The organism is Streptomyces sp. SPB162, assembly GCF_029504575.1.
In the GTDB taxonomy this organism is placed as follows: domain Bacteria; phylum Actinomycetota; class Actinomycetes; order Streptomycetales; family Streptomycetaceae; genus Actinacidiphila.
Genome location: NZ_JAQFII010000001.1, coordinates 4481215 through 4595902 on the forward strand (window position 1 = coordinate 4481215; position 114688 = coordinate 4595902).

At 71.2% G+C, this 114688-nt stretch carries 99 protein-coding genes and 10 pseudogenes (2 of these 109 running past the window's edge); 65 read left to right on the forward strand and 44 right to left on the reverse strand.

Annotated features, from left to right (window positions below):
• Nucleotides 1-470 carry the 5' end (the start) of an arginine--tRNA ligase gene (gene argS, locus M2266_RS20535; RefSeq protein ID WP_277439506.1) on the reverse strand. Its footprint begins 1291 nt before the window's first position, so the window shows 470 of its 1761 coding nt (coding positions 1-470); its start codon is at nt 468-470; its stop codon lies off the left edge, out of view.
• Nucleotides 471-563: 93 nt separating this feature from the next.
• On the opposite strand from argS, the gene lysS reads away from it, so the two are divergent.
• Entirely contained in the window at nt 564-2306 is a 1743-nt protein-coding gene (lysS, locus tag M2266_RS20540) for a lysine--tRNA ligase (protein WP_277439507.1), read from the forward strand.
• Between the two features lie 54 nt (nt 2307-2360).
• Here lysS and M2266_RS20545 read toward each other — a convergent pair whose 3' ends face one another.
• The 3 genes from M2266_RS20545 to M2266_RS20555 form a co-directional block, all read right to left on the reverse strand.
• Complete coding sequence (locus M2266_RS20545) at nt 2361-3617, reverse strand: DUF2637 domain-containing protein (protein ID WP_277439508.1); 1257 nt, start codon at nt 3615-3617, stop codon at nt 2361-2363.
• Nucleotides 3618-3738: 121 nt separating this feature from the next.
• Nucleotides 3739-4431 carry a DUF3558 family protein gene (locus tag M2266_RS20550; protein ID WP_277439509.1) on the reverse strand — a complete coding sequence of 231 codons (693 nt, stop codon included), beginning with the start codon at nt 4429-4431 and terminating at the stop codon, nt 3739-3741.
• Nucleotides 4432-4524: 93 nt separating this feature from the next.
• On the reverse strand, nt 4525-5301 hold the full coding sequence (locus tag M2266_RS20555; protein WP_277439510.1) for a hypothetical protein: 777 nt from the start codon (nt 5299-5301) through the stop codon (nt 4525-4527).
• Nucleotides 5302-5495: 194 nt separating this feature from the next.
• On the opposite strand from M2266_RS20555, the gene M2266_RS20560 reads away from it, so the two are divergent.
• Nucleotides 5496-6689 carry an RtcB family protein gene (locus M2266_RS20560; protein WP_277439511.1) on the forward strand — a complete coding sequence of 398 codons (1194 nt, stop codon included), beginning with the start codon at nt 5496-5498 and terminating at the stop codon, nt 6687-6689.
• Nucleotides 6690-6744: 55 nt separating this feature from the next.
• Here M2266_RS20560 and M2266_RS20565 read toward each other — a convergent pair whose 3' ends face one another.
• On the reverse strand, nt 6745-7500 hold the full coding sequence (locus M2266_RS20565) for an SDR family oxidoreductase (RefSeq protein WP_277439512.1): 756 nt from the start codon (nt 7498-7500) through the stop codon (nt 6745-6747).
• A 135-nt stretch (nt 7501-7635) separates the two neighbouring features.
• On the opposite strand from M2266_RS20565, the gene M2266_RS20570 reads away from it, so the two are divergent.
• The gene (locus tag M2266_RS20570) at nt 7636-8913 is read left to right on the forward strand and encodes a glycosyltransferase family 87 protein (protein ID WP_277439513.1); all 1278 of its coding nucleotides are present in this window, start codon (nt 7636-7638) and stop codon (nt 8911-8913) included.
• Here the strand turns inward: M2266_RS20570 and M2266_RS20575 are convergent.
• Complete coding sequence (locus M2266_RS20575) at nt 8900-10015, reverse strand: alpha/beta hydrolase-fold protein (RefSeq protein WP_277439514.1); 1116 nt, start codon at nt 10013-10015, stop codon at nt 8900-8902. The two genes, M2266_RS20570 and M2266_RS20575, sit on opposite strands and share 14 nt — an antisense overlap.
• Nucleotides 10016-10287: 272 nt before the next feature.
• On the opposite strand from M2266_RS20575, the gene M2266_RS20580 reads away from it, so the two are divergent.
• On the forward strand, nt 10288-11271 hold the full coding sequence (locus M2266_RS20580) for an alpha/beta hydrolase-fold protein (protein WP_277439515.1): 984 nt from the start codon (nt 10288-10290) through the stop codon (nt 11269-11271).
• Nucleotides 11272-11325: 54 nt separating this feature from the next.
• On the opposite strand, the gene M2266_RS20585 is transcribed toward M2266_RS20580, so the two are convergent.
• The 6 genes from M2266_RS20585 to M2266_RS20610 all read right to left on the reverse strand — a co-directional run bounded on the left by M2266_RS20585 (nt 11326) and on the right by M2266_RS20610 (nt 18791).
• Nucleotides 11326-11490: a hypothetical protein gene (locus tag M2266_RS20585; RefSeq protein WP_277439516.1), complete on the reverse strand. Its 165-nt coding sequence runs from the start codon at nt 11488-11490 to the stop codon at nt 11326-11328.
• Between the two features lie 77 nt (nt 11491-11567).
• Complete coding sequence (locus M2266_RS20590) at nt 11568-11975, reverse strand: Imm50 family immunity protein (RefSeq protein ID WP_277439517.1); 408 nt, start codon at nt 11973-11975, stop codon at nt 11568-11570.
• The gene (locus tag M2266_RS20595; RefSeq protein ID WP_277439518.1) at nt 11962-12438 is read right to left on the reverse strand and encodes an Imm50 family immunity protein; all 477 of its coding nucleotides are present in this window, start codon (nt 12436-12438) and stop codon (nt 11962-11964) included. The genes M2266_RS20590 and M2266_RS20595 overlap by 14 nt, the downstream gene beginning before the upstream one ends.
• Nucleotides 12431-17134 carry a DUF6531 domain-containing protein gene (locus tag M2266_RS20600; RefSeq protein WP_277439519.1) on the reverse strand — a complete coding sequence of 1568 codons (4704 nt, stop codon included), beginning with the start codon at nt 17132-17134 and terminating at the stop codon, nt 12431-12433. Before M2266_RS20600 ends, M2266_RS20595 begins: the two co-directional genes overlap by 8 nt.
• Before the next feature lie 121 nt (nt 17135-17255).
• Complete coding sequence (locus M2266_RS20605; RefSeq protein WP_277439520.1) at nt 17256-18050, reverse strand: polysaccharide deacetylase family protein; 795 nt, start codon at nt 18048-18050, stop codon at nt 17256-17258.
• A gap of 171 nt (nt 18051-18221) precedes the next feature.
• Nucleotides 18222-18791: a hypothetical protein gene (locus M2266_RS20610; protein ID WP_277439521.1), complete on the reverse strand. Its 570-nt coding sequence runs from the start codon at nt 18789-18791 to the stop codon at nt 18222-18224.
• Between the two features lie 106 nt (nt 18792-18897).
• On the opposite strand from M2266_RS20610, the gene hemL reads away from it, so the two are divergent.
• The 7 genes and pseudogenes from hemL (at nt 18898) to ccsB (ending at nt 26882) form a co-directional block, all read left to right on the forward strand.
• Nucleotides 18898-20205, forward strand: coding sequence for a glutamate-1-semialdehyde 2,1-aminomutase (gene hemL, locus M2266_RS20615; protein WP_277439522.1), 1308 nt, complete (start codon nt 18898-18900; stop codon nt 20203-20205).
• A 37-nt stretch (nt 20206-20242) separates the two neighbouring features.
• Entirely contained in the window at nt 20243-20926 is a 684-nt protein-coding gene (locus M2266_RS20620) for a histidine phosphatase family protein (protein ID WP_277439523.1), read from the forward strand.
• A gap of 264 nt (nt 20927-21190) precedes the next feature.
• Nucleotides 21191-22489, forward strand: coding sequence for a hypothetical protein (locus M2266_RS20625; protein ID WP_277439524.1), 1299 nt, complete (start codon nt 21191-21193; stop codon nt 22487-22489).
• A 108-nt stretch (nt 22490-22597) separates the two neighbouring features.
• Nucleotides 22598-23209: a TlpA disulfide reductase family protein gene (locus M2266_RS20630; protein ID WP_277439525.1), complete on the forward strand. Its 612-nt coding sequence runs from the start codon at nt 22598-22600 to the stop codon at nt 23207-23209.
• A gap of 52 nt (nt 23210-23261) precedes the next feature.
• Complete coding sequence (locus M2266_RS20635; protein WP_277441283.1) at nt 23262-23948, forward strand: cytochrome c biogenesis protein CcdA; 687 nt, start codon at nt 23262-23264, stop codon at nt 23946-23948.
• A 3-nt stretch (nt 23949-23951) separates the two neighbouring features.
• Nucleotides 23952-25811 carry a cytochrome c biogenesis protein ResB gene (locus M2266_RS20640; protein ID WP_277439526.1) on the forward strand — a complete coding sequence of 620 codons (1860 nt, stop codon included), beginning with the start codon at nt 23952-23954 and terminating at the stop codon, nt 25809-25811.
• Nucleotides 25808-26882: pseudogene (ccsB, locus tag M2266_RS20645) on the forward strand (c-type cytochrome biogenesis protein CcsB). The gene M2266_RS20640 and the pseudogene ccsB overlap by 4 nt, the downstream one beginning before the upstream one ends.
• A gap of 74 nt (nt 26883-26956) precedes the next feature.
• Here ccsB and M2266_RS20650 read toward each other — a convergent pair.
• Complete coding sequence (locus M2266_RS20650) at nt 26957-27235, reverse strand: PLD nuclease N-terminal domain-containing protein (RefSeq protein ID WP_277439527.1); 279 nt, start codon at nt 27233-27235, stop codon at nt 26957-26959.
• Nucleotides 27236-27322: 87 nt separating this feature from the next.
• Here M2266_RS20650 and M2266_RS20655 point away from each other — a divergent pair, with 87 nt between their 5' ends.
• Both M2266_RS20655 and mqnP read left to right on the forward strand, forming a co-directional pair.
• A complete protein-coding gene (locus tag M2266_RS20655; RefSeq protein WP_277439528.1) occupies nt 27323-28783 on the forward strand; it encodes a menaquinone biosynthesis decarboxylase in 1461 nt (486 codons plus the stop codon).
• Nucleotides 28780-29703 carry a menaquinone biosynthesis prenyltransferase MqnP gene (gene mqnP, locus M2266_RS20660; protein WP_277439529.1) on the forward strand — a complete coding sequence of 308 codons (924 nt, stop codon included), beginning with the start codon at nt 28780-28782 and terminating at the stop codon, nt 29701-29703. Before M2266_RS20655 ends, mqnP begins: the two co-directional genes overlap by 4 nt.
• A 28-nt stretch (nt 29704-29731) precedes the next feature.
• Here the strand turns inward: mqnP and M2266_RS20665 are convergent, their stop codons facing one another.
• Complete coding sequence (locus M2266_RS20665) at nt 29732-30853, reverse strand: hypothetical protein (protein ID WP_277439530.1); 1122 nt, start codon at nt 30851-30853, stop codon at nt 29732-29734.
• 104 nt (nt 30854-30957) lie between these two features.
• A complete protein-coding gene (locus tag M2266_RS20670; RefSeq protein ID WP_277441284.1) occupies nt 30958-31512 on the reverse strand; it encodes a rhomboid family intramembrane serine protease in 555 nt (184 codons plus the stop codon).
• 249 nt (nt 31513-31761) lie between these two features.
• Between M2266_RS20670 and M2266_RS20675 the strand changes: the two genes are divergently transcribed.
• The 6 genes and pseudogenes from M2266_RS20675 (at nt 31762) to M2266_RS20700 (ending at nt 36687) form a co-directional block, all read left to right on the forward strand.
• Nucleotides 31762-32436 (forward strand): UbiX family flavin prenyltransferase, encoded by a 675-nt coding sequence (locus tag M2266_RS20675; protein WP_277439531.1) that lies wholly within the window; start codon nt 31762-31764, stop codon nt 32434-32436.
• Between the two features lie 93 nt (nt 32437-32529).
• Nucleotides 32530-32986: pseudogene (locus M2266_RS20680) on the forward strand (Lrp/AsnC family transcriptional regulator).
• A 75-nt stretch (nt 32987-33061) separates the two neighbouring features.
• Entirely contained in the window at nt 33062-34225 is a 1164-nt protein-coding gene (mqnE, locus tag M2266_RS20685; protein WP_277439532.1) for an aminofutalosine synthase MqnE, read from the forward strand.
• Between the two features lie 117 nt (nt 34226-34342).
• Nucleotides 34343-34861: a GNAT family N-acetyltransferase gene (locus M2266_RS20690; protein WP_277439533.1), complete on the forward strand. Its 519-nt coding sequence runs from the start codon at nt 34343-34345 to the stop codon at nt 34859-34861.
• A 29-nt stretch (nt 34862-34890) separates the two neighbouring features.
• A pseudogene (locus M2266_RS20695) lies at nt 34891-35180 on the forward strand (DUF4229 domain-containing protein).
• 181 nt (nt 35181-35361) lie between these two features.
• Entirely contained in the window at nt 35362-36687 is a 1326-nt protein-coding gene (locus M2266_RS20700; RefSeq protein ID WP_277439534.1) for a dicarboxylate/amino acid:cation symporter, read from the forward strand.
• A 105-nt stretch (nt 36688-36792) separates the two neighbouring features.
• Here M2266_RS20700 and M2266_RS20705 read toward each other — a convergent pair whose 3' ends face one another.
• Nucleotides 36793-37341 (reverse strand): DUF1707 and FHA domain-containing protein, encoded by a 549-nt coding sequence (locus M2266_RS20705; protein ID WP_277439535.1) that lies wholly within the window; start codon nt 37339-37341, stop codon nt 36793-36795.
• Nucleotides 37342-37535: 194 nt separating this feature from the next.
• Between M2266_RS20705 and M2266_RS20710 the strand changes: the two are divergent.
• Nucleotides 37536-38130, forward strand: a pseudogene (locus M2266_RS20710) (TetR/AcrR family transcriptional regulator).
• On the opposite strand, the gene M2266_RS20715 reads toward M2266_RS20710, so the two are convergent.
• Nucleotides 38093-38995, reverse strand: a complete 903-nt coding sequence (locus tag M2266_RS20715) for a MaoC/PaaZ C-terminal domain-containing protein (RefSeq protein ID WP_277439536.1) — start codon at nt 38993-38995, stop codon at nt 38093-38095. The pseudogene M2266_RS20710 and the gene M2266_RS20715 sit on opposite strands and share 38 nt — an antisense overlap.
• A 67-nt stretch (nt 38996-39062) precedes the next feature.
• Complete coding sequence (locus M2266_RS20720; protein ID WP_277439537.1) at nt 39063-40313, reverse strand: 3-oxoacyl-ACP reductase; 1251 nt, start codon at nt 40311-40313, stop codon at nt 39063-39065.
• A gap of 82 nt (nt 40314-40395) precedes the next feature.
• Here M2266_RS20720 and M2266_RS20725 point away from each other — a divergent pair.
• Both M2266_RS20725 and M2266_RS20730 read left to right on the forward strand, forming a co-directional pair.
• A pseudogene (locus M2266_RS20725) lies at nt 40396-41705 on the forward strand (acetyl-CoA C-acetyltransferase).
• A gap of 147 nt (nt 41706-41852) precedes the next feature.
• A complete protein-coding gene (locus M2266_RS20730) occupies nt 41853-43754 on the forward strand; it encodes a long-chain fatty acid--CoA ligase (protein ID WP_277439538.1) in 1902 nt (633 codons plus the stop codon).
• A gap of 74 nt (nt 43755-43828) precedes the next feature.
• Here the strand turns inward: M2266_RS20730 and M2266_RS20735 are convergent, their stop codons facing one another.
• Together M2266_RS20735 and M2266_RS20740 are read right to left on the reverse strand one after the other, a co-directional pair.
• Complete coding sequence (locus M2266_RS20735) at nt 43829-45028, reverse strand: lipase family protein (protein WP_277439539.1); 1200 nt, start codon at nt 45026-45028, stop codon at nt 43829-43831.
• A gap of 110 nt (nt 45029-45138) precedes the next feature.
• Complete coding sequence (locus M2266_RS20740; RefSeq protein WP_277439540.1) at nt 45139-46257, reverse strand: AraC family transcriptional regulator; 1119 nt, start codon at nt 46255-46257, stop codon at nt 45139-45141.
• Between the two features lie 116 nt (nt 46258-46373).
• Between M2266_RS20740 and M2266_RS20745 the strand changes: the two genes are divergently transcribed.
• Nucleotides 46374-48197, forward strand: coding sequence for a long-chain fatty acid--CoA ligase (locus M2266_RS20745; RefSeq protein ID WP_277439541.1), 1824 nt, complete (start codon nt 46374-46376; stop codon nt 48195-48197).
• A gap of 76 nt (nt 48198-48273) precedes the next feature.
• On the opposite strand, the gene M2266_RS20750 is transcribed toward M2266_RS20745, so the two are convergent.
• A complete protein-coding gene (locus tag M2266_RS20750; RefSeq protein ID WP_014144190.1) occupies nt 48274-48477 on the reverse strand; it encodes a cold-shock protein in 204 nt (67 codons plus the stop codon).
• A gap of 268 nt (nt 48478-48745) precedes the next feature.
• Between M2266_RS20750 and M2266_RS20755 the strand changes: the two genes are divergently transcribed.
• The gene (locus M2266_RS20755) at nt 48746-49597 is read left to right on the forward strand and encodes a menaquinone biosynthesis protein (protein WP_277439542.1); all 852 of its coding nucleotides are present in this window, start codon (nt 48746-48748) and stop codon (nt 49595-49597) included.
• Nucleotides 49598-49632: 35 nt separating this feature from the next.
• Here M2266_RS20755 and M2266_RS20760 read toward each other — a convergent pair whose 3' ends face one another.
• The gene (locus M2266_RS20760; RefSeq protein WP_277439543.1) at nt 49633-54042 is read right to left on the reverse strand and encodes an FtsK/SpoIIIE domain-containing protein; all 4410 of its coding nucleotides are present in this window, start codon (nt 54040-54042) and stop codon (nt 49633-49635) included.
• Between the two features lie 231 nt (nt 54043-54273).
• Here M2266_RS20760 and M2266_RS20765 point away from each other — a divergent pair, with 231 nt between their 5' ends.
• From M2266_RS20765 to M2266_RS20780, 4 genes are all read left to right on the forward strand, one after another.
• Nucleotides 54274-54564, forward strand: a complete 291-nt coding sequence (locus M2266_RS20765) for a hypothetical protein (RefSeq protein ID WP_277439544.1) — start codon at nt 54274-54276, stop codon at nt 54562-54564.
• A gap of 20 nt (nt 54565-54584) precedes the next feature.
• Entirely contained in the window at nt 54585-55238 is a 654-nt protein-coding gene (locus tag M2266_RS20770; protein ID WP_277441285.1) for a hypothetical protein, read from the forward strand.
• A gap of 85 nt (nt 55239-55323) precedes the next feature.
• Entirely contained in the window at nt 55324-55620 is a 297-nt protein-coding gene (locus M2266_RS20775) for a WXG100 family type VII secretion target (RefSeq protein ID WP_277439545.1), read from the forward strand.
• A gap of 310 nt (nt 55621-55930) precedes the next feature.
• Entirely contained in the window at nt 55931-57556 is a 1626-nt protein-coding gene (locus M2266_RS20780; RefSeq protein WP_277439546.1) for a serine/threonine-protein kinase, read from the forward strand.
• Between the two features lie 21 nt (nt 57557-57577).
• On the opposite strand, the gene M2266_RS20785 is transcribed toward M2266_RS20780, so the two are convergent.
• From M2266_RS20785 to M2266_RS20795, 3 genes are all read right to left on the reverse strand, one after another.
• On the reverse strand, nt 57578-59104 hold the full coding sequence (locus M2266_RS20785; protein WP_277439547.1) for a serine/threonine-protein kinase: 1527 nt from the start codon (nt 59102-59104) through the stop codon (nt 57578-57580).
• 91 nt (nt 59105-59195) lie between these two features.
• Nucleotides 59196-61478, reverse strand: a complete 2283-nt coding sequence (locus M2266_RS20790; RefSeq protein WP_277439548.1) for a DUF3488 and transglutaminase-like domain-containing protein — start codon at nt 61476-61478, stop codon at nt 59196-59198.
• The gene (locus M2266_RS20795; RefSeq protein WP_277439549.1) at nt 61475-61615 is read right to left on the reverse strand and encodes a hypothetical protein; all 141 of its coding nucleotides are present in this window, start codon (nt 61613-61615) and stop codon (nt 61475-61477) included. The genes M2266_RS20790 and M2266_RS20795 overlap by 4 nt, the downstream gene beginning before the upstream one ends.
• 287 nt (nt 61616-61902) lie before the next feature.
• On the opposite strand from M2266_RS20795, the gene mqnC reads away from it, so the two are divergent.
• Both mqnC and M2266_RS20805 read left to right on the forward strand, forming a co-directional pair.
• Nucleotides 61903-63090, forward strand: coding sequence for a cyclic dehypoxanthinyl futalosine synthase (mqnC, locus tag M2266_RS20800; protein ID WP_277439550.1), 1188 nt, complete (start codon nt 61903-61905; stop codon nt 63088-63090).
• A 13-nt stretch (nt 63091-63103) separates the two neighbouring features.
• A complete protein-coding gene (locus M2266_RS20805; protein ID WP_277439551.1) occupies nt 63104-63526 on the forward strand; it encodes a hypothetical protein in 423 nt (140 codons plus the stop codon).
• Between the two features lie 348 nt (nt 63527-63874).
• Here M2266_RS20805 and M2266_RS20810 read toward each other — a convergent pair whose 3' ends face one another.
• Both M2266_RS20810 and M2266_RS20815 read right to left on the reverse strand, forming a co-directional pair.
• Nucleotides 63875-64855 (reverse strand): hypothetical protein, encoded by a 981-nt coding sequence (locus tag M2266_RS20810; RefSeq protein ID WP_277439552.1) that lies wholly within the window; start codon nt 64853-64855, stop codon nt 63875-63877.
• 168 nt (nt 64856-65023) lie between these two features.
• The gene (locus M2266_RS20815; protein ID WP_277439553.1) at nt 65024-65428 is read right to left on the reverse strand and encodes a hypothetical protein; all 405 of its coding nucleotides are present in this window, start codon (nt 65426-65428) and stop codon (nt 65024-65026) included.
• A gap of 154 nt (nt 65429-65582) precedes the next feature.
• Here M2266_RS20815 and M2266_RS20820 point away from each other — a divergent pair, with 154 nt between their 5' ends.
• From M2266_RS20820 to M2266_RS20860, 9 genes are all read left to right on the forward strand, one after another.
• Nucleotides 65583-65981 (forward strand): hypothetical protein, encoded by a 399-nt coding sequence (locus M2266_RS20820; RefSeq protein ID WP_277439554.1) that lies wholly within the window; start codon nt 65583-65585, stop codon nt 65979-65981.
• A complete protein-coding gene (locus M2266_RS20825) occupies nt 65974-67485 on the forward strand; it encodes a peptidoglycan-binding protein (RefSeq protein ID WP_277439555.1) in 1512 nt (503 codons plus the stop codon). Before M2266_RS20820 ends, M2266_RS20825 begins: the two co-directional genes overlap by 8 nt.
• Nucleotides 67475-68167 carry an ABC transporter ATP-binding protein gene (locus M2266_RS20830; RefSeq protein ID WP_277439556.1) on the forward strand — a complete coding sequence of 231 codons (693 nt, stop codon included), beginning with the start codon at nt 67475-67477 and terminating at the stop codon, nt 68165-68167. The genes M2266_RS20825 and M2266_RS20830 overlap by 11 nt, the downstream gene beginning before the upstream one ends.
• A gap of 101 nt (nt 68168-68268) precedes the next feature.
• Complete coding sequence (locus M2266_RS20835) at nt 68269-69465, forward strand: ABC transporter permease (protein ID WP_277441286.1); 1197 nt, start codon at nt 68269-68271, stop codon at nt 69463-69465.
• Between the two features lie 63 nt (nt 69466-69528).
• The gene (locus tag M2266_RS20840) at nt 69529-70227 is read left to right on the forward strand and encodes a demethylmenaquinone methyltransferase (RefSeq protein ID WP_277439557.1); all 699 of its coding nucleotides are present in this window, start codon (nt 69529-69531) and stop codon (nt 70225-70227) included.
• A gap of 337 nt (nt 70228-70564) precedes the next feature.
• Entirely contained in the window at nt 70565-72097 is a 1533-nt protein-coding gene (locus tag M2266_RS20845) for a hypothetical protein (RefSeq protein WP_277439558.1), read from the forward strand.
• Nucleotides 72098-72320: 223 nt separating this feature from the next.
• Nucleotides 72321-72677, forward strand: a complete 357-nt coding sequence (locus M2266_RS20850) for a hypothetical protein (RefSeq protein WP_277439559.1) — start codon at nt 72321-72323, stop codon at nt 72675-72677.
• Nucleotides 72678-72793: 116 nt separating this feature from the next.
• Complete coding sequence (locus M2266_RS20855) at nt 72794-74080, forward strand: geranylgeranyl reductase family protein (RefSeq protein ID WP_277439560.1); 1287 nt, start codon at nt 72794-72796, stop codon at nt 74078-74080.
• A gap of 365 nt (nt 74081-74445) precedes the next feature.
• On the forward strand, nt 74446-74883 hold the full coding sequence (locus M2266_RS20860; RefSeq protein WP_277439561.1) for a cytidine deaminase: 438 nt from the start codon (nt 74446-74448) through the stop codon (nt 74881-74883).
• 41 nt (nt 74884-74924) lie between these two features.
• Here M2266_RS20860 and M2266_RS20865 read toward each other — a convergent pair whose 3' ends face one another.
• On the reverse strand, nt 74925-75722 hold the full coding sequence (locus M2266_RS20865) for an AraC family transcriptional regulator (protein WP_277439562.1): 798 nt from the start codon (nt 75720-75722) through the stop codon (nt 74925-74927).
• 75 nt (nt 75723-75797) lie between these two features.
• On the opposite strand from M2266_RS20865, the gene M2266_RS20870 reads away from it, so the two are divergent.
• From M2266_RS20870 to M2266_RS20880, 3 genes are all read left to right on the forward strand, one after another.
• Complete coding sequence (locus tag M2266_RS20870; RefSeq protein WP_277439563.1) at nt 75798-76205, forward strand: cupin domain-containing protein; 408 nt, start codon at nt 75798-75800, stop codon at nt 76203-76205.
• 107 nt (nt 76206-76312) lie between these two features.
• Nucleotides 76313-77932 carry an MFS transporter gene (locus M2266_RS20875; protein WP_277439564.1) on the forward strand — a complete coding sequence of 540 codons (1620 nt, stop codon included), beginning with the start codon at nt 76313-76315 and terminating at the stop codon, nt 77930-77932.
• Complete coding sequence (locus tag M2266_RS20880; protein WP_277439565.1) at nt 77929-78549, forward strand: TetR family transcriptional regulator; 621 nt, start codon at nt 77929-77931, stop codon at nt 78547-78549. Before M2266_RS20875 ends, M2266_RS20880 begins: the two co-directional genes overlap by 4 nt.
• 66 nt (nt 78550-78615) lie before the next feature.
• Here the strand turns inward: M2266_RS20880 and M2266_RS20885 are convergent, their stop codons facing one another.
• Together M2266_RS20885 and M2266_RS20890 are read right to left on the reverse strand one after the other, a co-directional pair.
• Entirely contained in the window at nt 78616-79119 is a 504-nt protein-coding gene (locus M2266_RS20885) for a peptidylprolyl isomerase (RefSeq protein WP_277439566.1), read from the reverse strand.
• Nucleotides 79120-79201: 82 nt separating this feature from the next.
• Nucleotides 79202-79606, reverse strand: a complete 405-nt coding sequence (locus M2266_RS20890) for an ATP-binding protein (protein WP_277439567.1) — start codon at nt 79604-79606, stop codon at nt 79202-79204.
• 231 nt (nt 79607-79837) lie between these two features.
• Here M2266_RS20890 and M2266_RS20895 point away from each other — a divergent pair, with 231 nt between their 5' ends.
• From M2266_RS20895 to M2266_RS20905, 3 genes and pseudogenes are all read left to right on the forward strand, one after another.
• Nucleotides 79838-80725: a helix-turn-helix transcriptional regulator gene (locus M2266_RS20895; protein WP_277439568.1), complete on the forward strand. Its 888-nt coding sequence runs from the start codon at nt 79838-79840 to the stop codon at nt 80723-80725.
• A 10-nt stretch (nt 80726-80735) separates the two neighbouring features.
• Entirely contained in the window at nt 80736-80933 is a 198-nt protein-coding gene (locus tag M2266_RS20900) for a DUF397 domain-containing protein (RefSeq protein WP_277439569.1), read from the forward strand.
• A 664-nt stretch (nt 80934-81597) separates the two neighbouring features.
• A pseudogene (locus M2266_RS20905) lies at nt 81598-81792 on the forward strand (DUF397 domain-containing protein); the annotation flags it as partial.
• Here M2266_RS20905 and M2266_RS20910 read toward each other — a convergent pair.
• The 3 genes from M2266_RS20910 to M2266_RS20920 all read right to left on the reverse strand — a co-directional run bounded on the left by M2266_RS20910 (nt 81789) and on the right by M2266_RS20920 (nt 83509).
• Nucleotides 81789-82097, reverse strand: coding sequence for a helix-turn-helix domain-containing protein (locus tag M2266_RS20910; protein ID WP_277439570.1), 309 nt, complete (start codon nt 82095-82097; stop codon nt 81789-81791). The pseudogene M2266_RS20905 and the gene M2266_RS20910 overlap by 4 nt on opposite strands.
• Nucleotides 82097-82288 (reverse strand): DNA-binding protein, encoded by a 192-nt coding sequence (locus tag M2266_RS32390; RefSeq protein ID WP_346780915.1) that lies wholly within the window; start codon nt 82286-82288, stop codon nt 82097-82099. The genes M2266_RS20910 and M2266_RS32390 overlap by 1 nt, the downstream gene beginning before the upstream one ends.
• A 333-nt stretch (nt 82289-82621) precedes the next feature.
• On the reverse strand, nt 82622-83509 hold the full coding sequence (locus M2266_RS20920) for a C40 family peptidase (protein WP_277439571.1): 888 nt from the start codon (nt 83507-83509) through the stop codon (nt 82622-82624).
• A 616-nt stretch (nt 83510-84125) separates the two neighbouring features.
• Here M2266_RS20920 and M2266_RS20925 point away from each other — a divergent pair.
• The 15 genes and pseudogenes from M2266_RS20925 (at nt 84126) to M2266_RS20995 (ending at nt 101428) form a co-directional block, all read left to right on the forward strand.
• Nucleotides 84126-84485 (forward strand): NADH-quinone oxidoreductase subunit A, encoded by a 360-nt coding sequence (locus tag M2266_RS20925; RefSeq protein WP_269273369.1) that lies wholly within the window; start codon nt 84126-84128, stop codon nt 84483-84485.
• 18 nt (nt 84486-84503) lie between these two features.
• Nucleotides 84504-85058, forward strand: coding sequence for an NADH-quinone oxidoreductase subunit B (locus M2266_RS20930; RefSeq protein ID WP_138357562.1), 555 nt, complete (start codon nt 84504-84506; stop codon nt 85056-85058).
• Nucleotides 85055-85789, forward strand: a complete 735-nt coding sequence (locus tag M2266_RS20935; RefSeq protein ID WP_277439572.1) for an NADH-quinone oxidoreductase subunit C — start codon at nt 85055-85057, stop codon at nt 85787-85789. Before M2266_RS20930 ends, M2266_RS20935 begins: the two co-directional genes overlap by 4 nt.
• The gene (locus M2266_RS20940; protein ID WP_277439573.1) at nt 85789-87123 is read left to right on the forward strand and encodes an NADH-quinone oxidoreductase subunit D; all 1335 of its coding nucleotides are present in this window, start codon (nt 85789-85791) and stop codon (nt 87121-87123) included. The genes M2266_RS20935 and M2266_RS20940 overlap by 1 nt, the downstream gene beginning before the upstream one ends.
• On the forward strand, nt 87120-87995 hold the full coding sequence (gene nuoE, locus M2266_RS20945) for an NADH-quinone oxidoreductase subunit NuoE (RefSeq protein ID WP_277439574.1): 876 nt from the start codon (nt 87120-87122) through the stop codon (nt 87993-87995). Before M2266_RS20940 ends, nuoE begins: the two co-directional genes overlap by 4 nt.
• Complete coding sequence (gene nuoF / locus M2266_RS20950) at nt 87992-89332, forward strand: NADH-quinone oxidoreductase subunit NuoF (RefSeq protein ID WP_277439575.1); 1341 nt, start codon at nt 87992-87994, stop codon at nt 89330-89332. The genes nuoE and nuoF overlap by 4 nt, the downstream gene beginning before the upstream one ends.
• Nucleotides 89329-91818: an NADH-quinone oxidoreductase subunit G gene (locus M2266_RS20955; protein WP_277439576.1), complete on the forward strand. Its 2490-nt coding sequence runs from the start codon at nt 89329-89331 to the stop codon at nt 91816-91818. Before nuoF ends, M2266_RS20955 begins: the two co-directional genes overlap by 4 nt.
• A 26-nt stretch (nt 91819-91844) precedes the next feature.
• Nucleotides 91845-93174, forward strand: a pseudogene (gene nuoH, locus M2266_RS20960) (NADH-quinone oxidoreductase subunit NuoH).
• Nucleotides 93167-93796, forward strand: a complete 630-nt coding sequence (gene nuoI, locus M2266_RS20965; RefSeq protein ID WP_277439577.1) for an NADH-quinone oxidoreductase subunit NuoI — start codon at nt 93167-93169, stop codon at nt 93794-93796. The pseudogene nuoH and the gene nuoI overlap by 8 nt, the downstream one beginning before the upstream one ends.
• Nucleotides 93793-94627, forward strand: a pseudogene (locus M2266_RS20970) (NADH-quinone oxidoreductase subunit J). Before nuoI ends, M2266_RS20970 begins: the two are co-directional and overlap by 4 nt.
• Complete coding sequence (gene nuoK / locus M2266_RS20975) at nt 94624-94923, forward strand: NADH-quinone oxidoreductase subunit NuoK (protein ID WP_269273374.1); 300 nt, start codon at nt 94624-94626, stop codon at nt 94921-94923. Before M2266_RS20970 ends, nuoK begins: the two are co-directional and overlap by 4 nt.
• 12 nt (nt 94924-94935) lie before the next feature.
• On the forward strand, nt 94936-96876 hold the full coding sequence (gene nuoL, locus M2266_RS20980; protein WP_277439578.1) for an NADH-quinone oxidoreductase subunit L: 1941 nt from the start codon (nt 94936-94938) through the stop codon (nt 96874-96876).
• A 6-nt stretch (nt 96877-96882) separates the two neighbouring features.
• A pseudogene (locus tag M2266_RS20985) lies at nt 96883-98503 on the forward strand (NADH-quinone oxidoreductase subunit M).
• Nucleotides 98500-100146 carry an NADH-quinone oxidoreductase subunit NuoN gene (gene nuoN, locus M2266_RS20990; RefSeq protein ID WP_277439579.1) on the forward strand — a complete coding sequence of 549 codons (1647 nt, stop codon included), beginning with the start codon at nt 98500-98502 and terminating at the stop codon, nt 100144-100146. Before M2266_RS20985 ends, nuoN begins: the two are co-directional and overlap by 4 nt.
• Before the next feature lie 262 nt (nt 100147-100408).
• The gene (locus M2266_RS20995; protein ID WP_277439580.1) at nt 100409-101428 is read left to right on the forward strand and encodes a polyprenyl synthetase family protein; all 1020 of its coding nucleotides are present in this window, start codon (nt 100409-100411) and stop codon (nt 101426-101428) included.
• Between the two features lie 16 nt (nt 101429-101444).
• On the opposite strand, the gene M2266_RS32395 is transcribed toward M2266_RS20995, so the two are convergent.
• The 3 genes from M2266_RS32395 to M2266_RS21005 form a co-directional block, all read right to left on the reverse strand.
• Entirely contained in the window at nt 101445-101930 is a 486-nt protein-coding gene (locus M2266_RS32395) for a hypothetical protein (protein ID WP_346780916.1), read from the reverse strand.
• Between the two features lie 79 nt (nt 101931-102009).
• A complete protein-coding gene (locus M2266_RS32400) occupies nt 102010-102219 on the reverse strand; it encodes a zf-HC2 domain-containing protein (protein ID WP_346780917.1) in 210 nt (69 codons plus the stop codon).
• On the reverse strand, nt 102216-102734 hold the full coding sequence (locus M2266_RS21005; RefSeq protein ID WP_277439581.1) for a sigma-70 family RNA polymerase sigma factor: 519 nt from the start codon (nt 102732-102734) through the stop codon (nt 102216-102218). Before M2266_RS21005 ends, M2266_RS32400 begins: the two co-directional genes overlap by 4 nt.
• Nucleotides 102735-103058: 324 nt before the next feature.
• On the opposite strand from M2266_RS21005, the gene M2266_RS21010 reads away from it, so the two are divergent.
• The 4 genes from M2266_RS21010 to M2266_RS21025 all read left to right on the forward strand — a co-directional run bounded on the left by M2266_RS21010 (nt 103059) and on the right by M2266_RS21025 (nt 107679).
• A complete protein-coding gene (locus M2266_RS21010; protein WP_277439582.1) occupies nt 103059-104048 on the forward strand; it encodes a CHRD domain-containing protein in 990 nt (329 codons plus the stop codon).
• Nucleotides 104049-104474: 426 nt separating this feature from the next.
• On the forward strand, nt 104475-105683 hold the full coding sequence (locus M2266_RS21015; RefSeq protein ID WP_277441287.1) for a DUF2092 domain-containing protein: 1209 nt from the start codon (nt 104475-104477) through the stop codon (nt 105681-105683).
• A gap of 90 nt (nt 105684-105773) precedes the next feature.
• On the forward strand, nt 105774-106793 hold the full coding sequence (locus tag M2266_RS21020; protein WP_277439583.1) for an ABC transporter ATP-binding protein: 1020 nt from the start codon (nt 105774-105776) through the stop codon (nt 106791-106793).
• Nucleotides 106780-107679 (forward strand): ABC transporter permease, encoded by a 900-nt coding sequence (locus M2266_RS21025; protein ID WP_277439584.1) that lies wholly within the window; start codon nt 106780-106782, stop codon nt 107677-107679. Before M2266_RS21020 ends, M2266_RS21025 begins: the two co-directional genes overlap by 14 nt.
• Before the next feature lie 34 nt (nt 107680-107713).
• Here M2266_RS21025 and M2266_RS21030 read toward each other — a convergent pair whose 3' ends face one another.
• The 8 genes and pseudogenes from M2266_RS21030 to M2266_RS21065 all read right to left on the reverse strand — a co-directional run bounded on the left by M2266_RS21030 (nt 107714) and on the right by M2266_RS21065 (nt 114234).
• On the reverse strand, nt 107714-108271 hold the full coding sequence (locus tag M2266_RS21030) for an NAD(P)H-dependent oxidoreductase (protein ID WP_277439585.1): 558 nt from the start codon (nt 108269-108271) through the stop codon (nt 107714-107716).
• Between the two features lie 319 nt (nt 108272-108590).
• The gene (locus M2266_RS21035; protein WP_277439586.1) at nt 108591-109655 is read right to left on the reverse strand and encodes a serine hydrolase domain-containing protein; all 1065 of its coding nucleotides are present in this window, start codon (nt 109653-109655) and stop codon (nt 108591-108593) included.
• The gene (locus tag M2266_RS21040) at nt 109652-110662 is read right to left on the reverse strand and encodes a hypothetical protein (protein ID WP_346780918.1); all 1011 of its coding nucleotides are present in this window, start codon (nt 110660-110662) and stop codon (nt 109652-109654) included. The genes M2266_RS21035 and M2266_RS21040 overlap by 4 nt, the downstream gene beginning before the upstream one ends.
• Before the next feature lie 8 nt (nt 110663-110670).
• The gene (locus M2266_RS21045) at nt 110671-111468 is read right to left on the reverse strand and encodes a hypothetical protein (RefSeq protein WP_277439588.1); all 798 of its coding nucleotides are present in this window, start codon (nt 111466-111468) and stop codon (nt 110671-110673) included.
• On the reverse strand, nt 111465-111659 hold the full coding sequence (locus tag M2266_RS21050) for a hypothetical protein (RefSeq protein WP_277439589.1): 195 nt from the start codon (nt 111657-111659) through the stop codon (nt 111465-111467). Before M2266_RS21050 ends, M2266_RS21045 begins: the two co-directional genes overlap by 4 nt.
• A gap of 163 nt (nt 111660-111822) precedes the next feature.
• Nucleotides 111823-112166: pseudogene (locus M2266_RS21055) on the reverse strand (SAM-dependent methyltransferase); the annotation flags it as partial.
• Between the two features lie 135 nt (nt 112167-112301).
• Nucleotides 112302-113252 (reverse strand): EamA family transporter RarD, encoded by a 951-nt coding sequence (rarD, locus tag M2266_RS21060; RefSeq protein ID WP_277439590.1) that lies wholly within the window; start codon nt 113250-113252, stop codon nt 112302-112304.
• A gap of 124 nt (nt 113253-113376) precedes the next feature.
• Nucleotides 113377-114234, reverse strand: a complete 858-nt coding sequence (locus M2266_RS21065) for an SDR family oxidoreductase (protein ID WP_277439591.1) — start codon at nt 114232-114234, stop codon at nt 113377-113379.
• A 116-nt stretch (nt 114235-114350) separates the two neighbouring features.
• Here M2266_RS21065 and M2266_RS21070 point away from each other — a divergent pair, with 116 nt between their 5' ends.
• Nucleotides 114351-114688: the 5' portion of a helix-turn-helix domain-containing protein gene (locus M2266_RS21070; protein WP_277439592.1), read on the forward strand. It continues 88 nt past the right edge of the window; only the first 338 of its 426 coding nucleotides appear in the window; it begins with the start codon at nt 114351-114353; its stop codon lies beyond the right edge, outside the window.

The window sequence follows — 114688 nt, forward strand, 5'->3', positions numbered from 1 at the left end:
ATCACCGTCTCGCCCTCGAACTCGAGGATCTTGGCGATCGCGTCACCGATCACGGACGACCGCAGGTGGCCGACGTGCATCTCCTTGGCCACGTTCGGCTGGGCGTAGTCGATCACCGTGGTGCCGGGGTTCGGGGTCGTCGGCACGCCGAGCCGGTCGTCGGCGGCGCGGGCGGCCAGCGTGGAGGTGATCGCCGAGTCCGAGATGGTGATGTTGAGGAAGCCCGGTCCCGAAACCTCGATCCCGGAGATCAGGTCGTCGGTGGGCAGGCCCGCGACGACCTGGGCCGCGAGCTCCCGCGGGTTCGCCTTGTTCTTCTTCGCCAGGCCCAGCACGCCGTTGGCCTGGAAATCGGCCCGGTCGCTTCGGCGCAGCAGCGGGTCGGCACCGGCGGCCGACGGCACGGCGGCCGCCAGGGCGGCCGAGACACGCTGCTGGACAGAGGCGGAAAGGGAAGCGACCGAGGCCATGGGATGGGTGCCGTTCCGGTTGGGGGATTGGGAAACCCCTCGAGTATCCCACGGGAGCGCATCCCCTTTTCGGTCTGTGAGAATGGGTGCGACATGCTGTCGAGGAAGGAAGTGCCGATCGTGGCTCAGAGCCCCGAGACCGACTGGGTCTCCCGTTTCGCGGACGAGGTCATTGCCGAGGCGGACCGTCGCGCCCCCGGCAAACCGATCGTCTGCGCATCGGGTCTCAGCCCGTCCGGCCCGATCCACCTCGGCAACCTGCGCGAGGTCATGACGCCGCACCTGGTGGCCGACGAGATCCGCAGGCGGGGTCGCGAATGCGTCCACATCATCTCGTGGGACGACTACGACCGCTTCCGCAAGGTGCCCAACGGCGTCGACCCTTCGTGGTCGGAACACATCGGCAAGCCGCTGACCTCGGTCCCGGCGCCGGCGGGCAGCGAGTACGGCAGCTGGGCCGAGCACTTCAAGGCGCCGATGATCGCCGCGCTCGCCGAGCTGGGCATCGAGTTCCACGGCATCAGCCAGACCGAGCAGTACACGGCCGGCGCCTATCGTGAGCAGGTTCTGTTCGCCATGCGCGAGCGCGCGGCGATCGACGCGATCCTCGACCGCTACCGGACGAAGGACAAGCCCGCCGCGGGCAAGAAGCAGCAGCAGAAGCCGCTCGACGAGGCCGAGGTCGAGGCCGCCGCCGGCTCGGGTGCGGCCGACGAGGACGACGGCGCCGGTGGCGCGGGCTACTACCCGTACAAGCCGTACTGCTCGGTCTGCGACAAGGACCTCACCACGGTCACGTCCTACGACGACGAGACCACGGAGCTTTCGTACACCTGCGTCTGCGGTCACTCCGAGACGGTGAAGCTCTCCGAGCACAACCGCGGCAAGCTGGTCTGGAAGGTCGACTGGCCGATGCGCTGGGCCTACGAGGGCGTGATCTTCGAGCCCTCGGGCGTCGACCACTCGTCGCCGGGCTCCTCGTTCGTCGTGGGCGGCCAGATCGTCCGCGAGGTCTTCGGCGGCGAGCAGCCCATCGGCCCGATGTACGCCTTCGTCGGCATCAGTGGCATGGCCAAGATGAGCAGCTCGGCCGGCGGCGTTCCCACGCCGTCCGACGCGCTGGAGATCATGGAGGCGCCGCTGGTGCGCTGGCTCTACGCCCGCCGCCGTCCCAACCAGTCCTTCAAGGTCGCCTTCGACCAGGAGATCCAGCGCACCTACGACGAGTGGGACGCGCTGGAGCGCAAGATCGCCGACGGCACGGTGCAGGCCGCCGACGCCGCCGCGTACAGCCGGGCCACCCGCACGGCCGCGGGTGAGCTGCCGCGGACGCCGCACCCGCTGCCGTACCGGACGCTCGCCTCCGTCGTGGACATCACCACCGGCCACGACGAGCAGACGCTGCGGATCCTGCGCGACCTGGACCCGGCCAACCCCGTCACGTCGCTGGACGAGACCCGGCCGCGGCTCGACCGCGCCCAGGCGTGGATCACCACCCACGTCCCCGCGGACCAGCGCACCCGGGTCCGCACCGAGCCGGATCGTGAGACTCTCGGCAGCCTTCCGGCCGCCGACCGGGCGGCGCTCGACCTGTTGCTCGCCGGGCTGGACGACCACTGGTCGCTGGACGGCCTGACGACCCTCGTCTACGCCGTGCCCAAGCTCCAGGCCGGCCTGGACGCCGACGCGAAGCCGACGCCCGAACTCAAGATCGCCCAGCGGTCGTTCTTCGCGCTGCTCTACCAGCTGCTCGTCGGCCGCGACACCGGCCCCCGGCTGCCCACCCTGCTGCTCGCGGTGGGCGCGGAGCGTGTTCGTACGCTGCTGGGTGCCTGACCGAATACGGACGATCCCCTGGTCGCCTCTTCCGGCGGCCGGGGGATTCGTCGGTTACGGGACCTGCTCCGAGTCCCACTCGGTCCGGTACTGCGACTCGAAGTCCGTCAGGTAGCGGCGCAGTGTCCCCTCGCTGAGCGGGCCCCCCGTGCGGCCCGTCACACCGTAGTTCTCCAGCAGATAGCGGCCGAACTGGCGGGGGTTGGGAAACTCCTTGAAGTCGACGACGTAGCGGCGGAACGCCCCGTAGTACTGCTCTTCGCGCGGCACGTCGGGCTCGATGTGCGGCGGGCGGTGCAGGGCGGGTTCCGGCTCGATGTCGGGCTCGGGTTCCGGCTCCGCGTCCGGTTCCGGGGCGTAGGCGCTGACCTGTACGGAGCCGTAGCCGTTGGCGAGGGTGCGGACGCGGCCGGGGGAGACGGGGACCGTGGTGCGGCTGTCGGACAGCGGTGCAGGCTCGGGGACGGGCTCCGGTGCGGGCGCCGGTATGCGGGCGGGTTCCGGCCGGGCGGCGGGCTCCTGCCGCAGGGGCGCCTCTGGTTCCGGTGCCTGTTCGGGCCGCGGCTCCTGCTCGGCCGGGTGCAGCGGCTCCAGGGCCAGCGCGGGCACGGGTGCGGGCGCCGGGGCCGGTTCCTGAACGGTGATGCCGGCGGCGGCGAGGCCGAGGGGGGCGGTTTCGGCCAGGGGGATGCCGTAGCGGGCCAGGCGTAGCGGCATGAGGGCTTCGACGGGGGCTTTGCGGCGCCAGGCGCGTCCGTAGCGGGCCTGGAGGCGGGCCTGGTAGACGAGGCGGTCCTGTTCGAGGCGGATGACCTGGTCGTAGGAGCGCAGTTCCCACAGTTTCATGCGGCGCCACAGCTTGAAGGTGGGGAAGGGGGCGAGCAGCCAGCGGGTGAGGCGGACCGATTCCATGTGCTTGTCGGCGGTGAGGTCCGCGACGCGGCCCACGGCGTGGCGGGCGGCCTCGACGCAGACGACGAACAGCACGGGGATGATGCCGTGCATGCCGACGCCGATCGGGTCGGGCCAGGCGGCCGCTCCGTTGAAGGCGATGGTGGCGGCGGTCAGCAGCCAGGCGGTCTGGCGCAGCAGCGGGAACGGGATCCGCATCCACGTCAGCAGCAGGTCCAGCGCCAGCAGCACCACGATGCCGGCGTCCACGCCGATCGGAAAGACGTTCGCGAACCAGCCGAAGCCCTTGTTCTGCGCGAGCTCGCGCACCGCGGCGTACGATCCCGCGAACCCGATCGCGGCGATCACCACCGCACCGGCGACCACCACACCGACAAGGATCCGATGCGTCCGGGTCATGCGTATCGCGGGCACCCGCGACCCCTCCCACCCTCGGCAACTGACCGGCCCAGCCTGTCATATGGCGGGCGGCCCAGGTCGCACAAAGGTGCTGATACCGGCACAGGTGCGACGGGAGTTGTTACGTGTTCGCCGCCGTGTTCGCCGCCGCGACCGAAGCCACGGCCTCCTTCGCCGCCGCGATCGCGTCCTTCATGAGCTGATCGGCCCCCGGGGTCTTCGCGTCCTCGAAACCCGCGCCGTTGTGGGACAGGATCACGATGACGTTGCCGGTCCGCGCGATCACCGTCTCGTCCTGGTAGTGCAGCTTGTCCTTCTCCACCGGCGCGCTGACCACGGTCGCCTCGTCACCGATGCCGTCCGCCTTCGTGGAGGTGGCGCCCTTGATCCCGCCCGCCGTGGCGACCTGCTCGGTGAAGCGGTTCTTCGCCTGCTCCTCGGCGCTGCCGACGCCCTTCGTCGAGTCGAAGCGCTGCAGGGCCACGTCCAGCCAGCGGAACTGGTAGCCGTCGAGCCCGTTCCACGAGCAACCGCCGCGCGCCGCGGCGTCCGACGACTTCGCCGCCGTGCCCGCCGCGCTCTTCGCCTTCGGGACGAGCCGCGCCACGGTGGCCTGCGTGACCGACTTGCAGGGGTCCGGCAGCTTCGTGAACTTCGCCGCGGCGGGGGTCGCCGAGGCGGACGTCTTGGCCGAGCTCGAGGGGCTGGGCGACTTCGCGGACGAGTCCGACCCCGACGAGCAGCCGGCGGCGAGCAGTACCGGCACGGCGGCACAGGCGAGAACTCGGGCGATGCGCGGTGCTGAACGGTGCATGGATCCTTCGCTCACTTCGTTGCTCTCGACGGGACCGGCCGGGGACCGGGAAACGGACAGCCTACGGGGTGCCCGTTATCGGGCGATCCGCGCTCACTTGATCGTCTTGACGAGTGCGTCCGCTACGAGCTCCGCGCCCTGCTGCAGGTCAGCGCTCTGCGGGGCGGTGGCCTTGTCCGCCGACCACTGCGAGTACGAGATCGTCACGAGGACGTTTGCCGTACGGAAAACGAGAGTGATGTCACGGTGGACTCCCGAGTCGCGGGTCATCAGCTCGTCATCGATGAAGGCCGCGTTGGCGACCTCGGGGAGCAGCCGGGGTGCGAGATCGGGGGAGTTCGCGGGAGCGGTGGTCGGCAAGCCGCCAGGGGGCTGGCCCGTGGGGCCGCTCGGGCTGCCGGGCGGCGGCGCGGGCGTCGTCGTCACGGGGGCGACAGGGGTCGTCGGGATGCCGGCCTTCACCATCTTGGCCTCGTAGTCCGACTGGGCCTGTGCCTCGTCGCTCACCCCGGGGTCGTAGGAGACGACCCGCTCGAAGTCGATCTGCAGGTAGCGATTGCCCTGCGGTGTCTCGCCGGTCCAGGTGCAGCCGACGCGCCGGTTGGTGTCGTAGGTGAGCTCGGCCGCGCCCGCGTAGTTCGGCGCGTTCGGCACCAGCGTCTTGAGCGAGTCCGGGTCGAGCGAGCCGCACGGCTCCGGCAGTTTGCGGTACTTGCCGGGCGGCGCCGGGACGATCTTCTGCTCGCCGACCGCGGACTTGTTGTCCACCGCCGCCGGGTCCTTGGCACCGGACGCGGTGCAGGCGCTCAGCCCCGAGACGGCCAAAACGGCCGCGCAGACGATGCCCAGCAGTCCTCGCGATGGCTGCACTGGCCAGGCTCCTTCCGCGGGGGGCGCCCCGAAATCCCTTGGCGCGCGCGTGCGTGCCGTGGACACAATGTCTACCGCACCTGCTGACGCGGCTGCGTGGCCACCTAGAGGTATCGGGCGTTTCGTCCACATTATTGATGTCGTCCCGGCGCGATTCGTTGTGCCTAATTGTCCGTTCGAGAAGGGGGATGGAGATGTCCTACGCCGAGGTGCCCGGAGTCCGGGTGCCGATCCGCATGTGGACCGACCCGGCCTCGGTCGAGGACGGCGCGATGCAGCAGCTGCGCAACGTCTCGTCGCTGCCGTGGATCAAGGGCCTCGCCGTGATGCCGGACGTCCACTACGGCAAGGGCGCGACGGTCGGCTCCGTCATCGCCATGCACGGCGCGGTCTGCCCGGCGGCGGTCGGCGTCGACATCGGCTGCGGCATGAGCGCGGTGAAGACCTCCCTGACCGCCAACGACCTGCCGGGCGATCTGTCGCGGCTCCGGTCGAAGATCGAGCAGGCGATCCCGGTCGGGCGTGGCATGCACAAGGAGATGGTCGACGTACGGGGCATGCAGGGAGTCTCGGCGACCGGGTGGGACGAGTTTTGGACGGGGTTCGACGATCTCGCAGAAGCGGTCAGATTTCGTCGTGAACGTGCCATGAAGCAGATAGGAACGCTCGGATCCGGAAATCACTACATCGAAGTCCTGCTCGATGGTGAGGGTGGTGTGTGGCTCACCCTCCACTCGGGATCCCGGAACATCGGCAACGAAATCGCCGATCACCACATCGGCGAGGCCCAGAAGCTTCCGCACAACCAGGGTCTGATCGATCGGGACCTCGCCGTCTTCATCTCGGACACCCCGCAGATGGCGGCCTACCGGCGCGATCTCTTCTGGGCCCAGGAGTACGCCAAGCGGAACCGCGCGATCATGATGACGCTGCTCAGGGGCGTGGTCCGCAGGGAGTTCAGCAAGGCCAGGGTGACCTTCGAAGCGGAGATCTCCTGTCACCACAACTATGTCGCCGAGGAGCGGTACGACGGCATGGACCTGCTCGTGACGCGCAAGGGCGCGATCCGCGCGGGCGGCGGTGAGTACGGGATCATCCCCGGTTCCATGGGCACGTCCTCATACATCGTGAAGGGCCTCGGCAACGCCGACGCGTTCAACTCAGCCTCACACGGCGCCGGCCGCAGGATGAGCCGGTCCGCGGCGAAGAAGCGCTTCACGACCCGTGACCTGGAGGATCAGACGCGGGGTGTGGAGTGCCGCAAGGACTCCGGCGTCGTGGACGAGATCCCGGGCGCCTACAAGCCGATCGAGAAGGTCATCGAGCAGCAGCGGGACCTGGTCCAGGTCGTGGCGAAGCTGAAGCAGGTCGTCTGCGTCAAGGGCTGAACGGTGCGGCTGGTGGGGGTGGGTGTGCGTACCCGCCCCCACCGGCATGTCCGGCTCAGTTCTCGCGGTGGACCTTGTAGTTGGAGGCCTGGGCGCGGGGGCGGACGACCAGGAGGTCGATGTTGACGTGCGCGGGGCGGGTGACGGCCCAGGCGATGGTGTCGGCCACGTCCTCGGCGGAGAGGGGTTCGGCGACGCCCGCGTAGACCTTGGCGGCCTTGTCGGTGTCGCCGCCGAAGCGGGTGACGGCGAACTCGTCGGTCTTCACCATGCCGGGCGCGACCTCGATGACGCGGACCGGGTCGCCGCACAGTTCGAGGCGCAGCGTCTCGGCGATGACGTGCGCGCCGTGCTTGGCGGCCACATAGCCGCCGCCGCCCTCGTAGGTGGCCAGGCCCGCGGTGGAGGAGAGCACGACGACCGTTCCGTCCCCGCTCGAGGTGAGGGCCGGGAGCAGGGCCTGGGTGATGTTGAGGACGCCGAGCACGTTGACCTCGTACATCGCCCGCCAGTCGGCGGGGTCCGCGGTGGCGACGGTGTCGGCGCCGAGTGCGCCGCCCGCGTTGGCGACGAGGACGTCGCAGCGGTCGAGGGAGGCGGCGAAGGCGTCCACGGCGGCGCGGTCGGTGACGTCCAGGGTGTGGGCGGCGGCCGAGTGGCCCGCGGCGGTGAGTTCCTTGGCGAGCGCTTCGAGGCGGTCGGCGCGGCGGGCCGTGAGCAGCACGTGGTACCCGGCGGCGGCGAGCTTACGGGCGGTCGCGGCACCGATGCCGCTGCTCGCCCCGGTGACCACTGCGGTACGGATGCTCATGTCACGGCGCCTTTCGACTGCGGGATGGCTTTCCCACCGAGCATAGGTGGCGGGTCCGCGGCGTCCGGCGGCCGGTTCGGATCTTGATTAGCATCGGGGGCGATGGGGTGCCCGCGTCGTTCATGGAGGAATTCAGTGGTCAGCACGGGCACGGACCCCGGGCGGCGGTTGCTGTGGCCGGTGGGGGTGTGGCTGCTGACCCGGCTGGTGTTGGTGTCGGCGGCTCTGCGGCTCGGCCCGTTCAGCAGCGAGGACGGCGTGGACGTGTCCGTGTCGAAGGTGTACCGCGGCTGGTACGACGTGCTGAGCTCCGGCTCCTTCCCGCACGACGACGTGTCCTGGCAGTACCCGCCGGGCGCCGCGCTGCCGATCCTCGCTCCGCGGCTGGTGCCGTTCCTGGACTACGCGCACGCCTTCGTCGTGCTGTGCGCGGTGTGCGACGCGGTGGTGCTGGCGGCGCTGGTGTACGCGGCCCGGTACGCGGACGGGCGGCGCAGTGTCGCCGGCGTGTGGATGTGGGTGGTGGGGCTGCCGCTGCTGAGCACGGTGCCGTGGAGCCGCTTCGACGTGATGGTGACGGCGGTCGCGGTGGGCGCCCTGCTGGCGGCCGGTTCGCGGCGGGTGTGGGCGGACCGGGTGTTCGGGGCGCTGGTCGGGATCGGCGCGGTGGTGAAGGTGTGGCCGGTGCTGCTGCTCGTGGGCACGCCGCGCGGGCGGCGCACCCGGTTGTCGTGGGTGGCGGCGGTGGTGTCCGCGGTGCTGGTGACGGTGGGCTTCCTGCTGGCGATGCCGGGCGCCCTGTCGTTCCTGACCTATCAGGGGGACCGCGGCATCGAGGTGGAGTCGCTCGGCGCGCTGCCGTTCCACCTGGCGCGGCACTTCGGCTGGTCGGGGCACTGGGCTCCGCACGACGGGTCGATGGAGTTCATCGGCCCGTACGTGCGGCTGGTGGCGCGGGTGAGTGCGGCCCTGACGGTCGTCGCGTTCGGCTGGCTGCTGCTGTGGCGGGTGCGGTCGGGGGCGGGGCGTACGGAGGCGTGGGCGCTGCCGGACGCGGCGCTGACGGCCGTCCTGCTGTTCGTGGTGACGAGCCGGGTGATCAGCCCGCAGTACCTGGTGTGGCTGGTGGGTCTGGCGGCGGTGTGCCTGCTGCACCGGGCGACGACGCAGCGGCCGGTGGCGTGGCTGGTGCTGGGCGCGTGCGTGCTGACGACGGCGGTGTTCCCGTACCTGTTCCGGGATCTGCTCGGCGGGTCGGTCCCGGCGGCGCTGCTGCTGGCGGCGCGCGATCTGGTCCTGCTGGCGGCGGCGGTGCTGTCCGCGGTGCGGCTGTGGCGGGGGTCGGTGCCGAAGACGGTGCCGGGCGGCACGGGGGAGGGCGCGCCCGGCACCGCCGGTCTCAGCGGGCCTTGAAGCCCTGTTCGGTGAGCCAGCGGAAGACGTCGGGGATCTGGGACTTCCAGACGGCGGAGCCGTGGCCGCCGGCGCCCGCGGCGATCTGGACCACCCGGACCTTCGTCGGCGCCTTCGCCGCGTTCCGCAGGGCCATACCGTCCTGGTAGCCGTCGCCCGAGGCGCCGGAGACGTAGAGGGACGTGTGCGGCGGGTGTGCGGCGTGCTGCAGCATGAACAGCGGGTTGGCCTTCTCGCGCAGCACCGGGTCCTTGGCGGTGAGGGAGTCCTTCTCCGCGGCGGGGTTGTTGTAACCCGACAGGCTGACCCCGGCCGCGTACCGGTCGGGGTGCTCGATGGCGAGGCGCGCGGCGCAGTGGGCGCCGGCGGAGTATCCGGCGACGCCCCAGCCCGCGGCGTCGTCCTGGACGCGGAAGTTGTCGGTCACCATGCGGCGGACGTCGACGCTCAGCCAGGTGTCGGCGTTGACCTTGCCGGGGATGTTGGCGCAGCCGGTGTCCTGGCCGCCGAGCAGCGTGGTGCGCGGTGAGACGAGGATGAACGGGGCGACCTTGCCGCTCTGCATCAGTGGCTTGAGTTGCGTCTGGACCTTGAGCGTGCCGTACCAGGCCTTGGCGGATCCGGGGTAGCCCGGGAGCAGTTCGACGACCGGGAACTTCTTGTCCTTGTACGCGGGGTCGTTGTACTGCGGCGGCAGCCAGACGTAGACCTCGCCCTCGACGCCGGACACCCGGCCCTTCAGGTCGGCCTGCTGGACGTCACCCATGTTGGGGCCCTTGGCCTGCTGGAACTTCTGCGCGACCTTCGGCTCGCGCTTGGCCTGCGCCGCGCCCCCGTCGGGACCGAGGTCCGCGGTGGCCTGGACGTGGGTGCCGGTGCCGAGGAGGTCTTCCCAGTTGTCGTACAGGGCGTTGGAGTTGTTCACGATCACGAAGACCATGAGCACCGACGTCACCTGGCAGAGCAGCAGCATGCCGAATCGGGCGGCGTACCGGACGGCCAGCGGTCCGCGCAGTCGGCTCCAGAGGGTGAGCGGCAGCGCCAGGGCGACCAGTACGAAGAAGATCGTGCACAGGAAGAACGGGGTCCCCGTCAGGCTCATCAGAATCTCGATTCCCAATCTTGGGCGCTGTGCCCCGGCCCCGGCGTTCCACCCGCGTATGAGCCTCTCGCCATGACGAGACGGAATTCGGGCGGTCGGGGTTGCGCTGCTTCTCCCGGTGAATTGGGACGAGGGTCACGCCGGATACGGGCAACGGGGTTGATGTGATCCACGGCACCGTGGCGGACCGGAACGTCGGGTAAAGATCCGGGATCACACCAGGCGTAAGCGTCGCTTCGCCCTGCCGGGCCGGTTGAAAGGGGAACAACCCCGTGAAACGTTGGCCCATGGCAGCGGTCGCCGTCCTGGTACTGCTCCTCTTCGCCGGTTACGGCTCCCGGCCCGTTCCGTTCGGCGGTAGCGGTCCGGACTTCCCGCACACCTCGGTGAACGCGGCGGCGTCGATCTCCAACGGCAAGCACCCGGCGTTCACGGACCAGCGGACGACGCTGGCGGGCGGCACCAAGATCGGGATGACCACGTACCGGGGGAAGAAGTCCGGGTTCACCGGCAAGGTGTGGGTGTGGGCGCCGCCGCAGTACTACGACCCGCGGTACGCGAAGAGCGCGTTCCCGGTGCTGATCGCCCTGCCGGGCAGCTACGGCTATCCGTACAACTACTGGACCCGCGGTGACCTGGGTCTCCAGGAGGACGTGGCGCGTTGGGCGGCGCAGGGCAGCAGCCTGCCCTTCATCGTCGTCATGCCGGTGATGAACCCCGGGCGGAGCTACCACGACTGCAGTGACATCCCGGGTCAGCAGAAGATGGGGACCTGGATGACGAGCGACGTCCCCGACCTGGTGCGGGAGAACTTCCGTACGTTCGGGAGTCGCGACGGCTGGGCGTTCATGGGCTCGTCGTCAGGAGGCTTCTGTGCCCTGAAGAGCGTGCTCCAGCACCCGGAGGCGTTCAAGGCGGCCATAGTGAGCGGCCCCGACATAGTCCCGGACTCCTCCCTGTGGCGCGGCCACCCCGAGGAGCAGCAGGCGAACAACCCGCAGGTGCTGGCGCGGCGGCTCATCGACCGGGGCGGGCCCGAGGTCTGTCTCGCCTTCCAGGTCGGGACCGCGGAGAGCCGGGGGGAGATGGCCAAGGTCAGGCAGTTCATCGCCGACTACGGGCACGGCCCGGTCAGGACCCGCCTGCAGACCATCGTCGGCGGCCGCCACAACGGGGTCTCCTATCTGCGCGGCATGGAGGAGGGTTCCGTGCGGTGGATCAGCGACCGGCTGGGGGCCCCGACGGCCGCGCCCTGAGGGCGGGCCCTCCTTCGGCGCGGGGCCTGCCGACTCCCCTTCGTTCAGCTTCGTTCAGCGCCGGAAGGCGAGGGCGCGGCGGAGCAGTGCTTTGGCCCGCCAGCAGGCGTCGAGGGCGTATCCGCTGGCGGCGGCGAGCGCGAGCACGGGCCGGGCGAAGGGTGGGGCGGAGGGCTGCCGACCGGTCGCCATCGTGCCGGATGTCGGGAATGTTGCCATGTTCGGACGGTAGCGACTGGACCGGCGCCTGTCGTGCCGGAGACACCCGAATGGCGCCATCGCGGGCCCGCCGGCCGTCACTCGCTCCGCGAGGCCAGATACGCCTTCGCTTTCACCAGCGCGGCGGCGCCGGCGTCGAACGTCACGGATTCCCCGGGTCCGGAGATGTTCACCCGCATTCGGCCGTCCGGGGTGCGTTTCACGGAGACGACGTCTTTGGGCGCGAACGTCCATCCGTCGATCATCAGATCGGAAACGCCGGTGAACGACAGGAACATCTCGAATGCGTTGAGCCCTTTCTCGGTCCATTCCGGAATCGGGCGGTCCGGAAGCCGGTCCAGCTCGAAGCCGAGGGTGACTCCGGTGTCCCGCTCGTCGATGTGGAGATAGAACAGACCGCACTCGGCCAGGTCGGGAGCGGACGCGAAGAGGTCCGTCACGGGGCCGGGATCGGTGAGGAGCTCGGGCCAGTCAGACGCGCTCATAGAAGGTCTTCTCCCAGACGTCGGGGACGGTGCTCCAGCGGAACCGGTCGGTCCTGCCGACGAAATGCTGCTTGCCCGCGTCCGTGCCGTCGCCGGACCGGCGGTACGCGCTCATGTGCCCCACCGTGAGGGAGTCGCTGCTGGTGAACGCCAACTCCGCGCCCGCGCCCCGCAGCCCGACCCGGATCCGCCGGTCCTCCTGCTCCTCGATCACGATGTCCGCCGTCACCGGCGGGCTCCAGCCGCGCATCACGACGTCCGCCACGGCGAGGAACCGCAGCTGGCACTGGAAGGTGTCGCACCCGGCCGCCGTCCACTCGGGCAGCGGGGTGTGCGGGAACTCCGGCAGATCGAACCGCAGGATCAGCGTCGGGCCCCGCCGGTCCAGGTGCACGGAACGCACCGCGACGGACTCCAGCGGGGGGACCGGGGAGTAGAACGCCTCCAGCGCCGGTCTATTCACCAACAGGCTTTCCCAGGCTCGGGTCATAGTAGTAATGCTCCTCACATCCCGGAAGCTGCCCGTTCCGTGGTTCGTCGGCGGGCCTGACGTGTACGTGTGGCTCCTGGCGACCGGGATCGCCCGGCTCCCGGTGACCGGTGTGGTGGTCCTGGAAGGTGATGAGGTCACCCGACTCGGTGAGGTGGTCCTCTTCCCTGAAGTAGATCGCGTTGTGCTCCGCGTCGAACAGCTGCGGGCTGCCCTGCCACTCCGGACCCGTCGAGGGTACCCACTCGCGCACTTCCCAGGGCTCCTGACCCTCGGGGACACCCGCGTCCCGCAGCGCCTTGGCCTTCACCTCGGCGTAGCTGGGCACCGGATCGCCGCACTGCAGACCGAGCGGATCGATCCAGGTCAGCGGGTTGCTGATGTAGGCGTGGTGGTTCGGGGCGGGAGCCAGGCCCAGCGGGTCGGGGCTCAGATAGGCGGCGGTCTCGGGGGAGTAGTACCGGAAGAGGTTGTAGTGCAGCCCCGTCTCGTCGTCGTGGTACTGCCCCGGGAAGCGCAGCGGGCAGTCGGCCGCGGCGCCGGAGGCGGGGACCGGCGCGCCCCACAGGGTCGTGCGGTGCCGCCAGGCGATGGAGCCGTCGGGGTCGACGAGCTCGGTGGGCGTGCCGACCACGTCGGTGACGATGGCGTAGAAGCGCGCGTCGATCTCGGTCTGGGACGCGCCCGCCGCGCCCGCCGGCACGGTCCGCTCCGTCTGGGACAGCACCCGGTGGGAGCCCGGGGCCCAGTCCCACGTCGTCGTCCGGCCGTCCCGCGTCTGCTCGGCCAGCCGGCTGCCGTCCCAGCAGAAGTCGGTCTGCTCCAGGACGCTGCCGCCCGCCCCGACCAGCTGCTTGGCGATCCGGCGGCCGAGCGCGTCGTACAGGTAGTGCCAGTGGTTGCCGTCGGGGGTGACGACGTCGGTGAGGCGGTCGTCCGCCGACCAGGTGTAGTGCCAGTCGCGTCCCCCGCCGGACAGCAGCTTGACCCGGCGGCGCACGACGCGGCCCTGGTCGTCGTAGGCGTAGTGGGTGCGCCCCGCGCTCCGGATCAGGGTGCCGGTGACGGCACGGTCTCCCGAGCTGTCCGGGGCGGCCGAGTCGTCGAGCCCGGCGTGGCGGACGTTGCCGGAACCGTCATAGGCGTAGCTCTCCGTCCAGCCCTCGGACCGTACGGCCGTCACCCGGCCGACGGGGTCCAGTTCGTAGCGGCTGGTGCCCGAGTGGAGGTCGTCCACGGCGGTGACGTACCCGTCGGCCCGGTAGCTGTAGATACGCCGCTGGAGCACCTGTGCCGGGTCGTCGACGGCGGACTCGCCGGGCACCGGGACGCCGGTCATGACGGTCTGTTCCGTCAGCCGGCGGTTGCCGTCCCAGCTCTGGACGAGGGTGGCCGCGCCGCCGAGCCGGCGCTCGACCTCATGGCCTTCGGCGTCGTAGCCGAAGTCCAGCGTGTGCCCGGCGGTGCTCAGCGCGGTGGGCCGGCCGTCGGGCCGCCAGTCCCAGCTGCTGTCGAGGCCGGACGGGGTGCGCCGCCCGGTGCGGCGGCCCAGCACGTCGTACGTGTTCGCCAGCGTCCGGCCGTTGCAGGACTCGGCGACCAGCCGGCCGGCGGCGTCCCGCTCCATCGTGACGTCGGCGTCGGCGTTGACGGCCCGCAGCACCCGCCCCGCGGCGTCGTAGGTGAACGAGGCGACCGAGTCGCCGTGCGTCCGGGCCACGACGCGCCCCATGACGTCCCTGGTGAAGCGGACGGCCTGGCCGGCGCCGTTGACGCGCTCGATCAGCCGGCCCGCCGCGTCGTGGCGGTAGCTGAGGGTGCGGCCGTTGAAGTCGTTCTCACGGACGAGCCGGCCCGCCGGGTCGTACTCGTAGTCCCACGTCAGCCCGTCCGCGTTCGCGACGGACAGCAGCCGGAGCTCGGTGTCGTAGGAGAACCGCAGGGTGCTGCCGTCCGGCGCGGTGCGGGCCGAACGCAGCGCGAAGTGGGTGGACTCGAAGCGCGTGACGCCACCGGAGGCGTCACGGTGGGCGACCAGCCGCCCCTCGCCGTCGTACGTCCAGCTCTCGTCGGCCCCGTCCGGGAACGTGCGCCAGGACGGCTTACCGTCGGCGGTCCAGCCGATCCGGGTGACGGCTTCCCCGGTGGCGGTGGCTCCCGCGGTTCCGGTGGTCTCGGCTATCTCCGTGACGCGGCCGCAGAAGTCACGGGTGAAGCGCGTGACGGCACCCGCCGGATCCGCCAGTTCCACGACGAGGCCCGCCGCGTCGGCCCTGCTGTACCGCGTGTTGCCCGCCGGATCGGTCACCGCCGTCAGATGGCCGCGCTCATCGTAGGCGTAGCGCTGGACGCCGCCCTGCGGGTCGGTGGTGGTCAGCAGGTTCCCGCGCTCGTCCCAGGTGTGCTCCCAGCGGGCGCCGCCGGGGTACAGGCTCGCGACCGGGCGGTTCAGCTCGTTGTAGCGGAACGCGACGGAGGTTCCGTCGGCCCGGACGACCGAGGTGAGGTTGCCGGTCTCGTCGTAGGTGCGCCGATTGGTGCGGCCCAGCGGGTCGGTGGTCGCCAGCAGGCGGTTGTGCGCGTCCCATTCGCTGTACGTGGCACGGCCGAGCGGATCGGTCGTCGACGTGAGCTGCAGGCGCTCGTTGTACCGGTAGGCGGTGGTCCGGCCGAGCGAGTCCGTGTAGGAGTTGGTACGGGTCCGCGGGTCGTAGGCGATCGTGCAGTCGAGGAACCCGTCGGCGCCCTCACCGCGGACGCAGCGGTCGGCGTCGTCGTACTCGAAGCGGTACCAGCTGTCGTTGCGGTCGACCCACTTGGTGATGCGGTGGCCGGAGTCGTACTCCAGGTGCAGGGAACGGCCCGCCGCGTCGACCACCTCGGTGAGGTCGCCCGCGGTGCTGTAGCGGAAGCCGCGCAGCGGTGGTTCCGACGCGGCGGGGCCGGCGTCCTCCGTGCCGGTTCCGTCCGGGTGCCCGTCCGCCGTGCTGTGCGGGCCGACCGGGTTCGCGGGGCGCAGCGCGGTGATGCGGCCCTCGCTGGTGTCGATGGCCAGGTGGTAGCCGCCGGAGTGGCGGATCGCGGTGGGGGTGCCGTCGTCGGTGCGGTCGAACTCGATGCGGTGGCCGTTGCGGTCGGAGATGGCGCGCAGCGGCAGGGTGAAGCGGGCGTCCGGGCCGGGGGTCGCCACCGGGGCGAAGTGCCGGGTCAGGCCGGCCACCGGGTCGACGACGCGGATCGCGGATCCGGGGGTGCCGTCCCACTCCAGTGGCCAGCGCGGCCCCTGTGTCGGGAGCACGGCGACGCCGGGCCCGGGAACGGGGTAGACGAGGATCATGCCGTCTTCGGCGGCGAACGTGATGCCGGAGGCGTCCGCCTCCAGCCGCTGGTCGATCGTCGAGGCCCAACTGGGCCCGAACCAGCCGCCGGAACGGTAGCTGGACAGGTGGGTCCGCTTGAGGCTGAGCGGCAGCAGACCGGGCAGGTCGATGTCGCGCTCCTGCCGGAGCATCTCCCCGGTGATCATGTCGATCGGGTCACCGTTCAGGCACTTGCCGTCGGCCTGCCGGCCCGCCTTGGCCTCGTCCGCCGCGCCCTTGCGCAGCGACGCGAACCCGTCCTTGAGGTCCTTCCCGGCCTGCCGTACCGCGGTCGCGCCCTTGCGGACGCCGTTCGCGAGGTTCTCCAGTGCCCGGCCGCTCTTGAGGAGCGCGGGCAGGCTCTTGGCCATCTTGGCGAGGCCGCCGAGGGTGGTCAGCCCCTTGAAGCCGGGGATGCAGTCCATCGCGGCGAACAGCACGTCCCACAACGATGCTTTGCCCTGGGCGTATTTGATGAGGGTGTCGGCGAGGACGACGAGGGCGGCGGCGAGCACGATCCAGGCGAGCGGGCCGCCGATGATCATGACGATGATGCCGAGGACGGCGACGATGACCTTGCAGACGGCGACGATCTCGTCCCAGTGGTCGGCGACCCAGTCGACCGCCTTCTCCCACCAGTGCTTGTTCTTGATCCCCGCGTCCGACGCCTCGTGCAGTGCGTGTTCGGCGGTGCTCGCGGCACCGTCCCGCAGGTGCGCGGCCTGCGCGGCGAGCTCCTTGGCCGCGTCCAGACGTCCCTGGGCGTCGTGGACGGCGGAGTTCGCGGACTTCTGCGCGTTCGAGGCGTCCAGGGCGTTGCGGGTGGCGGTGCGGACCTCCTCCGCCGACGGCGGCTCCGCGCCCGGCTTCGGATCGGCCTGGTACTCCTTGGACTTGTCGCCGGCCCGCTTCACCCAGTCGTTCGCGTTCGTCTGGGTGGTCTTGGCGGCGTCCAGGTCCTGGCGGGCGGTACGGCCCTGGGCCAGTGCCCGGTCGGCGTCGGCCTGCGCGGTCTCCAACTTCGGCCAGTACACCTCCAGGGCGCCGGACGCCAGCCGGTAGGACTTCTCCAACTTCGTCAGCTTGCCCGGCAGATCACCGAACTGCTCGCGGTAGGCGTCGGCGGCGAGGCCGGCCCAGTCCTGCACCGCGTTGTTGCCGCTCAGCCCCTTGACCGACCGCAACGCCGAGGAGACGTCGTCCGCGAAGTCGCCCAGCTTGCGGGCGAGTTCCTTCACCTCGAACGGATCACCCGGCACCGGATCCCGGTCGAGATCCAGCACGTGCCAATCCGTCGGACGATTCGCCATTCCCTGCTCCCCGCGCGTTGCCTGCTCCCCGTAACCCTCTCACTTCGATCACTCGCGTCACGGGGGGCTCCATGGTCACAGCAGGTAGGGACGCGCCCCGGCCTCGGCCGGTTGCGGTGCGTCAGGCGGCGGGCGGGGCGAGGAGGGTGCGCAGGTCGGCGATCTCGTAGCCGCGGGCGCGGACGGCGTCGATGATCAGGGGGAGGGCCTGGGCGTCGAGGATGGTGTCGCGGCCGTTGGGGTCGCCGACGTGCATCTGGACGATCTCGCCCGGTGTCAGGGCGTCCAGGGCGCGGCTGACGGCCTTCTGGACGGTCATGCCACCCGCTGTATTGAGATAGCCGTTGGTGTCGGCGGTCCACTCGATGTCCGCGAAGCCCAGCGCGTTGACCTCCGCGACCTGCTGGTCGGTGGTCTCGCCGTAGGGGAAGCGGAAGAACGGCAGCGGGGCCGTCCCGGTCGCCGTGCGGAGCGCCTGGTCGGCGAGGCGCACCTCGCGCTCGCGCCCCTCGCAGGTCAGTTCGCCGAAGTGCGGGTGGCTGTAGCTGTGACTGGCGATGCCGTGCCCGGCCGCCGCCATCGACCGCGCGGCGGCCGGGTGCGCGTCGGCGAACTGCCCGGTCAGGAAGAACGTGGCCGGCGCCGCGTCGTCGCGCAACACCTTCAGCACCGCGTCCAGGCCCGTCTCGTCCCACGCCGCGTTGAACGTCAGCGCGATCACCTGCTTCTGCACGGGCATCTGCTGCTGCGCGGGCATCGTGCGGACCGTCCGGCCGAGCAGGTCCGCGGGCAGTGCGGGAGTCGCGGTCCCGCCCGACGGGCACAGGGCGGTGGCGGGTCTCGCGGGGGCGGCCGTCAGCGTGAGGATCGCCGTCAGGACGGTGACGACGGGCAGGAGAGCGGTGCGCGGCTTCATGGCACGGCAGCGTAGAAGCGGAACCGGAACGGACACCGCACATCAGGGGCGATGTCGCCGATTACACCCGACTTGTCTCCCAGTGGGCGAAAACCCGCCGTGGCGCGAATACGCACCTTCGCATCCGGGATATCGCGCACAAAGCGGGCAGCTGACCGGAAGAGCGGCGGGTCAGGGCCAGACCAGGCAGTACAGCTGGTGGCCGGCTTCGTGGCAGCGGGAGGCGAAGCCCTGCCACTCGTGGAGCATCTGGTAGATGACGAAGGCGTCTCGCGGGCCGCGGCGGTCCGGGACGGTGGACCAGATGAAGGCGGCGGCGCCGAGTTCCTCTTCGCCGGCTTTGCGCAGCGGTTCGACCACGCTCATGGGGAGCTTGACGACGGCGTAGTCCGGGTGGAGGACGACGAGTTCCAGCGGCGGGACCTTGGCCGGGGGTATGCCCTCGATGCCCGTGAGCACCATGGCGGCCATGGTCTCCGGCTTGACCTTGGTGTACATGCCGTTGCCGAGCTCGTCACCGCCGAGCTCCTCAGGGCGCATGGAGATCGGGACCCGGGCGGCTGTGGCGCCATCGGGTGCCCCGAAGTACTTGTAGGTCACCCCCACTCGGCCACCCCTGCTCCCACTCTCCGCGGCTGCTCTGCGATCGCGATCGGCGGACCGACGGCGCCTGCCGGTGGGCCGGGCGTTTTCGGGCTCGGGGTCGCCCGTTCCCTCGCCCAGTTCGCCACCGCGCTGCATTTCACTACCCGACCATTCACAGACCCAACCGCGCAACCCGATCATCGTCTCAGATGCCGGGTCGAGACCTGCGCGCGCAACGCCCGGCGTTTGAGAGCATGTGCCTGTGAGCTATCCGTACGAAGCACCAGTTTCGCAGGTTCTGTTCGACCGAGCTGCCGCCGTGACGCCCGGAGGTGTGAACTCCCCGGTGCGCGCCTTCCGCGCCGTGGGCGGTACGCCCCGGTTCATGGTGTCCGGGAAGGGTCCGTACCTCACGGACGCCGACGGCAGGGAGTACGTCGACCTCGTGTGCTCGTGGGGTCCGATGATCCTCGGCCACGCGCACCCGGAGGTGGTCGGCGCCGTGCAGGAGGCGGTGACGCGCGGTACGTCCTTCGGCACTCCCGGCGAGGGGGAGGTGCTGCTGGGCGAGGAGATCGTGGCGCGGATCGGCCCGGTGGAGCAGGTCCGCCTGGTGTCGTCCGGGACCGAGGCGACGATGTCCGCGATCCGGCTGGCGCGCGGTTTCACCGGCCGGGCGAAGGTGGTGAAGTTCGCCGGCTGCTACCACGGTCATGTGGACGCGCTGCTGGCGTCGGCCGGTTCCGGGGTCGCCACGTTCGGGTTGCCCGACACCCCCGGGGTGACGGGCGCGCAGGCCGGCGACACGATCGTGCTGCCGTACAACGACCTCGAGGCCGTGCGGGCGGCGTTCGCCGCGCACCCCGGCGAGATCGCCTGTGTGATCACCGAGGCCTCGCCCGGCAACATGGGCGTGGTGCCGCCGGCCGCGGGCTTCAACGCCGGGCTGAAGAGCCTGTGCGCGCAGCACGGTGCGCTGTACGTCTCCGACGAGGTGATGACGGGCTTCCGCGTCTCGAAGGCCGGCTGGTACGGGCTGGACGGCGTCGAGCCCGACCTGATGACCTTCGGCAAGGTCATGGGTGGCGGCTTCCCGGCCGCCGCGTTCGGCGGCCGCGCGGACGTCATGGGCCACCTCGCACCGGCCGGTCCGGTTTACCAGGCGGGCACCCTGTCGGGTAACCCGGTGGCGACCGCGGCGGGCCTGACGCAGCTGCGGCTCTGCGACGACGCGGTGTACGCGACCGTGGACGCGGTGTCCGAGCGGGTCTCGTCGCTGGTCGACGAGGCGCTCACCAAGGAGGGCGTCGCCCACCGGGTGCAGCGGGCGGGCAACATGTTCTCGGTGTTCTTCACCGACGAGCAGGTGACCAACTACGACGAGGCGAAGCGGCAGCAGGCATTCCGCTTCACCGGATTCTTCCACTCGATGCTGGCGCAGGGCGTCTACCTGCCGCCGTCGGCCTTCGAGTCCTGGTTCGTTTCGGCGGCCCACGACGACGCGGCGATCGAGCGGATCGCCGCGGCGCTGCCGGCGGCGGCGCGTGCTGCGGCCGAGGCGACGGAATGAGCGCGGAACGATCGGGGACGGAGTCAAGATGAGCGGTATGACTGACGACACAGAGATCACCGTGGTCCACCTGATGCGGCACGGCGAGGTGGAGAACCCGTCGGGTGTGCTCTACGGCCGGCTGGCCGGCTACCACCTCTCCGAGCTGGGCCGGAAGATGGCGGAGCGGGTCGGCGAGCACCTCGCGGGGCGCGACATCACGCATGTCGTGTCGTCCCCGCTGGAGCGGGCGCAGGAGACCGCGGCGCCGATCGCGGCCCCGCACGGGCTGGAGGTCGCCTCGGACGCGCGGTTGATCGAGGCGGAGAACGTCTTCCAGGGCAAGACCTTCGGTGTCGGCGACGGCGCGCTGAAGAACCCGTCGAACTGGAAGCACCTCACCAACCCGTTCAAGCCGAGCTGGGGCGAGCCCTACGTCGACCAGGTGGTGCGGATGATGGCGGCGCTCGGCGCGGCGCGGGACGCGGCGCGCGGTCACGAGGCGGTCTGCGTCAGCCACCAGCTGCCGATCTGGATCGCCCGCAGCTTCGTCGAACGGCGCCGGCTGTGGCACGACCCGCGCAAGCGGCAGTGCACGCTGGCGAGTGTGACGAGTTTCACGTACCAGGGCGACAAGATCGTCTCGGTCGGCTACGCGGAGCCGGCCCGCGATCTGGTGCCGACGCATCTGCTGGCGGGCGCGAAGCCCGTCAAGGGCGGATCGAAGGCCTTCGGGGCGTAGGCCGCGCCGCGCGCCCCCGTCGTCCGCCAGGTCGATCCGTCGGCCGGCTCGGCGGCCGGCTGTGGGATCAACCCATCGGACCGGCCGGAACAGCCGTCCGATGGGTCAATCCGGTGTTCCTACGGGCTTTCACGTGAGCCACTTGAGCTACCCGGTGGGATTTTTCTGACTTTTCCGGTAACCGTACGGCTGTGACAGCCGTCATGGATGGTGGCCACCTTTTTCGTAGTCGCCATCCATGAGGCCCGAGAAATGGGGATGTACATGCGCGCCTTGACCCGTAGGAGTCTGCTCACCGCCACTGCCGGAGTCGCGGTCGGTGCGGCTGCTGCCGGATGCTCCTCCGGGGGCGACGGTGGTACGTCCGGTGGCAACGGGACGAAGCCGGGGACGGCCACCGGCCAGAAGGAGCCGGAGAAGACGGTCCAGCTGATCGGGGACGGTTCCACCGCGAACACCGGACCCCAGCCGAACCAGCCGCCGAAGCCGGAGCGGCTGGAGCCGGGACAGACCCCGCCCCAGTTCGTGATCTTCTCGTGGGACGGCGCGGGCGAGGTGGGGAACGGCCTGTTCCCGCGCTTCCGCAAGCTGGCCAAGGACCACGGCGCGACGATGACGTTCTTCCTGTCCGGGCTGTACCTGCTGCCCGAGTCGAAGAAGCGGCTGTACGACCCGCCGAACAACAACCTGGGCGCGTCGGACATCGGCTACCTCACCGACGAGCACATCAAGATGACGCTGGACAACATCCGGGAGTCCTGGAGCGAGGGCCACGAGATCGGCACCCACTTCAACGGGCACTTCTGCTCGGGTCACGGCACGGTCGGGAACTGGACGCCCACCCAGTGGCAGAGCGAGATCGACCAGGCCAAGTCGTTCGTCAAGAACTGGAAGACCAACACCGGGCTGAAGGACGAGGCCCCGCTGCCGTTCGACTACGACAAGGAGCTCGTCGGCGCCCGCACGCCGTGCCTGCTCGGCCAGGACAACCTGCTGCCGACCGCCCGCAAGCTGGGCTGGCGCTACGACGCGAGCTCGCCCGGCGGCCGGCAGGTGTGGCCCGAGAAGCGCGGCGGCCTCTGGGACCTGCCGCTGCAGCTCATCCCGTTCCCCGGCCACTCCTTCGAGGTCCTCTCGATGGACTACAACATGCTCGCGAACCAGTCGAAGAACGCCACCCAGAGCGACCCCAGCAACTACCCGGGCTGGCAGCGGCAGGCCGCGGCCTCGTACATCGCGGGCTTCCAGCGGGCCTACGAGACGAACCGCGCGCCCTTCTACATCGGCAACCACTTCGAGAAGTGGAACGGCGGCATCTACATGAACGCCGTCGAGGAGGCGTTCACGCACATCGCGGGCCAGGAGAAGAAGGACGTCCGGCTGGTCTCCTTCCGGCAGTACGTGGACTGGCTCGACGCGCAGGACCCGAAGGTGCTCGCGAAGCTGCGCCGGCTCGACGTCGGGCAGAAGCCGGCGGGCGGCTGGAAGTCGTACCTGGCGGCGGAGGGCGCGGCCGGTTCCCCCGGCACCCCGGCCTCCCCGGCGATGGTGCCCACCCCGTAGCGGCATCGACGCTTTCGCTACCTGATCCTTACTTGGGGCAATTGCCGCTTTTGGCGTCGGTGTCGGGGGCGCGAAAGATCACCGGACGACGCATGCGAAACTTTTCACATGAGTCCTACGCGCGCCGACCGACGCAGCCCCCTCCGCGGTGCCCTGGCACTGGCGGGGGTCGCCGTGTCGGCACTGGCGCTCTCGGCCTGTTCCGGCGGCGGCACGTCCTCTGGCGGCAGTAACACCAACTTCGTCGGCGGCTCGGGCGAGATCTCGGTGGCGGCCAAGGCCGACCGGCGCCCCGCCCCCGCCATCTCCGGGGAGTCGGTCGAGGGCAAGCCGCTGAACCTCGCCGACTACCAGGGCAAGGTCGTCGTCCTCAACGTCTGGGGCTCGTGGTGCGCCCCCTGCCGGGCCGAGGCACCGCACCTGGTCAAGGTGGCCAACGACACCAAGGCCAAGGGCGTCGAGTTCATCGGGATCAACACGCGCGACTCCGACAAGGTCAACCCGCGCGGGTTCGAGACGCAGTTCGACATCCCGTACCCGAGCTTCTACGACCGGACCGGCAAGCTCCTGCTGAAGTTCCCCAAGGGCAGCCTCAACCCGCAGGCCATCCCGAGCACCCTGATCATCGACCGGGACGGCAAGGTCGCCGTACGGATCCTCATGCCGGTCGGCGAGGACAAGCTGCACCAGGCCCTCGACCCGATCGTCGCGGAGAAGTGACGTGACCGAGACGGTCTCCTCCGGGGCGCTGCTGCTCGCGATCCCGATCGCGATGCTCGGCGGCCTGGTCTCGTTCTTCTCCCCGTGCGTCCTGCCGCTGGTGCCCGGCTACCTCTCCTACGTGACCGGCACGTCCGGCGCGGACCTCGCGGAGGCCAAGCGCGGCCGGATGGTCGCCGGCGCGTCGTTGTTCGTCCTCGGCTTCACCGCCGTCTTCGTCTCCGGCGGGGCGCTCTTCGGCTACTTCGGGCTGCGGCTGCAGGAGCACAAGGAGATCATCTCCCAGGTACTCGGCGTCGCCACGATCCTCATGGGCCTCGCGTTCATGGGGATACTGGGCGGCCTGACCCAACGCGACCTCCGTTTTCACCGCAAGCCCGCGATGGGCCTGGTCGGCGCGCCACTGCTCGGCGTGCTCTTCGGTGTCGGCTGGGCGCCGTGCGTCGGCCCGACGCTGGGCGCCGTGCAGGCGCTGGCCTTCAACGAGGCGAGCGCGGGGCGCGGGGCGCTGCTCACCGTCTTCTACTGCGTGGGCCTCGGCCTGCCGTTCATCGTCGCCGCGGTGGCCTTCCGCCGCGTACTGGGCGCGTTCGGGTGGGTCAAGCGCCACTATGTGTGGGTCATGCGGATCGGTGGCGGCATGCTCGTCGCGGTCGGCGTGCTCCTGCTCACCGGCGTGTGGGACGACATGGTCGTCTCCCTGCAGAGCTGGTCCGCCAACTTCACCCCTGGGGTCTGATTCATGAGTACGGAATCCGGGCCGAAGACCGCCCGCGAAGCCGAGGAAGGCACTGCGGCCGACCGCGCCGCGGAAGACCGGGCGACCGACGTCCGCGAGACGGGCAGCGGCGCCGGCGGTGGCGCCGGCGACTACGGGTCGGCGGGCGCGCAGCTCTCGACGGCGCCGGTCGAGGAACTCGGCGAGGTGGTTCCCGGCTCCTTCGGGGGTGTGCGCGGACCCGGCTGGCGCGGAGCGCTCGGCTGGACGCTGCGCGAGTGCTTCGGCTGGCTGCGCTGGATGTGGCGGCAGCTCACGTCGATGCGGATCGCCCTGATCCTGCTCTTCCTGCTGTCCATGGCCGCGATCCCCGGCTCGCTGGTCCCGCAGACCAGCGTCGACGAGCTCAAGGCGCAGTCGTGGAAGGACGTGCACCCCAACGCCACCCCGATCTACGAGCGGCTCGGACTGTTCCACGTCTACAGCTCGCCGTGGTTCTCGGCGATCTACATCCTGCTGTTCATCTCGCTGGCCGGCTGCATCCTGCCCCGCAGCTGGCAGTTCGTCGGCCAGCTGCGCTCCCGGCCGCCGGCCGCGCCGCGCAACCTGACCCGGCTGCCGGCATACACGACCTGGCGCACCGCGGCGGGTGAGGACGAGGTGCTGGACGCCGCGCACAAGCTGCTGCGCGGCCGCCGGTTCCGTACCCACCGCGCCGGCGGCGCCGTCGCGTCCGAGAAGGGCTTCCTGCGCGAGGCCGGCAACCTGATGTTCCACCTGGCGCTCTTCGGGTTGCTGATCTCCTTCGCGGTCGGCGCGCTGTGGAAGGGCGAGGGCGGCAAGCTGATCGTCGAGGGCGACGGCTTCTCCAACAACCTCACGCAGTACGACGACTTCAAGCCCGGCACGTTCTACACCGCCGACGACCTGGACCCCTTCGGCTTCTCGCTGGACAGCTTCGACGCCACGTACGCGCGGACCGGCCCGCAGAAGGGCACCCCGCGCACGTTCCGCGCCAACATCCACTATTGGAAGGGCCCGGACGGCAAGCCGGTCAAGTCCTCGATCGAGGTCAACAAGCCGCTGGAGATCGACGGCGAGACGGTCTACCTGATCGGGCACGGCTACGCGCCGGTCGTCACCGTGAAGGACGCCCGCGGCACGGTCGTCTACCAGGGCCCGACGCCGTTCCTGCCGAGTGACGGCAGCCTCACCTCGCGCGGCGTCGTGAAGGTCACCGACAACTATCGGAACAAGGCGGGTCGTCAGGACCAGCTGGCGTTCAGCGGGATCTTCGCCCCCACGATGGTGATCGACAACCAGGGGCCGCACTCGGTCTTCCCCGCGCTCGACCGCCCCGCGCTGGTCCTGACCGCCTACCACGGCGACCTGGGCATGGACGGCGGCGTGCCGCAGAGCGTGTACCAGCTCGACGACAAGAAGATGACGCAGTACAAGGCCGCCGACGGACAGCCGCTGCGCCAGGTGCTGGCCGTCGGGGAGGTCCTGCAGCTGCCCGACGGCGGCGGCTCCATCACCTTCGACGGCGTCAAGACCTGGGCCAGCTTCCAGGTCTCCCACCAGGTCGGCAACGGCTGGGCGCTCGGCAGCGCGGTCGCCGCGATCCTGGGCCTGGCCGGCTCGCTGTTCATTCAGCGCCGCCGCGTGTGGATCCGCGCCACCCCGGGTGCGGACGGGGTGACCGTCGTGGAGCTGGCCGGACTCGGCCGCAGCGAGTCCGCGAGGATCGCCGACGAGATCGGGGACCTCGCCTACAAGCTCCTGCCGGACGCGCCCCAGCTACCGGACCCCAGCGGTCCCGGCGGCACAGCCAACGACCCCTCGGACGAACCTCACCTGCCAGACGAAGGAGCGCGCGCGTGACTATCGCGGCAGCGGTCAATGAGAACTTCGCGAACTACAGCAACTACCTGATCTACTCGGCCATGGCGGTCTACACGCTCGCCTTCCTCGCGCACCTGGCCGAGTGGGTGTTCGGCAGCCGCAGCAGGGTCGCGGTGACCGCGGCGGCGCTCACCGCCCCTGCGGCGGCCCCCCGCGATCGAGGTCGTCCAGCGCGGCGGCGGCACCGCCACCCTGGAGCGTCCCAAGGTGGTCACCCGCTCCACGACCAGCGACCGCGGTATTCCCGACGGCCCCGGCGCAGCCGGCACCGACGCGGACGGCGACAGGTACGGGCGGATCGCGGTCTCGCTGACCGTGCTCGCCTTCCTGTTCCACCTGGGCGCCGTCGCGTGCCGCGCCGCCTCCGTGCAGCGGGTGCCGTGGGGCAACATGTACGAGTTCTCGACGACCTTCGGCATGGTCGCGGTCGGCATGTACCTGGTGCTGCTGGCGCTGAAGAAGCGGGTCCGCTGGATCGGGCTCTTCCTCACCACCACCGTGCTGCTGGACCTCGGCCTGGCCGTCGCGGTCCTCTACACCGACAGCGACCAGCTGGTCCCGGCGCTGCACTCGTACTGGCTGTGGATCCACGTCTCGTGCGCGATCATCTCCGGCGCGGTCTTCTACCTCGCGGCCGTCGGGACGTTCCTGTTCCTCTTCCGCGACTACTACGAGGCGGCCCTGACCGCCGGTCGTGCGGTGAACCCGACCTGGGCGAACATCATGAACCGGCTGCCGTCCGCGGCGACGCTGGACAAGTTCGCGTACCGGATGAACGCGCTGGTCTTCCCGCTGTACACGTTCACCGTCATCGCGGGTTCGATCTGGGCGCAGGCCGCCTGGGGCCGGTACTGGGGCTGGGACCCCAAGGAGACCTGGTCGTTCATCACCTGGGTCGCGTACGCCTGCTACCTGCACGCCCGTGCGACCGCCGGCTGGAAGGGCCGCAAGGCCGCCGCGCTGGCGCTGGTCGCCTTCGCGTGCTTCATCTTCAACTACTACGGCGTGAACATCTTCATCACCGGCAAGCACTCGTACGCCGGCGTCTGACACCTCCGGACTCCTGCCCGTACGGCCGCTCTCCCCCCGGGGGGCGGCCGTTCCGGCCTCAGCCGCCGGGCGCCTCAGCTGCCGGACGGCGGTGTGTCGTCCTTCAGACCCTTGAGGAAGTCCGGGTTGTCGTCCGGCGCGATCCACCGCTGGGGCGCGGGCGCGCGGCGGCGGTCGCGGCCCGCGACGAGCCACGCGATCGGTCCGACGAGGACCTCGCCGAAGAGCAGGATGATGATCACCCACACCACTTTGGGCAGCCCGCGGACCTCTTCCTCCGGGGTGTTCAGGCAGTCGATGAACGCGTAGATCCACAACGCGAGCACCAGCAGGAACGGTAGATACCTGATCATGGTGGACGTGCCCCCTGAACCGGAAGAACGGGCCGTGGCAGGGCCCGGTGACGGGTACAGGGTAGTGCGTGGCGGATACTGGACCCTATGGCTTACGACGATCTTCGGTCCTTCCTGCGGGCCCTGGAGAAGGACGGCGACCTCCGGCGGATCAAAGCCGAGGTTGACCCGTATCTGGAGGTCGGCGAGATCACCGACCGGGTGAACAAGGCGGGCGGCCCGGCGCTGCTCTTCGAGAACGTGCGCGGGTCGTCGATGCCGCTCGCGATGAACGTGTTCGGGACCGACCGGCGGATGCTGAAGTCCCTCGGGCTGAAGGCGTACAGCGACATCAGCGACAAGATCGCCGGGCTGCTCAAGCCCGAGTTGCCGCACGGCTTCACCGGCGTGCGGGAGGCGTTCGGCAAGCTCGCCGGGATGACGCACGTACCGCCGAAGAAGGTGAAGTCCGGCGACGCGCCCGTGCAGGAGGTCGTGCTGACGGGTGACGACGTGGACCTGGACGCGCTGCCCGCGCTGTTCACCTGGCCGGAGGACGGCGGCTCGTTCTTCAACCTCGGGCTGACGCACACCAAGGACCCGGAGTCCGGGGTGCGCAACCTCGGGCTGTACCGGCTGCAGCGGCACGACCGGAACACCATCGGGATGCACTGGCAGATCCACAAGGACAGCCGCAACCACTACAAGGTGGCGGAGCGGCGCGGTGAGCGGCTGCCGGTCGCCATCGCGTTCGGCTGCCCGCCGGCGGTGACGTACGCGTCGACCGCGCCGTTGCCCGGCGACATCGACGAGTACCTGTTCGCGGGCTTCGTGCAGGGCAAGCGGGTGGAGATGGTGGACTGCAAGACCGTCCCGCTCCAGGTCCCGGCCAACGCGGAGGTCGTGCTGGAGGGCTGGCTGGAGCCCGGGAAGACGCTTCCCGAGGGGCCGTTCGGCGACCACACCGGCTTCTACACCCCGCAGGAACCGTTCCCCGCGCTGACCATCGACTGCGTGACGATGCGGAAGCGTCCGCTGCTGCAGTCGATCGTGGTGGGCCGGCCGCCCACGGAGGACGGGCCGCTGGGCCGGGCCACCGAGCGGTTCTTCCTGCCGCTGCTGAAGATCATCGTGCCGGACATCGTGGACTACCACCTGCCGGAGGCGGGCGGCTTCCACAACTGCGCGATCGTCTCGATCGACAAGAAGTACCCGAAGCACGCCCAGAAGACGATGCACGCGATCTGGGGCGCGCACATGATGTCGCTGACGAAGCTGGTCATCATCGTGGACGCCGACTGCGATGTGCACGACCTGCACGAGGTCGCCTGGCGCGCGCTCGGCAACACCGACTACGCCCGCGACCTGACAGTCGTCGAGGGGCCGGTCGACCACCTGGACCACGCCTCCTACCAGCAGTTCTGGGGCGGCAAGGCGGGTATCGACGCGACTCGTAAGCTCCCCGAGGAGGGGTACACGCGCGACGGCGGCTGGCCGGAGATGGTGGTCTCCGATCCGGAGACGGCCGCGAAGGTCGACCGGCGCTGGAAGGAGTACGGCCTCTCGTGACCACGGATTCCGCAACCTCGGACCTCTTCGCCCCGGAGCCCGCGCCGCCCGGCAGGATCAGGGCGTTCCTGCGGCTCGTCATGATCGAGCACTCGGTCTTCGCGCTGCCGTTCGCGTACATCGCCGCGCTGACCGCGATGTTCACGCTGGACGGCTCCGTCCACTGGTGGCGGCTGGTCCTCATCACCGTGGCGATGGTGGGGCTGCGCACCTTCGCGATGGCGTGCAACCGGATCATCGACCGCGAGATCGACGCCCGCAATCCGCGGACCGCGCAGCGCGAACTGGTCACCGGGGCGGTGTCGGTGCGCTCCGCGTGGACCGGCGCGCTGGTGGCCGTGGTCGTCTTCCTGGGCGCGGCGGCGCTGCTCAATCCGCTGTGCCTGGCGCTGGCTCCGATCGCCGTCATCCCGATGGTGGTCTATCCGTACGGCAAGCGGTTCACGAACTTCCCGCACGCGATCCTCGGCGTCGCGCAGGCGATGGGCCCGATCGGCGCGTGGCTCGCGGTCACCGGCGAGTGGTCGTGGGACGCGGTGATCCTGGGGCTGGCCGTCGGCGTGTGGATCGGCGGCTTCGACCTGATCTTCGGCTCGCAGGACGTCGCGGCCGACCGGGCGGACGGCGTCAAGTCCGTCCCGGCCCGGTTCGGCGTCGCCGCCGCGCTGTACGGCGCGCGCGGCTGCCATGTCGTCACGACGGTCCTGCTGGCCTGGTTCGGTGTCGCCACCGGCGCGGGCGCGTTCTGGTGGGCGGGCCTGGCGGTCGTCGCGAGCGCGTTCCTGTACGAGCACTCGATCGTGCGGCCGAACGATCTGAGCCGGCTGAACCGTGCGTTCTTCCAGGTGAACGGGTTCATCGGCATCGCGCTGTTCGTCTGCGCGCTGTTGGACCTCACGGTCCGCGGCCTCGGTATCTGACGGACACCGAGGCCGCGCCCGTCGCGCGTTACGCGCCGAGGCCCTTCATGTTCATCGCACCGAACATGAACAGGCCCATGATGTCCTGCGGCTTGAGCTCCCGCGCGCCGGCCGGGGCCTCGACCGGGGCGCTGCCACCGTTCAGGCCGATGACCAGCGGGAGCTTGCCCTGGGGCTTCTCGTTGAACTGGGCGACGTCCAGGCTGATCCCGGACAGCATGCCGTCCTTGATCGACAGGTCCACCGCGAGGTCCTTGGCCGGCACCTTGCCGGGGTCCGGCGCCTTGAAGCCCGGGATCTGCTTCTCCAGCGGGGCGAAGCCCTTGGCGAGGTCCTTGGCCGTCTGCCCCGCCGGGACCGTCATGATGACGTGGTCCACGCCGTCGGTGCTGCCCTTGTCGGTGAACTTCGCGTTCTGTGCGATCGCCTGCTTGACGGCGTCGACCAACTGCTGCTGGGTCTTGGCGTCGAGGGACGACGGGTCCGGCACCGGCAGCGGCGACTTGCCGAGGCTCTTGTCCCCGCCGAGGGTCTTGGAGAACTCGGTGAACACCTGCGGGTCGAGCGAGATCCACTTGCCCGTCAGCGCGTCCTTCACCACATCGAGCGACGGCGGCAGCTTGTCCGCGGAGCCGAGGAACCCGTCGATCCCCGCGCGGTCGCCGCCCTTGTCGCCGCCGAGCGCGGACAGCGCCTTGACGTCGGCCCGCAGGTAGACCTTCTTGTCGACGGCCCGGACCTCGATGAGGTTCTGCTTCCCCGCGGCGTCCGAGGTCAGCTGGAAGGAGAACGACGAGCCGTCGCCCATGCCCCCCTTCGCGTCCTGGGTGGCCGCGGCGTCCTTGAGGGGCTTGTCGGAGCTCACCCCGAGCCTGGCGTGGAGACCCGCGAGCATCTTCGCGTCGTCCTTGGTGAAGTCGTCCTCGCCCTTCATCGCGGCCCAGATCTGGGCCTCGGTGGCGTCGAAGGCGACGGTCGCGGTGACCGCCTTCTGCTCCCCGAGCCGGTCCACGGCGTTCTTGACCTTCACCGCCGCACCGACCTGCTGGACGGTGCCGCAGGCGGCGGAGGCGCTGGCTATGAGGGCGACGCAGCCGATGGCGGCCAGCCCCTTGTGTGCGGTACTGATGTGGTGACTCCCGTAGAACAAGCGGGTCTTCGGCCGGTGGGCTTCGACGCCGGATGAGATCTGCAGATTAGCCGGGTGTGCCGGCCGGCCGCGAAGGCCTTTTCGGGCGGATGCGCGCGGGCTCGTCACCGCGTCGAACGGACGGGTGTGCGGGCGGGGTCGGGCGTGCGCGCGCGGAAGAAGAAGGCGGAGGCGACGCCGCCGAGGAGACCGAAGAGGTGGCCCTGCCAGGAGACGCCCTGGGCGCTGGGCAGCACGCCCCACAGGATCGACCCGTACAGCACCGCGACGCCGGCGCCGACGGCTATGTCCAGCAGCCGGCGGTCGACGAACCCGCGCACCAGGAGGTAGCCGAAGAGGCCGAAGACGACACCGGAGGCGCCCGCCGTGTTGGTGTGCGCGGGCGCCACGAGCCAGACGCCCAGGCCGCTGGCCAGGATGATGACGAAGGAGACGCTGAGGAAGCGGGTGATGCCGCGCAGCGCCGCGATGAACCCCAGGACGAGCAGCGGCAGGCTGTTGGCCGCGACATGGGCGAACCCGAAGTGCATGAAGGCGGCCGGGATGATGTCGCGTAGCTCACCCGTCTCGCGCGGCACGATGCCGAAGGTGTCGAGCGAGTGGTGCGTCGCCACGTCAACGGCTTCGAGCAGCCACAGCAGGCCCACCCACGCCAGCATGACCGCCGCGGCCGCCGTGACCCTCGCCCCGCCGCGCAGCGGAGCGGCGAGACCGACGCTCGCCTGCGCGGAACGGTCCGCGACCGGTTCGTAGCTGTGACTCACCGAGGCCCCCCTCAGATCCATGTGTCCCTACCGTAGACAACGCCACCGACATCCGGGGTGGTTCCCGGGGAGTGGCCCGACCGTCCCGGGGCCCGTCACAGCTCCCGTCGCGGCACGTCCCAGGTGTCCGGATAGGCTCGACAGGTGGAAACGAGCCTGCGCACCCCCTGGATCGTCGGGGTCTCCGGAGCATCCGGGACGCCCTACGCCGCCGCCGTGCTCCGGGGGCTGCTGCGGGCGGGCGAGGCGGTGGACCTGGTGGTCAGCCGGGCCGCCCGGCTGACGCTGCTCGACGAGACCGGCCACCCCTTCCGTGACGCGCACTGGCGCGACGACCTGCGGACCTGGCTGACGCGCGGCGCCGACGGCAAGGACGGGCACTTCGATCTGGAGCCCGCGGACCTGGCGGACGTGCGGTTCTGGGCGGCGGGCGACCTCGCGGCCGGACCGTCCTCCGGCTCGTATCCCGTCAAGGGGATGCTCATCGTGCCCGCCAGCACCGCCTGTGTGGCGGGCGTCGCACTCGGGCTGTCGAAGGACCTGCTGCAGCGGGCGGCGAGCGTCACGCTCAAGGAGCGCAGGACGCTGGTGGTCGCGGTCCGTGAGACGCCGCTGAACGGCCAGACCCTCAAGCACCTGGTGACGCTCGACGAGGCGGGCGCCGTCGTCCTGCCCGCGTCGCCCGCCTTCTACGCGGGTGCCCGGCACATCCAGGACCTGGTGGACTTCGTCGCCGGGCGGGTGCTGGACGCGGCGGCGGTGCCGCATCAGCTGTACCGCCGGTGGGAAGGCGAGCTCGGATCGGCCGGTTCGAGCTGACCTCTGCGCTGATGCGCAGGCCGCAGGGTCGCGGATGCCTTAGATTCTTGTTCGCACGGCGCAATCGATGCATGAACGGGAGGGTCCAGGCATATGGACGCGGTGGACAGGCAGCTCATCCAGGCGCTGCGCGAGAACGGGGCGGGCCTCGTACGCGGAGCTGGGCCGGCTGGTGGGGCTCTCCGGGCCCAGCGTCACCGACCGGATCAACCGTCTGGAACAGGCCGGGGTGATCACCGGCTACCGGGCCACCGTCGCGCCCGTTGCGCTCGGACTCGGCGTGACCGCCCTGGTGGGACTGCAGCTCAGCGACGCGGCCGACCATGAGGACGTGGCCCACCGGCTGCGCGACCTGGACGAGATCGAGGACTGCTGGTTCATCGCGGGCGACGACTCGTACATGCTCAAGGTCAGGGTCGGCGACGTGGACGGCCTGGAGCGGACGATCCGCCGGCTGTCGGGAACGAAGGGCGTGGCCCGTACCCGGACCACGATCGTGCTCTCCACGAAGTGGGAGAACAGGGTCGGATCGCTCCCCGAAGAGGTGTGAGTGGGGCCTGCTCGCGGGCGGGATCCGGGGGAGTAGTTTTGATCGGGTCGGAATGGCAACTAGGAGGCGGCAGGCATGGACGCTGGACTCAAGCGTGAGCTGGAGGAGAAGGTCTACGCGGGTGAGCGGCTGACCCGTGAGGACGGAGTCGCCCTCTACGAGTCCGACGACCTCGCCTGGTTGGGTGGTCTCGCGCACCACGTACGGACGAAGAAGAACGGCGACGTCGTCCACTTCAACGTCAACCGGCACCTGAACATGACGAACGTGTGCACCGCGTCGTGTGCCTACTGCTCGTTCCAGCGCAAGCCGGGCGAGAAGGACGCGTACACGATGCGCATCGAGGAGGCCGTCCGTCTCGCGAAGACGATGGAGGGCGAGAACCTCACCGAGCTGCACATCGTCAACGGTCTGCACCCGACGCTGCCGTGGCGGTACTACCCGCGCTCGCTGAAGGCCCTCAAGGAGGCGCTGCCGTCCGTCTCGCTGAAGGCGTTCACGGCGACGGAGATCCACCACTTCGAGACGATCTCCGGCCTGTCGGCCTCCGACATCCTGGACGAGCTGATCGAGGCGGGCCTGGAGTCGCTGACCGGTGGCGGCGCCGAGATCTTCGACTGGGAGGTCCGGCAGCACATCGTGGACCACCGCACCCACTGGGAGGACTGGTCCCGGATCCACCGCCTGGCGCACTCCAAGGGCCTCAAGACCCCGGCGACGATGCTCTACGGGCACATCGAGGAGCCGCGGCACCGGGTCGACCACGTGCTGCGGCTGCGTGAGCTGCAGGACGAGACCGGCGGCTTCCAGGTCTTCATCCCGCTGCGGTACCAGCACGACTTCGTGGACATGAAGGACGGCAAGATCCGCAACACGCTGCAGGCCCGCACCACGATGGCCAGCGGCGCCGACGCGCTCAAGACGTTCGCCGTCTCCCGACTGCTGTTCGACAACGTGCCGCACGTCAAGGTCTTCTGGGTGATGCACGGCCTGGCCACGGCGCAGCTGGCGCTGAACCACGGCGCGGACGACATGGACGGCTCGGTCGTCGAGTACAAGATCACGCACGACGCGGACGCGTACGGGACGCCGAACAAGCTGAACCGTGACGACATCCTCGACCTGATCCGCGACGCCGGCTTCCAGCCGGTCGAGCGGAACACGCGCTACGAGATCATCCGCGAGTACCCGGGGCCGAACGCCGAGCGGCGCGAGTCCCCGCAGCCGATGCGCTTCTGACGTCCCGCTGTTCGCCGCCCGTCCGCCGAGGGCCCCGACCGCACGCACGAGCGTGGGGCCGGGGCCCTCGCGCTTTATCCGTTGCCGAACGGCGGCGGTAATATCTACGATGGCTGTATGACCCTTACTTGCACGCGCGACCCCGAGCTGTCCGCCGGTCTCCGCCAAGAGATCGTCCGGATCTGGACCGACGCCTCCAATGCCGGCGGGGCCGTCGGCTTCGTCCCGCCGGTCACGGCCGATGACGTGCGCCCGGTCGCCGAGGGCCAGTTCGCGGCGGTCGACGCGGGGACCCAGCGGCTGCTCGTCGCGTACGAGGACGGGCGGGCGATCGGCACGGTCTTCCTCAAGCTCAACACCCACCGGCTGATGCGGCACTGGTGCACGCTGGTCACGGTGATGGTCGACCCGGTCCTGCAGGGCGGCGGCCGCGGTCGCCGGATGGTGGACGAGGCCGTCGACTTCGCCCGCGACCTGGGCTTCGACGCCCTGCGGCTCGGGGTGCGCGGCGGCACCGGCGTGGACGCCTTCTACGCCGCCTGCGGCTTCAAGGAGGTCGGCCGCGTACCGGACGCGATCCGCGTCGCCGCCGACGACTTCCGCGACGACATCGCCATGTGGCTCCCCCTGCACTGATCGTCGGCGGGGCATGCTTCACTGGAAGCATGTTCCGTTACACCGCCATGCGTTTTGGCCTCTTCGTCGCCTGCTTCGCGGTCATCTGGGGTCTGGTCGCCCTGCGGATCCTGCCGGCCGGGCTCGGGAGCTCCAACCTGCTGTGGGTCGCGCTGCTCGCGCTCGTCATCTCCGCGCCGCTGAGCTTCGTCCTGCTGCGTGGTGCCCGTGACGCCGCGCGTCCGCGCAGGTCTCCGCGCGCGTTGAGCGCAGCCGGTCGAACTTCGCCAAGAACCAGAGCGCGGAGGACGACGCGGACGACGCCGCGCGCGCCGCGTAGTACCTCGTAGCGCCGTTCGACATCGCGCGTCCCGCCGGGGGTCGGTGAGTAACCCTCGTCACACGCTTGCCCTGCCCCGCCGTGAACACCTCGTTCGCGGCGGGGCTTTGCGTTGTCCGCGTCACGTGATCCCAAAGAATCCCTTTGGGTTTCCCAAAGCCCGGGTGTTAGCGTCAAGAACATGTCTCCTACATCCAGTCGCGTACGCATACCCAAGATCCCGTTCTGGGCCCAGATCCTCGGCGGCCTCGTCCTGGGTGTGCTGCTCGGCTGGATCGCCCGCAGCGGCGACGTCGCCTGGCTCGGCAAGACGCTCGACGAGATCGGCTCGATCTTCGTCCAGCTGCTCAAGCTCGCCGTCGCCCCGCTGGTCTTCTTCGCCATCGTGGTCTCGATCACCAACCTGCGGAACGTCTCCAACGCCGCCCGGCTGGCCACCCGCACGCTGCTCTGGTTCATGATCACGTCGCTGATCGCGGTCTCCATCGGCCTCGCGATCGGTCTGCTCACCAACCCCGGCTCCGGCAGCGGCCTCACCCCGGCCGACGGCTCCAAGCCCCAGCACACCGGCTCCTGGCTGGACTTCCTCACGGGGATCATCCCGACCGACGTCGTCTCGCCGTTCACCGAGCTGAACGTGTTGCAGATCGTCTTCATGGCGGCCGTCGTCGGCATCGCGCTGCTCCAGCTCGGCACGAAGGCCGAGCCGATCCTCACCCTCAGCTCCTCGGTCCTCGAACTGCTGCAGAAGGCCCTGTGGTGGGTCATCAAGCTCGCGCCGCTGGGCACGCTGGGCCTGATCGGCAACGCGATCAACGCCTACGGCTGGGACCTGATCAAGCAGTACGCGACCTTCACCGCCGACGTCTACGTCGGCTGCGCGCTCGTCCTGTTCGGCGTCTACCCGCTGCTGCTGGCCACCGTCGCGAAGGTCAGCCCGCTGCAGTTCTTCCGCGGCGCCTGGCCGGCCATCCAGCTCGCCTTCGTCTCGCGCTCCTCGGTCGGCACGATGCCGGTCACCCAGCGCGTCACCGAGCGCCTCGGCGTCCCGCGCGAGTACGCCTCCTTCGCCGTCCCGTTCGGCGCCACCACCAAGATGGACGGCTGCGCGGCGATCTACCCGGCCCTCGCCGCCATCTTCATCGCCGAGGTCTTCGGCGTGCACCTGGGCATCGGCGACTACCTGCTGATCGCCTTCGTCTCGGTCATCGGCTCCGCCGCCACCGCCGGCCTCACCGGCGCCACGGTCATGCTCACCCTGACTCTCTCCACCCTGGGCCTCCCACTGGAGGGCGTCGGCCTCCTGCTCGCGATCGACCCGATCCTCGACATGATGCGCACCGCCACGAACGTGGCCGGTCAATCGGTCATCCCCGTCATCGTCGCGGCCCGCGAGAACATCCTCGACCGCGCGATGTACGCCACGGCCCACGGCGCGAACATCGACGACCTGATGGACGACGACGCGGACGCGGAGCGCGAGACGCGCGTCCCGGTCGCCGCGTAACAACTTCCCGCCACGTAAGCGGTGATGCCCTCGCCCCCCGGCTCCGCCGAGGGGGCGGGGGCGCCTGTCTTCGGCGTTCCGGGGGAGCCGAGGGGCTCAGCCATGTCAGCCTGAGGCGAGGCGGAAGTTGAGGCTGCCGAAGGCTACGTGGTCGCCGGGGTGGACGCGGACGGTTCCGGTGATGCGGAGGCCGTTGACGTGGGTGCCGTTGAGGGAGCCCAGGTCGGAGAGGAGCCAGGCGTCGTCCTGGTAGCGGAGCTCGGCGTGGGTGCGGGAGACCGAGTCGTGGCCGAGGCGGAGGTCGCACACCGGGGCGCGGCCGATGCGCAGCGGTTGCGGTCCGGGCTCGGGGAGTCGGAGGCCGGGGAGCTGCGGGGTGCGCCAGCTGCCGCGCAGTCGTACGGAGAGCGCCGAGAGGCGGGCGATGCCGCGCAGCAGCAGGAGTTGCGGGGCGCGGCCGCGGGCGGGGAGGTCGGCGAGGGCGCCGTCGACCTCGGCGCGGCTGCGGGCGGTGAGCACGATGTGCATGCGGTGCATGAAGGTGTCGTGGGAGATCCGGCCATCACCGGTCCCGGCGCGCAGCACGTCGAGGGCGTGGTCCCGCTCGGTCTCCGACGGCCGGACACCGGGGGTGCGGAACTCGGGCGACGTCATGGTGGGATTGTCGGCCCGTCAGTGGGACTCTGTCCAGATTCACGGCGGGTGGCCGGTTGCGCGGGGTCCCTCGCGGTCTGCGGGCCGGGGGCGGGCGCGCCCCGTAGGCTTACTTACGGGTAGCGCTAGGGGAGAGGTGGCACGGGGTGGGTGGGAAGACCAAGCGGGTGCCGCGACAGGTGCGCGAGCAGCAGATGCTCGACGCGGCGGTGGCGACTTTCGCGCGGCGGGGGTACCGGGCGGCGTCGATGGACGAGATCGCCGAGCTGGCGGGGGTGTCCAAGCCCCTCGTCTATCTGTACCTGAACTCGAAGGAGGAGCTGTTCACCGCGTGCATCCGGCGCGAGGCGGCGGCGCTCACCGAGGCGGTGATGGCCGGTGTGGAGCCGGGGGCGGCGCCCGACCGGCAACTGTGGTGCGGGCTGAGGGCGTTCTTCACGCACACGACCGAGCGCCCGGACGGATGGACCGTGCTGTACCAGCAGGCGCGGACCCAGGGGGAGCCGTTCGCGGACGAGGTCGCCAAGATGCGCGCGGAGATCGCCGAGTTCGTCAGGGAGCTGATCGCGGCCGCGGCCCGGGAGGCCGACTGCGCGGGCGAGCTCGCGGAACGCGAGGTCACGGCGCTGGCGCACGCCCTGGTGGGCGCGGCCGAATCACTGGCGGGCTGGGGCTGCGGGCAGCCGGGACAGTCGGGCAAGGACACCGCGGCGACGCTGATGAACTTCGCCTGGGCCCGGCCTGGACAACCTCATGAACGGCCGTCGCTGGGAACCACCTCGCCCGTGAGGTGGACGCGGTCGCCGCTGCGCAGTTCGAAGCGGGCGCCCGCTTCGGCGGTGCCGCAGGCCGCGTAGGTCACCGTGCCGGGCAGCAGTACCGGCGCTCTGAACCCGGCGTGCAGGGTGACGTGTTCGGCCGCCGCCGGGACGGCCTCGGCCGCGCAGCGGGCCACGGTCCACATGCCGTGGGCGATGGCGCGGGGGAAGCCGAGCGGCTTCGCCGTCCAGGGGTGGAGGTGGATCGGGTTGTAGTCGCCCGACACCCGCGCGTGGCGGCGGCCCAGGTCCGCGCCGAGCTGCCAGGTGGCGACGGCGGGCAGCCGGGACCCTTTCGGCTCCGACGTGTCGTCGGGGCGGGGGCCGGTGGCGCCGCTGTGCCGGGCGAGGTACGTGCTGCGGTCGGACCAGACGAGTTCGCCGTCGAGGCGGGCCTCGGTGACGAGCACGGCTTCGGTGCCGCGGTGGTGGGGGCGCAGCGCCGCGGTGTGGACGGTCAGTTCGGGGCGGTCGGCCGCGCGCAGCGCGCGCCGCTGGGTGATCTCGATCGAGGTGTGCACCAGTCCGAGCAGCGGCAGCGGGAACGCCGGGTCGGCCATCAGCTGCGCCGCGAGCGGGAATCCGAGGATGTGCGGGTAGGTCAGCGGTACCGCGCCGGGTGCCGCGTCGGCCGGCCGCTCACGGGTGAAGCCGCAGACCCGCGCGTACGCGGCGAGCCGCTCCGGGTCGACGCGGACGGCGGGCAGGACCAGCCGGTCGGTGGGCGCGGCGCCGTCGCGCGGCCGCCCGCGCTTGCGGCGCGAGCCGATCGCGCCCTTGGCCAGGACCAGGGGCAGCCGCGGTGGCGCGGCGAGGGTGCGGGTGCGGGTGGACACGTCGGTCGGTCCCTTCGATGCGGGGGGTGAGGGGGCGGCTACGCGCCCAGGCGCTCTGGCCGGGCGGCTACGCGCCCAGCAGGCTCTGGCCGCAGACGCGCACTACCTGTCCCGTGACGCCGCCCGAGCCCGGATCGGCGAACCAGGCGACGGTCTCGGCCACGTCGACCGGCAGGCCGCCCTGGCCGAGGGAGTTCATCCGGCGGCCCGCCTCGCGGATGAACAACGGGACCGCGGCGGTCATCTTCGTCTCGATGAAGCCGGGGGCGACGGCGTTGACGGTGATGCCGTGTTCGGCGGTCCGCGGATCCGCCGCGAGCGCGCGGACGAAGCCGATGACGCCCGCCTTCGAGGCGGCGTAGTTGGTCTGGCCGGCGTTGCCCGCGATGCCGCTGATCGAGGCGGTGGCGACGATCCGGCCGCCGTCCCGCAGGGTGCCGGACGTCAACAGGTGGTCGGTGGTGCGGATGACGCTGCCGAGGTTGACGTCGAGGACGGAGTCCCAGCGGTCGGCGGCCATGTTGGCCAGCTTGCGGTCGCGGGTGATCCCGGCGTTGTGGACCAGGACGTCCAGGCCGTCGGGGAGCGCGGCGGCCATGCGTTCCCCGGCGTCCGGCGCGGTGATGTCCAGGGCCAGCGGGGTGCCGCCCAACCGCCGCGCGACGACGGCCAGGGCCTCTTCGGCCTGCGGGACGTCGAGGCAGACGACGTGGTGGCCGTCGCGCGCCAGCGTGGCGGCGACGGACTCGCCGATGCCGCGCGCGGCGCCGGTGACCAGCGCGGTACGGGTGCCCTCGGATGCCACCGGAACCGCCGGGCCGATCTCGATGACCTGGCCGCTCACGTACGCGGACTTGGGGGAGAGGAGGAAGCGCAGCGTCGCGTCGGGGTCGGCGCCGGGCGCCAGCCGCAGCAACTGGACGGTGCTGCCGCGGCCGATCTCCTTGCCGAGGGAGCGGACGAATCCTTCGAGCGCCTGCTGGGCGGCGGCCTGGTGGGGATCGGCCGGGTCCGGGACGGCGCCGAGGACGATCAGCCGGCCGCAGGGCGCGAGCGAGCGGACGACGGGGTGCAGGGCGGCGTACACGTCGCGCAGTCCGGCCGGTTGGCGGACGCCGGTGGCGTCCAGTACGACGGCCGCCGGAGCGGGCTCGTCCGCCTCGCGCGGGATACCGGCCGTCAGGCGCAGGACCGGTCCCGTCAGGTCCGGGTGTTCCGGGGACCAGCGGCGCAACGCGGTGGGCTGGGGGAGGCCGAGGCGGCGGGCGAGGAGGCGGCCGGGGGCCGTGCCCGTGAAACGGAGATAGCGATCGGCCATTGGCCTTCTCCTTACTCTGGAGTAAGTTTACCGCCGGTAAGGCTACTGGTGAGTCAGCGCCCAGCCAAGGGAGAGCCAGCCGATGAGTGACCGCAGGGACAGTCCGCGCCGCGTCGCGGTGGTGGCGGGCAACCGCATACCGTTCGCCCGCTCCGACGGCCCGTACGCCACCGCGTCCAACCAGGACATGCTGGGTGCGGCGCTGGGCGGGCTGGTGGAACGGACCGGCCTGGCCGGTGAGCGCGTGGGCGAGTTCGTGGCCGGGGCAGTCCTCAAACACAGCCGCGACTTCAACCTCGCCCGCGAGACCCTGCTCGGCAGCGCGCTCGACCCCGCCACCCCGCCTACGACATCCAGCAGGCGTGCGGCACCGGGTTGCAGGCGATCATCGCCGTCGCGAACAAGATCGCGCTCGGTCAGCTCGACTGCGGCATCGCGGGCGGCGCCGACACCGCGAGCGACGCGCCGCTCGGCGTGAACGACGAGTTGCGGCGGATCCTGCTGGCGGCGCGCCGCGCGAAGTCCACGGGTGCGCGGGCCAGGGCGCTGGCGCGCATCCGGCCGCGCCATCTCGTCCCGGAGATCCCGCGCAACGCCGAGCCGCGCACCCGACTGTCGATGGGCGAGCACGCGGCCCTCACCGCGAAGCGGTGGGGCATCGCGCGCGAAGCGCAGGACGTGCTGGCCGCAGTCAGCCACCAGCGGCTCGCGGCGGCGTACGAGCGCGGCCTGTTCGACGACCTGGTGACGCCCTTCCGCGGTCTGGACCGCGACCAGAACCTGCGCCCGGACTCGACGGCCGAGAAGCTCGCGCGCCTGCGGCCGGTCTTCGGGGTGCGGGACGGCGGCGCCACCATGACGGCGGGCAACTCGACGCCGCTGACGGACGGCGCGGCCGTCGTCCTGCTGGCGAGCGAGGAGTGGGCGGCCGACCACGGACACGAGCCGCTCGCCTTCCTCACGGCCTACGAGACGGCCGCCGTCGACTTCGTCGGCAACCCCAAGGGTGACGAGGACGGGCTGCTCATGGCGCCCGCGTACGCGGTGCCGCGGATGCTGGAACGGGCCGGGCTCGCGCTGGGCGACTTCGACCTCTACGAGATCCACGAGGCGTTCGCCTCGCAGGTCCTGGCCACCCTCGCCGCCTGGGAGGACAAGGAGTTCTGCACCGGACGGCTGGGCCTGGCCGGCCCGTTGGGGACGGTGGACCGGGAGCGGCTGAACGTGGCCGGTTCGTCACTCGCCACCGGGCACCCCTTCGCGGCGACCGGCGCCCGCATCGTCGCGACCCTCGCCACGCTGCTCGCCGAGCGCGGTGCGCCGGGGCGCGGGCTGGTCTCCATCTGCGCGGCGGGCGGCCAGGGAGTCACGGCCGTGCTCGAACGCCCGTGAGAGCGCCCCTGAGACCGAGGTGAGACCGCCCCCGAGCCCGTCCCTGAACCCGCACCGCAACGCTCCGAACCGTCACCGCCGCCCTGACCGCCGCCGATCCGCGTAGCGCGAGCCGCCGTACGATTCCGCGAACCAGGAGAGCCCCTGATGTCCCGTAAGAGTCCGATACCGACCCAACTCGTCGCCGTGGAGCCGGATCTCGTCGTAGAGGGCGGGTCGGTGCGGCAGGCCTCCGTGCCGGCACTCGTACCGGCCGAGAGCGAGGGGAGTCTCGCGGACATACCGTTCCGCAACGCCCTGGAGGCGCCGGAGGAGGCCGTCCTCAGCCGCAAGGACGAGCGCGGGGCGTGGCGCGACATCACCGCCGCGGACTTCCGCGACGAGGTGGTCGCCGTGGCGAAGGGGCTGATCGCCTCCGGGCTGCGCCCCGGCGACCGGCTCGCCATCATGTCGCGGACGACCTACGAGTGGACGCTGCTGGACTTCGCGGCCTGGGCCGCGGGACTGATCACCGTCCCCATCTACCCGACGTCCTCCGCCTCGCAGGCCGCCTGGATCCTCGCGGACTCCGGCGCGGTGGCGTGCGCGGTGGAGAGCGTCGAGCAGACCCGGCTCATCAGCGGGCAGCGGCGCCGACTGACCGGGCTGCGGCACCTGTGGCAGCTGGACGCGGGGGGCATCTCGCAGCTGATGGCCGAGGGGCGGGAGCTGCCGGACGTCCTCGTGAAGGGCCGGCGCGCCAACATCGGGCCCGACAGCGTCGCCACGCTCATCTACACGTCGGGCACCACCGGACGCCCCAAGGGGTGCATCCTCACGCACGCCAACTTCTTCGCCGAGGTCGACAACGCGATCGAGCTGCTGCACCCCGTCTTCACGTCGGTGAGCGCGGAGCCCGCCTCGACGCTGCTCTTCCTGCCGCTGTCGCACGTTTTCGGCCGGATGGTCGCGGTCGGCTGCCTGCGGGCCCGGGTCAGGCTCGGGCACGCCCCCAGCATCGCCACCGACGAACTGCTGGCCGACCTCGCCGGTTTTCGGCCGACCTTCCTGCTCGCGATCCCGTACGTGCTGGAGAAGGTCTACAACACCGGTCGCGCCACCGCCGAGGCGATGGGCCGGGCGTCCTCCTTCGACCGCGCCGCCGCCATCGCGCGCCGGTTCGGCGAGGCACTGGAGGCACAGCAGGCCGGCGCGGGGCGCGGGCCCTCGCTCGGGCTGCGGGCCGCCCACGCGCTCTACGACCCGCTCGTCTACCGGCGCATCCGCGCCGCCCTCGGCGGCAAGGTCCGCTACGCGATCTGCGGCGGCTCGCCGCTCGGCCGTCGTCTCGCCGCGTTCTACGCGGGCGCGGGCGTCACGATCTTCGAGGGGTACGGCCTGACGGAGACCACGGCCGCCGCCACCGTCACCCCGCCGCTGCGCCCCCGGCTCGGCACCGTCGGGTGGCCGCTGCCGGGCGCGGCCGTCCGGATCGCCGACGACGGCGAGGTGCTGCTCAGCGGCGGCATGGTGTTCGGCGGCTACTGGAACGGCCGGGTCGGGGCCTACCACCCGGTGAACGGCGGTTGGTTCGCCACCGGCGACCTCGGTGCGCTCGATGCCGAGGGCTATCTGACGATCACCGGCCGCAAGAAGGAGATCATCATCACCGCCGGCGGCAAGAACGTCGCCCCGGCCCCGCTGGAGGACCGGCTGCGGGCCCATCCGCTGGTCGGGCAGTGCATGGTTGTCGGCGACAACCGCCCCTACGTGGCCGCGCTCATCACCCTCGAACCCGACGGCCTCAGCCACTGGCGCCGGATGCACCACCGGGACGGGGTCAGGACGGCGCAGCTCGTCGAGGACCCGGAACTCCTCGCGGAGATCCAGCACGCGGTCGACGACGCGAACGAGTCGGTGTCGCGGGCCGAGTCGATACGGCGGTTCCGGGTGCTGCCGGTGGAGTTCACGGAGGACTCAGGGCATCTGACGCCGTCGATGAAGCTTAAGCGGGCGGCGGTCGCCCGGGACTTCACCAAGGAGATCGACGAGATCTACCGCAAGCGGTGACGTGAGAGGTGGCGTCCCGACGCCGGCCGAACCGGGGGACCGGTCCGGCCGGCGACGGGCGGGGGCCGATCCGGTCAGCAGTTGCCCGCCGTGGGGTGGCCGGCGAAGCGGTCGGCGAGCCACTCCATCGCGAAGGGGGATCCCGCGATGGCTCCGGTGATGTGGCCGAGTGGCATGGACTGCCACTGGACGTCGACGCCCCTCGCGCACCAGTCGGAGCGCAGCCGCTGCCCCACGGCGTAGGGGATCAGTTCGTCGACGACGCCGTGGTAGAGGTAGACCGGGGCGTCGGGCCCGCGGGTGCCCAGCGCGTCGGCGCGCAGCGCGCTCTGCCAGTCGGGCCGGTCGAGCGGGTTGCTGGTGGTGACCTGGTCGATGCGCTGGAAGAGCCCGGCGATGGCGTCGATGGCGACGCACTGCGTCCGGACGACGTTGACCAGCGCCCGCCCCCTGTCGTTGAGGTACTGGGCGAGGTCGAGCGCCGGGTACGCGGCATCGTGGCCGACGGCCGAGGCGAGGATCAGGCCCGCGCCCACGCCGCCGTTGTTGTAGTCGGCGACCTTGAGGAGGTCGGCGGGGACGCCGCCGGTGGCCGTGCCCCGGACGTTCAGGTCGGGTGCGTAGGAGCCGTGTATCTCGGCGGCCCAAGCGGAGGCCTGGCCGCCCTGCGAGTAGCCCATGATGCCGACGGGTGTGCCGGCGTTCAGGCCGGTTCCGGGCAGCCGTTCGGCGGCGCGGGCGGCGTCGAGCATGGCCTGTCCCTCGGCCCGGCCGACGGTGTACGTGTGGGTGCCGGGGGTGCCGAGACCCTCGTAGTCCGTGACGGCGACGGCCCAGCCGCGCAGCAGCGCCTGCCATATGAGGCTGCCCTCGGAGGCGGTCCCGGTGGGGAAGCCGCCGGAGGGCGCGCAGTCGTCGGCGAGGCCGACGGTGCCGACGGCGTACGTGACGAGGGGACGCTGCCCGGTCCGGCCGTCGCGGGGGACGAGGACGGTGCCCGAGACGGTGGTGGGTGCGCCGGTGGCGGTGGTGGACCGGTAGAGAATCTTCCAGGCCCTGGTGTCGGTGGGCACGAGGGGGTTGGGCATGAAGCGGCTCGGCTGGGCGCTGACGATGTCGCCGGGCCGGCCGGCGGTGGCAGCGGTTTCGGCTTGCGTCGTCGCCGAGGCCGGGGCCGCCGCGGTGGTCAGCGCGGTCGTCAGCGCGAGGGCGGCCAGGGCCGCGGGAACGGTGTGCCGGATGCGTCGTACGGTGTTCTGCACTGCGGCTCCCATCGATACGGTGGAAGGTGGGGGGGTATGGGGACCGTAGTGACTTACCGGTAGGTCAGGCGCTGACCACGTCGCTCAGCTTTGCTGACCCGGAATCGCACGCCCGCCGGGGTTTACTCCGCGGGCGCACTGCCGGGCCGCGAGGGCTCCACGGGGTCCCTGTGCACGGGCTCGGGTTCACCGGGGTTCCTGGGCACGGGCCCGCGTTCACCGGGCGGGTGCGTCCCGAGGGCCGCGTGGCGGTACGCGCCGGGGGTGGTCCCGGTCCAGCGGCGGAAGGCGCGGTGGAACGCGGTGTCCTCGGAGAAGCCGAGCCGCGCCGCGAGGTGGGCGATCGGTTCGTGCCCCTCGCGGAGCCCGGCGATTGCCGCGTCCCTGCGCACCGAGTCCTTGAGCTGCTGGAAGGACGTTCCCTCGGCCGTCAGCCGGCGCCGCAGCGTCGCGGGGCTGACCGCGAGCCGCGCCGCGATCTCCGGCGCCTCCGGCAGCCGGGTGCGGGTGGTCAGGGCGCGGGTCATGGTGCGGCGGATCTGTTCGGTGACGGTGGTGCCGTAGTCGCGCCGACTGAGCAGGTCGGCGGGGGCCCGGCGCAGCAGTTCGCCGAGCGCCGTCTCGTCCTGGATGAGCGGGGCGCCCAGCCAGTGCGCGTCGAAGGCGGCGCCGGTGTGCTCCGCGCCGAAGCGGACCGGGCAGCCGAAGAGCAGGTCGTACTCGGCCCGGTGCGGCGGCGCCTGATAGGCGAACTCGGCGTGCAGCAGCGGGATGCGGCTGCCGACGAGCCAGCTGGAGAGGCGATGCCAGATGACGATCAGGCACTCGGCGAGGAAGTGGTCGGGGTCGTCGGTGAGATCGCCGCGCACCCTGAAGTGCGCGACGCCGTCCGACGTGTGGACGGCGAGGGCGGGGCCGCTCGGGAAGAGCCCGTAGAACCGCACCGCCCGGTCCAGCGCGGCCCCCAGGTCACGGCCGCCCAGCGCCGTGCAGCACATCATGGCGAAGGAGCCGCGCGGACTGGGCGCGGGACCGAGGCCGAGGAACTCGTCGTCCGTGGCCTGGTGCAACTCCCTGACGAGGCAGCTGAACTGGGCGTCGGTGACGCGGGCCCGGTCGTCGCCGAGCAGCAGGGGCGCGATCTGGGCCCGCTGCAGCAGCGGGGCGGTGTCGATGCCGAGGCGCTGGGCACCGCGTAACGCCGCTCTGACCCGGTGCACCGTGATCGTATGCGTGCCCATGACACTCAACGGTGGTGCAGCTGAGCGGCAGGGTCAACCCGTGTGACGGTTCGTGTCATCTTCGTGCGGCCTCGTGCTTCATAGCGTCAGGGCTACACGACCAAGGGAGGCGCGCGATGGGCACCATGGCACCGCAGACCGATCGGCCAGGGACGTTGGCGTTGACGGCGCAGTGGGCGGCGGAACGGCACGGCGACAGTCCCGCACTGCGCTTCCGCGCGGGTGGCGGTTGGCGCGACGTGACCTACACGGAACTGCGCGACACCGTACGGCGGGCCGGGTGCGGGCTCGTCGCCCTCGGCGTCGAACCCGGTGACCGGCTGGCGATCCTGTCCGAGACCCGGCCGGAGTGGACGTACGCGCACCTCGCCGCGCTGGCGGCGGGCGCCGTCGTCGTGCCGGTCTATCCGACGGCCGGCGACGAGGAGGTCACCTGGGTGCTGAAGGACTCCGGCGCCTCGATCATCCTCTGCGAGGACGACCGGCAGGCCGCCAAGGTGGAGCGGCTGCGGGACCGACTGCCGGAACTGCGGCGGGTGGTGCTGCTGGCCGCCCTCGACGGGTTGGCGGATGGCGCGGCGGCGGAGAAGGCGTCGGAGGCGGCCCCGCTCGACGACGAGCTGCTCGCCGAACTGCTGGCCCGTGCCGAGGCGCGCAAGCCCGAGGACGTGGCGTCCATCGTCTACACCTCCGGCACCACCGGGATGCCCAAGGGCTGCCGGCTCACGCACGGCAACTTCGGCGCCGTGCAGGACGCCACCGTGCCGCACGTCGACGGCGGCCTTCCCGGCGACACGACGTACCTGTACCTGCCGCTGGCCCACATGCTGGCCCAGCTGATCCAGTTCACGACGCTGCTGGTCGGCGGGACGCTGTGTTTCTTCGGCGGGCGGATCGAGAACATCGTCGCCGAACTGACGGAGGTCAGGCCCACCCATCTGCCGTCCGTGCCACGGCTGTTCGAGAAGGTGCACGCGCAGGTGCTGGCGCTCGCGGAGTCGCAGGAGGGCGGCAGGGAGCGGTTCGAGGCGGCGGTCGCCCTCGGCGTGCGAGCGGCGGAGCTGCGGGAACGCGACGAGGAGCTGCCGCCGGAGCTGCGCGAGGCCTACGACGTCGCGGACGCCGCCCTGTTCGGCCTGGTCCGCGCCGCCTTCGGCGGCCGGCTGCGCTGGGCGACCACCGGGGGCGCGCCGATCGCCCCGCAGACCATGGCCTTCCTGCGGGCCTGCGGCCTGGGCGTCCTGGAGGGGTACGGCATGACGGAGTCCGGTGGCGTCATCGCCGTCAACCACGCCTCCGACTTCCGGCACGGCACGGTCGGCCGGCCGATCGACGGGTGCGAGGTGCGCATCGCGGACGACGGGGAGGTACTCGCCAGGGGCGCCAACGTCTTCCCCGGCTACCACCACAACCCGGACGCGACCTCCGCGACGCTGGACTCCGACGGGTGGCTGCACACGGGGGACCTCGGCGCGCTCGACGCCGACGGCTATCTGACGATCACCGGCCGCAAGAAGGACATCGTCATCACCTCGGCCGGCAAGAACCTCACCCCGACCCGGATCGAGTTCGCCATCCAGCAGTCCCGCTACGTGTCCCGCGCGGTGATGATCGGTGACCGCCGTCCGTACCCGGTCGCGGTGATCACGCTGGACCCGGACGAGATCATCGGCTGGGCGTCGCGCACCAAGCAGGTGCTGGGCGCCCGGCCGACCCGGCACCCGGCGGTGCACGCGCTGGTGCAGGAGGTGGTGGACGCGGCCAACGAGCAGGTCGCCCGTCCGGCGCGGATCCGGGCGTTCGTGATCCTCGACGAGGACCTGTCGGTGGAGGCGGGCGAGCTCACGCCGACGCTGAAGCTCCGCCGCTCGGTCGTCGAGGAGCGGTACCGGGACCGGATCGACGCGCTCTACGCGGCGGCGGGGCCGAGCGTGCGGTAGCCGGGAAAGGCAGGAGCCCCGCACGACCGTGCGGGGCTCCTTGGCATTGCTTTCAGGCGACTCGGCGATCAGACGATCAGACCGGGGTCACGTTCTCCGCCTGGGGGCCCTTCGGGCCCTGGGTGACGTCGAAGTTGACCTGCTGGTTCTCCTCGAGGGAGCGGAACCCAGCTGCGTTGATCGCGGAGTAGTGAACGAAGACGTCGGGGCCCCCGCCGTCCTGGGCGATAAAGCCGAAGCCCTTTTCAGCGTTGAACCACTTCACGGTTCCGGTAGCCATAAAGCCCTCCTTGGGCCCAAAGGGTTGCCCTGCTCCAGAACCTGCAACTGCGAAGTCTGAAAACTACAAAAGCCTACGGGGTCACATGCTCCGCAGGCTCTGTACTGCAAGGGAAACCAAACTGCAACTTGCGAGGAGAGTAGCACGCAGGTTCAGGGGTGGGGAAGGGTCTCAAGATCGGCCTTTCGAGGCCTTCCCGGCGGTCCTCCCAGGGGCTGTTCCGCCGCCCGCCCACAAGATCCGCAAGGACCAGGACTAGCCTCCTGATGTGGACAAATCTGCACCTGACGCCGAAAGCGGCCGGACCCGTCCGAGGGTCGGCCACATCCAGTTCCTGAACTGCGTGCCCCTGTACTGGGGGCTTGCCAGGACAGGAGCCCTTCTCGACCTGGAACTGACCAAGGACACCCCCGAGAAACTCAGCGCCCAGTTGGTGCGCGGGGACCTGGACGTCGCACCCGTCACGCTCATGGAGTACCTGCGGCACGCCGACGAACTCGTGGCGCTCCCGGACATCGCCGTGGGCTGCGACGGCCCCGTCATGTCCTGCGTCATCGTGAGCCAGCTGCCGCTCGACCAGCTCGACGGCCAGCGGGTCGCCCTCGGCTCCACGAGCCGGACCTCGGTGCGCCTCGCCGAGCTGCTGCTCACCGAGCGGTTCGGGGTGACACCCGACTACTACAGCTGCCCGCCCGACCTGTCGCTGATGATGCAGGAGGCGCAGGCCGCCGTTCTCATCGGCGACGCGGCCTTGCGGGCCTCCCTGCACGACGCGCCGCGGCTCGGCCTGCAGGTGCACGACCTGGGCCAGATGTGGAAGGAGTGGACGGGGCTGCCGTTCGTCTTCGCCGTCTGGGCCACCCGCCGCGACTACCTCGCCCGCGAGCCCGAGGCCGTCCGCGAGGTGCACCGCGCCTTCCTCGCCTCCCGCGACCTGTCGCTGGAGGAGGTCGACAAGGTCGCCGAGCAGGCCGCCCGCTGGGAGGCCTTCGACTCCGAGCTGCTGAGCAGGTACTTCACGACACTCGACTTCTCCCTCGGGGCCGGGCAGCTCGCCGGCATCGCCGAGTTCGCCCGGCGCGTCGGGTTCCCCGCGGAGGCGCGCGTCGAACTGCTCTGACGCCCGTCCCCGCCGCACGGCCGCTGCGTCCGCCCCTACAGGGCGGTCAGGGGGACCTGGACGGTGCGGATCTCGCCGTCGCCCAGGTGCAGCAGGCCGCGGCCGGGCTGGACGGCCTGGCCGATGGAGCCGCGCTGGAGTCGGACGCCGACCAGGTCGCCGTCCGACATGTTCTGCGGGGACAGCAGCAGGCCGCGGCGGGCCTTCTTCATCTCGACCTGCCAGCCGCCGAAGCCGCTGCAGATGTCCTCCGCGTCACCCGCGATGACCAGGCCGACCTCCTTGCCGGTCGCGTTGCGCACCACGGACTGGAAGACGTCCCCCGCGTCGCAGTTCCGCAGCAGCTCCGCGTCGTCCACGATGATCACGCCGGGGCCGTCGAAGCGGGACAGCGCCTCCTGCAGCTCCGTCGAGCCGATGTCGTCGGTGCCGAAGAAGCCCACGACGCCCGGGGCGTGCTTGAGGCGGCGCAGCGGCGACTGGCGGCGCGGGGTGGCCAGGATGATCTGGGTGCCCGCGGTGAGGAACGAGCGCGTCATCGTCAGGAGCGCGGTGCTGCGCCCGGAGCGGGCGGGACCCGCGATGACGAAGGCGGGGGTGCCCTCGGCGAGGTTCGGGCCCAGCACGGTCAGCTGGTCGCCGCCGATGGCCGCCATCGACCAGAGCCGGCCGCCGCCGCGCAGGGACTGCTGCTCCTGCGGGTCGCGCATCTCCCACGCCTCTTCGAACCCGATCCGGGCGGGCAGCACGTCGACCCGGAACGGCCGGCGGGAGCGCGGTACGGAGCCGTCCCGGTCCTTGGCCGCGGCGCCGATGGCGTGCAGGGCCGCGGACTGGGCCTGGCCGCTGGGGTCCTCGGCGAGCAACGCCACATGCGTCTCGACGGCGCCCTGGGCGCGGAACGCCCGGCCCGGCGGGATCTTCGCGGGGATCTTGCGCGGGTTGAGGCCGATGAGGGACAGGTCGCCCGAGTCGCTGAGCTGCAGCGCGATCTTGTTCTCGGTGAGGGTGGAGATCCGGCCGAGCAGCAGCGACCGGTCACCCGTCATGATCACGTGGATGCCGACGGACGCGCCCTCGCGCATCAGTTGGAAGATCGTGTCGGTCAGCGAGCCGTTGTTGAGGTCGCCGAGCGAGGGGGTGAAGCCCTCCCAGCGGTCCAGCAGCAGCACGATGTGCGGCAGTCGGTCCGCCTCGGCGACCCCCGTCCGCTGCTCGTTGATGTCGGTGAAGCCGCCCTCGCCGAGCAGCGCCATCCGGCGCTGCACCTCGGCGGCGAGCTTGCCGATCAGCCGGACCGCGCGGTCCGCCTCGTTGGAACGAACCACGGCGCCGCAGTGCGGCAGCGAGGACAGCGCCAGCAGCGCGCCGTTCCCGCAGTCCAGTGCGTAGAGGTGTACGTCCGCGCAGGAGTTGGAGCGGGCCAGCGAGCCGGCGATGGTGCGCAGCGCCTGGGAGCGGCCCATGCGCGGGGCCCCCGCGATCATCAGGTGGCCGAAGGTGGTCAGGTCGATCGAGGCGGTACGCCGCGCCTGCTCGCTCGGCAGGTCGTCGACCGCGTAGGGGGCCGGCAGCAGCCCGTCGCGGGAGGCGTTGACCGGGGCCTCCAGCTCGTCGATGACCATGCGTTCGGTGAGCGCGGGCAGCCACGGACTGTGCTGCGGCGCCAGCCCCAGCTGCTCGTTGGCGCCCTGGATGGCCTCGACGAGGACGGCGAGGTCGGTGAGCAGGTCGTCGTCGTTGGTGCGGGGACCCGACGGGCGTTCCGGAACCGGGCGGCCGAGGCCGTCCCAGCCGATCTGCACGGTCCACGGCGCGGGGGCCTTGGTGGCGACCTGGCCGGGCCGCCGGCCGCCGACGCGTCCGGACTGGAACGGCAGCAGCGACGACGCGCCGAGCCGCACATACGCGCGGCCCGGGGTGGACTTGGCGATGTATCCGGCGTCCGGGGCGTCGATGACGTCGGACGACTCGCTGGCGTCGGTGACGCGCAGCGCGATGCGGAGGTTGGTGTTGGCGCGGATCTCGGGGGAGACGACGCCGGAGGGGCGCTGGGTGGCGAGGATGAGGTGGATACCGAGCGAGCGCCCTCGCTGCGCGATGTTGACCAGGCCCGTGACGAAGTCGGGCAGCTCACGGGCCATGGAGGCGAACTCGTCGATGACGATGAGCAGCCGGGGCATCGCCGCGAGCCCCGGGTTGGTGCGCATCGCGATGATGTAGTCCTCGAGGTCCTTGGCACCGGCTGCCGCCAGCGTGTGCTCACGGCGGCGCAGTTCGGCGCCGAGCGACTCCAGGGCCCGTTCCACCAGGTGGGTGTCGAGGTCGGTGACCATGCCGACGGTGTGCGGCAGCTTCACGCAGTCCTTGAAGGCCGCGCCGCCCTTGTAGTCGACGAGGACGAACGTCATCGCGTCCGGCCGGTTGGCGACCGCCAGCGAGGCCACGATGGTCTGCAGCAGCTCCGACTTGCCGGAACCGGTGGTGCCGGCGACCAGCCCGTGCGGCCCGTCGCGGACCAGGTCGATGGCGAACGCGCCGTCGAAGGACGAGCCGACCACGGCCTGGGTGGAGCGGCCGCCCATGCTCCAGCGGGCGGCGATCCCGCCGGCCGTGGGCGGCTCCATCTCGATCACGTCCAGCAGCCGGCAGGAGTCCGGCAGCGCCGAGCCCTCGTCACCGCTGACATCGCGGATCGGGGCCATCGCGCGGGCCATCTGCTCGCCCCACGCGGCGGTCACGCAGTCCGGCCGTACACCGGAGACCGGCTCGACGCCGGCCATCGAGACCTGCAGCAGCCCGTAGTAGTCCTCCTCGACGAGCGCGCGGCACTCCTCGGGAAGGAGCCGGCGGTCGGCGTCCAGGCAGATGAGGTGGATGCCGACACGTGGGCCGTCGCGCAGCACCTGCGTGAGGCCGGGCAGCGCGCGCAGCCGCCGGGAGCCGTCGAGGACGACGAGGATCGTCGGGCCGCCCCAGGCCTGGTTGGACTGGGTGCCGGCCTCGCGGGCCGCGTCCTGGCGGGAGGTGACCTGGGCGAGCAGCTCGCTGATGCGGCGGGCGACGCTGTCGGCGTCGGTACCGATCAGGGCCAGCGCCGACTGGCCCTCGCGGGCCCTGGCGTGCGGGAGCCAGCGCACCCACTCCCAGCCCTCCCGGCCGCTGGGGTCGGTGAGCACGCAGATCTGCAGGTCCGCGGGGGAGTGCAGGGCGGCGGCCTGGGCGACCAGCCAGCGGCCGATGGCGCGCGGCAGTTCACCGCGCCCGGCGACGCCGAGCACGCCGTGCTGCTGCATGGGGACGGTCACCGGGACGTCGGACAGCTTCCGGGCCTCGTTGCGCTTGTGTTCCTCCTGGGCCGGGTCCGAGACCTGGACCTCGGTGGGGAGGGTTCCGGTGCCGACGCGCAGCATCCCGTAGTCCGGGTCGGAGCGCCGCCGCTCCCACAGCCGCTGGCTGGGCCCGGTCGCGGCGACCAGCACCTCGGCCGGGTCCGGGGCCTGGGTGCGGCGGGCGGCGGTGTCGGCGGCCATGGCCTTGCGGGCCTGCCGCTCGATCGACTCCTTGTGCGTCTCGTAGTCGGCGGTGGTCTGGCGGAACGACTTCTTGCCGTGCTTCTTGTCGTTCATGTAGTTGCCGACCATGGCGACCGGGCTGAGCACCGCCATGAACAGGAAGCGCGGCTGGTGCATCATCATCGCCATCAGCACCGCGCCGAAGAGCGGGATGATCGCCATCAGCCACGGCATGGGCCGGTTCTCGGACTGCTTGGGCTTGCTCGGCAGTTGGAAGTTGGTCGCGCGCGGCGGCGGGGTGATGCGCGGCGGCCGGTTGTAATCGAGCCCGGTGCCGTCCTCGGAGGGCTTGAGGGCGGTGTCGGGAAAGCTCGGCAGGCTCAGTTCCAGCAGGGTCTGTCCGGCGGCGACGACGCTGCGCGGCCGCCAGGGGCTCGCGTCGGTGAGCGGATTGCCGTCGATGGTGGCGGAGCTGCCGAAGGACGGGTGGACCGTGACCGTCCCGTCCACCGCGACGTCCACCTCCACCGCCGAGTGCGGCAGCGCCGGGTCGTTGAGGCGGATCCAGGCTTCGGGTCCGCTGCCGACGACGGCGACGCCGGGCCCGAGGCGGTGCACGCCACCCGCGTCGGGACCGCCGACGATCCGCACCTCCACCGTCCCCTGCGCGTCGGGCGCCGGGCAGGCGTCGGGCGCGGCGACGCTGACCACCGCTCCGTCGCGCACCGGGGAGGCGTCCAGGCTCAGTTCGGGGTCGATCTGGAATCCGTTGATGTGCAGGGCCGGCGGCCCCTGCCCGTCGTCCGGACGCCCGAGCATCCGGCCGATCTCCGCCGCCAGCGCGCCGACGGGCGCCGCGGGGTCGGCGTCGACCAGCATGTCCGCACGGTCGTCACGGACCGGGTCGATCACGCTGAGCTGGAGTTCCACTGCCGTCCCCCTGCACCACTGAGCACTACTGGTATTTGCTGTTGACCATCATGCAACAAGCGGCTGACAACGCACCGGCCGCATCAGGCGGAACCGCGGCCACGGCCAGAGGTGTCCTGACGGTCGACAGGACGGGAGTGAGAGAATCGACGGCATGGAACGCGGGAGCCGCGTGCGGCGGGCGGCCGCAGAACCGACGGGGGAAGTATGGGCAGTCCTGACCGATTGAAGGTGGATCTCGGTGGTCTGGAGGACTTCGCCTCCGATCTCGAGGCGGTAAGGACCACCATGAACGGCACGCGCAAGCTCTTCGAGTCCTACGAGGCGAAGCTCGGCTCCGGGAAGGTCGCGGACGCGCTGGACAGCTTCGAGCACAACTGGAAGGACGGCCGGAACGAGATCGACGGGCACCTGGAGGGGCTGGCCAAGATGGCCAACACCGCGGTGCGCGAGATCCGCAAGGCCGACAAGCAACTCGCCGACGATCTGGCGAAGGCGGCGAAGGGTGAGGGCGGACAGTAGTGAGTGCGACTCCGCGGGTGATGCCGGTCGAGCGGGAGGGCTTCTCGCTCACCGTGCCGATGACATGGTGGGAGTTCGATCTGCACCCGGCCAGCCGGGACGAGAGCATCCGGCGGCTGATGGCGCAGCGCGTGCAGGAGAACCCGGCGCTCGGTGAACACCGCGACGTGCTGGCCAAGTTCCTGCGCAGGGCGGCGCGCGAGGCGCACGACAGCGGCGCGGTGTACGTGGGCTGCATGGCGCAGAACTTCGGCGGGGTGCCGCTGACCGCGTCCGTCACCGTGTCGCTGGTGGGAGCGCGGACCCCCGAAGGGCAGTTGCTGGCCACGGATCCCGCGTCGATCGTGGCGGGGCTGCGGGAGAAGGCGGCCCGGCGCGAGGGGGACCCGTGGCGGAAGGTGACCACGGTGGAGATTCCGGAGACCGGAACCGCCGCCCGTACGTACGGGATCGAGGACGTCGAGATCCCCGGTGACAACAGGACCGTACGGACCGTTCTGATGCAGACGTTCATCCCGCTGCCGGGTGGCGGGGACCGGGTCGCGCTGGTCGCCTGCAGCAGTCCCGTACTCGATCTCGCGGACTCGTTCTTCGACGTGTTCGACGCCGTGACCTCGACGTTCCGCTACCGGGAACCGCAGGCTGCGCCCGCGCCGTCCTCACCCGTAAGCTGACACACCCGCAGAACATCGCACCACTCTGCGACTCGACGGCCACGGGGGTCGGCCCTGCGGCAAGGCCAATGGAAGGTATTCCTCTATGTCCAATGTGAATGTTACCTACCAGGACATGCGTGACGCGGCCACCAAGCTCAAGACGGGCCAGACCGAGATCACGGAGAAGCTGAACACGCTGCACAAGTTCGTTCAGGGCCTGGTGAACGGCGGTTACGTGACCGACCGTTCCTCGAAGCAGTTCGACCAGTCCTACACCGAGTTCAACACCGGTGCCACCAAGACCATCGAGGGTCTCGAAGGCATGGGCAAGTTCCTCGAGAGTGCCGCGCAGGCGTTCCAGTCCGCGGACGAGGAGCTCGCCAAGGGCCTCGGGCACTAGGCCCGTCTGACACATCCCGCCTGGCCCGGGACGCCTGGCACGCGCGCTCTCCCCCAGCTACCGCTGGGAGGGGCCCCCGTTGTCGGGCCCGCCCCGGTACGTCCAGTACAGGGGCGACCCTCCGCCGTGCGATCGCACGCACCAGACGCCCCGGGCCCCGCCTCCGGGCGGACGCCGGTATGTGTCAGACACGGCCTAGGGACACGACCGCGTCGAGCGGCAACGGATGGGCCGCAGCGGATCACCGCTGCGGCCCATCGTGCGTCACGGCCGCCGCCCGGGGGCACACTCGCTCTCAGAGGAGGATCCGATGCAGCCGTTGGCTACGACAGATCCGTCGTCGATCGGTCCGTACCGTCTGCTGGGACGGCTCGGAGCGGGTGGGATGGGCCGGGTCTACCTCGGCCGCAGCCCCGGCGGCCGTACGGTCGCGGTGAAGGTGGTGCGCCCCGAACTCGCCGAGGACGCCGAGTTCCGCACCCGCTTCCGCCGTGAGGTGGCCGCCGCTCGACTGGTGAGCGCGGTCTGGAGCGCCCCGGTGCTCGACGCGGACACCGAGTCACCGGTGCCGTGGATCGCCACCGGGTACATCGCGGGGCCGACCCTGGCGCAGGCCGTCGACGAGTTCGGGCCGCTGCCGGCGAGCGGGGTGCGGACGCTGGGCGCCGGACTCGCCGAGGCGCTGGACGCGTTGCACCGGCTCGGCCTGCTGCACCGCGACGTCAAACCGTCCAACGTGATGCTCTCGATCGACGGACCGGTACTCATCGACTTCGGGGTCGCGCGCGCCATGGACGCCGCGGGCGCGTCCGTCACCGGCAGCGGGGTGGTCGTCGGCTCGCCCGGCTACATGTCACCCGAGCAGGTGCTCGCCAGGCCGCTCGGCGCGGCCTCCGACGTCTTCGCCCTCGGCGCCGTGCTCGCCTTCGCGGCGACCGGACACGGCCCGTTCAGCGGGGACAGCGCCGCCTCGCTGCTCTACAAGGTCGCCCACGAGGAGCCGGAACTCGACGGTGTGCCGTACGAGTTGCGCGACATCGTGGAGTCCTGCCTCGCGAAGGCGCCGGCCGTCCGCCCCACTCCCGCCCGGCTCGCCGCGCGGCTGTCGCCCGACGGCGCGGCCGCGCTCGTGCGCCGGGGGTGGCTCTCGGAGCCGTTGATGGCGCAGTTGGGCCGGCACGTGGTCGAACTGCTGGACCTGGACGCGGCCCCGCTGTCGACGCGCTCCGGCGTGCTGCCCGGGGGGACGCCGGGCTATGGGATGACGCCGTCGGGGACGCCCCTCGGCTCGGCCTACGGCACGTTCGGTCCGTCGTCCGCGCCGTCGCACTCCTTCGGCATGGAGGCGTCGGGGCCGCGCGACGCGATGCCGCGCACCGCGGGTTCCGGCGCGCGCTACGCGCCGGAACCCGCCGTGGGCCGCGGGCACCGACGCCTGTCGGCGGTGCTGGCCGCGGTGCTGGCCGCCGTCGTCGCCGGGACCGTGATGTTCCTGTTCCGACCGGAGGACACGTCGGGCGGCACCAACGGGGGCGGACCGGGGAGCACGACCACGGGTACCGACGCCGGTGCGGCCACCGACGCCGTGCCCGCCGCGTTCATCGGCACCTGGCAGGGCGGCACCGTCTCCACCAACGGCGTCCCCAACGGGGTGCTGACGATCACCGTCAAGGCGGGGCGGATCGGCGAGAACGTCGGCGACAGCAGTGTGGACCTGCTGGGCGTCCTGCACTGCGGAGGTACGTGGAAGCTGGTGTCCGCGACCACGAAGGTGCTGGTCCTCGACTCGACGGCCGGTGATCCGGGCGCGACCAGCGGCTGCTCCCCGGGCGCCACGGCGGAACGGCTGACCCTCAAGAACGCCACGACGCTGACCTACACCACCAACGACGCGGCCGCCGGCCACCCCAGCGGCGACCTGAGGAAGATCAAGTAATCGGGGATGGCGGCCGGGTGGTCAGCCGGTCGTCTTGCACAACTCCTTGGACGGCGCGAACTGGAACTTCCCGTCCACCGAGATCACCGCGTTCACGGTGTAGCAGGTGTCGGCCGTCACCGACCCGGCCGTGAACACCACCGCGGGCTCATTGCCGTTGGGCGTCTTCTGCAGCGGCTCGCCGCCGCCCGGCACCACCGCCCGCACGACGTAGCCGGCGACCTGCGCGGCCTGCGTCGGCGGCTTCCAGGTGATCTGCACGTTTCCGTTGGCCTTCACGGCCTGCACGTTCTGCGGCATCAGACCCGCCAGCTTGTCCGCGGGCACCTGCACCGGGGCGGCGCTCGACGTCGGGCCCGGCGCCGTCGAAGCGGTGGGGGAGGCCTTCGGATCCGGCTTCCCGTGGCGGTCGCGCAGCACCAGCGTGGCCGCGGTGCCCGCGGCGGCGAACACCACCAGGGCGGTGGTCGCCGCGAGCAGGCGCCTGCGCGACTGCCGCTTGGCCTCGTCCTGGGCCCGCGCGCCCGCCTGCGCGACGGCCGCCTGCTCCTCCGGCGTCAGGTCGTCCGCCGGGTCCCAGCCCGGCAGCGGCGACTCCATCGCCGGTTCCGGTTCCAGCGCGGGCACCTTCGACGCGGACGCGGGGGACAGCAGCGCGCGCAGGGTGCGGTGCACCTCGGTGAGCGGCGGCCGGCCCTCCGGGTTCGCCGACATCATCCTGCGGACGAGGATGAGCAGCGGGTCCGGTATGTCGTGCCGGTGGGCGGGGTACGGCAGTTCGCCCCGCAGCACCTCCGCGTAGAGCGCGGACCACGAGGTGCGGCCCGCGTCCGCGTACGCCGGTTCGCCGTTGAGCAGCGTGTACAGCGTCGCGCCGAGGCTGTAGACGTCGGCCGCCGGGCCCGGCTTCTCCCAGCCGAAGAGCTCGCGCGGTACGAACATCGGGTCGAAGACCGTGCCCAGCCGCGGCGCGGAGCGCTGCAGGACGCGGGCGAGGCCGTGGTCCGCGAGCAGCGCGTCGCCGCTCTCGTCGAAGAGGATGTTGGCGGGGCGGACGTCCAGGTGCAGCACCCCGCGGCGGTGCGCGGAGTGCAGCGCCAGCGCCAGGCGGGTGCTGATGACGATCGTCTCGTCGACGGTGAACGGTCCGGAGTTGGTGAGTTTGGCCTGCGCGTTGCCGCCGCGGCAGAACTGCTCCACCAGGTACGGGCGGTGCTCGGCGGTGAAGCCGGCGTCCTCGACGGTCACGGAGCAGGGGTGGCGGGCGGCGGCGCCCGCCGACAGGAGTTCGGAGTGCGCGGCCAGCCGGGTGCTCTCGTCCTCGACCGTGACGGCGAGCAGTTTGACGGCCACCTCGGCGCCGGTGGCCTCGTCGGCACACAGCAGGACGGCACTGTGGCGGCCGGTGCCGACCTGGCGGAGCAGTTTGTAGCCCGGCGGCAGGCGGTGCCCCTCCGCCGACGTCTGCGCCGGTACGGCGACGGAACCCTTGTCGCTCTCCGGGTTGTCCGTCGTGCCCTGCCCGCGCCTTCCCGGCGTCCGGTCCACCGATGTCCTCCCGTGCCTCACGCGTCTCACGACAACCTACCGCCTCCGGCGGCCGGCCGGGTCGGCGCGGGCGCTCTGTGGACGGAGGCGGTCAGCCCCGCCGCAGGCGCAGTGCGCGCACGATCCGGTCGCGCCGCGGGATGGTGCGCAGCACGACGCGTTCGATGGCGTCGCAGTGCGCCCAGGCGGCGTCGGCCGCCGCCGGGTCGGGGGTGCGGCCGCCGTAGCCGACCTCGTTCACCAGGCGGGCCAGGTCCGGGAGATGCTCGCCCGCGGCGCCGCCCACCCGGGACGCCCCGAGCGCGGCGACCTCCTCCGCGGTGTGCGCCCCGGTGGCGGGCAGCCCGATCTCGGTCAGCCGGTCGACGATCTGCTGCCAGGCGCCCAGCACCCGCTGCCGCACGTCGGCGGCCCCGCGCCGCCGGGCCCGCCGCCGCCACGGCAGCCAGGCCGCGTAGAGCAGATAGCCGAGGACGAGGAGCAGGGCGGCGGCCGGGCCGTAGATCCGCCAGGGGGTTCCGGCGGCCGGGGCCGCCGCCGTGGGCCGCGTCGTGCCGGCCCCCTTGGGCGGCGCCGACGGCCGCGGCTGGTCGGTGATCTGCTGGTCGACCGTCTTGCGGTCCTTGGTCTGGCCGGCCGGGGCGACGGAGGTGCCGTCCTGGGACGTGGTGCCCGGGGTCGGGTAGAAGGGGACCCAGCCGATGCCCTGGAACTCCACCTCGGGCCAGGCCAGTACGTCCTTGCCCGCCACCTGCCAGGTGTCGTCGCCGGTCTTCGTGCCGGGGCGGAAGCCGACCACCACCCGCGAGGGCAGCCCGAGCGTGCGGGCGAGCACCGCGAACGAGGCGGCGAACTGCTCGGAGGTGCCCCGCTTGCCCTCGGTCAGGAAGAACTCCAGGCCGCGGTAGGTGTGGCCGGGGATGGCCCGCGGGTCGAACTGGTAGGACCCGCGCAGCCAGTCGGCGAGCTTCACGGCCTGCTCGTACGGGAAGGAGCTGCCCTCCGTGGCCTTCGCGGCGATCTTGGTGAAGGACGCGACGGACGGGATGGGCTGGTCGGCCGCGTCCGTGCGCGGGAGTTCGACGAGCTCCGGGTCGTCGGCGGCCGGAGCGTACTGCAGCCGCCGCACGTCGTAGACCGGCAGTTGTGACACGGCCGTGTAGGTGAAGCCGGGGGGCGCCGTCCGGTCGGTGGCCGGTACGCCCGCGGCCGGGTCCACCGACAGGTCGGTGTGGTCCGGCAGCGTCACGGTCGAGGGCCGGTCGGCGGCGGGCAGCCAGATGCCGGGCAGCGCCTGGACGGTGAAGCGCTGGGTCACCTCGCGCCGCTCGCCCGGATCGACGCCGTGTTCCGCGGGGACCCGGCCGCCGGTGCGGACCAGCTCGGCCGTGCTGGACCACGTGGTGCCGTTGTACGTGTCCAGCACCGCCAGCCGGTAGTTGGTTTCGGCGGCGGTGCGGACGGTGAAGACCTTCGCGTCGCCGCTGCGCATCAGCGCTGCGACCTGGTCCAGCGGACTGATGGACTGCGGGCGGACGGTGGGCGGGGTGATCGCGTCCCGCGGGTCGTACGCGGCGCCCATCCCCGGCAGGCCGGTGCCTGCCAGCGAGGCGACGAGGGTGAGGCCGAGGACGACCGGCAACCCGAGCGCCAGTCCGCGCAACGACGGGCTCACCCGCGAGCGGACCAGGGCCAGCAGCGCGGTGAGCGCGGCCAGCGCGGCCACCACCGGGTAGTCGGAACCCGGGCCGTCCACCCCGAGCACCAGCGGGAAGCCGAAGGCGAGCACCGCGGGCAGCGCCGGCAGCAGCGGGGTGCGGGTGCGCAGCGCCAGTTCGGCGGAGGTGAAGGCGGCGAGCCACAGCACCGCGTGCGGCAGGACCAGCAGCCGTGCCTCGCCCGGGACGGGGAGGATGGTGGTCAGGACGGCGTGCGGGGCGTCGAGCAGCGCGGGCCGGATGGCACGCGGTCCGCCGTCCCGGAACATCGTCAGCCAGACCGTGCCCGTCCAGGCGGTGGCCGTCAGGACGACGGACGGCCAGAGCGGACCGGTGCGGCCCTTGCGGGACAGGGCGCCCGACAGCGCCGCCGACAGGACGATCGGCGCGAGGACGGCCACCGCGAGGACGGGCAGCAGGTCGCGGGTGCCGAACACCCGGTGCCAGCCCAGGCCGGAGGCGGCGAGCAGCGCGGCGACCGGCAGCAGCGACCACAGGCGGCGGGCGCGCCCGAGGCCCTCGCCGCGGGTCGTGACCGTGCTCGGCGGACGTTCGGCGCTCGGCCCGGTGGGCGCGGGCGCGGCCCAGTCCCAGTTCGGGCCGCCACCCTGCGGCGGCAGCGGCGCGGTGCGCGCGGGACGCGTGGTGGCGCTCACCGCACGGCCTCCCAGCGCCAGCCGGCCAGCAGGGCGTCCAGCGACGCGATGTGCAGCTGCGGTACGTCGACGGTGGCGCTGGACACGCCCTGCGCGTCGGGCGCGGCCATGTCCTGGCCGGCGCGCAGCATCGTCACCCGGTCGAAGCGCCGCCTGACCCGGCCGAGCGCGGTGAGCCCGTCGGTGTCGCCGGTGCCCGTGACGACGATCAGCGAGCCGCCGCCCCGGTGGTGCTCCAGGCCGTCGAAGGCGGACGCGGCCGACGTGCGGTCGGAGCGGCCGATGAGGGCGAGCCGGTAAGCATGTGACGAGCGGTCCCTCCGGGAACCGCTCAGCGGCCCCCGTGGCCCGCCCAGGGGAGTGTCCGTGGTCTGGCGTACGCTGAGCTGGTCCGTCTTGTACCCCTTCGGAAGGGACAGCCCCGGTGAGCGACTACGCAGCCGTCCTCGATCGCGCCGCCGCCGGCGGCCGCATCACCCCGGAGGAGGCGCTGGACCTGTATCGCTCCGCCCCGCTGCACGCCCTCGGCTCCGCCGCCGACGCGGCGCGCCGCCTGCGGTACGCGGGTACCGAGCACATCGCGACGTACATCATCGAGCGGAACATCAACTACACGAACTCGTGCGTGACGGCGTGCAAGTTCTGCGCGTTCTACGCCGCGCCGCAGAGCGACAAGGTCTGGACGCGTGACATCGCGGACATCCTGCGCCGCTGCGCGGAGACCGTGGAGCTGGGCGGCACCCAGATCATGTTCCAGGGCGGCCACCACCCGGACTACGGCGTGGAGTACTACGAGGAGCACTTCGCCGCGATCAAGAAGGCGTACCCGCAGCTGGTCATCCACTCGCTGGGCGCCTCGGAGATCGAGCACATGTCCCGCATCTCCGGAGTGACGGCCGAAGAGGCCATCCGGCGGATCCACGCCGCGGGCCTCGACTCCTTCGCGGGTGCGGGCGCCGAGCTGCTGCCGGCCCGGCCGCGCACCGCCATCGCGCCGCTCAAGGAGTCGGGCGAGCGCTGGCTGGAGATCATGGAGATCGCGCACAACCTGGGCGTCGAGTCGACGTCCACGATGCTGATGGGCACCGGCGAGACGAACGCCGAGCGCATCGAGCACCTGCGCATGATCCGTGACGTACAGGACCGCACGGGTGGCTTCCGCGCGTTCATCCCGTACACCTACCAGCCGGAGAACAACAAGCTGAAGGGGCGGACGCAGGCCACGATCTTCGAGTACCTGCGCCTGATCGCGGTCGCCCGACTCTTCCTGGACAACGTCGCCCACATCCAGGGCTCGTGGCTGACGGTGGGCAAGGAGGTCGGCCAGCTGTCGCTGCACTACGGGGCCGACGACCTCGGCTCGATCATGCTCGAGGAGAACGTGGTCTCCTCGGCCGGCGCCAAGCACCGCTCGAACCGGATGGAGATCATCCAGCTGATCCGCTCGGCCGGCCGCGTCCCCGCGCAGCGCGCGACCACCTACGAGCACCTCGTCGTGCACGAGGACCCGGCGAACGACCCGGTCAACGACCACGCGGTCTCGCACCTGTCGTCGACGGCGATCGAGGGCGGCACGGCGCACCCCGAGCTGAAGCTGCTCGCGGCCAACTGACGCGGCCGACCGAATGCTCACGATCCACATCGGGGACGGCGGCACCGGACGGGCGGTCGCCGTCTCCGGAGACCGGATCGAGGCGGTCGGCACGGCCGACGAGCTGCGCGCGCTGTTCCCGCGGGCGAGGGTGCGGGAGTGGCACGGCACGCTCGGCCCGGCGCTGGTGCACGCGGCCCCGGTGCCGGACGCGCCGAGTCCGCGTGAACGGATTCACGCCCTCCTGCGGCTCGGGGCGACAGCCGTTGTGGACGGGTACCTGACCGACCCCGCCCTGCGGGCCGCCGCCGCACGCGGCGGTCTGACCCGGGTACCCGCCGGATCCGTGCCGCCCGCGCTCGTGACCGGCGGCCGGGCGGACCTGGCGGTGTTCGACGCCGGCGGCGGCTGCGTGGCCACCGTGGTCGGCGGACGGCTCGTGCACCGGCGGGCGTGACCGCCGCGCGCGTGGTGCACCAGCGCGATCAGGCTCAACTGCAGCCGTGAGACGCCGCCGAGCTTGAAGCGCAGACTCGCGACGTGCAGTTTCACCGTGCGTTCGGTGATGCCCAGTTCAGCGGCGAGCTCCCGGTTCGAGGCGCCGTCCCGCAGGCTCATCAGCACCTGGTGCTCACGGTCCGTCAGATCGGGGATCAGCCGCAGCCCCGCCAGGACCGCGCTGCCGTCGGGGTGGGGATCGTCTCGCGGTCCGGTCCCGCAGACCTCGCACACCGGGCAGAGCAGATGCACGGATTCCCCCCGGAAGCGTGGACTGGAGCACACGGAAGGCTATATCAGCTCCGACTCAACCGGAGAGTGAATCGGCCAGCCGCATCCGGGCCTGCTGCTGGTCCTTGAAATTCTTCAGGACTTCCGCGTTCTTCTCGATCAGCCCCTTCTGGTACGCGGACTCGACGGCGTACCAGACGCCCACGAGGTTCACCTGCCGCTTGCAGGCCACGTCGGCGGTGGCGGTGGTCACCGCTTGCGAACCCGACAGATCGACCAGCTGCAGGGTGCTCGGCACGTCCATCGGCGACGCGACGTGGTAGCCGTGCTGAGCCATGCACGCCGACCACTTCCGGATCGCCTCCACCACCCGGGAGTCCTGGCGTGACCGTTCGTTGGCCTCGGCGTTCAGGTTCTGCGAGAAGGTGATGTCGACGGCGGCGGCGTCGGGCGAGTAGAGCCGGAGCCCCGCCTCGCCCGAGCAGCCCGCCACCGGGATCTTGACGCCGTTGACCGCGCGGGTGTTCTTCCCGGACGTCCTGGCCTTCTCCGCCTCCTCCAGGTTGCCGGGGAGCGACGAGGGATCCAGGTCGGGCGGCCCGTCGAGGACGAGGGACTCGTTGCTCCCGGTGGCCGGACGCGGGGCGCGGGCGGGCGTCTGCTGGGGCGGGCTGCCGTAGCCGTAGCGGGCGGCCAGCGCCGGGCTGGACAGGCCGTAGCGCCGGCCGTTCTCGCCGTAGACATCGGTGGTGGTGGCGGCGGAGTCCGGGGACTTCGGGGTGGTGTAGCGGAAGCCGTAGCGCCGCATGCACTGGTCCACGAGGACGTTCTGCGCCCTCTGCAGCTCCTGCCGCTGCGCCGCGGGAACGAGGTAGGCGTCCATCGGGAACGTCAGCCCGCTGCTGTCGAGGAGCACGGGCGTCGTGGCGACGTCGGGTTCCGCCGCCTTGTCGTCGGATGCGCCGGAACCCCCGGAACCGCCCCCGCAACCCGAGAGCAGCAGGACGAGGCAGGCGGGGGCGACGACGGCGGTGACGGCGGCACGGAGGCGGGGCATCGGCGGGCTCCAGAGGACACGGGTCTGCGGGGTGCGGGGGTGCGGGGGTGCGGGTGGAGAGTCGGGGAGGGCGGGCATGCTGCCGGAGCCCGCGCGGGCTCCGCCGCTCCGACCGCCGGGGTGCGGCGGAGCGACGGAGCGGCGGAGCGGCGGGCGCGGACCCGAGGATCAGCCGGGGTTGGCGGACGAGACCCGGTTCCTGAAGTTGGTGCTGGCGTTGCTCCAGGTGGACGCCGGTATCCAGCCGTGGATCCCGGACCGGAAGGGGTCCGTCCAGACGCTCCAGGTCTGCGAGTCCCGGTTCCAGTACGACTCCGTGTTGTCGTTCGGTGAGATGCTGGTGTTCGCCGGATACCGCTCGGGGCGGAAGTCGTTCCCTGGGTAGAACAGGTCGAACATCAGGTTGGTGCGGTTCTCGGCGTAGTAGAGGCCCAGCTCGCCCTGCTCCAGGTGCCCGTCCTTGCCCAGCGCGGCGGCGGGCTCGGCGCAGACGATCGAGGCGGTGCCGAGTGCGGCCGCTGCGAGCGTTGCGGCGAGTGCTCCGCGCAGGGTCGTGCGGTGGATGTGCGTCATGCGACGTTCCTCTCTGATGCGGGGTGCGTGGCGTGCTTCCGACCGTCAGTGGACAGAGACGGCGGCGCACTATGCGAACAGAGGGAACGGGGGTATCTCTACTGGCCCTTGGGACAGTAGAGCGGTTGTTCGATCAGGGCTAGGCTGATCGATCGTGCAGATCGCAGACCTGACCTTGTCGTCCAGGATCCCCCGCCGTCCGGCCCTCCTCCCGTTCCTGCCGGCACTGCTGGTTGTGGTGCTCGGAACCGGCGGCTGCTCCGACGGTTCCGGTAGCCCCGGGAGCTCCGGGAGTGCGAAGGACGGCAAACCGGGCGTGAGCGACAGCGCTACCGGCGGCGCCATGCCACCGGCCTTCCTGGCGGCCATGCGGCAGGAGACGAAGTGCATGCGGGAGCACGGGATCACGGACTATCCGGACCCCAGCCCGACGAACGGCGAGTTCACGTACCCCGCCGCGTTGGGCCTGCGGCTGAAGGAGGACCCGGCCACGGCGGCCATCTGGCACACCTGCCAGGCGAAGTTCGGCGGCGATGGGATCCAGGGTGGCTGACGCGCCCGCACCGCTCCTCGCACGGCGCCGCGTCTGGGTGATCGCCGTCGCGGTGGGGGCGCTGGCGCTGTCCGGCTCGGCCGCCGGGGCGTCACTGGTCATCAAGTCGCCCGCCCAGGCCGCGGCGGAGCGCGCGGCTCCGCCCCCCGACCTGCTGACCGCGCCCGTGGAGCGCAGGGTCCTCAAGGACTCGGTGATCCTGCGCGGCACGGTGCGGGCCGGGCAGTCGGTGGACGTCTCGCCCTCCGTCACGCCGGGGGAGGGCGCCGGTACGCCGGTCGTGACGAAACTACTGGCGGGCCTCCGGGCGACGGTGACCGACGGCAAGGTGCTGCTGGAGGTGTCCGGTCGGCCGGTGTTCGTGCTGCGCGGCGCGCTGCCGGTGTACCGGGACCTGAAGCCGGGCGCGACCGGCGACGACGTCGCCCAACTGCAGCGCGCGCTCGGGGAACTGGGCCACCGGTCGGGGGGCGACCCCGCCGGGACCTTCGGGCCCGGGACGAAGGCGGCGCTGACCGGGTTCTACGCCTCGATCGGCTACGACCCGCTGCCGGCCCACGCGGACGGCGGCGCGGCGCTGAAGGCGGCGCGGGACGCGGAGACCGCGGCCGAACGGGCGCTGCAGGACGCGCAGGACGCCCAGGACGAACTGGAAGCGGCGGACGAACCGCCGGCGGCTCCGGCCGGGAAGCCCGGCAGCGGCAGCCCGTCGACCGGACGCCCGTCGGCCGGGAAACCGGCCTCAGGCAAGGCCGCCAAGCGTGCCGTGCAGCGGGCCCGGGAGGATCTCAGCAGCGCGCGGGGGGACCTCGCCGCGGTCCTCGCCGCCGACGGGCCGATGCTGCCGGCGGGCGAAGTGGTCTACCTGGACGGCTTTCCGGCCCGGGTGGACTCCATACCCGCGCATGTGGGATCCAAGGTCTCGGGATCCGCGGTCATGACCGTATCGGCCGGGGCACTGGTGGTGCGCGGCGCGCTGCAGGAGTACCAGAAGGGATTGATACGGCCGGGGCAGCGGGTCCAGATCCTGTCGGAGGTCAGCGGGGTGACCGCGGCGGCGACGGTGGCTTCGGTCGGCACGGCCATCGACAGCGGGAGCGGGCAGCCGGCGGGAGCCGCCTCACCGGACCAGCAGGGGCAGCAAGGGCAGCAGGGACAGGACCAGGGCCAGGGCGGGTCCGCGGGACAACGCGGCTATCCGCTCGTAATCCGTCCCGACCAGCCGCTGGACCCGCAGCTCGCGGGGCAGGACGTCCGGCTGACCGTCGAGGCCGCGTCCACCGACGGCATGGCGCTCGTCGTCCCCGTCACCGCGATCTCGGCGGGCGCGGACGGCCGTACGGTCGTCACGGTCGTCGCGGGGGCGGGCGCGCAACGCCGGGTGGAGGTCCGGCCCGGCACCACCGGGGACGGCTTCGTGGAGGTCGTCCCGGTGGGGGGCGGCGTGCTCGCGGAAGGCGACCGGGTCGTCACCGGCGTCAAGGGCGCCCCCCGTGCGCGTTGAGGTCCCCGCGGTCATCGAACTGCGGCAGGCGGGGCTCACCTACCCCGGGCCGCCGCCGGTCGCCGCGCTCACCGACTGCGAACTGACGGTTCGAGCGGGCGAGTTCGTGACGGTCGTCGGCCCCTCCGGCTCGGGCAAGTCCACCTTCCTCAACATCGTCGGCCTGCTCGACGTGCCCACCTCAGGCAGCTACCTGCTCGACGGCATCGACACCGGCGCGCTCAAGGACGCCGACCGCACCGCGCTGCGCGGCCGGCGCATCGGGTTCGTCTTCCAGTCCTTCCACCTCCTGCCGTACCGCACCGCCGTGGAGAACGTCCGGCTGGCCCTGCTGTACAGCGCCGTGCCTCGCGCGGAGTCGTCCGAGCGGGCCCGCGAGGCGCTGGTCAAAGTAGGGCTCGACCACCGGCTGGACGCCGTGCCCACCCGGCTCTCCGGCGGTGAGCAGCAGCGGGTGGCCATCGCGCGGGCGCTGGTCTCCCGGCCGTCGCTGCTGCTCTGCGACGAGCCGACCGGCAACCTCGACACCGCCACGGCGGGCGCGATCCTCAGCCTGCTCGACGAGTTGCACGCCGACGGCATGACGATCGTCGTCATCACCCACGACCCGCTGGTGGCCGCCCGCGGCGCGCGCACCCTCGCGATCCGCGACGGCGTGCTGACCGAACGGGCCCTGGTGTGAGGGCGCGGTCGCGGTTGCGGTCGTGGTTCGGTGCCAGGCGCGGAGGACACCCGAAAGCCGAGCGGCGCCCCGTCGAGCCGTCCGTCCTCCCGCCGCGCGAGCTGCTCTCCGAGTCGCTCGCCGGGATGCTGCAGCGCCCCGGCCGCTCCGCGCTCACCGCGCTCGGCACGGTCCTCGGCGTGGGCACGTTCGTGGCGATCCTCGGGCTGACGGCCACCACGTCCGCGCAGATCGACTCCCGCTTCGACCTGCTCACCGCGACCGAGGTGACGATCGAGGACGTCACCGCCCAGCAGAACGCCTTCGCGGGACCGGTCTTCGCGGCCGACGCCGACGACCGGATCGGCCGGCTCGGCGGCGTGGAGCACGCGGGGGTGTTCTGGCCGGTGCACCCGGCCGGCAGCTCCGGCGTCCGCTCCTCGCCGGTGGGCGCCGACTCGGGCGGCGGGGACTCCGGCGGCGCGGACATTGGCATCGTCGCCGCGTCCCCCGGCGCCCTCCTCGCGGCGGACCCGCACCTCGCCCAGGGCAGGCTCTACGACGACTACCTGTCGCGGAGCGCGCAGCCGGTCGTCGTGATCGGCGCGGGCACCGCCGCCCGGCTCGGCATCACGACGCTGGAGACGTATCCGGCGATCTTCATCGGCGACCAGCCGTTCACGGTGGTCGGCATCATCGACGACACCCGCCGCAAGGCGGACCTCCTGCTGTCGGTGATCGTGCCGCGCACCACCGCCGAGCGGGTCTGGGGCCCGCCGAAGAGCGGCGACGCCAAGATGCTGGTCGCCACCCGGATCGGCGCCGCGGGACAGATCGCCCACGAGGCCCCGACCGCGTTGCGCCCGGACCACCCCGAGTACCTGAAGGCCGTCCCGCCGCCCGACCCCCGCACGCTGCGCGGCACCGTCAGCGGTGACCTCAACCAGCTGTTCCTTCTCCTCGCGGCGATCTGCCTGGTCATCGGAGCCGTCGGTATCGCCAACACCACGCTGGTCGCCGTCCTGGAACGCACCGGCGAGATCGGGCTGCGCCGCGCCCTGGGCGCGCGCGGCCGGCACATCACCGCCCAGTTCCTGGCGGAGTCCGGCGCCCTGGGGGCGCTGGGCGGGCTGGTCGGCACCGGTCTCGGCGCCCTCACGGTCGTGGTGGTCGCCGTCGTACGGGACTGGACGCCGGTCGTCCATCCGGCGACGCTCGCCGCCGCCCCGGTGATCGGGCTGCTCACGGGCCTGCTCGCCGGCCTCTACCCGGCCCTGCGGGCCTCGCGCATCCAGCCCGCGGAGGCCCTGCGCCGCTGACCGGCGGGTGCCCCTGCGGGTGGCCGCTGCTTGGGCACCCGGCGCGGGGTGGAGAATGGACCCGTGACCCGAGCCTCCCTGGAAAAGCAGCCGCACGAAGTCGCCGCGATGTTCGACGACGTAGCCGCCAAGTACGACCTGACGAACGACGTGCTATCGCTCGGCCAGGCCCGGCTGTGGCGCAAGGCCGTCGCGCAGGCCCTCGACGTCCGGCCCGGCGAGCGCGTGCTCGACCTCGGTGCCGGTACCGGCACCTCCTCGCTGCCCTTCGTCGCGGCGGGCGCCCAGGTCGTCCCGTGCGACTTCTCCGTGGGCATGTTGCGCGAGGGCAAGAAGCGCCACCCGTCCCTGCCGCTTACGGCGGGCGACGCGACCAGGCTGCCGTTCGCCGACGGCGTCTTCGACGCGGTCACCATCTCCTTCGCGCTGCGCAACGTGCACGACACGGACGCCGGACTGCGCGAGATGCTGCGTGTCACCAAGCCGGGCGGCCGCGTCGTGATCTGCGAGTTCAGCAGCCCGACGTTCAAGCCCTTCCGCACCGTCTACACCGAGTACCTGATGCGCGCCCTGCCGCCGGTCGCGACCGCCGTGAGCAGCAACCCGGACGCGTACGTCTACCTCGCCGAGTCCATCCGCGCCTGGCCCGACCAGGCGGCGCTCGCCGCCCGGCTCCAGGGGGCCGGCTGGTCCAAGGTCGCCTGGCGCAACCTCACGGGTGGTGTCGTCGCGCTCCACCGGGCGGCGAAGATCGGTCAATAACCGCCCAGTTGTGAGGGCGGTGACCATAAACTCCGGGGTCTGAAAGAGGACGGCGGTTTCCGACGGCTGTCCTGGCAGCCGTACCCGACCTCCGGAGTGCCCCATGCCGTTCTGCCCCGCCTGCGGCGACGCGTCGGCGGACGATGCGCGTTTCTGCAGGAGATGCGGCCGTGAACTGGCGGCGCCCCCGATACCGACGCAGCCGCCGGCGGAGGGGCAGGTGCCACCGGTGCCGTCTGGCGGTCAGGTGCCGCCGGGGCCGTCTGGCGGTCAGGGGCCGCCGGTGCCGGGGCCGGGGCGGGGTCCAGGGTCCGGTGGTCAGGCTCCGCCGGGGCCGGTGCAGCCGCCGCTTCCGCCGACCGCGCCGCCCCCGTACAGCGGGCCGTCCTACGGTCCGCCCGCGTCCGGGCCGCCGGTCTACGCCCCGCCCGCGTACGCGCCGCCGCCGTACACCCCGACCCCGTACGCCGCGGTGCCGCAGGGGCCCTCACCCCTGGCACTGTTCCTGCGCCGTACCGTCTCCGGCGACTGGACGGGACCGCTCAAGGCGGGTCTGTGGCCGACCGCGGTGCTGCTGGCGTTCGCCGCGATCCTGGCGACGCAGTCCAACCGGCAGCTCGACAAGGTCGACGTCGGCTACGGCGACCGGCTGCGCAGCTACCTCGCCATGGTCCTCCAGGGCGTCGGCGGCGTCTTCGGCGTCAAGCTCTCGTCGGGGAACGGCGGTTCGTCCTACGACGACTACGACTCCTCGATCGCCTCCCCCCTCCTGAGGTCGACGTCGCAGGACACCGCCACGTTGTCGGTCGTGCCGCTCGTGGTCACCGTCCTGTGGGGCGTCGCCCTCGTCCTGGCCCTGCGCCACCTGCGCCGCACCCAGACCGGCGCGGAGGCGGCGATCCGGGTGGCGGTGGTGTGCACGGTCGCCGCGCTCGTCCTGGCGCTCGTCGCGCAGCCGGATTACTCGGTGTCGTCGGAAGGGTCCGGGGACCGGATCGAGATCACGTCGGGTCCGTTCGCCGTGCTGCTGTGGACTTTCGTGCTCAGCCTGCTGCTGGGTCCGTCCGTGCTGTGCCGCGACCGGCTGGACGGACCGTCGGCCACCGGCCCGGGACTCGCCGCCGCGGCCCGCGCCCTGCGGGCCGCGATGCTGGCACTCGGCATCGGCGTGGCCGTCTGCGCGGTCATCGTGCTGATCGTCCTGGCCGATCACTCCGAGGAGATGGACAGCGGGACGTGGATGGGTGTCGCGTTGCTGATCGTGAACGGGGGCGTCTCGGCGCTGGGCCTCGCCTGGGGAGTGCCGGTCGAGGCGACGCGCTCGGGATCGGGATCCGGATCGGGAACGAGTGCCGAAACCGAGCGGTTCGGCCTGTCCGACCTGGGCCAGTTCCACAACGGCTGGGCCGTTCCCGGGGCGATCGCCGCGGGCGTGGTCTGCGCGCTGATCCTCGGCGTCGTGGCCGCCCGCCGCTGTGCCGACCGGCGCGAGCAGTGGCTCGCCGCCGGCTTCTACGCGGGACTCTTCGTTCTCCTGATCGGGATCGGCGGTGTGAAGGGCGAGTACGCCGAGGGCACCAGGTCCGCAAGCGTGGAAGCCGCCTCCAGCGTCCCGGAAGCGCTGCTCTTCGGCCTGCTGTGGGCCTTCGGCGGAGTGCTCGCCGTGACGTTCCTGCTCCGCGTGCGCGCGGGAGGGCAGGGCGGCTGGGGCGGCACGCCCGGCCACCCGCCCGCCTACCCGCCGGGGTACGGGCAGCAGGGCTACCCGCAGCCGGGGTACGGGCAGCAGGGTTACCCGCAGCAGGGGTATGGGCAGCAGGGCTACACGCAGCCCGGTTACGGACAGCCCGTTTTCGGCGCAGCCCGGTGACGGACAGCCCGGTTCCGCGCAGCCGCAGGGCCCGCAGCCGCAGGACCAACCCTCGCAGGGCCCGCGACCACAGGACCAGCCCTCGCAAGGCTCGCGACCACAGGACCAGCCACAGCCCTCGCAGGACCCTCGGTCGCAGAGCCCGCAGCCGCACGACCCGCAGGCGTTCCAGGGGCGGCCGTATGGCGCGCCGTCCGCCGGTGGGTTCGGCGAACCGGAACTCTTGCTGAACCTCAACGCCCCCTCCGACACGCCGGCCCGCGCGCCCCGCAACCGGCTGCTCGTGATCGGTCTGATCATGCTCGGCGCCTTCGCGATCGGCGGCGCGGCCGCCGCCGGCGTGATGATGTACCACCGGAACGACGACAAACCGGCGGACCCCGGCTCCTCGACGTCCTCGCCCGCCGTGCCGGGCGACGCCGACACCAACGCGACCGGCGGCATGACGGAGTCCCCGTCCGACGGCGTGACGTCCGATCCCTTCGGCAGTCCGACGGGCGCTCCCTCCGCGACTCCGACCGACGATCCGGCGGGCAGCGCCTCCGACGACCCCGCCGCGCTCCCGAGCGGCCCCGTCTGAGGCGCGCCGGGCGTGGCCGGACCAGGGCCACACCGAGAGCCGCCGCTCGCACCCGGACGGCGGCCTCATAGACTCGGTCGGAGCCAAGACCCCTCGCCGAGACCGGAGAGCCCACCGTGACCGACACAGCCCTGTCCGAGAACAGCGCCGATGTGATCGTCGTCGGCGCCGGGCCCGCCGGTTCGACGACCGCGTACTACCTGGCCAAAGCGGGACTCGACGTCCTCCTCCTGGAGAAGACCGCGTTCCCGCGCGAGAAGGTCTGCGGTGACGGGCTGACCCCGCGCGCCACCAAGCAGCTCGTCGGGATGGGCATCGACATCTCCGAGGAGGCGGGCTGGCTCCGCAACAAGGGGCTGCGCATCATCGGCGGCGGCGTCCGCCTCCAGCTCGACTGGCCGGAACTGGCCTCGTACCCGGACTACGGACTCGTCCGCAAGCGCGAGGACTTCGACGAGCTGCTCGCCCGCCAGGCGCAGAAGGCCGGCGCCCGGCTGCACGAGCGCTGCAACGTCGGTGCCCCGATCCGTGACGAGCGCACGGGCCACATCATCGGCGTCGAGGCCAAGCTCGGCGAGGAGAAGACCCCGGTCACCTTCCACGCCCCGCTGGTCGTGGCCGCCGACGGCAACTCGACGCGGCTCTCGCTGCACATGGGCCTGCACCGCCGCGAGGACCGCCCGATGGGCGTCGCGGTCCGCACGTACTTCACCTCGCCCCGCCACGACGACGACTACCTCGAGTCCTGGCTGGAACTCTGGGACAAGCGCGGTGCCGAGGACCGGCTGCTGCCCGGCTACGGCTGGATCTTCGGCATGGGCGACGGCACGAGCAACGTCGGCCTCGGCATCCTCAACTCGTCGAGCGCCTTCCGGGAGCTGGACTGGCGCGAGGTCCTCAAGACGTGGTGCGCCTCGATGCCCGCCGACTGGGGCTACACCGAGGAGAACCAGGTCGGCCCCATCCGCGGCGCCGCCCTCCCGATGGCCTTCAACCGCCAGCCGCACTACACCAAGGGCCTGCTGCTCGTCGGCGACGCCGGCGGCCTCGTCAACCCGTTCAACGGCGAGGGCATCGCCTATGCGATGGAATCCGGCCAGATCGCCGCCGACGTCATCGTCCAGGCCCACGCCCGCCAGACCCCCGCCCAGCGCGAACTGGCCCTGCAGAACTACCCGCGCATCCTCAAGGAGACCTACGGCGGCTACTACACGCTGGGCCGTGCCTTCGTGAAGCTGATCGGCAACCCGCGGGTCATGAAGGTCATCACCCAGCGCGGTCTCACCCACCCCGTCCTGATGAAGTTCACGCTCAAGATGCTCGCCAACCTGACGGACCCGACCGGCGGCGACGCGATGGACCGCATCATCAACGGCCTGAGCAAGGTGGCCCCGAACTCCTAGGCCGTGTCTGACACATCCCGCCTGGCCCGGGACGCCTGGCACGCGCGCTCTCCCCCAGCTACCGCTGGGAGGGGCCCCAGTTGTCGGGCCCGCCCCGGTACGTCCAGTACAGGGGCGACCCTCCGCCGTGCGATCGCACGCACCAGACGCCCCGGGCCCCGCCCTCCGGGCGGACGCCGGTATGTGTCAGACACGGCCTAGTGCCGTATCAGGCAACGTTTGCCCTGTTGTGATGTGACGCGCCGTCCCAGTGCTGCGCCGGGCGGCGCGTGGTCGTCTGGCGAAACCGCCACGCCGACGACCGGCGCCTATGCTCCGTCGTTGCCAGGGCCAACGTCGCCTGACCGTGCAAGAAGGCAGAGAAGATGACCACGCAGACCGACCGTGTCGACCACGAACTGATCCGGGCAGCGGTGCACGTCGCGGCCACACGCTGCCGGGGCGACAACCACACCATGGCGGCTGCGGCCCGCGCCCGAGACGGCCGGATCATCACTGCGGTGAACGCCTATCACTTCACCGGAGGCCCCTGCGCGGAACTGGTCCTGATCGGCACCGCTGCCGCCCAGGGCGCCTATGACCTGGACAGCATCGTCGCCGTGGGTGACCGTGACCGAGGCGTCGTGCCCCCATGTGGCCGCTGCCGCCAGGTCCTTCTTGACTACTTCCCAGCACTCAAGGTCATCGTCGGGACAAACGACGGCCTCCGGATGGTGCCCGTCACCGAGCTGCTTCCCGAAAGCTACATCTGGGCAGACCACCAGCTCGACGCTGAGGAGAGCACACCACTCAGCACGAGCTGACGCACCAGGCGTCCCGGGCCAGGCGGGATTTGTGACACGGCCTAGCTCGTGGGATGTCCGGCGTACCGCGCGGGTGTGGTGCCCACGTGGCGTCGGAAGTGCCGGTTCAGGTGCGCCTGGTCGTAGAACCCCACCTCGGTGGCGACGTCGGCCGGGCGCCCGCCCGCGAGCAGCAGCCGCCGCGCCCGGTCGACGCGCAGCCCGGTCAGATAGACGTGCGGCGGTAGCCCGTACGTCTGCTTGAAGCAGCGGATCAGATGGGTGGGGTGGGAGCGCAGCAGCGCGCTCGCCTCGTGCAGGGCGATGCCCTGCGCCACCCGGGCGTCGAGCAGCTCGCGCAGCGCCACCGCCAGCCTGGCCGCCTCCCGGCCGGGTCGGCGGGTCCGGCCGGCGGCCAGGTGGACGTTGAGCCGCTCCCGTACGAAGGCGAGCCGGGACTCGCCCTCGAAGGCGTCCCCCGCGTGCCCGAGGGCGTCGTGCAGCTGCCCGATGCGGTGGCGCAGCAGCCCGTCGGTGAGGACGGGGCGGTCGACGGCCGTGCCGGCCAGGGTCTCGGGCAGCATGTTTCCGTCGAGGTACAGCACGCGTTTGCGGAATCCGGCGGGAGTCGCGGTCCGGCCGTCGTGGAAGACGTTCGGCGGCAGCAGTAGCGCCACGGTGTCGGTCCCTGAGGCGCCGTGCCGGTGCCGGTCGAGGCCGAAGTCCACCGACCCGTCGTCGACGATCATCAACGTCCAGGTGTCATGCGTGTGCGCGGGATAGGCGTGGTCCACGAAGTGCGCGTGGAAGACCTCGCTGATGCCCGGGACCGCCGGCCGCCAAGCGGTGATGTCACCCATGCGAGGAACGTACAAGACCGCCGGGCGCGTGCGGGGCCACGATCAGGGGACCAGCCACTCAGAAGGGCCTTTCCCATGACCGTCTCCGAAACCGCCCCCACTGTGCCCCCCGCCGTGCCTCCCGTGGTGAACATCGCCGCCGCGCTCGGCCGGTTCACCGAGCAGTGGGCGCAGCGCCGGATCGCCGGCGTCAACGACTACGACGTCAAGGTCGCCAAGGTGCAGGGCGAGTTCGTCTGGCACACCCACGAGGACACCGACGAGCTGCTGCTCGTCATCAGCGGCCGGCTCACCGTCCGCTTCAGGGCGGGGGACGCGGTCCTCGAACCGGGGGAGTTCCTCGTCGTCCCGCGTGGCGTGGAGCACTGCACGGCCGCGGAGGAGGAGACGGCCATCCTCCTGCTGGAGCCCGCCGGGGTCGTGAACACGGGCGACGCGGGCGGCGCCATGACGAAGGCCGCGCGGGAGCTGGAGACCTCCTGACCGATCGCCGAACCGAACCCGACGGCGATGAGGAACGAGATTTCTATTGACACTAACTTCCATTTGTTGGTTACTTCTTTTAGGAACCAACCACCGTGGAGGTCGTCGTGCCAACTCCCGTACTCTCACCGCGTCGTTGGTGGGCGCTGGGCGCCCTGACGCTCAGCGTCCTGATCATCGGACTCGACGGAACGATCATCAACGTCGCCTTCCCGACGCTCGCCGCCGACCTGGGCGCCACCAGCGCCCAGCTCCAGTGGATCGGCGGCGGCTACCTCCTCGCGCTCTCCGTGGCGATGCTCCCCATCGGGCTGCTGGGCGACCGCTACGGCCACAAGCGACTGCTGGTCACCGGCATCGGGCTGTTCGGCGCCGCCTCGCTGGCCGGGGCGTTCGGCGGGTCGCCCGCCGCAGTCATCGTGGTCCGGGCGGTCCTCGGCCTCGGCGCCGCGATGATCATGCCGCTCTCCATGGCGATCCTGCCCAAAATCTTCGACCGGGCCGAACTCCCCAAGGCCGTCGCCACCTGGACCGCGGCTACCGCCTTGGGCATGCCGATCGGCCCGATCGTCGGCGGCTGGCTGCTCAACCACTTCTGGTGGGGCTCGATCTTCCTGTTCAACGTCCCCGTCGCCGTCCTCGCCCTGGTCGCGAGCGTCTGGCTGCTGCCCGCGGACCGCACGCGGCCGGCCGACGGCGCCGCGTCCACGGCGGTCGACGCCCTCCCGCGGCAGGCCGAAAAAGTCGCGTCCACCCCGTTCGACGCCCTCGGCACGGCGCTCAGCGCCCTCGGCATCACCTCACTCGTCTACGGCACCATCCAGGTGCCGGGCGAGGGCTGGGGGAGCCCCCTGGTGTTCGGCACGATCGCGGCGGGCGCGGCCCTGCTCGCCGCCTTCGTCGTCCGCGAGCGCCGTACCGCCCACCCCCTGGTGGACCTGGGCCTCTTCTCCAACCGCCGGTTCCTGTGGGGCTCGCTGGTCGCCGTCTTCGTCAACTTCGCGGTCATGGGCATCCTGTTCGTCGTCCCGCAGTACCTGCAGTCGGTACTGGGGAACGACGCGTTCGGCACCGGACTGCGGCTGCTCCCGCTGATCGGCGGACTGATGGTCGCCGCGATGCTGAGCGAGGCACTGGTTCCCCACCTCGGCGCCCGCGTCGTCATCCCGGCCGGCCTCGCGCTGCTCGCGGCCGGGGCGCTGCTCGGATCGACGGTCGGAGCCGCGGACGAGTACGGCTTCACCGCCACGTGGCTCGCGCTCACCGGCCTCGGCTTCGGGCTCGCGGTGGTCCCCGCCACCAGCCTCGTGATGTCCTCGCTGCCCACCGGCAACACCGGTGCGGGCACCAGCCTGCTGGAGACCGTCCAGCAGCTCGGCGGCGTCCTCGGGGTGGCGGGCCTCGGCAGCCTGCTCAGCGCCGGCTACCTGGCGCGCCTGTCGGTCGCCGGCGTCCCGGCCGCCGCCGCCGACGCTGCCCGGGACTCGGTGACGGGCGCCGACGCGGTGGCCGCGTCCACACACGACGCGGCCCTGCTGGCCTCCGCGCACCACGCGTTCCTGCACGGCATGAGCCTGGTCCTGGTGGCCTGCGGTGCCATCGCGATCCTCGGCGCCGTCCTCGCCGCCGTCCACCTGCCCGGCCGGTCGAAGGAGGCGCGCCCCGAGGGGTCCGCGGCGTCGGAAGTGGCCGCCCCGGCGGGTGACCGGCGAGAATTGGTCGTATGACCGACATGGAGACCTCGACCGCCCCCGGCACGGCCGGCCTCAGCCTGCGGGAGCGCAAGAAGCAGAAGACGCGGCAGAGCATCCGCCGCGAGGCCTACCGCCTCTTCGCCGAGCAGGGCTACGAGGCGACGACGATCGACCAGATCGTCGCGGCGGCCGAGGTCTCCCACAGCACGTTCTTCCGGTACTTCCCCGCCAAGGAGGACGTCGTCCTCACCGACGAGTACGACCCGATGCTCGCGCAGTCGCTGAGCGCCCGCCCCGCGGACGAACCGATCGTCGACGCCATCCGGCACTCGCTGATCGACTCGCTGGCGGCGGTCCTCGTGGCGGACCGGGAGGAACTGCTCTTCAAGACCCGCCTCATCTTCAACGTCCCCGCCGTCCGGGCCCGCGCGATGGACGAGCAACTGCGCAACCAGAACGCCATCGCCGAACTGATCTGCGAGCGCAGCGGGCGCGAGCCCGGCGACCTGGAGGTGGACTGCGCCGCCGCCGCGATCATCGCCATCTCCATGACCGTCATCCGGCACTGGGTGGAGGGCGACGGCAAGGAGGACCTGGCGGCCCTGTACGACCACCACCTCGACCTGCTCTCGCGAGGCCTGCGCTTCTGACGTGACGCGCGCCGGGAGGCGGGTACCGCCGCCCCGGCGCGTCCGTCATACGTCCCGCTGAGGGCGTCAGTCCTTGACGACGCCGGACTCGGCGATGGTGACCTTGGCGGAGGTCTTGCCGCTGCGCGAGCCGTAGCCCTCGATCTTCGTCACCAGGTCCAGGCTGGCCTGGTCGGCGACCTCACCGAAGACGACGTGCTTGCCGTCCAGGTGCGGCGTCGGGACGGTGGTGATGAAGAACTGCGAGCCGTTGGTGTTCGGCCCGGCGTTCGCCATCGAGAGCAGACCCGGCTTGGAGTGCTTGCGGGTGAAGTTCTCGTCGGCGAACTTCGCGCCGTAGATGCTCTTGCCGCCCGTGCCGTCACCGCGGGTGAAATCGCCGCCCTGGAGCATGAAGCCCGGGATGACGCGGTGGAACGAGGACCCCGCGTAGCCGAAGCCCTGCTCGCCGGTGGCGAGGGCGCGGAAGTTCTCGGCGGTCTTGGGCGCCACGTCGTCGTACAGGTTGAAGGTGATGCGCCCGGCGGGGGCGTCGTCGATGGTGATGTCGAAGTACACGCTGATGGTCATGCCCCCCATCCTGACACCCCGACCCCCCGCTGGCCGATTCCCGGGCCCCCGGCACGCCCCCGAACCTGTCTGACCTGGCCTTTCACAAGGTGAACCAGACGGATTTCCCGGGCCCCGTGTCAGTGGCCCGCACCCCCCAGTCCGTGGCGCAGTCCCCGATGAGCGCCAGCCCCCGCCCCGACTCGTCACCCCCCTCGGCGGCCCGCCCGGCAGGCATCCCAGGCGCGGAGTCGTGCACGAGGACGCGCAGCGTCGTCTCGGCGGCGTCGGCGGTGGTCCACTCGGCGGACAGCGTGACCGGTATCGAACAGCCACTGACATGGCACGCGTTGACGGCGTTGGTCACGGCCTCGGACGTCAACAGCAGGGCGGTATCGGTGAGATCGTCCCGCCGCGCGCTCCGCAGCAGCGCACGAACGGCCTCACGAGCGGACCGCACCCAGACGGGGTCGGGTGGGAAGACGAGCGAAAAGTCGGGTCCTGGCATGACGCGATGCCTCCGGGTGTCCGGTTGCCCTCAATGTATTGACGTGGGGTCAACTCGCCCTGGAGTAGCGGTGTGGCTGCTCCGGCTGCTCCGCAAGGGGTGGGCGAGTCATTCTTGACGCCAGAGAACGACATATAGCGATTGCAACCAAATCGCCGGAAGTGCTCCGAACGAATGGACCGTGCCCCCGACCGACGGGCAGACTGCCCGTGATCCCTCGAGGAGGTAGTGATGGGCCTGAGGTCCAACCCGTCTCAGCGGCAGCGCCGCTTGGGTGCGGAACTGCGCAGGCTTCGCGAGCTGAGCGGCATGTCCGCCACCGACGCCGGAGCCCTCGCCGGGCTGGGGCGCGCCCACATGAGCCACATCGAAATGGGACGTACCGCCATCCCCGAGGAAAAGCTCCGCACTCTGGCGGACGCCTACGGTTGCAACAGTCAGACCTTGATCGACGCGCTGGTGGCGATGGGGCGCGCGACGGGCAAGGGGTGGTGGCTGGATTTCCGGCCGACGCTCCTCGACACTGCTCTGGACTTTGCCGAGCTGGAGTCGACGGCCGATGCCATCAAGACGTTCGGGCTGACCTTCATTCCCGGCCTGCTCCAGACGCCGGCCTACACGCGTGCGCTGTTGGCTTCCGGTAGTCCTGACGCGCCACCGGATGTCTTTGAGCGGTACGCCGAATTCCGGCAACGACGCGGCCGGATTCTGCTGGGGGAGAGTCCGCCGCAGTACCAGACGGTGATCCACGAGACCGCGCTGCGACTGAGCTTCGTGGGGGTCGATGTTCTGCGCCAGCAGATCGAGCACCTACTTGAACTTGCCCGGCTCCCGCACATCCGGATCCAGATCATGTCGTTTGCCGCCCCGATGATCCCGGCCTCCAGCAATTCCTTCGTCCTCTACGAGCCCGGGGTGCCCGAGCTGGGTACGGTGCATGTGGAGCATCCGGTCTCCGTCACGTTTCTGACCGAGCCTCAGTATCTATCCCAGTACACAGCGGCCTTCGAGCAATTGAGTACCACGGCCCTGTCTCCACTCGACCCCAAACCTGACATCACCTCTTGTACGAGGCGAGACTCCTTGGGGCTCATCCAGCACGCGCTGTACACCCTGTGAAAGGCAGAGCATGTCCGAACTCAACTGGCAGAAATCGAGCTTCAGCGGAGACGGCGGCAACGGCAACTGCCTGGAGGCCGCAACAGCACCCACCGGCCTGATCCTCTTCCGTGAGAGCGAGCGCCCCGGCGAGGTACTGACCACCAGCCCCGCCCATTGGGCGGCGTTCCTCCGGATAATCAAGGCTGACGTGGCCGGCCGGTTGTAGCCCGCTGCGGTGGGGTGGTTGACGTCAGAGCATCGCGAAGTGGTGCGTCTGCGGCGCTGCGCGCCTTGACCGCGCGGAGGGGGAGGCTCCCGGCGCTGCGCGCCTGCCAGCGGGTCGGCCCGCTGCGCGGCCCGGCGCCAGGTGAACCCGGTCCGCTGCGCTCCCCGTTGTGGGTGGCGGGCGTTTGGTCGGTCTTCCTCGCGTCGGGGTGGGGTGGGTGTGACGAGGGATGCCCTGTGGGTCTCAGGGGGCGACTTTCCAGCAGACGTGGATCACTACGAACGGTTTCTAGTCCGTTGGGCGAAGTTCCGGCCGCCCGAGCTGATCATCCAGGTGGGCGGGAACCAGGCAGCGGTACCGCGCGCTTCACCCGCCCGGGAGGCGCGCCGCTTCGCCGGCCATGGCCAACCCCCCACCGCGCGCGGGCAGCGCAGCGGACCGGAATCCCTGCGGCCTGCCGGGCCGCGCAGCGGGCCGAGCCTCTGGCAGGCGCGCAGCACCGGGGCCGGGCCCCCTCCGCCCGGTCAAGGTGCGCAGCGCCGCAGACGCACCACTTCGCACTGTTCTGAGTTCAGCTGCCACTGGTGCGGGCTGTGCGGCGTGTGCCTCGAACCCAGCGAACCCAGCTCGCGCCCTCGCGTGAGGGCGGACGGTTTGGCGGAAGTCACGCTTCAGCGGGGACGGTGGGAACCCCAGCTGCCTCGAAGTCGGCGCAGCCCGCACCGGCCTGATTCACCTCCGCGAGAGCGACCGCCCCGGCGAGATCCTGACCACCACGCCCGCCCACTGGCCGGCGTTACTCCGCGCGATCAAGGCTGGCGAAGCCGGCCCGTTCTCGCCGCAGCGCGCGCAGCGCTAGGCGGCGTGGGCCTCGAACCAAAGGGAGCCCAGGTCGTGCCCCGGGGTGAGGCGGACGTCGGAGTCCAGGGCGGCAGCCAGCGTGCGGAGCAGCAGTATCGTCGGTTCGGTGCCGCCCTCTTCGATGCACTCGATGGCGTCCTGCGTCATGCCGGCCCGTTCCGCCAGCTCCGCCGTGCTGAGGCCGAGGGCCGCGCGGCGGTCGTACAGCGCCTTGCCGAATGCCAGGGACTCCCGGATCGCGATCCGCTCAGGATCCTCGGCCTCAAGGCCGGAGGGGACCCAGCGGGTGTGCCGGCTTGCCATTACGCCTCCCGCTCGTACGACTCGTTCACTGGTCCATGATGCTCGCTGTCACAGACTTTCTGCGCGCGCACAGCCCGGTCGATCTGTGCCGGGTCGTGCTGTTTCGTCTTGCGGAACACCGTGAGCAGCACGATCTTCCGGTCCGGGGTGATCCAGTAGGTGATGCGTGGCGCGATGTCCCGCAGGCGCATGCGCAGCTCACACACCGGGCCTTCCAGGTGGTCGGACCAGGGGCCCCAATGCTCGTCCCCAGTTCCGCCAGCAGGCTGACGATCTCGTCCACCCGCTTGAAGTCGTGATCGCTGAGGCTGTCGAGCCACGCGCGGACCTCCGGTTCGATCTCGACGCGGTGCAACTCGTTCACTGGCCGTTCTCTCCTCCCCGAACCTCTCATCCGTCCCTGGACGGAGAGCAGTGACAGGTTCGCGGAGGTAACGGAGAGCCGCGAGGCAGCGCGCATCGCGCGCAAGGGCCGCCGCCCCGAGCGGTGGGGTGGCGGCCCTTGTGGGGGAGGAGGGGGTGGGTCAGGCGACGCGGGTGGCGAAGTCCGGGGTGGACCAGCTCATGTCGTGGACGCCGATGCCCGTCTCCGGGTTGGCGGCGTCGAGGTACTGGTCGTTCCCGATGTAGACGCCGACGTGGTAGGCGCTGCCCTGGCCGCCCCAGAAGACCAGGTCGCCGACCTGGAGGGAGCTGATGGACACCGGGGTGCCGGTGTTCGACTGCTCCTGGGAGGTGCGCGGGAGGTCCACGCCGATCGTCTTGAACGCCGCCTGGGTCAGGCCCGAGCAGTCGTACGAGGACGGGCCGGTGCCGCCCATGACGTACGCCTTGCCGACCTGCGCCTGCAGGAAGCTGATGACGCTCGCGATGCTCCCACTCGCCGTGGAGGCGGCGGAGGACACCTTCGAGGACGAGGACGAGGAGGACGAGGAGTCGGAGGACGTCACCGAAAGCTTGGCGCGCTCCGAGGAGCGGGACGCGGCCTGGGAGGCGGCCTCGCGTGCGTCGGCGGCCTTGGCGGCGGCCTCCTCGGCGTCAGCGGCCTTCTTCAGCTCGGCCTTCTTGGTCGCGGCCGCGACCTTCTTCGCGTCGGCGGTCGCGGTGTCCTCGGCGTCCCGCAGCTTCAGCTGGACGACCGTCTGGTCGAGAGCTGCTGCGGCCTGCGCGGCGGAGGCGCTGGTGCTGAGGGCGGGGATCTGCTCGGCGGTCGTCGTGGTGTCGGCCGGCGCCGGCGGGGTGTTGCGGTGTTCGGCCATGGCCGGAGCGGCCGCGCCACTGAGCGCGAGCGCACTGACGACGCCGCCGACGATTCCGGCCCGACGGACCCAGTTCGGGTTACCGGGAGCGGCGTGCCGTCGGCGGCGTATATGCGATTCGGACGAGGTCGTCCGGTTCAGGTTCGGGGACATGTGGTCCTGGCTATCAGGATGCGACGGTTCCGTTCAACAAAGGTGGGATGCGACACAGTTGTCGTGTGCACGGCCTAATGTCCTTATTTGGATCATGCTCACCGGAACCATATGTCCGACTCGTTCCCCTGGGGTCACCGGGCCGCCGCCGCGTGCTCGTGAGTGGGTTCACGTACCTCAGCGGGACCTTCGTCCCGTTCACCCTCCGGGGGGCGATGGGCGCTATCACGCCATTCGGTCCAGGGCGAATTTGCTTCCCGCGAGGGGCCCTTGATAATGCGCGCGCCGCCGTGACCAGGGGTAACGTGAGTGAATGTAACGTCAAGTGATTGTTTGCACCGCATGCGGTGCAAGATCACCGCTCATCAGCCTTCATGATCATTCGTCAGGTGGTGGAGATCACAAGGCCCTTGGGTGACCCCGTGTCGCAGATCACAGACCGCCGGGCATAAGATGCAGGCGGCTTGGGCTTGTGAACTGCCTCACATAGGCGCGATCTTCAGATGAACGCGGTCTGAAAGCGATCTTCGTGGGGCCGGACGCGACCCGGGCTCACGGTCCCTCCCCGCGGGGGGACCCCCACGCAGTCATCGGCGACTGGAAGGAGCGGGGGACGGTGAACGCCTACGCGCCCATCCTCGTGTTGGGCGGCCTCGGGGCCGGCTTCGCGATCTTCTCCGTGATCACGGCCTCGATCGTCGGACCGAAACGGTACAACCGGGCCAAACAGGAAGCCTATGAGTGCGGCATCGAGCCCACTCCGCAGCCCATCGGCGGCGGGCGCTTCCCCATCAAGTACTACCTGACGGCGATGCTCTTCATCGTCTTCGACATCGAGATCGTCTTCCTCTATCCCTGGGCCGTCACGTTCGACTCCCTGGGGATTTTCGGGCTCGTGGAGATGCTCCTCTTCGTGCTCACCGTCTTCGTCGCCTACGCATACGTGTGGCGACGCGGCGGCCTGGAATGGGACTAGGGGACAAGGGGCCAACGCATGGGTATCGAAGAAAAACTGCCGAGTGGATTCCTGCTGACCACGGTGGAGTCCGCTGCGGGCTGGGTGCGTAAGGCGTCGGTCTTCCCGGCCACCTTCGGCCTGGCCTGCTGTGCCATCGAGATGATGACCACCGGGGCCGGGCGTTATGACCTGGCCCGTTTCGGTATGGAGGTCTTCCGCGGCTCGCCGCGGCAGGCGGACCTGATGATCGTGGCCGGCCGGGTCAGCCAGAAGATGGCGCCGGTGCTGCGGCAGGTCTACGACCAGATGCCGAATCCCAAGTGGGTCATCTCCATGGGGGTCTGTGCCTCTTCGGGTGGAATGTTCAACAATTACGCCATTGTGCAGGGTGTTGACCACATTGTTCCCGTTGATATCTATTTGCCCGGTTGCCCGCCCCGGCCCGAGATGCTCATGGACGCCATCCTCAAGCTCCACCAGAAGATCCAGGGCGAGAAGCTCGGTGTGAACCGTGAGGAGGCGGCCCGCGAAGCGGAGTCCGCCGCCCTCAACGCGCTCCCGCTGATCGAGATGAAGGGGCTGCTGCGGTGACAGACGCCAACGGCACCAACCCCGACCGAGACGTACAGACCGACAACCTCCCCGGCCAGCGCGACGCGGGCGGCGAGGTCATCGGCCACCGGAAGGGCATGTTCGGCGCCAACAACGGCGGCGACACCTCCGGCTACGGCGGCCTCGTCAGGACGGTCAGGCTGCCAGGACCGGCCCACCGCCCCTACGGCGGCTGGTTCGACGAGGTGGCCGACGAGCTGGAGGGTGCGCTGGAGGAGCAGGGACTGCTCCCCTCGAACGCCATCGACCGGACCGTCATCGACAGCGACGAGCTGACGTTCCACATCGCCCGCGAGCACCTCGTGCAGGTCGCCAAGACCTGCCGCGACGATCCGGCGCTGCGCTTCGAGCTCTGTACGGGAGTGAGCGGGGTGAACTACCCCGAGGACAAGGGCCGCGAGCTGCACGCCGTCTACCACCTGCGCTCGATCACCCACAACCGGCTGATCCGGCTGGAGGTGAGCGCCCCCGACAGCGACCCGCACATCCCGTCGATCGTCTCGGTGTACCCGACGAACGACTGGCACGAGCGTGAGGCGTACGACTTCTTCGGCATCGTCTTCGACGGCCACCCCGCCCTCACGCGGATCATGATGCCGGACGACTGGCCCGGCCACCCGCAGCGCAAGGACTACCCGCTCGGCGGCATTCCCGTCGAGTACAAGGGCGCCCAGATCCCGGCTCCCGACCAGCGGAGGTCGTACTCCTGATGAGCACTCACCACGCACCCGCTCAGGCGGAGGAACGCGACACCACCGAAGGCCGGGTCTTCACCGTCACCGGTGGCGACTGGGACGAGCTGGCCGAGACCGTCGGCAGGTCCGACGACGAGCGCATCATCGTCAACATGGGGCCGCAGCACCCGTCCACCCACGGCGTGCTCCGGCTGATCCTGGAGATCGACGGCGAGACGGTCACCGAGGCCCGGTCGGGCATCGGCTACCTGCACACCGGCATCGAGAAGAACATGGAGTACCGGACGTGGACCCAGGGGTCCACGTTCGTGACGCGCATGGACTACCTCACGCCGTTCTTCAACGAGACGGCGTACTGCCTCGCGGTGGAGAAGCTGCTCGGCGTCACCGAGCAGGTGCCGGACCGGGCCAGCGTCATCCGCGTGCTGCTGATGGAGCTGAACCGGCTCTCCTCGCACCTGGTGTGCATCGCCACCGGCGGCATGGAGCTCGGCGCGACGACGATCATGATCTACGGGTTCCGCGACCGTGAGCTGATCCTGGACGTCTTCGAGCTCATCACCGGTCTGCGGATGAACCACGCGTACATCCGGCCGGGCGGCCTCGCCCAGGACCTGCCGCCGGGCGCGGTGGACCAGATCCGCGAGCTCGTGAAGAAGATGCGCAAGAACCTTCCCGAGTACGACAAGCTCGCCACCGGCAATCCGATCTTCAAGGCCCGGATGGAAGAGGTCGGCTACCTGGACCTGGCCGGCTGCATGGCGCTCGGCGCCACCGGACCGATCCTGCGCGCCGCCGGCCTGCCGCACGACCTGCGCAAGGCGCAGCCGTACTGCGGCTACGAGGGCTACGACTTCGAGGTCCCGACGGCCGACACCGCCGACTCCTACGGCCGCTTCCTGGTCCGTCTGGAGGAGATGCGGCAGTCGCTGCGCATCGTCGAGCAGGCCCTGGACAAGCTGGCGCCGGGACCGGTGATGGTCGAGGACAAGAAAATCGCCTGGCCCGCGCAGCTCGCGCTCGGCCCGGACGGCCTCGGCAACTCGCTCGACCACATCAAGAAGATCATGGGCACCTCGATGGAGTCCCTGATCCACCACTTCAAGCTGGTCACCGAGGGCTTCCGGGTCCCGCCGGGCCAGGCCTACACCGCGGTGGAGTCGCCCAAGGGCGAGCTGGGCGTGCACGTCGTCAGCGACGGCGGCACCCGCCCCTTCCGGGTCCACTTCCGGGACCCGTCGTTCACCAACCTGCAGTCCATGGCGGCGATGTGCGAGGGCGGCCAGGTCGCCGACGTCATCGTGGCCGTGGCGTCCATCGACCCCGTGATGGGAGGCGTCGACCGATGACCGACGTCAGTTTGGGGATGCCACAGCTTCCCGCCGCCGACTATCCGGCCGAGGTCCGCGCCAGGCTGGAGGCGGACGCGAAGGACATCATCGCCCGCTACCCCGACAGCCGCAGCGCGCTTCTGCCGCTGCTGCACCTGACGCAGTCCGTGGACGGGTACGTCACCCGCACCGGCATCCGGTTCTGCGCGGAGCAGCTGGAGCTCACGACCGCCGAGGTCACCGCGGTCGCGACGTTCTACTCCATGTACCGGCGCAAGCCGAGCGGCGACTACCAGGTCGGGGTCTGCACCAACACGCTCTGCGCGGTGATGGGCGGCGACGCCATCTTCGACGAGCTGAAGGAACACCTGGGGGTCGGCAACAACGAGACGACCCCGGACGGCAAGGTCACGCTGGAGCACATCGAGTGCAACGCGGCCTGCGACTTCGCCCCGGTGGTGATGGTGAACTGGGAGTTCTTCGACAACCAGACACCGGCCTCCGCCAAGCGGCTGGTCGACGACCTCATCGCGGGCCGCGAGGTGCGGCCCACCCGTGGCGCGCCGCTGTGCACGTACAAGGAGACCGCCCGCATCCTCGCCGGCTTCCCCGACCAGCGCCCCGGCGCCGTCGAGGCCACCGGCGGAGCCGGCCCCGCCTCGCTCGCGGGGCTGCGGCTGTCGCGCGGCGAGGCGCTGTCCGGCGCGGACAGCGGGCAGCCGGTCCGCCGCTCGTCGGTGCCCCAGCAGGGCGAGACTCCGGCCGCGTCGTCGGGCGCCCCCGGGCACCCCAGCCCCGCCGAGCACGCCAGCTCGCACGACGCACCGCAGGAGACCGCCGTGTCGGACCCCGCCAACCCGGCAGGACCTGAGAGCGAGGAGGGCAAATGATGACCGTGTCGCCCGAGAAGCTGCTCACCCCCGTCCTGTCGGCCTTCTGGGACGACGAGCGGTCGTGGACGCTCGACACCTACCGCCGCCACGAGGGCTACGAGGGCCTGCGCAAGGCCCTCGCGATGCCGCCGGACGACGTCATCGCGTACGTGAAGGACTCGGGGCTGCGCGGCCGCGGCGGCGCCGGCTTCCCGACCGGTATGAAGTGGCAGTTCATCCCGCAGGGGGACGGCAAGCCGCACTACCTCGTCGTCAACGCGGACGAGTCGGAGCCGGGTACCTGCAAGGACATCCCGCTGCTCTTCGCCAACCCGCACGCGCTCATCGAGGGCATGGTGATCGCCTGCCACGCCATCCGCTCGAACCACGCCTTCATCTACCTGCGCGGCGAGGTCGTCCCGGTGCTTCGCCGGCTGCACGAGGCCGTACGCGAGGCGTACGAGGCGGGCTACCTCGGCAAGAACATCCAGGGCAGCGGCTTCGATCTGGAGCTGACCGTCCACGCCGGAGCCGGCGCGTACATCTGCGGTGAGGAGACGGCGCTGCTGGACTCCCTCGAAGGGCGTCGCGGCCAGCCCCGGCTGCGCCCGCCGTTCCCGGCGGTCGAGGGCCTGTACGCCTGCCCGACCGTCGTCAACAACGTCGAGTCCATCGCCTCGGTGCCCGCGATCATGCAGCGCGGCAAGGACTGGTTCAAGTCGATGGGCAGCGAGAAGTCCCCTGGCTTCACGCTGTACTCGCTGTCCGGGCACGTCGTCAGCCCCGGCCAGTACGAGGCACCGCTCGGCATCACGCTGCGCCAGCTGCTCGACATGAGCGGCGGCATCCGGCCGGGCCACCGGCTGAAGTTCTGGACCCCGGGCGGCTCGTCGACCCCGATGTTCACCGATGAGCACCTGGACGTGCCCCTCGACTACGAGGGCGTGGGCGCCGCCGGCTCGATGCTCGGCACCAAGGCGCTGCAGTGTTTCGACGAGACGACGTGCGTGGTGCGAGCGGTGACGCGCTGGACGGAGTTCTACGCCCACGAGTCCTGCGGCAAGTGCACGCCGTGCCGTGAGGGCACGTACTGGCTGGTCCAGCTGCTGCGCGATATCGAGGCGGGCAAGGGCAAGCTCTCCGACCTCGACAAGCTCAACGACATCGCCGACAACATCAACGGCAAGTCCTTCTGCGCGCTCGGCGACGGCGCCGCCAGCCCGATCTTCTCCTCCCTCAAGTACTTCCGCGGGGAGTACGAGGAGCACATCGAGCGCAAGGGCTGCCCCTTCGACCCGGCCGCCTCGACCGTATGGGCCGACACCGGAACGTCTCACCTGGAGGTGAACGCATGACAGTCACCACGTCTGCCCCCTCCGGAGGGGGAGAGGCGGCGGTTCCGCCGGAGGATCTCGTCGCCGTCACGATCGACGGCGTCGCACTCTCGGTCCCCAAGGGGACCCTGGTGATCCGTGCGGCGGAGCTGCTGGGCATCGAGATCCCGCGCTTCTGCGACCACCCGCTCCTCGACCCGGCCGGCGCCTGCCGGCAGTGCATCGTCGAGGTCGAGGGCCAGCGCAAGCCGATGGCGTCCTGCACGATCACGTGCACCGACGGCATGGTCGTCAAGACGCACCTGACGTCGCCGGTCGCCGAGAAGGCGCAGCGCGGGGTGATGGAGCTGCTGCTCATCAACCACCCGCTGGACTGCCCGGTCTGCGACAAGGGCGGTGAGTGCCCGCTGCAGAACCAGGCGATGAGCACCGGTCAGGCGGACACCCGCTTCGAGGGAAAGAAGCGGACGTACGAGAAGCCGGTGCCGATCTCCACGCAGGTGCTGCTGGACCGGGAGCGGTGCGTGCTGTGCGCGCGCTGTACCCGGTTCTCGGAGCAGATCGCGGGCGACCCGTTCATCGAGCTGATCGAGCGCGGCGCCCTCCAGCAGGTCGGGATCGGGGAGGGCGACCCGTTCGCCTCGTACTTCTCCGGCAACACCATCCAGATCTGCCCGGTGGGCGCACTGACCTCGGCGGCGTACCGCTTCCGGTCCCGGCCGTTCGACCTGGTGTCGTCGCCGTCGGTCTGCGAGCACTGCGCCGGCGGCTGCGCGACGCGCACCGACCACCGGCGCGGCAAGGTCATGCGGCGGCTGGCCGCCGACGACCCCGAGGTCAACGAGGAATGGGTGTGCGACAAGGGACGCTTCGGCTTCCGCTACGCACAGCGCCCCGACCGCCTCAAGCACCCGCTGCTCCGTAACAAGGAGACCGGTGAGCTGGAGCCGGCGAGCTGGCCCGAGGCGCTGGCGGCCGCGGCCGCCGGGATCGCCGCGGCCGGCGGCCGCACCGCGGTCCTGGCCGGCGGCCGGCTGACCGTCGAGGACGCCTACGCCTACGCGAAGTTCGCGCGGGTCGCCCTCGACACCAACGACGTCGACTTCCGGGCCCGCGTGCACAGCGCCGAGGAGGCCGACTTCCTGGCCTCGCAGGTGGCGGGACGCGGCCGGGACCTGGACGGCCAGGGCATCACGTACACGACGCTGGAGAAGGCTCCGGCCGTCCTGCTCGTCGGGCTGGAAGCCGAGGAGGAGGCTCCGGGGATCTTCCTCCGGCTTCGGAAGGCGAACCAGAAGCGGCGCCAGCGGACCTTCGCACTGGCGCCGTTCGCGACCCGCGGCCTGACCAAGGCGGGCGGCACGCTGTTGCCCGCCGCGCCCGGCACCGAGCCGGAGTGGCTGGACGCGCTCGCCGGCGGGGTCGGTCTCGACGCGGCGGGCGAGAAGGCCGCCGAGGCCCTGCGTGCCCCCGGCGCGGTGATCCTGGTCGGCGAACGGCTGGCCGCCGTGCCCGGCGCGCTGACCGCGGCGATCCGCTTCGCCGCGGCGAGCGGCGCGAAGCTCGCGTGGATCCCACGCCGCGCCGGTGAGCGCGGAGCGGTCGAGGCGGGCGCGCTGCCGGGGCTGCTGCCCGGCGGCCGGCCGGTCACCGACCCGCGGGCCCGCGACGAGGTCGCACGGGTCTGGGGGCTGGCCGAACTCCCGCACCGCTTCGGGCGCGACGCCGGCCAGATCGTCGAGGCCGCCCTGAGCGGCGAGCTGGCGGCCCTGGTCGTCGGCGGCGTCGAGGTCGCGGACCTGCCGGACCCGGCACGAGCCCGGCTCGCGCTGGACGCGGTCGGGTTCGTCGTCAGCCTGGAACTGCGGCCTTCCGAGGTCACCGACCGGGCCGATGTCGTCCTGCCGGTGGCCGCGGTCGCCGAGAAGGCCGGCACCTTCCTCAACTGGGAGGGCAGGGCGCGGATGTTCGAGGCGGCCATCAAGCCGGACCAGGCCGCCAACCGGCACCAGCTGCCGGACGCCCGGGTCCTGACGATGCTCGCCGACGCGCTCGACGTCGGTCTCGGCCTCAGCGACGTACGCGCCGCCCGCGCCGAGCTGAACCGCCTCGCCCCCTGGGACGGGCCGCACGCGTCCCAGCCCCTGGAGACGTCGCGGACCCTGCCCGTGCCCGGCACCGGCGAGGCGGTCCTCGCGGGCCACCGGCTGCTGCTCGACCAGGGCAAGCTCCAGGAGGGCGACGACGCGCTGGCCGGCACCCGGCACGAGGCGGTGGTGCGGCTGTCGGCCGTGACGGCGGCCGAGGCCGGCCTCACCGACGGCGCGCTCGCCGAGGTCCGGGGACCCGCCGGTTCCGTACGGCTGCCGCTGCGCGTCACTCCGATGCCCGACCGGGTGGTGTGGCTGCCGCTGAACTCCACGGGCGGGGGCGTCGCCAGTGATACGGGCGCGCTGCCCGGCCAGGTCGTCAAGGTCGGCGCCGCTGCCACGGAGGTGGCCCAGTGAACAACCTCTCCGCCGAAGATCTGTCGATGTTCGGCACCGATCCGTGGTGGCTGGTCCTGCTCAAGGCGGTGTTCTGCTTCGCCTTCGCCATGCTGACCGTGCTGTTCTCGATCGTCTGGGAACGCAAGGTCGTGGCGTGGATGCAGCTGCGCATCGGCCCCAACCGGCACGGCCCGTGGGGCATGCTCCAGTCGCTCGCCGACGGCATCAAGCTGATGCTGAAGGAAGACATCATCGTCAAGCGCGCGGACAAGGTGGTGTACATCCTCGCGCCGATCGTCGCGGCGATCCCCGCCTTCATGTCCTTCGCGGTCATCCCCTTCGGCCCGGCCGACAACGAGGTGTCGATCTTCGGCACCCGCACCGCGCTGCAGCTCACCGACCTTCCGATCGGCGTCCTGTACATCCTGGCCACCGCGTCCGTCGGCATCTACGGCATCGTGCTCGCGGGCTGGTCCTCCGGCTCGACGTACCCGCTGCTCGGCGGGTTGCGCGCGTCGGCCCAGATGATCTCCTACGAGATCGCGATGGGCCTCTCCTTCGCGGCGGTCTTCCTCTACTCGGGCTCGATGTCCACCTCGGCGATCGTCGAGGCGCAGCACGACCGCTGGTTCGCGGTGCTGCTGCCGGTCTCGCTGCTGATCTACATCGTGGCGATGGTCGGTGAGACCAACCGCGCCCCGTTCGACATGCCGGAGTCCGAGGGCGACCTCGTCGGCGGGTTCAACACCGAGTACTCGTCGATCAAGTTCGCGCTCTTCATGCTCGCCGAGTACGTGAACATGGTGACGGTCTCGGCGGTGGCGACCACCCTCTTCCTGGGCGGCTGGCGGGCCCCGTGGCCGATCAGCACCTTCTGGGAGGGCGCGAACCACGGCTGGTGGCCGATGCTCTGGTTCACCATCAAGGTCCAGTTGCTGCTGTTCTTCTTCATCTGGCTGCGCGGCACCCTCCCGCGCGTGCGCTACGACCAGTTCATGAAGCTGGGCTGGAAGGTCCTCATCCCGGTCTCGATGGTCTGGCTGATGCTGGTCGCGACCGTGCGGGCGATGCGGAACGAGGACTACGGCCTGCGCGACATCGTGCTGTACGTCGGTGGCGCCGTCGTCGCCCTGCTGCTGCTCTCGCTGGTGGTCGACGTGTTCCGCGACCGCGGGCGGAAGAAGGAGGAGGCGGCGGACGCCGCGGCACCGCCCGAAGAGTTCGATCCGATGGCGGGCGGCTTCCCCGTACCGCCGTTGCCGGGGCAGACACTGCCACCGGGTGCCGCGCCGTCGCAGCCGCAGCCAGGGCGAGCCCCAGCTCGTCGGCGCCCCGGATGCCGTGGACAACGACAAGGAGGCCGACGATGCCTGAGTTCCTGGGCCCGGTCGCGGGCTTCGGCGTGACCTTCAAGGCCATGTTCAAGAAGCGGCTGACCGAGCAGTACCCCGAGGAGAAGAAGCCGACCGCGCCGCGCTTCCACGGCCGGCACCAACTCAACCGGCACCCGGACGGGCTGGAGAAGTGCGTCGGCTGCGAGCTGTGCGCGTGGGCCTGCCCGGCCGACGCGATCTACGTGGAGGGCGCGGACAACACCGACGAGGAGCGCTACTCCCCGGGTGAGCGCTACGGCCGCGTCTACCAGATCAACTACGCCCGCTGCATCCTGTGCGGCCTGTGCATCGAGGCGTGCCCCACGCGGGCGCTGACGATGACGAACGAGTACGAACTCGCCGACCGGACGCGTGAGTCGCTGATCTTCACCAAGGAGCAGCTGCTCGCCGGCCTGGAAGAGGGCATGGTCGAGGCGCCGCACTCGATCTTCCCCGGCACCGACGAGCAGGACTACTACCGGGGGCTGGTCACCGAGGCCGCGCCCGGCACCGAGCGCCAGGTGGCGGTCTCCCAGGGCGAGAAGCCGGCGGAGGAAGCGCAGCCGTCGGTGACCGTGCCGGCCACCGGCGTCAGGCCCGCGGGAACGGGGGCGGAGGCATGATGTCCACCTTCGCCGCCGCCGCTTCGACCACCTCGACGGGTGAGGCGTTCCAGTTCTGGGTCCTGGCCGTCGTCGCGGTGCTGGGCGCGCTGGGCACGGTGCTGAGCAAGAAGACGGTGCACAGCGCGCTCTGTCTGGCCGGGACCATGATCATCCTGGCTGTCTTCTACATGGCCCAGGGCGCGTACTTCCTCGGGGTCGTCCAGATCGTCGTCTACACCGGCGCGATCATGATGCTCTTCCTCTTCGTCGTCATGCTGGTCGGCATCACCGCCGCCGACTCGCTGAAGGAGACGCTGAAGGGCCAGCGCTGGCTGGCCGCCGGATGCGGTCTCGGCTTCGGGATCCTGCTGATCGCGGGCATCGGCAACGCCTCGCTCGACACCTTCGCCGGCCTCGGCCAGGCGAACGCGGGCGGCAACCCCGAGGGCCTGGCGCGGCTGATCTTCACCAAGTACGTCTGGGCCTTCGAGATCACCGGCGCGCTGCTGATCACGGCGGCCGTCGGAGCGATGGTCCTGACGCACCGCGAACGGACCGAGGCGCGCAGCACCCAGCGCGAACTCTCCGAGCAGCGCGTGCGCGAGGGTACCCAGGTGCCACCGCTGCCCGCCCCCGGCGTCTACGCCCGGCACAACGCGGTGGATGTCCCCGGCCTGCTGCCGGACGGCACCACCTCGGACCTGTCGGTCAGCGCCACCCTGCGGGACCGCGGCCAGATCCGCGACGTGTCGAACGAGGCCCCTGGCCGATCTCGCCGAGCTGGAACAGCGCTCGGAGAACTGGCTGGAACGGTCGGAGCCCGCAACGCCGAAGGAGGCGAGCAAGTGAATCCGGTCAACTACCTGTACCTGGCCGCGCTGCTGTTCACCATCGGCGCCTCCGGGGTGCTGATCCGGCGCAACGCGATCATCGTCTTCATGTGCGTCGAGCTGATGCTGAACGCCTGCAACCTGGCGTTCGTCACCTTCTCCCGGATGCACGGCAACCTCGACGGCCAGATCATCGCCTTCTTCACGATGGTGGTCGCCGCCGCCGAGGTCGTGGTCGGGCTCGCGATCATCGTGACGATGTTCCGCTCCCGGCACTCGGCCTCGGTCGACGACGCCAATCTGATGAAGCTGTAAGGGGTAGCGACAGTGGAGAACCTCATCGGATTGCTCGTCGCGGCACCACTGCTGGGCGCGGCGATCCTGCTGACCGGCGGCCGCCGGTTGGACCGTGTCGGCCACTGGCTCGGCACGTTCCTCGCCGCGGTGTCCTTCGGTATCGGCGCCGTGCTCTTCTTCGACATGCTGGGCAAGAGCGGCGAGCACCGCACGATGTACTCGCATCTGTACAGCTGGGTCCCGGTCGGCGGCTTCCAGGCCGACATCGGCTTCCAGCTCGACCAGTTGTCGATGACCTTCGTGCTGCTGATCAGCGGTGTGGGCACGTTGATCCACATCTACTCGATCGGGTACATGGAGCACGACGAGCGGCGCCGCCGCTTCTTCGGCTACCTGAACCTGTTCGTGGCGGCGATGCTGCTGCTGGTCATCGCCGACAACTACTTCCTGCTGTACGTCGGCTGGGAGGGCGTCGGCCTCGCCTCGTACCTGCTGATCGGCTTCTGGCAGCACAAGCCGAGCGCGGCCACGGCCGCGAAGAAGGCGTTCCTGGTCAACCGCGTCGGCGACATCGGCCTGTCCATCGCGATCATGCTGATGTTCACGACCTTCGGGACGTTCACCTTCCAGCCGGTGCTGGAGCACGCGGGTGAGGCGGGCGAGGGCAAGCTGACGGCCATCGGCCTGATGTTGCTGCTCGCCGCGTGCGGCAAGTCCGCCCAGGTGCCGCTGCAGTCCTGGCTCGGCGACGCGATGGAGGGCCCGACCCCGGTCTCGGCCCTGATCCACGCGGCGACGATGGTGACGGCGGGCGTGTACCTGATCACCCGGTCCGGCGCGATCTTCAACGGCGCCCCGGACGCGCAGCTGGCGGTGGTCACGGTCGGCGCGGTCACGCTGCTCTTCGGTGCGATCGTCGGTTGCGCGAAGGACGACATCAAGAAGGCCCTGGCGGGCTCGACGATGTCGCAGATCGGCTACATGATCATGGCGGCCGGGCTCGGCCCGATCGGCTACGTCTTCGCGATCATGCACCTGGTCACCCACGGCTTCTTCAAGGCCGGGCTCTTCCTCGGCGCCGGATCGGTCATGCACGGCATGAACGACGAGGTCGACATGCGGAAGTACGGCGGCCTGCGGAAGTACATGCCGGTCACGTTCATCACCTTCGGCCTCGGCTACCTGGCGATCATCGGCTTCCCGGGCCTGTCCGGGTTCTTCTCCAAGGACAAGATCATCGAGGCGGCCTTCGCCAAGGGCGGCACCGAGGGCTGGATCCTCGGTGGCGCGGCCCTGCTGGGCGCCGCGATCACCGCGTTCTACATGACGCGCGTGATGCTGATGACGTTCTTCGGCGAGAAGCGCTGGGAACCGGCCCCGTCGCCGGACGCGCTCAGCGCCGAGCCGGCCGCCGAGAGCGCGGGCGCCGGCGAGCTGCCGCACCCGCACGAGTCGCCCAAGTCGATGACGATCCCGATGATCGTGCTGGCCTTCGGATCGGTCTTCGCGGGCGGGCTGTTCAGCCTGAACAGCTCCTTCCTGAAGTGGCTGGAGCCGGTCACCGGGCACGAGGAGGGGCACTCGCCCCTCAGCGCCGCGACGGTGACGGCCGGCACCATGGTCGTGCTGGTCATCGGGGTCGCGCTGGCCTGGCTGATGTACGGGCGCAGGCCCGTGCCGGCCGTCGCCCCGCGCGGCTCGCTGCTGACCCGCGCCGCCCGGCGCGACCTGCTGCAGGACGACCTCAACCACGTCGTGCTGGTCCGCGGCGGCGAACACCTCACCCGCAGCCTGGTCTACCTGGACCACTCCCTGGTGGACGGCGCCGTCAACGGCACCGCTGCCGGGGTCGGCGGCCTCTCCGGCCGCCTGCGCAAGCTGCAGAACGGCTACGTGCGCTCGTACGCGGTGTCGATGCTGGGTGGCACGGCGGTCCTGGTCGCCGCGACTCTCCTGATGAGGGCGGTCTGATAACTCATGTCCTTTCCCCTCCTTACCGTCACGGCCGCCCTCCCGGCGGTCGGCGCGATCGCCACCGCCGCCGTACCGGCCGCGAAGCGCAACCTCGCCAAGTGGTCGGCGCTGGGCTTCTCGGTCGCGACGCTCGTGCTGGCCGTGATCGTCCTCATCCGGTTCGAACCGGGCGGTGAGCGCTACCAGCTCACCGAGTCCCACCGCGTGGATCAAGGACTTCGGGGTCCGCTACGAGCTCGGCGTGGACGGCATCGGCGTCTCACTCGTCGCGCTGACCGCGCTGCTGATCCCGTTCGTCATCGCGGCGGGCTGGCACGACGCGGATCCTCTCGAGGACAAGAACCCCAACCGCCGCTGGCGGCCCACCCAGGGCTTCTTCGCCCTGATCCTGGCCGTCGAGGCGATGGTGGTGGTCTCGTTCGAGGCCACCGACGTCTTCCTCTTCTACATCTTCTTCGAAGCCATGCTCATCCCGATGTACTTCCTCATCGGCGGCTTCGGGGACCAGGCGCACGCCGCGCAGTCCAGCGACTCCGTCGCGGGCGGCGACGACGAGGCGGCCAGGCAGCGTTCGTACGCCGCCGTGAAGTTCCTGCTCTACAACCTGGTCGGCGGACTCGTCATGCTGGCCGCCGTCATCGGGCTGTACGCGGCCAGTGCCGACCAGCTCGGCCACGGCACGTTCTCGCTCCAGGAGATCCTGCGGGCCCGCGCGGACGGCAAGTTCGACCTCGGCTCCTCCACCGAGCGGTGGCTCTTCCTCGGCTTCTTCTTCGCCTTCGCGGTGAAGGCGCCGCTGTGGCCGCTGCACACCTGGCTGCCGAACGCGATGGGGGAGTCGACCGCGCCGGTCGCCGTCCTGATCACCGCGGTCGTCGACAAGGTCGGCACCTTCGCGATGCTGCGCTACTGCCTCCAGCTCTTCCCGGAGGCCAGCAAGTGGGCCACGCCGGCGATCCTGGTGCTGGCGGTGATCAGCATCATCTACGGCGCCCTGCTCGCCGTCGGCCAGCGGGACATCAAGCGGCTGATCGCCTACGCGTCCATCTCGCACTTCGGCTTCATCATCCTGGGCATCTTCGCGATGACCACCCAGGGGCAGAGCGGTGCCGCCCTCTACATGGTCAACCACGGGATCTCGACCGCCGCGCTGCTGCTGGTGGCCGGCTTCCTGATCAGCCGGCGCGGCTCGCGGCTCATCGCCGACTACGGCGGGGTGCAGAAGGTGGCGCCGGTGCTCGCGGGCACCTTCCTGATCGGCGGACTGGCGACGCTGTCGCTGCCGGGGCTCGCCCCGTTCGTCTCCGAGTTCCTGGTGCTCGTCGGCACGTTCAGCCGGTACCCGGCGATCGGCATCATCGCGACCGTCGGCATCGTGCTCGCCGCGCTCTACGTCCTCGTCCTGTACCAGCGGACGATGACCGGGCCGGTGAAGGCGGGCATCGAGGGGATGCGGGACCTCAGGGTGCGGGAGATCGCCGTGGTGGCGCCGCTGATCGCGCTGCTGCTCTTCCTCGGCGTGTACCCGAAGCCGCTCACGGACATCGTCAATCCGGCGGTCGGCCAGACGCTCTCCGACGTGCACAAGACCGACCCCAAGCCCGCGCTGGAGGCGACCAAGTGAGCGGAACAGCCGTCCACAGCCTGTGGACAATGGCGGCCCCCGCCGCAGACAAGATCCCCGCCCCGAAGATCGAGTACGCCCAGCTGTCGCCGGTCCTGATCGTCTTCGGGGCCGCGGTCGTCGGGATCCTCGTCGAGGCGTTCCTGCCCCGCAGGTCCCGGTACCTTGGGCAGATCGCGGTGAGCGTCGTCGGCCTCGCCGCCGCCTTCGCCGCCGTCGTGGCCCTCGCGGCCCGGGGCTACGGCACCACCAAGGCGCACGTCGCCGCGATGGGAGCGGTGGCCGTCGACGGCCCGGCGCTCTTCCTGCAGGGCACGATCCTGCTGGTCGGGCTGGTCGCCGTCTTCACCTTCGCCGAGCGGCGGCTCGACCCGACGGCGCACGGCCGCAAGGTCGACTCCTTCGCCGCGCAGGGTTCCGCGGTCCCCGGCGGCGACGCCGAGAAAGCCGCGGTCAAGGCCGGGTTCACCACCACCGAGGTCTTCCCGCTGCTGCTCTTCGCGGTCGGCGGCATGCTGATCTTCCCGGCCGCGTCCGACCTGCTGACGCTCTTCGTCGCGCTGGAGGTCTTCTCGCTGCCGCTGTACCTGCTCTGCGCGCTGGCCCGCCGCCGGCGGTTCATGTCGCAGGAAGCCGCGATGAAGTACTTCCTGCTGGGAGCCTTCTCGTCGGCCTTCCTGCTGTTCGGCATCGCGCTGCTCTACGGCTACGCGGGCACCGTCTCGTACTCCGGCATCGCCGCCGTCGTCGACGGCACCGCCAAGATGACCCCGGCGCTCGCCGCCACCACCGGCAACGACGCGCTGCTGCTCATCGGCACCGCGATGGTCGCGATGGGGCTGCTGTTCAAGGTCGGCGCCGTGCCGTTCCACATGTGGACCCCGGACGTCTACCAGGGCGCCCCGACCCCGGTGACCGGCTTCATGGCCGCCGCCACCAAGGTCGCCGCCTTCGGCGCGCTGCTGCGGCTGCTGTACGTGGTGCTGCCGGGCATGCGCTGGGACTGGCGCCCGGTGATGTGGGGCGTCGCGATCCTGACGATGCTGGTCGGCGCGATCGTGGCCGTCACCCAGACCGACGTGAAGCGACTGCTGGCGTACTCGTCCATCGCGCACGCCGGGTTCATCCTCGCGGGTGTCATCGCCACCACGCCGGACGGCGTCTCGTCCGTGCTCTTCTATCTCGCGGCGTACTCCTTCGTGACGCTCGGCGCCTTCGCCGTCGTCACCCTGGTCCGCGACGCGGGCGGCGAAGCCACCCACCTGTCGCACTGGGCCGGCCTCGGCCGCCGCTCCCCGCTGGTCGCCGCGGTCTTCGCGGTCTTCCTGCTGGCCTTCGCGGGCATCCCGCTGACCTCCGGCTTCGCCGGGAAGTTCGCGGTGTTCAAGGCGGCCGCCCAGGGCGGCGCGATGCCGCTGGTCATCGTGGGTGTGCTCTCCTCGGCCATCGCCGCGTTCTTCTACATCCGCGTCATCGTGCTGATGTTCTTCAGCGAACCGAAGGCCGACGGCCCCACGGTCGCCGTCCCGAGCGCCTGGACCTCCACGGCCATCGGCATCGGCGTGGCGGTGACGCTCGCGCTGGGCGTCATGCCGCAGTACTTCCTGGACCTCGCGGACAAGGCGGGCGTGTTCGTCCGCTGAGCAACAGAACGGCGCGAAACGGCCGTCGGGCGCACCACGCGTCCGGCGGCTGTTTTCTGCCGTCATGGGTGGTTCTCGCACGGCGCGCGACCCTCTCGGGGAGCGGGATTGAGACGTCTTCGGCCGAGGTCGCGCGGGGTGGATGACCTGTCCAGGCCATATAGGGGCGATGCCCCGGCAAAGATCGAGAGGGGACCGGCTACGCTGCCCGTGTAAGCAGTGCCGTCCCCAGGACGCCATCTCAGCGAATGGAGTACCCCTCGTGAACGTCGTCGGGCCGTTCGGGTTGAGTGTGCGGGACGAGGCTCTCGAAGCCGACGTCCAGGCCGGGCTGTTTGCCGTGGAGGAGGGCCTCCTGGAGGCCACCAAGAGCGACGTCCCCTTCATCGCCGGCGCCGCGCGCCATCTGCTGCGGGCGGGCGGCAAACGGTTCCGGCCGCTGCTGGTGATGCTGGGCGCCCAGTTCGGCGACCCGCACGCGCCCGGCGTCGTGCCTGCCGCGGTGGTTGTGGAGCTCACCCACCTCGCCACGCTGTACCACGACGACGTCATGGACGAGGCGGAAGTGCGCCGGGGCGTACCCAGCGCCAACTCCCGCTGGGACAACTCGGTGGCCGTCCTCACCGGAGACTTCCTGTTCGCCCGTGCCTCGCACATACTGGCCGACCTCGGCCCCGAGGCCGTCCGCGTCCAGTCCGAGGCCTTCGAGCGGCTGGTGACCGGCCAGATCCTGGAGACCGCGGGCCCGACCGACGGCCGTGACCCCGTCGACCACTACCTCGACGTCATCAGCGGCAAGAGCGGCTCGCTCGTCGCCGTCTCCTGCCGTTTCGGCGCCATGATGGCCGGCGCCGACGAGTCCGTCGTCGACATCCTCACCCAGTACGGCGAGCGCATCGGCACCGCCTTCCAGCTCGCCGACGACATCCTCGACATCGCCAGCGACAGCCACGAGTCGGGCAAGACCCCCGGCACCGACCTGCGGGAGGGCATCCCCACCCTCCCCGTGCTCCACCTGCGGAGCAAGGTCGCCGCGGCCAACGGCTCGGCCTCCGCCGCCGACCGCCACCTCGTCGACCTCCTCGCGGGCGACCTCACCGACGACCACCGGCACGCCGAGGCGCTGCGCCTGCTGCGGGCCCACCCGGCGCTGGAGCAGGCCCGCCGCGACACCGTCCGCTACGCCGACGAAGCGCGCGCCACCCTCGCGCCGCTCCCGGACTGCGCCGCCAAGCAGGCCCTGGAAGGCCTGTGCGACGCGGTCGTGTTCCGCGCGGGCTGATCCCTCCGCGGACGCGTCAGGCCGGGACGTCGACCAGCGCTTTGCCGTCCAGCGTGCGCACCTCGTAGTGGTCGACCTCGGCCGGCTGCAGGGCCGCGCCGCCGTGCAGGTAGAGCGGCGAACGCGCCGACTCGTGCGGGCTGTCCGGGATGCCGTACCCCCAGGGGCCGACCGCCCAGGTGGCCACGGTCTGCTGCTCCCCGCTGCGCCCGACGGCGACGAGGCTGCAGCGCAGCGGGCCCTTCAGATGGCCCAGCTCCAGGACGACGTGGCTGCCCCAGGCCGTCTTCTCGACGCCGATCGTGGCGGTGACCTGGGTGGCGGGGTCGGTGCCGGAGACCTTGTCGGAGGCCGGCATCAGCTGGAAGGCGGCCTTGGCGGGCCCGCCGTACTCCTCTTCCGCGACCGTCCCACCCGTCCCGCCCGTGCCGTCGGACGCCATCCGGACGGCGAGGAACGGCCCGCCGATGATCAGGACGGCGGCGGCCGCGACCAGGACCATCCGGCGCCGCCGCGTCCTGGCGCGGACCTCGGCGACCTCGTCGAGCAGCCTGAGGAGCAGGGCGTCGCCGGGACCGGCGTCATCCCGGGGGGCGAGGAGGGTGCCGGGGTCGGGATGGGCCGCCGCGTACTCGGCGAGCAGCGGTTCGATTCCCCGCGAGCTCGTCGAGTTCCCCCATGCAGGACGCGCAGCCGGCGAGATGCGTCTCGAACCGGGTGGCGTCCGCGTCGTCGAGCAGGCCGAGGGCGTACGCCCCCACGTCCGCGTGCTGCCCCTGCGGCGACGTCATGAGGTCGTCACTCCTCGTTCCTCGAGCGCGAGCTTGAGCGAGCGCAGCGCGTAGAAGATCCGCGACCGTACCGTTCCGGCGGGTACGCCCAGCACGGCGGCGGCGTCGTCGACCGAACGCCCGCGCAGATAGGTCTCGGCGAGCACCTGCCGGTGGGCGGTCGACAGGTCGGCCATCGCGTCGGAGATGGTCATCAGCCGGAGCACGTTGTCCAGCTCGTCATGGGCGGGCAACTGGTCCAGGGGACTCGGGTCGACCTCCCGGGGACGGGCCTGCCGGCTGCGGTGTCCGTCGATGACCAGTCGGCGTGCCACCGTCACGAGCCAGGGGCGGACGGATCCGGCGGCGCGCTCCAACTGCTCGCTGTTGCGCCAGGCGCGCAGCAGTGTCTCCTGTACGACGTCCTCGGCCCGGTGCCGGTCGCCGGCGACCAGCCGCAGTACGTAGGCGAGCAGGGGATTCGCGTGCTCGTTGTAGAGCGTCCGCATCAGCTCTTCGCTCGGTTCCGTGGCCACGGGCGCATCCTTCCGCACGGGATCCTTCAGGTCGAGACCGTCCCGGGAATGATCAACAGCGGAGCAACAGCAGCTCAACTGCGTTTCGACCAGGTAGCGTTCGCCATCCCGCCCGTTGTCCCGCGACAGAAATTTGTGATGTTCGCACAACGAGCATCCTCCGCCCGGCCCTTGTGCGATATACGCAACCCGCGCACGCCGCACTCAGGGTTCGAGGCGTGATTCTCACCGCAGTTCCGCGTTGAGCGGCGGCCGCCGAAGGATGCGTATGAACCCCTGAGACGCCGGGGCGTGGGGCACCGGCCACAGGGGAGGACTCGTTTCATGAACCGCATCAGGAGCCGCCGCACGGTGACCGCGCTCGCCGTCACCGCCGCCGCGGCCGCGGGTGGCGTCGCACTGGCCGTACTGCCCGCGGCGGCCGACGGGAACGCGACCGGGAACGCGACCGGGAACGCGACCCGGCACGCGGGGGCGACCGCCGACGGCGGGAAGGCCGTCTACTTCGCGGCGAGTCTGAACGGCGCCAACGAGGTGCCGGTGCCGGGCGGTCCCGCGGTGGGCGACCGGGACGGCAAGGCCGTGGAGTTCCTGAAGATCGAGGGCAACCAGGTCTCGTTCGCCATGCGATGGAAGGGCATCGCCCCACCCACCGCCGCGCACATCCACCAGGGTCCCGCCGGCGGCAACGGCGGGGTGAAGATCCCGTTCTTCGCCGAGAAGCTGCCCGGCAGCCTCTACTCGGTGACCGGCACGGTCACCGTCGACGACGCGAAGCTCCTCGCCGGCCTGCGCGCCGATCCGGGCGGCTTCTACGCCAACATCCACACCGCCGAGTTCCCGGGCGGCGCGGTCCGCGGCCGGCTGCACCAGCTCAGCTCGTCCATCGACTTCGCCAAGGCGCTCGCCGACCCGCGGGTGTCCGTGGTCAAGGGCCGGCAGATCTATGCCTGCACGAAGCAGCCGGACGGCGGTTTCGTGTTCACCCAGGACAACGTCGAGGCGCACCTCGAAGAGGGCATCGAACACTCCTTCGTGCAGCCCGCGGCCGGCCCGCCGCAGTGGGTCGCCCCCGACGGCAGCGCCGTCACCGGCACGGTCGTCAGCAGGACGCCGAACGGGGCGGGCAACATCGCCGAGCTCGACTTGCGGGCGACCCAGACCGGCGGGCGGGACGGCCTGCTCTCCGACACCCGGGAGATCCTGCGGCTCAACACCGTCGGCGGCGTGGCCCCGGCCGGCTCCTGCGACCCGTACAAGACGCCCAAGGTCGGTGTGGACTACCGGGCCGACTACCTCTTCGTCGGCAAGTGACGGCCGCGGGGGCGGGTGGGGGGCGCCCCCGCGGTGAACGGACCTGACTCCGGGCGGCCCTGAGGGGGAGGGCCGGCCGAAGTCGGGCCGATAAAAGGTGCGAATCGCCACGAGCAGGGCTCCTTCCCTCCTGCCGGCCGTGCACCGACCCGTGTACGCCCTCGGGGTTCGTCATCCCGGGGGCGTACACAGGGTTGCTCCCGGCGGCTGATGTGCCGGGCCTCCCGGTTTGGTGGGATTGGTATCACCACCTCAGGGGCGGATCGGGTGACAATGGACCCGAGAGGTGGACGAGTGCACCACATCGTGGCCGCCGCTGACGACGGAGGTAGGAACGCAATGGCACGGATCCAACCGGCGCAGGTTCCCCCAGTGGGAGACACCGGAAACACCGGAGAGGGCAGCGGGCCAGGTCGCCGCAAGGCGATGCGGTACGCGGTTCCTGTCGCGGTGGCGGGGGTGGCGGCGGCGACCATCAGCCTCGTCCCCGCGCTCGCCGACTCCGGCAACCCAGACCTGCCGAAGATCACGGCAGAGCAGCTGCTGACGAAGGTGGCCGCTTCCGACACCCAGACGATCTCGGGCTCGGTCAAGATCACCACCGACCTCGGACTGCCGTCCTTCCTCGGCGGCGTCACCGGCGGGGGCAGCCTCTTCGGCGGTGCGGGCGGGGACGACAGCGGCAAGGGCCGCAAGGGAAGCGGTTCGGCCGCCGACCCCAAGGCACAGCTCACCCAGCTGCTGGCCGGCAGCCACACGCTGCACGTGGCGGCCGACGGACCGGACAGGCAGCGCGTCTCCATCGTGGAGAAGGCCGCCGAGTACAGCCTCATCCACAACGGCGACCAGGTCTGGGCGTACGACAGCGCGTCCAACCAGGCGTACCACTCGACGCTGCCGAAGTCCGGCGGCAAGGCCGGTACGGACCACGCAAAGCAGCTGCCCGAGGACTTCCCGAGCACCCCCCGGGCCGCGGCCCAGCAGGCGCTCAAGGCGGCGGGCCCCAACACGTCCGTCTCCGTCGACGGCACGGCGAAGGTCGCCGGACGCAGCGCCTACCAGTTGCTCGTCCAGCCCAAGGGCGGTGACTCCACGGTCGGCACGATCCGTGTCGCGGTGGACGCGTCGACCGGGGTGCCGCTGAAGTTCACGCTGACGCCCAGGACCGGCGGCAAGGCCGCGATCGACATCGGCTTCACGAAGGTGGACTTCGGCAAGCCCGACGCCGGCACCTTCCGGTTCACCCCGCCCAAGGGCACCAAGGTGACGGAGGACAAGGCGGGCGAGGCCGCGCTGAACGACAAGGCGGACCACAACGGGACGTCCGGCCTCGAAGGACTCCAGGGGCTGAACATCCTGGGTGCGGACTGGAACTCCATCGCCGAGATCAAGGTGCCCAAGGGCGCCCTGTCCGGCTCCGACTCCGGATCGTCGTCCGAGCGGCGCGGCCGGAACGACAAGAACGTGCAGGGGCTGATCGACAGCTTCGGCAAGCACGTCACCGGGAAGTTCGGGTCCGGCACGGTCTTCTCCACCCGCCTCGTCAACGCTCTGATCACCGACAACGGCACCGTGTACGTCGGTGCCGTCAACCAGGACGCGCTGCTGAAGGCCGCCGACGCGGCCGCCAAGTAGCCCCGTCGACCTCGCTGTCCGCCCGGCCGTGTCACCGGCCGGGCGGGCTCTTGTCCCTGAGCGTGCTTGTCCCTGTGCAGAGGAAGTGCGATGGAAGAGCCGTCCGCCGCGGTCGAGGCCGAGCCCGTGATCGAGGCCGTGATCGAGACCCGCGGTCTGACGAAGCGGTATCGGGGGACGCTCGCCGTGGACGGCCTGGACCTGCGGGTGCCGCGCGGCAGCGTCTTCGGTTTCCTCGGGCCCAACGGTTCGGGCAAGACGACCACCATCCGGATGCTGGTGGGCCTGATCGAGCCGACGGCCGGGACGGCCCGGGTGCTGGGCCGCCCGATGCCGCGCGCGGGGCGCGCGGTGCTCCCGAAGGTCGGCGCGCTGATCGAGGGGCCGGCTCTGTACGGGTTCCTGTCCGGCCGGGACAACCTGGTGCGGTACGACTCCGCCGATCCCACCGCGGATCCCGGCACCCGCGCCGACCGGGTCGGGAACGCGCTCGACCGGGTCGGCCTGGCGGCCGCCGCGAACAAGAAGGCGCGGGCGTACTCGCTCGGGATGAAGCAGCGGCTCGGCCTCGCGTCCGCGCTGCTGCAACCGCGCGAGCTGCTGGTGCTGGACGAGCCGACGAACGGCCTCGACCCGCAGGGCATGCGGGAGATCCGTTCCCTGGTCAGGGAGTTGGCGGCCGACGGCACGACCGTCTTCCTCTCCTCGCACCTGCTCGACGAGATCGAGCAGGTGTGCTCGCACGTCGCCGTGATGGCGCGCGGCCGGCTCATCACCCAGGGGACCGTCGCGGAACTGGCGGCCGGCACCCGCGGCCGGCTCGCGGTGACGACACCCGACCCGGCGGACGCCGTACGGATTCTCAAGGAGCACGGCGTGACGGATCTGATCGTCCTGGACGACAGGGTCACCGGCGAACTGCCGGCCGACCCGCCCGACGCGGGGGAGCCGGGCGGACCGGGGGAGCCAGGGGGACTCTTGGATCTCGCGGACCTCAACGCGGCCCTGGTGGCCGCGGGGGTGCGGGTCCGCGGCTTCGGGGTCGAACGGGCCTCGTTGGAGGACGCGTTCGTGGCACTGACCGGGGAGGGCTTCGATGTCGCGGGTTGAGACCGCAGCGGTCACCGTCGCCCGTCCGCGGAGCAGCGCCCTCTGGACGCTGGGGTTGTTCCGCAGTGAGCTGACCATCGTCTTCCGCCGCTGGCGGGCGCTGGCGCTGCTGGCGGTGCTCGCGGCCGTCCCGCTCCTGGTCGGGATCGCGGTGAAGATCGAGACGCGGAACGGCGGTTCGGCGGGCGGGGGCGACGGCGGGGGAGAGGGCGCCGGTCCCGCGTTCATCTCGCAGGTCAGCAACAACGGCCTGTTCCTGAGCTTCGCCTCGCTCGCCGCGACCCTGCCGGTCTTCCTCCCCATGGCGGTCGGCGTGATCGCCGGTGACTCGATCGCGGGCGAGGCGAACGCCGGCACGCTGCGCTATCTGCTGGTGGCTCCGGCCGGGCGGACCCGGCTGCTGCTCGCCAAGTTCACCGCCATTGCCGTCTTCTGCGCGGTGGCGACCCTGGTCGTGGCAGGCGCGGCACTGGCGGTCGGCGCGGCACTCTTCCCGCTCGGGGACGTGACGCTGCTGTCGGGCACGACCATCTCGTTCTCCGACGGCCTGGTGCGGGCCCTGATGATCGCGGTGCTCGTCTCGGCCTCCCTATGGGGCGTCGCCGCGATCGGCCTGTTCATCTCGACGCTCACCAACAGCGGTATCGGTGCGATGGCGGCGACGGTGGGCCTGGTGGTCACCGTGCAGATCGTGGACTCGATCCCCCAGCTGCACGTGGTCCAGCCGTACCTCTTCCCGCACTACTGGCTGAGCTTCGCGGATGTGCTGCGGGAGCCGGTCTACTGGGACGACATCCTCAGCAATCTCGGCCTGCAGGCCCTGTACGTGGCGGTGTTCGGGTCCGCCGCCTGGGCGCGGTTCACCGCGCGTGACATCAGCGCGTGAAGGAGGCCGCTCCGTGCGGCCGCACGAAGTACCGTCAGCCCGCGAAGAATCCTTTCGCCCGGCTCAGCGCCGCGGTGTCGTTCCGTATGTCCCCGGGCCGGGTGCCGTGGCCCGTCAACACACCGCCCCACTCCATCTGCAGGTAGTTCGCCGTCTTCCGCAGGGTGCCCACGAGGGCGTCGGCGTCGGCGACATCGCGCCCCGCCAGGGCCGTGACGCCCCAGAGCTTCCGTCCGGCCATGCGGGGCTTGAAGTCCACGCCCGGGGCGCGCATCCAGCCGGACCAGTGGTCGAGGTACCGCTTGGTGGCGGTGGAGACGCTGTACCAGTACAGCGGCGAGGCGATCACGAGGTCGGTCGCGCCCAGGGTGGCGTCGAGCAGGACCTCGGCGTGGCCGGTGGGCGCGGGATAGCTGCCGTCGCCTTCGTGGCGCAGGTCCTCGAAGTCGGGGAGCGGCAGTTCCGCCAGCCGCAGCCATCGCTGCTCGGCGCCCGTGGGCAGTTGCTCCGCGGCGTGCCGCGCCAGGAGTTCGGTGTTGCCGTCCGCGCGAGCGCTGCCGAGCAGGAAGAGGAACGAGCGTTGAGTGTGCATACGCATTTATTGCATGCGCATGTAATTATCGTCAAGAGGGATTTGGGGGGAGGGGGGTTGGGTTGCGGCCCGCAGATGCTGTCACCTGCGGGCCGCTGAACGTGACCCTGCCGCTGTGGCGCGGTGGTCTTCGCGATGGCCCGGAGTCGGCGGACTGGACAGGTTGTGATCGATCGCCCTGGCGGCGCGTCCTTTTCGTACATGCTAGTGGGATGTACCAGACATTTGTCACCAATTGCCATGTCGCGGATGACGGTATCCGGTTGACGGCCACTCGCCTGGCTCAGCACGCCGTGCCTGCCGGAATCCGCTGCGGGAGTCAGCCGGTCCGCGGCGTCGCCAGCGAGCGCAGGGCGTCGTAGGCGCGCTGGATGAACGTGCTGCGCATCGTCGGACTGGTGTTGGTCAGCGCGACGAGCGCCACGCCCGCCTGCGGGCTGAAGCCGGCGAAGGACAGGAAACCGCAGGTGCCGCCGGAGTGGTGGTACAGATCGTGGCCGGGGCCCGGCTGGATGTTCCAGACCAGTCCGAGCCGCCGGGTGCCGCGCGGGACGACGAGTCGGGGGCGGATCACGTCGGCGAGCCCCGCCCGCAAGAACGGATCCGGCGCCGTGCCGGGGTCGATCAGGGCGTCCAGCAGCCGGAGCAGATCCCGCCCGCTGGAGCGCGCCGCCCCCGCCCCGGGCAGGCCCGGGATCCGCCAGGCCGGGCGGGCCCGGCCGTGCCGGTAGCCGGTGGCCTGCGGGAGGTCGGCGGCGCAGTCCGTCCGGTGCAGGCCGAGGGGGCGCAACACCTGTGCGGTGAGAGCGCGTTCGTAGCCGCACGTCTGGTGGGTGGCGGGTGGGCTGTCCGTCTCCTCGGCGGCAGGTGCCAGCAGGTGCCCGAGCAGGCCGACGCCGAAGTTGGAGTAGCGCACCCGGGAGCCGGGCTCGAAGCGCGGGCGGGTGCGCCGCACGGCACGCAGCAGGTCGTCGGGCGAGAACGCGGCGTAGGGGTTGCTCAGCCAGTGCGCGCGGCCGGAGGCCACCAATCCGGGCGGCAGCCGGGGCAGTCCCGACGTGTGGGTGGCCAGGTGCAGCAGCGTCATGGGCGCGCCGCGGACGCGCGGACCGGCCCCGGGCGGCAGGAACCGCGAGACGGGGTCGTCGTAGGCGACCTTCCCGCAGGCCACCTGCCGCGCGAACAGCAGGGCCGTCAGGACCTTGGTGAGCGAGCCGATCTCGAACCGGGTGTCGGCGTCGACCGGTTCGCCGCCGAGGTGCGTGGTACGTCCTTCGGTGAGGAACGCCCGCTCGTCACCGAGCCGCAGGGCGACGACGGTGCCACTGGCTCCGGCGCGGTCGGCGAGCAGCGGGGCGGCCGCGTCCGCCGCCCACCGCGTCACGGCCGGGCCGCGGCGCCGCCGGGACCGCCGCCGGGGCCATCGTGGGGATCGCCGCCGAGACCGTTGTGGGGGCCGCCGTCGGGAGGGCTGTCGTCGTGCGTGCTGCCGTCGAGGGCCCGGGAGACCGTCAGGGTCCCGGCGATCGCCGCGACGACCGCCGTGTGCTGCTGGTCCGCGAATCGGTACTCGATGTCGTCGGAGACGGGGGCGGTGTCCCGTGGTACCAGTCCGTCCTCGTGCTGGATGGAGGCCATCAGCTCCCACGCCGCCGGATCGGTGTACGGCTCCTTCAGGCAACTGCCGACGATCATCAACTCGCCCAGCAGGTCCCACTCGCCGACCTCGGCCCAGATGTCGATCCAGGCCGGGAGCCACGCGGCGAGGTACTCACCGATGTCGTCGGGGAGGTCATCCGGCACACGGCCCCAGTCGGTCACGTGGAAGACCGTGTGCGTCATGTTGTAGCCGGTGATCCAGTCGACGAGCCAGGGCTCGGGCGCGTTCGCCAGCCAGGTGGCGCCGATCAACTCCGCCCAGTCGCCCGCCCGTCCGGTGCCGCCGAGACCCGCCACACGGGTCGCGTTGGCGACGGCCAGGGAGCGGTTGGGCAGGTGCTCCACGCCGCGCACCGACCGCAGTGCCGAGACGTGTTCGAGCAGTCGGCGCATCGGCTCGTGGTGGTGGCCGCCGCGGACGAAGTGCGCGTACGTCTCCAGCGAGTCCGTCATGAGCGGGAAGCGCAGCAGGCGCGCGTAGAGCAGGCCGCCCTCGTCGAACTGTCCCCAGGCGTGGTCCAGCATCTCCTGGGACATCCGCAGTCCGTTCGCGCCGGCCACGTCCTCGCGCAGCACCAGCGAGGACGCGAGCGCCACTTCGCCGAGCGCCTTGTAGGCGCCGGGGGGATCGGTGATGTCGGTGCCGATGTCCTCCGGCAGGGCGCCGCGCCGGTGGTGTTCGTGCAGCCAGCCCAGCGCCTTCTCACTCACCTGGTGGGCGGTTGCCGTCACCGACGCCGTCATACGGGCTCCAGTCCGAGAAGTTTGCCGGCGATCGCGGTGTCGAGGGCGAGCCGGGATCCGCTGCCGAGCATCCGCAGATGCCCGACGAGGGGGGCGGGGTCGAGCGGCAGGGCCACGCCCTCGTGCTGGAGCAGCGCCAGCCACCGGGCGATCCGCGCCGCCGTCGGGTAGTCGCGCCGCATCAGCGACCGCGTCGCGCCCCGGGCGAGCGCCAACGGCGCCCGGCGGGCCGCCGCGTGCACCGGCCCCTCGAGTCCGGGGAGGGCCAGCGAGGACAACTGCCCCATCCGCACGGACCATTCGGCCCACCCGAGGTCGCGCGCGGGCCCGGGGGAGGGCGCCTCGGCGGGGCGGAGCCCGACGCGCCGCGCGAGCAGCGGAGCCTCGGACGGCTGTGCGGCGTACAGCGACAGCACTTCGGCCGCCGCGCCCTCCGCGGCGAAGCGCTCCAGCATCGACGCGGTGGCCCAGTCGCGCCAAGCCATCACCCACGGCTCGGCGGGCCCTGCGGGCGGCGACTGCGGAACGGTTTCGGGGGGCGGGAAGACGGTGAAGGAGCGCGCCACGACTTCCGCGTCCAGAGGGTGCAGCGCGGTGCCGGTGAGCAGGTGGGGGGCGAAGGTGTCGGCGCCGACGACCCGGACGGCGGCCAGCGCCGCCGCATCGTCCTCGGCACTGTCGACGTGTGCGGCGACCATGGCCGTGCCCCCGGCGCCCCGAAGGGCGTCGAGGGCACTACGAGCCAGGTCGGCCGCCGAGTCGGCGTACGCCGTCCGCGACCGATCGGAGCTCACTTGTCCTTCGGCTCCTTCGGCAGGGAGGGCGAAAGCAGGAGCCCCAACAGGAGGAGGCCGGTGCCGCTGCCGGAAGCCTGCGGCGAGTAGACCGGAGCGTCGCTCACGGTCGTCTCGGGCTCCACCGTCGCGTAGCCGAGGGCTTCGAGATCCGGTGCCTTGATGGGTGAGTGCAATGTCTGAGCAAGCATGGAAGCCTCCTCAATAGACGTCATCACCGCTACCGGCGATGCTCAACACCCTTACCGTACGCAGAGAATAGGACCTTTGCACCATTTGCCACTTATGTCGCAATAAGGGCCGCTGTGGGATGCGTGATGGGTGGCGTGGGTGTAACGCACCACTTCAACAGCACTATGTTTTGCGCGCTTCGATCTGGAAACGCGAGGTATGAGCGATAAAAGAACCTTCTACCCGGATCTGCCCGTCCAATGCCTTCGGCTCCGCCCGATATCGCTCGACGGTGAACCCGGGAACCATCCAGATCACTTTCCGGAGGAAATAGACCACGGCGCCGACGTCGTGGAATTCAGTGCGCAATTTCTCCGTGCGCAGATCCCGGGTCTCCCACCCGGCGGCCTCGGCCGCCATCCGTGCGTCGTCCGGATGGCGCCCCCGCCGTACCTCGTCCGGCAGTGCCCCGGAAAGTATTCGACGAGCTCGAAGACGCTCGCGGGGCCGACCTGCTGGGAGAAGTACGAGACAGGAGAAGTACCACCCGTCCACGGATACGGCTTCCGCCTCGGCCACCAGCTCCGCATGCCCCGACCCTGACACCGCCCCCCACCCCGGGCCACCGCATTTCCGCACGCGCCCCGGCGGCGCGGGGCAGGTCAGGCCGGGGCCGCGGACTGTGCGGTGACCGCTGCTGCCGCGGCGTCGCGGGCGGCGGTGCGGGTGCGGTGGGCGTTGTGGAGGGCGTCCCAGGTGAGGAGGGCGAGGGCGGCCCAGACGAGGCCGAAGCCGGCCCAGCGTTCGGGCGGCATGGCTTCGTGGAAGTAGACCAGCCCGAGAAGGAACTGGAAGACCGGGGCGAGGTACTGCAGGAGCCCGATGGTGCTCAGGGGCAGGCGGATGGCGGCGGCGCCGAAGGCGACGAGGGGGCCGGCGGTGACGAGGCCGCACATCATGAGGAGAGTGGCGTGGCCGGGGCCGTCGGCGGTGAAGGTGGCGTCGCCCCGGGCGCCGAGGAAGATCAGGTAACCCAGGGCGGGCAGGAACTGCACGGAGGTCTCGGCGGCCAGTGACTCCAGGCCGCCCATGCCGACCTTCTTCTTGATGTAGCCGTACGTGGCGAACGAGAAGGCGAGCGTGAGGGCGATCCACGGCAGCCGTCCGTAACCGATGGCCAGCACGAGGACGGCGGCGACGCCGATCCCGACGGCGGTCCACTGCAGCGGCCGCAGGCGCTCGCGCAGGACCAGCACGCCGATGGCGATGGTGACCAGCGGGTTGATGAAGTAGCCGAGTGAGGTCTCGACGACGTGCCCGGAGTTGACGCCCCAGATGTACAGGCCCCAGTTCACCGAGACGACGGCGGCGGCGACCGCCAGCAGGCCGAGCCGCTTGGGCTGCCGCAGCAGCTCGGGTATCCAGGCCCAGCGGCGCATGACCAGCAGGATCACCGCGACGACGGCGAGCGACCAGACCATCCGGTGGGCGAGGATCTCCAGTGCTCCGGCGGGTTGGAGAAGCGGCCAGAAGAGCGGGAACGCGCCCCAGAGTCCGTAGGCGGCGAACCCGTAGGCGAGGCCCGCGCGGTGTTCGTTCACTGGTTGCGACAACGGATGCTCCTCCGGCAGATGCCCATGCGTCGAAGGTAGCGCCGTCGAGCCCCGCGTGTCATGGCCGTATCGCTTAACGGTCGTGACACGGGGGGCTTAACAGAGAGTGGAGCCCGGCGGGGCCTCAGGCCTTCAGTGCCTCGGCGACCGTCGCCGCCAACGGCGTGGTCGGGCGGCCGGTCAGCCGGGCCAGGTCGCCGGTGGTGACGGCGAGCCGGCCGCGCGATATCGCGTCGTCCACGTCGGCGAAGACCACGGCGAAGTCCGCGGGCATGCCCGCGCCCGTCAGCAGTGCGCGGAAGTCCTCGGCGGGCAGGTCGGTGTAGACGACCTCGCGGCCGGTCTGCCGCGCGACCTCGGCGGCGTACTCGGGCAGGGACCAGGCGACGTCGCCGCTCAGCTCGTAGGCGATGTTCTCGTGGCCCTCCCCGGCCAGGACGACCGCGGCGGCGGCCGCGTAGTCCCGGCGGGCGGCGGAGGCGACCCGGCCCTCGCGGGCGCTGCCGACGACGGCGCCGTGCTCCAGCACCGTGGCGAGCTGGCTCGTGTAGTTCTCGGTGTACCAGCCGTTGCGCAGGAACGTGTACGGGAGCCCGGACGCGAGGATAAGGTCCTCCGTCTCGCGGTGGGCGGAGGCGAGCAGGAAGTCGGCGTCGGGGCCGCCGAGCACGCCGGTGTAGACGAGCCGCGCAACCCCGGCCTCCTTGGCGGCGTCGATCACCGCGGCGTGCTGCGCCACCCGGCTCTGCAGGTCGTTGCTGGAGATCAGCAGCACCGTGTCCGCGGGGTGGAAGGCGTCCTTGAGCGTCGCCGGGCTGCTGTAGTCGGCGATCCGCAGCTCGACGCCGCGGGCGGCGAGGTCGGCGGCCTTGTCCGCGTCGCGGACCACGGCGGCGACGCGGTCGGCCGGCACGCGCTCCAGCAGCTCTTCGATGACGAGGCGGCCGAGCTGTCCGGTGGCTCCGGTGACAACGATGCTCATGGTGAGGGCTCCTGTAATGACGGCTTCACGGGCGACTGCGCCGCAATGGCTTATGCACTCACCCTAGGGGCTGCACTAACTAGTCGTAAGTACCCACTTTGAAGTAAGGTACTGGTATGAGCGTAAGTATCGAGCCCAGTGCCCTGCAGCAGCTGATCGCCACCGCGCCCCCGCGAGAGGTCCCCGACGTCTTCTCGGCGGACTGCCCCTCGCGCCTGGTCCTGGAGCACGTCACCAGCCGCTGGGGCGTGCTCGTCCTCGCCGCGCTGATCGACGGGACGCGCCGGTTCAGCGAGCTGCGCCGGCAGGTCGGCGGGGTGAGCGAGAAGATGCTCGCCCAGACGCTGCAGGCGCTGGAACGGGATGGCTTCGTGCACCGCGAGGCGTACCCCGTGATTCCGCCGCGCGTGGAGTACTCCCTCACTCCGCTCGGCGAGGGCGCCGCGCGCCGCGT

Coding starts and splice junctions, on each gene's coding strand:
- lysS (WP_277439507.1), top strand. CDS start 564: ATGCTGTCGAGGAAGGAAGTGCCGATCGTGGCTCAGAGCCCCGAGACC.
- M2266_RS20545 (WP_277439508.1), bottom strand. CDS start 3,617: ATGACCCGGACGCATCGGATCCTTGTCGGTGTGGTGGTCGCCGGTGCG.
- M2266_RS20550 (WP_277439509.1), bottom strand. CDS start 4,431: ATGCACCGTTCAGCACCGCGCATCGCCCGAGTTCTCGCCTGTGCCGCC.
- M2266_RS20560 (WP_277439511.1), top strand. CDS start 5,496: ATGTCCTACGCCGAGGTGCCCGGAGTCCGGGTGCCGATCCGCATGTGG.
- M2266_RS20565 (WP_277439512.1), bottom strand. CDS start 7,500: ATGAGCATCCGTACCGCAGTGGTCACCGGGGCGAGCAGCGGCATCGGT.
- M2266_RS20575 (WP_277439514.1), bottom strand. CDS start 10,015: ATGAGCCTGACGGGGACCCCGTTCTTCCTGTGCACGATCTTCTTCGTA.
- M2266_RS20585 (WP_277439516.1), bottom strand. CDS start 11,490: ATGGCAACATTCCCGACATCCGGCACGATGGCGACCGGTCGGCAGCCC.
- M2266_RS20590 (WP_277439517.1), bottom strand. CDS start 11,975: ATGAGCGCGTCTGACTGGCCCGAGCTCCTCACCGATCCCGGCCCCGTG.
- M2266_RS20600 (WP_277439519.1), bottom strand. CDS start 17,134: ATGGCGAATCGTCCGACGGATTGGCACGTGCTGGATCTCGACCGGGAT.
- M2266_RS20605 (WP_277439520.1), bottom strand. CDS start 18,050: ATGAAGCCGCGCACCGCTCTCCTGCCCGTCGTCACCGTCCTGACGGCG.
- M2266_RS20610 (WP_277439521.1), bottom strand. CDS start 18,791: ATGCAGCGCGGTGGCGAACTGGGCGAGGGAACGGGCGACCCCGAGCCC.
- M2266_RS20620 (WP_277439523.1), top strand. CDS start 20,243: ATGACTGACGACACAGAGATCACCGTGGTCCACCTGATGCGGCACGGC.
- M2266_RS20625 (WP_277439524.1), top strand. CDS start 21,191: ATGCGCGCCTTGACCCGTAGGAGTCTGCTCACCGCCACTGCCGGAGTC.
- M2266_RS20630 (WP_277439525.1), top strand. CDS start 22,598: ATGAGTCCTACGCGCGCCGACCGACGCAGCCCCCTCCGCGGTGCCCTG.
- M2266_RS20635 (WP_277441283.1), top strand. CDS start 23,262: ATGCTCGGCGGCCTGGTCTCGTTCTTCTCCCCGTGCGTCCTGCCGCTG.
- M2266_RS20640 (WP_277439526.1), top strand. CDS start 23,952: ATGAGTACGGAATCCGGGCCGAAGACCGCCCGCGAAGCCGAGGAAGGC.
- M2266_RS20650 (WP_277439527.1), bottom strand. CDS start 27,235: ATGATCAGGTATCTACCGTTCCTGCTGGTGCTCGCGTTGTGGATCTAC.
- M2266_RS20655 (WP_277439528.1), top strand. CDS start 27,323: ATGGCTTACGACGATCTTCGGTCCTTCCTGCGGGCCCTGGAGAAGGAC.
- M2266_RS20670 (WP_277441284.1), bottom strand. CDS start 31,512: ATGCTGGCGTGGGTGGGCCTGCTGTGGCTGCTCGAAGCCGTTGACGTG.
- mqnE (WP_277439532.1), top strand. CDS start 33,062: ATGGACGCTGGACTCAAGCGTGAGCTGGAGGAGAAGGTCTACGCGGGT.
- M2266_RS20690 (WP_277439533.1), top strand. CDS start 34,343: ATGACCCTTACTTGCACGCGCGACCCCGAGCTGTCCGCCGGTCTCCGC.
- M2266_RS20700 (WP_277439534.1), top strand. CDS start 35,362: ATGTCTCCTACATCCAGTCGCGTACGCATACCCAAGATCCCGTTCTGG.
- M2266_RS20705 (WP_277439535.1), bottom strand. CDS start 37,341: ATGACGTCGCCCGAGTTCCGCACCCCCGGTGTCCGGCCGTCGGAGACC.
- M2266_RS20720 (WP_277439537.1), bottom strand. CDS start 40,313: ATGGCCGATCGCTATCTCCGTTTCACGGGCACGGCCCCCGGCCGCCTC.
- M2266_RS20730 (WP_277439538.1), top strand. CDS start 41,853: ATGTCCCGTAAGAGTCCGATACCGACCCAACTCGTCGCCGTGGAGCCG.
- M2266_RS20735 (WP_277439539.1), bottom strand. CDS start 45,028: ATGGGAGCCGCAGTGCAGAACACCGTACGACGCATCCGGCACACCGTT.
- M2266_RS20740 (WP_277439540.1), bottom strand. CDS start 46,257: ATGGGCACGCATACGATCACGGTGCACCGGGTCAGAGCGGCGTTACGC.
- M2266_RS20745 (WP_277439541.1), top strand. CDS start 46,374: ATGGGCACCATGGCACCGCAGACCGATCGGCCAGGGACGTTGGCGTTG.
- M2266_RS20750 (WP_014144190.1), bottom strand. CDS start 48,477: ATGGCTACCGGAACCGTGAAGTGGTTCAACGCTGAAAAGGGCTTCGGC.
- M2266_RS20770 (WP_277441285.1), top strand. CDS start 54,585: ATGCCGGTCGAGCGGGAGGGCTTCTCGCTCACCGTGCCGATGACATGG.
- M2266_RS20775 (WP_277439545.1), top strand. CDS start 55,324: ATGTCCAATGTGAATGTTACCTACCAGGACATGCGTGACGCGGCCACC.
- M2266_RS20780 (WP_277439546.1), top strand. CDS start 55,931: ATGCAGCCGTTGGCTACGACAGATCCGTCGTCGATCGGTCCGTACCGT.
- M2266_RS20805 (WP_277439551.1), top strand. CDS start 63,104: ATGCTCACGATCCACATCGGGGACGGCGGCACCGGACGGGCGGTCGCC.
- M2266_RS20810 (WP_277439552.1), bottom strand. CDS start 64,855: ATGCCCCGCCTCCGTGCCGCCGTCACCGCCGTCGTCGCCCCCGCCTGC.
- M2266_RS20815 (WP_277439553.1), bottom strand. CDS start 65,428: ATGACGCACATCCACCGCACGACCCTGCGCGGAGCACTCGCCGCAACG.
- M2266_RS20860 (WP_277439561.1), top strand. CDS start 74,446: ATGACCACGCAGACCGACCGTGTCGACCACGAACTGATCCGGGCAGCG.
- M2266_RS20865 (WP_277439562.1), bottom strand. CDS start 75,722: ATGGGTGACATCACCGCTTGGCGGCCGGCGGTCCCGGGCATCAGCGAG.
- M2266_RS20870 (WP_277439563.1), top strand. CDS start 75,798: ATGACCGTCTCCGAAACCGCCCCCACTGTGCCCCCCGCCGTGCCTCCC.
- M2266_RS20880 (WP_277439565.1), top strand. CDS start 77,929: ATGACCGACATGGAGACCTCGACCGCCCCCGGCACGGCCGGCCTCAGC.
- M2266_RS20885 (WP_277439566.1), bottom strand. CDS start 79,119: ATGACCATCAGCGTGTACTTCGACATCACCATCGACGACGCCCCCGCC.
- M2266_RS20890 (WP_277439567.1), bottom strand. CDS start 79,606: ATGCCAGGACCCGACTTTTCGCTCGTCTTCCCACCCGACCCCGTCTGG.
- M2266_RS20895 (WP_277439568.1), top strand. CDS start 79,838: ATGGGCCTGAGGTCCAACCCGTCTCAGCGGCAGCGCCGCTTGGGTGCG.
- M2266_RS20900 (WP_277439569.1), top strand. CDS start 80,736: ATGTCCGAACTCAACTGGCAGAAATCGAGCTTCAGCGGAGACGGCGGC.
- M2266_RS20910 (WP_277439570.1), bottom strand. CDS start 82,097: ATGGCAAGCCGGCACACCCGCTGGGTCCCCTCCGGCCTTGAGGCCGAG.
- M2266_RS32390 (WP_346780915.1), bottom strand. CDS start 82,288: ATGCGCCTGCGGGACATCGCGCCACGCATCACCTACTGGATCACCCCG.
- M2266_RS20920 (WP_277439571.1), bottom strand. CDS start 83,509: ATGTCCCCGAACCTGAACCGGACGACCTCGTCCGAATCGCATATACGC.
- M2266_RS20930 (WP_138357562.1), top strand. CDS start 84,504: ATGGGTATCGAAGAAAAACTGCCGAGTGGATTCCTGCTGACCACGGTG.
- M2266_RS20940 (WP_277439573.1), top strand. CDS start 85,789: ATGAGCACTCACCACGCACCCGCTCAGGCGGAGGAACGCGACACCACC.
- nuoE (WP_277439574.1), top strand. CDS start 87,120: ATGACCGACGTCAGTTTGGGGATGCCACAGCTTCCCGCCGCCGACTAT.
- nuoF (WP_277439575.1), top strand. CDS start 87,992: ATGATGACCGTGTCGCCCGAGAAGCTGCTCACCCCCGTCCTGTCGGCC.
- M2266_RS20955 (WP_277439576.1), top strand. CDS start 89,329: ATGACAGTCACCACGTCTGCCCCCTCCGGAGGGGGAGAGGCGGCGGTT.
- nuoI (WP_277439577.1), top strand. CDS start 93,167: ATGCCTGAGTTCCTGGGCCCGGTCGCGGGCTTCGGCGTGACCTTCAAG.
- M2266_RS32395 (WP_346780916.1), bottom strand. CDS start 101,930: ATGGTCCTGGTCGCGGCCGCCGCCGTCCTGATCATCGGCGGGCCGTTC.
- M2266_RS32400 (WP_346780917.1), bottom strand. CDS start 102,219: ATGACGTCGCCGCAGGGGCAGCACGCGGACGTGGGGGCGTACGCCCTC.
- M2266_RS21010 (WP_277439582.1), top strand. CDS start 103,059: ATGAACCGCATCAGGAGCCGCCGCACGGTGACCGCGCTCGCCGTCACC.
- M2266_RS21015 (WP_277441287.1), top strand. CDS start 104,475: ATGCGGTACGCGGTTCCTGTCGCGGTGGCGGGGGTGGCGGCGGCGACC.
- M2266_RS21020 (WP_277439583.1), top strand. CDS start 105,774: ATGGAAGAGCCGTCCGCCGCGGTCGAGGCCGAGCCCGTGATCGAGGCC.
- M2266_RS21025 (WP_277439584.1), top strand. CDS start 106,780: ATGTCGCGGGTTGAGACCGCAGCGGTCACCGTCGCCCGTCCGCGGAGC.
- M2266_RS21030 (WP_277439585.1), bottom strand. CDS start 108,271: ATGCACACTCAACGCTCGTTCCTCTTCCTGCTCGGCAGCGCTCGCGCG.
- M2266_RS21050 (WP_277439589.1), bottom strand. CDS start 111,659: ATGCTTGCTCAGACATTGCACTCACCCATCAAGGCACCGGATCTCGAA.
- M2266_RS21065 (WP_277439591.1), bottom strand. CDS start 114,234: ATGAGCATCGTTGTCACCGGAGCCACCGGACAGCTCGGCCGCCTCGTC.